An 86634-nucleotide genomic window follows, 5' to 3' on the forward strand; every position below is an offset into this window, starting at 1 on the left:
AATAATAAGAAAGCATCAGCGGAGTTAAGATAGTTGTAGTACTCATCACTTTGTGCCCCTAAAAATTTAACCCGCCCAGGAAATTTATGCTCAACCGTCTTCTTGGTATAATAATAAATTCCTGTATCTTCCTCGCCTCCAATCCAGATAATTTTAATATTCCCAGGCAAGTCTTTAAGCAGCGAAACTAAAAAATCTACCCCTTTTATTAACGAAGTTTTACCGGAAATTGCCCAAACAAAATCGTCTTTAGCAAATCCAGTATTCGCCTTTACTTCCGCTGCTGATTTAGTACAGATTATTTTATTAATATCGATAAAGCCATATAACAACTTCACATCAGGTCGGCCCATACCGCTAATCTTATCGCACACTGCTTCAGAACAGCCGATCAGCGCTGCTGATGATGAAACAATTGTTTCTAAACCGGTATAAGAAACAAAATTATATGCCAGTGGCAATTCGTGTGCATGCGTAATAATCTTCACCCCCAATTTCTTAGCAATGGGATAAACTTCAGGTATTACAATGGTATTTACATACCAAAAATCGACTTTATTTTTTTTATGGATCTGGCTTAACTGATATTCTAATGAATCGATCTTAAAGATCTTTAAAAAAGACCTCAAAAGCCTTAAAGATTTTTTTGGATTTTTTTTATAAGGCAAGAAATGTTTAATTTCAGCCGGCAGATCATCAATTAAGGCGCCCTTATCTTTCGTAAATAAAAGTGGTAAAAACTTATCCTTGTTTAAGTTGGTTAAAGAATACCAAAGTAGCATTTCCGAGCCTGTTCTACCTAAGTTATGGCTTATAAACAATATTTTCTTCATCTAATCTCTGATATAATAACAACTGCTATTTTCTGTTTAAATTGGCTGCAAATTAAAGAATAAATAATGTATTAACTTTTATTTAATTGCATTTAGGCTTCCATATTTAGTTTGTTGGTATATTTGAAATTATCACTTTAGCTCGCATTTTATATGTCTTCAGTATAATAAAGCTAAATACTTTAAAAACCAGCGCACAATAATGGGACAACCACAAATAACTGTTTTTATGGCTGCTTATAACCAGGCAGATTTCATCAAACAATCCATAGATAGTATTTTAACCCAAAGTTTTTCAGATTTTGAATTGATCGTTGTCAATGACGGTTCGACAGATGATACTGCTATCATTGTTGAATCTTTCACCGACAATAGAATCAGATTGGTGAACAACGACGGTAACAAAGGCCTGATTTATACAAGAAACCGTTTATTAACACTTGCAAGGGGCGAGTATATTGCGATATTAGACGGTGATGATATTGCTCAGCCTGATCGGCTTAAACTTCAGTACAACTTTCTTTCGGCTAACCCAGAAATTGCACTATGCGGAGGCCATGCTACCATTATCGACGAGAATGGTGATAAAACGGGCGACCAGCTGATGGTACCTGTAGATAATGTTGACTTATTTATGTTATTTGGTAACCCATTTGTAAATTCAACAACCATGTTTAAAACCAGTGTTTTTAATGAACTAAATGGTTATCAAAACTATAGTATCTCAGAAGATTTTGATCTTTTTATAAGGATGGCGGAAAAATACAAAGTGACAAACCTTAACGAAACCTTTGTCAATTACCGCGTTCACAGCCATAACACGTCTGCGCTAAATCTCGGTACAAGGCTGGCAAACGAAAGAAAAATCATTAGTCATTTGCAAGAGCGTATAGGCTTACCTAATCATGAAAGATGGTTAAGCCCACATATCGAATTATTTAACTGGACCCTCCTTAGAACACATTTAAACGATTATTTGCTTTTGCTCCACGAACTTAAATCAGCCAATAATATTTCTAAAAGATATGATCAAGAAACACTTAACCGATTTTTGTTCAATAAATGGATGGATGTCCTAATATCTGATCAAATTAATGAACTTACCCTAAAATGGTACCTTAAAAATGAAATATTTAAAAGTGCTTATTTCAACTTTAAAAAATTTAGAAAAGCCTTCAAAAACAGCATGAAACAATTGCTAAGCTAAAATTACTGGCCAACAGTCCATTTCATCCTGGTTTTGATAATTAATGCTGACAGCAGGTAACTAATTGAATATGCTATTATAAACCTTACGATTAACAAAGCAGTGTTCTCCCACACATTATAATGTAGAACATCTAATTTCAATGGCTGAAAAATCAATGGCAAAAACCGTTCTATTACAATACTGTGCAACAAATAAATCCCGAAAGTGGTTTCACGTGGCTTGAGGCGATCAAGAATTTGAATACTTCCAATCTTTAACAGCACGCCAAACGCCACAAACGAATAGATGATATTCGATATTCTCAGCGTATTATATGCATCTTTACTTCCTAACTCAATCAGGTGTACCGATTCAAAAATTCCTAAGGCAAAGGTCAAAATCAGAAAAAAGATCCATGTTATCCATCGTGTATCTTTTACAAACTTCATTACTGCAGCATAATATCTGTTTAAATATACACCAAGCCACAAGTAAAAAACAAAACCGAATAAGGCAGAAGTATGTGTAGTTTCGAACCAGTTAAAATATAGATTTACACTATATACAAGTGAAATAAGTCCAAAAAATATGCCTAACCAATAATTATAGAGGTATTTTTTAAATATTAATAACAGGGTAATACAGATCAAAAAATTAAGGATAAACCAGTAAGGGCTGAAGAATAATACCCTAAAAACAAAATCGGAAATATAGGCTCCGAAATCTGTAAACATTAATCCACCATCGCTTCCCTTACTGTGTGCTATCCATCTATCCAACATGGTAATTGCAATAAAAACAACCATCCAGAAAAGCCATGGACTTACGGTATTCTTAAACCTATTTTTTAAATATTGACCAGCCGAATATTCTTGGAATTTATGGTTTATTAAAAACCCACCTATTAAGAAAAATGCTACGGTAGAGAATTTAAAAAACTGTATCACTCCTGCTTCGGTTATTGTAGCACTGGCTGTGTTATACATCGGCGCCTGAACAATGTGGCTATGCTCAAATACAATACCCATCATTGAGATACAACGAATGGTGTTAACAAAATCGAAATTCTTTTTTACAGGTAATGTTTCTTTGGTTAATTCAATCATTAAGTAGTTTGGTAGTTGAACTGACAAATATCTACAAAAAAAGAGCCTCAATTTATTATTGAAGCTCTTTTAACATTTATGTACGTAAAATATTACAGTTTTAAATGTTATTAATTATTATAAGGAAGCATATAAAATTTGATTCCTTCGTTCGAATAACCTGCAAAAGACGAATTGATTGTGTTGTAATAATGGTTTACCACACTTGAATTATAATATTCGTAAACTGGAGTTGTACCAGAGGTATTGCTATTATTATAAACATAACCTACAATACCCTCATAGGTATAACCAGCATAATTTTGTTGATTAATGGTATAATAATGGTTTCCGGAAGGAATATTTAAATTAACGTATCTATATAAGGGCACAGAACCTGGTTTTTGTATGGAATAAACATAACCTAATACCTTTGAATAGTAATAATCAGGCCTATCCTTCTTTAATGTAGTATAAAAATGCTCCCCTTTACTGGTACTATAATATTCGTATAGCTCCATTGTATCCTCTTCAGGTAATGGGTAAGTTGTAGCTTGAGGATTCTGAAGAATATAAAACTTGATACCCTCTAAGCTGTATCCCGCAAAAGTCCCAGGGCCGTCAAAAAGATAATTATCGCCATTATCTTGATTAAAATATCTTATAACTGCTCTTGTTTTAGTTACGGGAGCAGGATAAACATAACATGCAATACCCCGAGATACATAATCCCCGAAATTACTTGCTAATTGAGTACTATAATGATATTTTAGTTTAGTCTCACTATAATAAACATATAAAGGAACTGTTCCAGGTTCTTGATTTTTAAAAACATAACCTAAAATCGTAGAATAGTTTACTCCAAGCCATTCCGTTGAGTAAAAATGAGTTCCTCTAGAGGAATCGTAATACTCATAAAACGGCACAGCCCCAATAGTAGGAACTGTGTAGGTTGGAGGCGTAATTGTCCCTGGGTTTCCATTCCCAGGTGTTGTTGTGTTTGTTTGAAAATCATAAACTTTATCATAGGCGACAACTTGCGCCTGATCAGCGGTTTGATAAAATAAATATATTTTTTTACCTTCCACTAGCTTCGATTTCTTAATATTAACCGAAAATGTATCCTTCTTTATAAAAACACCAGATTTAAAATTAGAGTTTGTAATCTGTATAAACTCTGAAAAAGGTGAAATTTCATTATCAGAGTTTCGTGTTCCTATTGCAATTTTAAAATCCACTGGCTTATAAGGGCCTGTAACAGGAAAAACTGATGGCCTACTATAGGATACAGAATATTTAACCAGCGTGGTTTCCTGATTATAATTAATAATAATTTTTCCGTTTTGCAAATATGAGGGAAGAATTTCAAAATCAGCTATCACGCCGTAGTTCTTCTGTGCTTTAGCATAATTAATTGAGAATATAAATAGAATAGCACAAATTAATTTAAATATTTTCATATTACTTATTATTCTTTTTGATATACATAGCAATTAATTCTTCCCTACCAATCTGCTCAATTCCATAAACAGAAAATTTTTCATTCTCTTCATTATACTTAATTTTCGAAGTGTCTATAGTTATTAATTCTCCTAAATAGACTTTCAACTGACCAACACTAACCTTTTCATTTACAGACTCTACAACTACTGGCAAATCTTTCTTTTTACATCCATGAAACGATGCAGTAACGGTCCCAAATAATAATATCAGAGCACCTAATTTGATATATTTTTTCATTTTTTTCTTGCAAAGAAACTGAGAAAAAATATTAATTTTGACAATCCCTTATTATCATTATTTACTTATTAAACACATAGCAAGTAAATAATACAATTACATAATCGTTAACGTTTCTCAACATGTTAGATATAGGGATTACTTTAAGAAGGTACAGGGATAGATATCATTATACACAGCAGTATGTTGCTGATGTAATTGGCATAAGCAGGGTTGCTTATCGAAAGTGGGAAAATAATGAGGTAGATTTTGCGGTGTCGCAACTGGTCAAAATCGCCGAACTATATGAGGTACCTATCCATGAGATCATCATACAATCAGATTTTAAAAAGCATAAAATAATTTCTCTCAAACAAAAAGGGCATCAATATTATTGATGCCCTTACTTTATTTTATCTGAAACTGATTACAGTTTTCTAGCTACTTCTACCTGTTCGTAAGCTTCTACGATATCGCCAACTTCGATGTTGTTGAAGTTCTGAATGTTTAAACCACACTCGTAACCTTTATTCACTTCTTTCACATCATCTTTAAAGCGTTTTAACGAGGCCAGTTCACCTGTGTACACTACAACACCATCTCTAACGATACGGATTTTACTGTTACGGGTAATCTTACCATCTAATACCATACAACCTGCAATGGTACCCACTTTAGTAATTTTGAAAGTCTCGCGAATCTCAACATTCGCCACAATTTTCTCTTCAAATTCCGGATCCAACATACCTTCCATCGCCGATTTAATCTCGTTGATTGCATCGTAGATGATAGAATATAAACGGATATCGATCTGCTCAGCTTCTGCAAGTTTACGTGCACCTGTTGATGGACGAACCTGGAAACCAATAATAATCGCATCTGAAGCTGAAGCTAACAATACATCAGATTCTGAAATCTGACCAACACCTTTACTGATGATATTGATCTGGATCTGCTCAGTTGATAGTTTTAACAATGAATCGGCTAATGCCTCGATTGAACCATCCACATCACCTTTAACGATAATATTAAGCTCTTTAAAGTTACCGATAGCCAAACGACGACCGATCTCATCTAAAGTAATATGTTTCTGTGTACGTAATCCTTGTTCACGTTGTAACTGCATCCGTTTGTTTGCAATATCACGTGCTTCGGTTTCACTTTCTAAAGCATTAAATCGATCACCTGCTGTAGGCGCACCCTGCATACCCAAAACCTGTACCGGTTGTGATGGACCTGCAGAATCTACTTTAGCACCACGCTCGTTGGTTAATGCTTTTACACGTCCGCTGTAACTACCTGCTAAGATTGGATCTCCAACTCTTAATGTACCAGCCTGAACCAATACTGTAGTTACAATACCACGTCCTTTATCTAATGCCGACTCAATTACAGTACCTGTAGCTCTCTTATTCGGATTCGCTTTCAGTTCTAATAATTCAGCTTCTAATAATACTTTATCTAAAAGTAAATCAACATTTAAGCCGCTTTTGCTTGAGATTTCCTGTGATTGATATTTACCACCCCAATCTTCAACCAAAATATTCATTACCGATAATTGCTCACGTACTTTATCTGCATTTGCACCTGGTTTATCTACCTTAGTGAAAGCAAATACCAATGGTACACCTGCCGCTTGTGCGTGGTTAATCGCCTCTTTTGTTTGAGGCATCACTGCATCGTCTGCAGCAATAACAATAATGGCAATATCTGCTGCCTTAGCACCACGTGCACGCATCGCTGTAAAGGCTTCGTGACCTGGGGTATCTAAGAAAGTTACTTTTTTACCGGTTGGCGTAGTTACCATATAAGCACCAATGTGCTGGGTAATACCACCTGCCTCACCAGCTACCACATTTGCTTTACGGATATAATCCAGCAATGAGGTTTTACCGTGATCGACGTGACCCATAATCGTCACAACCGGAGCTCTTTCGATTAAATCTGCCTCGTTATCTTCTTCCTCAATTACATTTTCTTCATCCTCATCTGGTTTAACGAATTGAATTTCGTAACCAAACTCGTCTGCAACGATGGTTAAGGTTTCAGCATCTAAACGTTGGTTAATGGAAACGAACATACCAAGGCTCATACAAGTACCAATAATTTTGGTAACCGGTACATCCATCATGCTCGCTAACTCATTAGCCGTAACAAATTCTGTTACTTTTAATATTTTCGATTGCGATTCAAGCTCATTTGCAGCCTCTTCTGCATTCGATGCTACATCATCACGTTTCTGACGACGCAATTTAGCACGTTGTGCAAATTTACCTGATTTACCAGCTCCACTTAAACGGGCAAGTGTTGCTTTGATCTGATCTTGAATTTCTTTCTCAGTAGGTTCTTCTTTAGGTCCGCTTGGTGTAGCATTTCTATTTTGGAAACCTGGTCTGTTATTGTTGTTATTTCTATTTCCCTGATAAGGTGTTCCACCTTGCCCGGCTGGTCTGTTACCCTGGTATGGTGTACCGCCACCTGGTCTGTTACCTTGATAAGGTTGACGAGGTTGTCCTGGCGCACCACCCTGGCCTTGACCTTGACCTGCAGGATTATTCTGTCCTTGCTGGCCCTGACCACCGTGTTGGCCTGGTTGACCTGGAGCTCCCGGAGTTTTTTTGCGTTTACGCTTACGTTTAGCGGCTTCACTATCGCTAGATGATGCTACAGGGCCGTTTCTTCTATCCGGTGTTGTTGGTAAAACAATTTTACCAATAATATTCGGACCGGTTAATTTAACGGTACGTGCTTTAATTACCTCAGGCTCGTTGCTTACCGGTTTTGCTTCAGCTGGTTTTTCTTCCACTTTAGGTTGTTCCACTGGTTTTACAGGCTCAGGTGCTTTAACCACTGGCGGTTCTGCAGCTGGTGCTGGTGCAGCAGGCGCTTCTTCCTTTTTAACCTCAACCGGTTTTTCTTCCGCTTTAGGTTGCTCAACTGGTTTTACAGGTTCTGGTGCTTTAACCACTGGTGGTTCTACAACAGGTGCTGGTGCAGCAGGTGTTTCTTCTTTTTTAGCCGGGCGTGTTTTTGAGTTAAGGTCGTTTAAATCGATCTTTCCTACAATTTTAACTCCTGGTAATCCAGTTTCTTCAACCTTATCTTCTGCCTTAGTTTCTTTTACTGGCTCTACTGCTGCCGCAGGTGCTGGTGTTGGCGTTTCTACCTTAGGTGTTTCTACAACCTTTGGTTTTTCTACCGGAGGGGTAAATGATTGAGCATTTTTAATTAAAATCTCTTCATTTTTCTCAAAATCGGTATTCTTCTTCGGCGCTTCTACTGGCTTTTCAGTCTCAGGCTCGTCACGACGTATTTTACCAATCACTATTTGTTTGGCTTCTTCTCTTACGATCTTATCTCCCTGATACTCTTTCAATAAGGCATTATACATGTCTCCCGTAAGTTTAAACATAGGGCTTTTCTCGGCAGAGAATCCCTTTTTGTTTAAAAACTCAACGGCCGTACCCATGCCTATATTAAGTTCTTTAATAGCTTTAATTAAAATGATTGGTTTGTCGTCTGACATTTAGCTCCTGTTATTGTTTTTTATTTAATACAAAAGTAGTGTTTATTTGGCAATTACACCACTTATTCAAATTCTGACTTCAAAATTTGAACCACTTCTTTAATGGTTTCCTCTTCAAGGTCGGTGCGTTTTACCAAATCTTCTACTGTAAGTGCTAATACACTCTTAGCAGTATCGCAACCGATAGCCTTTAATTCATCAATGATCCAGCTATCAATCTCATCTGAGAATTCTTCTAAATCAACATCCTCATCGCTCTCTTCTCCAGCTTCACGATACACATCAATTTCATAACCGGTTAATTTACCAGCTAACTTAATATTGTGTCCGCCACGTCCGATTGCTAATGAAACCTGATCTGGTTTTAAGTAAACCGATGCATGTTTGGTCTCATCATCCAATTTAATAGAGGTGATTTTTGCCGGGCTTAAAGCACGGGTAATGTATAATGAAATATTATTGGTGAAGTTAATCACATCAATGTTTTCGTTTTTCAACTCGCGAACGATACCGTGGATACGTGATCCTTTCATACCCACACATGCGCCAACCGGATCGATACGATCGTCGTACGATTCAACAGCAACTTTAGCACGTTCTCCTGGTTCGCGAACAATTTTCTTAACGGTAATTAAACCATCGAAAATTTCAGGAACTTCCTGTTCGAACAGGCGTTGCAAAAATTCTGGTGCTGTTCTCGAAATGATAATTTTCGGATTGGCATTAATCATTTCTACTTTAGAGATTACTGCTCTTACAGAATCGCCTTTTTTGAAATAATCAGCTGGAATCTGCTCTGTTTTAGGCATTAAAAGTTCGTTACCTTCATCATCTAAAACCAAAGTTTCTTTCTTCCAAACCTGATAAACCTCACCTGTTACAATTTCACCTACTCTATCTTTATATTTTTTGAAGATTTCGTCTTTCTCTAATTCCAATACTTTAGATACCAAAGTTTGGCGTGCAGCTAAAATTGCTCTACGGCCAAAGCTTTCTAAAGTAATCTGCTCGATATAATCATCGCCAACTTCTAAAGTGCTGTCTAATTTAGAAACTTCAGCAAGCTCGATCTCTAAATCATCATCCTCAGAAAATCCATCTTCCATTACTTTTCTCGTTCTCCAGATCTCCAAATCCCCGTTATCCGGATTTACGATAACATCACAGTTTTCGTCTGTTCCGTATTTCTTACGCAACATGCTACGAAAAACTTCTTCCAGCACACTGATCACTGTTGGGCGATCTATATTTTTGAAATCTTTAAACTCTTGAAAAGAGTCGATCAAATTAATTGTTGTAGTACTCATTTTTACTTAAATGAAATTAACACACTTGTTTCTAATATATCATTAAACGGAATAGCTGTTTCAATTGCTACTGCCTTTTTCCCTTTTTCTTTAACCGATTCTTCAATCAGCAGGTTATTTTCTGTAACTGCAAGCAGTTTTCCTTCCTTTTTTAATCCTTCTTTCAGCTTAACGCTTACCGTACGGCCAATATTTTTATTGTATTGACGGATTAATTTTAAAGGCTCACCAACACCCGGAGAAGAAACTTCTAAATTATAAGCCTGTTCTATTGCGTTTTCTTCTTCGAGATGAAAACCAACATGCCTGCTTATGGCCACACAATCCTGTATGCTAATGCCTTCGTCGCCATCAACATGAATAATTAATTTATTGTTTGGCAACATTTTTACTTCAACCAAAAACAGTTCTGGCCGATCTGCTATTTTTTCCTCAACGAGGGCTGCAACTCTCTTTTCTACCTGCATATTTTAACCTGATTTCATAGAAAAAGGGGACACTGTCCCCTTCTCTTTTCTTCGATTACGATGCAAATGTAGTAATTTTTTAGAAAAAATCAAACACCTGCGCTAATTATTATGCTGATTATTACCGCTTAAGTGTTTGTCGCTGCGCTTTTAAGTTCTGCTTACCCTTCCCCATAATCAGATCGCCTGCGGTTGCAAATTTTATTCCGATGTAACTCTCAACCAGGTATTCTTTACCCTTAAGAAAAGGCTGATCGGGATTAAATACAAGCGAATCGCCAAGTACTTTAACCTTACCAGGTACTTCCAGCTCATCCTGTATACTGTCCAGATCGCCTGGTTTTATCAAAACAGAAACCAGATTAAGTGTATCTGCATTAGCCTGATAGGCGTTTTTAACCTGTAACAGACTCGCCTCATCAATATTTTTAATTATTATTGATGAACTATCCTCAGAAAACTTAATTATTGGCCTGTTGTTTGTATTCGAACATGAAAGTGCAAATAGGGCAATAACAATTGCGGCCTGGTATTTAAAAAAGCATTTAAACATTTACAAAAATAAACAATTATGAGATTTATTATCGAAATCCTTTTAACAGGACTGGCGTTTTTTATAGGCGCAAAACTAGTTCCGGGCGTAAACGTTGATGGTTATGGAAACGCAATTATTGCCGCCGTGCTCATTGCACTGGCAAATGCAACCATCGGGTTTATTTTAAGGCTATTCACATTCCCTATTAATTTCTTAACGCTCGGATTGGTATCATTTATCATTACTGTATTAATGATTTTACTGGTTGATAACATGATGACCTCTTTTAGTACTTCAGGCTTTATTTCTGCGGCATTTTTAGCAATTGTTGTAGCCCTGATTAAAGCGGTATTTAGCGCTGTAGCTGGGGAGAAAGAATAAGTCTGGAGTCCAGAGTCCAGAGTCTATAGTCTTGAGTCGTATCAGACTAAGGACTACCGACTCTGGACTAATCGATTACCTTATCACTTCTCTTGAGATCACCATCTTCTGTATTTCAGATGTACCTTCGTAAATCTGAGTAATTTTCGCATCGCGCATTAAGCGTTCTACATGATATTCTTTCACAAAACCATAACCACCATGTACCTGTACCGCTTCGATGGTTACATCCATTGCCACTTTCGAGGCATACAGCTTGGCCATAGAACCCGCTTGTGTATAAGGCAAACCCTGATCTTTTAACCAGGCCGCTTTATAAACCAATAACCTGGCGGCTTCAATCTGTGTAGCCATATCGGCCAGTTTAAAAGCGATGGCCTGATGTTCTGAAATTGGTTTTCCGAATGATTTACGTTCTTTAGCATACTGTGTGGCTAACTCGAAAGCACCCTGTGCAATACCTAAAGCCTGGGCCGCAATACCGATCCTTCCACCCTCTAAAGTTTTCATGGCAAATTTAAAACCGAAGCCATCTTCGCCAATCCTATTTTCTTTTGGCACTTTAACATCGTTAAACATTAAAGAATGGGTATCAGATCCGCGGATACCGAGTTTATTTTCTTTTGGTCCAACCGTAAAACCTTCCATTCCCTTTTCTACAATAAAAGCATTAATACCTTTATGCCTTAACTCAGGATGGGTTTGTGCAATAACCAGATAAGTTGATGCGGTACTTCCGTTGGTGATCCAGTTTTTTGTACCATTTAACAGATAATAATCACCTTTATCCTCAGCAGTGGTGCGTTGCGAGGTAGCATCAGATCCGGCTTCGGGCTCTGATAAACAAAAAGCCCCTATTTTTTCTCCAGCCGCCAACGGCTTTAAATATTTTTCTTTTTGAGCTTCGCTGCCGTAGGCTTCTAATCCGTAGCAAACCAATGAGTTATTTACCGAAACCACTACTGATGCAGAGGCATCTATTTTAGAAAGCTCTTCCATAACCAGCACATATGAAATGGCATCGAGTCCGCTCCCGTTATATTTTTCGCTCACCATCATCCCCAAAAAACCAAGTTCTCCCAGTTTTTTTACCTGCTCGGCCGGAAATTTCTGATGTTCGTCTCTTTCGATTACGCCAGGTTTTAGTTCTTGCTGCGCAAAATCGCGTGCAGCCTGCCGGATCATTAATTGTTCTTCACTTAATTCAAAATGCATAACATTTATGTATAAAAGGTTAGTAAATCAAATGTAGCATTTATGATCCGAATTACTATGGCTGCATAGTAATTTATTTTTAAATTGATTTTGTTGTCAGCTGTAATAGGCATGGTTTGTCACTGCTATAAAATCGATCTGGTTTATTATTTGAAAAGCAGAAGCAGTAAAACTTCGGTTCCGATAGCCCTGCCCTTGGCTTAATCCAGATGAAGAATCTGGATAACGCTGTCGGTCAGGTTTATTTAACCAAGAATAGTAACACCATTTAGCCACCTAAACCCGGCAGTAGCGGCAGCTCCAGATCCTTCATCTGGACTATAGCGAATGACGGGACAGGAATCGACCTAAAAACCACTAACCAGCTTTCCTGAAACGACTATTTAATTGTTTGCTTTTTTTTGGAAAGCAAAAGCAGCCATATTCGGTTTCGATAGCCCTGTAAAGAATTACTTTGTTTCCTTCTTAGTCAAGATCAGGAACAAACTCAAACTCCCTAAAACTAAAATCAACAAAACCTGCGAAGAATGGATAATGGTTGAGTAAGCCAACCCATCTTTAAAAGATATGCCATATAATACCAAGGATTGGGCAACCATCCAATGGAAAACACCAATACCGCCCTGAACTGGTGCTGCCATGGCAAAACCAGAAAAAACAATGGCTGTAAATGCGGCATTAAAGTGTAAGCCCGCGGTAGCTTGGATAGCAGAAAAAGCAAAATACATGGAAAGTGAGTAGAATAGCCAAATACCCAGGGTATAGGTTAAGAACAAACCTTTTTGCTTTAGTTTACTGTAAGAGCCAAAGCCCTGACGAAGGTTTACAAAAATCCGCAGGAATTTATTACTGAATTTTTGACGGAGAAAATAGATTGCGACGACAATAAGGGAAAGCAAAACAAGGCCAATTCCAAGCAGCCATAAATAATTAATGGCACCTAATTTTTTAACGAGGTTAAGATAAATGACATTGTACAAAAAGTCGGAAACGATATCATATTGAAAGGTCACCATGGCTACACTGGTGAGAAAAAGCACCAGTACATCAAAAAGCCGTTCGGTAATTACAGTGCCAATGGAGGCAAACATAGGTACCTTTTCTGCTTTATGAATAACAGAACAGCGGCCAATCTCACCAAAACGGGGTAATGCAAGATTGGCCAAGTAACCGATCATGACGGCGTGGTAGGCATTCCAGAAACTTACTTTGTAATGGATAGACTGATAGAGCATCTGCCAGCGCAAAGCCCTCAATACATGGGCAATTAAAACAGCAACAGCAGAAATAAACACCCAAAAGTAATTGGCTGTTTTAATTTCCTGCCAAATCTTTTCTAAATCCTGACCCCGAAAAGCTAAATATAAAACCCCTACTCCTATTAAAAACAGGATGATATACTTTAGCGCTGTTTTGAGGTCGAATATCACAAGGTTATTTTAGCAAATGATTGTTATCGTCAGGAAAAACCAATATTGGGTTATATTTTTTAGCTTCTTCTATCGGCAATGAGCCGTAAGACATAATGATCAGAATATCGCCAAGCTGTGCCAAACGGGCTGTAGCACCATTTAAACAAATGGTTCCGGTACCGCGTTCGCCTTTAATTACATAGGTTTCGAAACGTGCACCATTATTATTATTTACAATCTGCACCTTTTCATTAGCGATAATGTTAGCTGCATCCATCAAATCTTCATCTATCGTAATACTGCCAACGTAGTTTAACTCGGCCTGTGTTACCCTAACACGGTGTATTTTCGATTTTAATATTGTGATAACCATTCGGCAAAGTTAGTAATCAGTTTGGAGTTTCACTAACAGAAGATGTAAGAGTGATGTAATATGGAAAATGGATGATGGAAAAAGGATCATAACTACCTCATCCATCTTACCGCTCCCATTTTACCTTATTTTATAATCATATTATCAATTAGCCTGGTCGATCCTACTTTCGCAGCAACCAGGGCAACTAAGTTATTTTCGTCTGTTGATTTGGCAGGCTCGAGTGTATTCCCGTTGGCAATTGTAAAATAATCGAGTTCTACACCATCAATATCCTGATAGAAGGCTTTTGCCTTATCTACCAGTTCTGCAAGTGAATATTCATTAAAATGATCGGTAACGAATTGCAGCGATTTACTCAGCACGAGCGAATGTGTGCGGTCATCGGCTGATAAATGGATATTCCGGCTACTCATGGCTAAACCATCATCTTCGCGGATAATCGGACAGGTAATAATGGTGATGGGCAGCTTAAAATAAGCCAGCATATTCTTAATCATTAATACCTGCTGGAAATCTTTCTGTCCGAACATGGCCACATCGGGCTCAACGGCATCAAACAGTTTTTTTACAATCTGCGTTACGCCCTGATAATGGCCTTTTCTAAATTCGCCTTCCAATAGGAATTCGGCATTACCCAAATCAATGTGCCAGGCTTCGTCGGCCCCTGCAGGATACATCTCCTCTACATTAGGCATAAACACCCCGTTACAACCGGCATCGGCCAACATGGCCAAATCGTGTTCGATTGGGCGCGGGTATTTCTCTAAATCTTTAGGATCAGTAAACTGTGTTGGATTTACGAAAATGCTACAGATAATGATATCGGCATTTTGCTGTGCCAGTTTTATCAACGATATATGGCCATTGTGCAAGGCACCCATAGTAGGCACAAGTGCTATTTTTTTACCTGATGCTTTTAAGGGTTTTAAAAAAGCCTTAAGTGCTGCTTTGGTTTTAAATATTTCCAATTTGGACAAACTAAATTAAAGCCGTAAAGGTGTAAATTAATCTAAACGAAACCAAACAAATGCTTGCTATATTGATAAATAGTATTATTATGCTTACCTTTGCAGCTCATTATCTTTTATTTAACTTAATATTTTCTTAGAATATGGAGATGGCAAAAACGAAGCTGCTGATTGTTACACACGAGATGTCGCCTTTCCTCGAGCTTACTAAAATTTCTGAAATCACGCGCCAATTACCACAAGCCATGCAAGAAAAAGGATTCGAAATCCGCATCTTGATGCCTAAATTTGGTAACATCAACGAAAGAAGAAATCGTTTACACGAAGTAATCCGCTTATCAGGAATGAACATCATTATCGATGACAACGATAATCCTTTAATCATTAAAGTAGCCTCCATCCCAGCTGCGCGCATGCAAGTTTATTTCTTAGACAATGAAGAATATTTCCAACGCAAACAAGTATTTAGAGATGCGAGCGGAAAATTCTTCGACGACAATGACGAACGTACAGTTTTCTTCTGTAAAGGCGCATTGGAAACGGTTAAAAAATTAGGCTGGGCACCAGATATCGTTCACTGTCATGGCTGGATGAGTGCACTAGTACCTGCTTACATTAAAACGACTTATAAAAACGATCCTACTTTTAAAAATTCGAAAGTAGTATATTCTGTTTATGAGGATGGCTTTACAGAGAAATTAAATCCTAATTTTTCTAAGAAAGCAGTGATGGCCAATATGACTGAAGATGATACGAAAGCATTCTTGCCTTCTGATTGCGACAGCATGCACATTGGTGCCATAACACACTCAGACGCAGTTGTTTTAGCAGATGAAAACCTAAATAAAGATGTGTTAAAATTTGTTAAAGATTCCAATAAGCCAACATTAGCTTTTAACTTAACCGAGAATTTTGAAAACTTCTATACTTTTTATGAAGAAATTTCGAATGACGAATTGGTTTCACTTGCTTAATTAGGTATTATTATTTTAAATATGAAATTTACAAAACAAGACTTATTAACCCTGTTGATAGGTCTTTTTCTTTTTGCATCATGCAAAAACCCTGATGGTGTGGGTTTAGATGTTGATCCAGCTACAGCCATTACCGGAACGCTGGTGGTATCTCAGGTGAAGTCTCAACTTGTAAAAGAAGACGCCGCCAATACCTACGGATTAAACCGTTATCCATTGGGATATATGGTAGACCCTACTTTTGGAAAAACGGAAGCTGCTTTAGCCTTAACGGTTTACCCGGTGAGTACGAGTTACGATTTCGGTACTTCTCCGGTATTAGACTCTGCAGTTTTGGTATTAAAAATTGATACAACCTCTACATTAACCAAATTTTACGGCGATACCACCAATTCTAAATACAGTATTGATGTTTATCAGTTAGCCAATAAGGTTACAACTTATAAAAGTTCTGATGTACAGGCCATCAACAATACACTCTTAGGTAACTTTACAGGTAAACTAGCACCAAATACCAAAAGAAAGGTATTTGATATTGTTACTGGTAAAGCCGATACTTTAAAAACGGTACCTGCGCAAATCAGAATCCCTTTAAACAAGGCATTTATACAAAACGCCATATTAAACTTAGGTACCACAGGAACAGCCACAGATGCGAAGTTTATAGAATCGTTTAAAGGTTTATATGCACAGATCAATAAAACATCTTCTACAGGTGTTGGCGGGATTGCATTCCTTAACTTTTCGGGAACTGACTCTTACCTGCAGTTGGTTTGGAAAAAAACGAACTCATCAAACGGGATAGATACAACAAGTGTAAATTTCCCTGTAGGCAGGTTAGTTTCAAACTCCAGCGGAAGTGCAACTTTAATTTCAGGAGTAGCGGCAAACATTAAACACGATTACACAGGCACAGAAGTGCAAAAACAAATTGATGTTGCAGTTCCAATAGATCCAGCGCCACAATATAATGTAACGTATTTACAAGGCTTGGCTGGTGTAAAAACCAAACTCACTTTCCCACAATTGACAAGCTTTACAAGCACTTATGGAAAAGCAATTATCAACAAGGCAGAATTAGTGGTTGAGCTTGGCGAAAGTGCGCCAGCATATCCTTTTAATGCTGCTCAACGACTTTCTTTATACCGCTGGGATATTGCACAGCAAGCTGCTGATATACCTGATTATGCAACGTTTTCAAGCAGCGCTTCTGGTGGTGCATCACTTTTTGGCGGTTATTTTGATTCGTTAAAGAAACGCTACATCTTTATTGTAACCAGTTATGTGCAAAGCTTAATTGATAAAGACGTGGAAGATTATGGCACATTCCTGGCCCCTACATCTTATACCGATTTTCAGAAAGCACCTAGCGCCACTTCTGCTGAAAGATCGATTATTGGTGCCAGCAATGCAACTGCAAGTAAGATCAAGTTAAATATTTACTACACTAAAATTAATTAACGGTTTTAGTGCGATCACAAAAAACTCCTGCCAGTCTTGCTGGCAGGAGTTTTTTTTGCCTCATGATTTTAGCTTCATGAAATAAAAGGGCATAAAAAAAGCTACCCCTCATCAGGTAGCTTATTTTATGTATTTAAACGCCTAATTAAAACGGAAGGTCTCCATTTTCATCTGATGGACCAATGGTAAATTCATCTTCAATTTTTGCTTCAGAGCTTTGATGCGTTGGTGTAGTCGGGCTTTGCTCAAAATCACTTTTTCTGCCTAACATCGTAAAGTTTTCGGCCACAATTTCTGTTACATATTTTTTAACCTTTTCTTTATCTTCAAAGGATCTTGTTCTTAGCTTACCCTCTATATAAACCAGTTTGCCTTTCTGCAGGTATTTCGAAGCTACTTCGGCCAGGCCACGCCATAACACAATATTGTGCCACTCCGTTTGCTCTACTCTCTTACCGTCTTTGTTGTATGTTTCCGATGTAGCTAATGGAAAACTGGCTACTGTTACGCCACCGTCTAAATGTCGCACTTCAGGGTCTTTGCCTAAGTGGCCTACTAAAATAACTTTGTTAATCCCAGACATAAATATTTTTGGTTAGTTGTTTCGTTTTCTAAATGCGCACCGAATAAGATGGTTAGTTACTCCATATGTTCTTATAAAAATATTCCTGAACAAAATCATGGATTACTTTTGGTTGCGGTAACTCATCTAATTTACTTAAAGAAACCCAATTAAGTTCCTTTTGTTTACTAAAGTTAAATATATAATTTTTTAATGCAAAAAATTGCACATGGATTATTTGGTGAGTTAATATGTGTTTTTTGGCGCTTATAAAAGTAAAACTGGCCTCATCTCCGAATGCAGATTTTACCTGACCGACGAATAATGGATCGCTCCATTCGTAGGCTTCCTTTGTTTCCATACCAGGAAAATCATATAAATGCTGCCATATGTCTCCTGCCTGCCGTTCCCTGATTAATACTTTTTCACCTTCAAAACAAACAAAATAATTGATATAGCGATGTTTTTGTTCGGCTTTACGGATTTTAACCGGAAGCACATTTACCTGACCCTGGTTAAATGCATAACAGTTCTGGTTAAGCGGACAAATACCACAATTGGGCGATTTTGGCTTGCACTGCATGGCCCCAAATTCCATAATCGCCTGATTATATAAGGCCGGGTCTTCTTTGTACAGCAAATCATTTGCAAGCGCATAAAACTCTTTTTTGCCGGCCGGGCTATTAATTGGGGTAGCTAAACCATAGAACCTGGAGAGTACCCGAAAGACGTTTCCATCAACCACAGCCCGTGCTTCACCCGACGAAAATGAGGAGATGGCAGCAGCGGTATATTCACCAATTCCTTTCAATTTTATAAGCTCATCATGCAGATTTGGGAAGATTCCATGGTAATCTTTCACCACAATTTGAGCAGTGGCATGCATATTCCTCCCCCTTGAGTAATAACCCAGACCTTGCCAAAGCTTTAAAACTTTAGCTTCGGTAGCACTGGCAAAATCGGCTACTGTGGGGAAATTTTCTAAAAACCTGTTAAAGTATGGAAGCCCCTGTTCTACCCGTGTTTGTTGTAAAATAACCTCTGATAACCAGATGGTATAGGCATCCCGGGTATGCCTCCAGGGCAAATCTCTCTTGTTTATTAGGTACCAATTGATGAGTTCATTTTGAAAAGTCATTGGTGCAAATTACGGTCTATTTATCCGATTAAAAAAAAACTTGCAATTGCCTGATAAGTCTGGCAATAAAAAAATCATCTTTTATTTCCCTATCTCATTAAAAAGCAATACTTTTGCAACCCCAAAACAGTAGTAATATTAAAACATAATAATATAATAAATAATAAAATATGACTAAGGCAGATATTATTTCAGAAATATCAACAAAAACCGGAATTGAGAAGGTTGATGTACAGGAAACAGTTGAGGCATTTTTCAAGGTTATCAAAACCAGCATGATTGGCGGTGAAAATGTATACGTTAGAGGCTTCGGAAGCTTTGTTGTTAAAAAGAGAGCGCAAAAAACTGCGAGAAATATCTCAAAAAACACTGCAATAATTATCCCTGAACACTTCGTTCCTAGCTTTAAACCAGCAAAAGTATTTGTTGATAAAGTGAAAAGTAATTCAAAAAAAATTAACGTAGAAGCCTAAGTCTTTAATATATGAATAGCAACATCAGATCTAAACAAACCATTGTTATTGGAGCGATTGTATTGCTTGTTGCATTCTTATTTACAAGAGACATTAAGGGTTTGGTTAAACCAACGGAAGAAAATGGAAAAATGCCTTCAAGTGGCCAAATGGCCGGAGCAGCTTCTCCATCAACAACATCGGTACTAAACCTCGAAACTTCGTCTACTGCTGCAAAAAATGTGATCAATAAAAATTTGGCTACAGACATTACAGCTTTAGAAAATAGCTACAAAGGCGCAAATGGCGCAGAAAAGATTGAACTTGCTAAACAACTGGCCCAGAAATGGGATGATGTTGAACAAATTACTCCATCTGCACTGTATTTAGAAGTTGTAGCCCAAGGCGAACCGTCATCAAAATCGTGGTTAGCTGCAGGTAATCAGTTTATAAAAGCTTTTGAAAGCACACAAGATAGCATAGCGCAGCCTGTTTTATTGCAGAAAGCCAATGCATCTTACAAAAATGCACTAGAGAAAGACTCTACAAACATTGAAGCTAAAACAGGCTTAGGTGTAACCATAGTAAACGGCTTAGGCGCACCAATGCAAGGTATTGCCATGTTGTTAGAAGTTGTGGCTAAAGAACCTAAAAATGTAAAGGCAAATATGAATTTAGGATTGTTCTCGATAAAATCAGGTCAGTTTGACAAAGCAATTCCTCGTTTTAACACCGTAATTGCCACTGCTCCAACCCCTGAAGCCTATTTTTATTTAGGAACAGCTTTAGAAAATTTAGGCAGAAATAAAGAAGCAGTAAATGCTTACCTATCAAGCAAAAAATTAGCGGCTAACCCAACCTTATCTTCATTCATTGATAAGAAGGTGGCTGAACTAAAGAATAAAAATTAATTAACAGATTAATAAAAACATTTAAAACTTAAAACTATGCCAAGCGGTAAAAAAAGAAAGAGACATAAAATGGCTACCCACAAACGTAAAAAACGTTTAAGAAAAAACAGACATAAGAAAAAATAGTTTCTTATTTTGATAAAGCCAGTTAAACCTCATAGTAAACACTATGAGGTTTAAACAATTTATATGATTTTTTTTATTGTATATCTTTTTGGCTACATCACTGTTTTTATTTACTATCCATTTGTTAATAGGCGAAAGCCTTAAATCTGTAGCTGTTGGTAAAAGAATTAATTATCAATTCGACTCCTGCCGGAGTTACCATAGCGTTGATTGAAGACAAACAACTTGTTGAGCTTCACAAAGAACAAATCAATAATAACTACGCTGTAGGCGATATTTATTTAGGCCGCATTAAAAAAATTATGCCCGGCCTGAATGCTGCTTTCGTGGATGTTGGTTATGAAAAAGATGCTTTTTTGCATTACTTTGATTTGGGCCCTCAGGTGCAATCTTTAATTAAGCTAACGAAGATCAAGCGTAATGGCTCGGTTACAGGCACATTATTAGATAATTTAAAGCTAGAAGCCGATATTAATAAGGCAGGCAAAATTTCTGATGTGCTCAGTAAAAACATGCTCCTCCCTGTACAAATTGCCAAAGAGCCAATTTCTACAAAAGGTCCGCGTTTAAGTTCCGACATTTCGATTGCCGGCAGGTATGTGGTACTGGTGCCATTCTCCAATACCATATCTGTATCAAAAAAAATTAAAAGTAATACCGAACGTAATCGTTTAAAAAAGATTATTGAAAGTATTAAACCTCAAAATTTTGGGGTTATTATCAGAACCGTTTCTGAAGGCAGAGGGGTTGCCGAAATGCAAAAAGATCTTTTAGATTTAATTGCTAAATGGGAAAACTTCATTAAAAAAATGCCATCTACCGAACCTTCAAAAAGAGTTTGGGGAGAAATGGACAGATCATCAACGTTAATCCGTGATATTCTGAACCCTGATTTTACAAACGTTTACGTAAGTACACCAGAGCTGTACGATGATATTCGTTCTTATGTTCACGATATTTCTCCTGAAATGGAAAAGATCGTTAAACTGTACAAACAGAAAGAACCTATCTTCGATCATTTCGGTGTAGAAAAGCAGATTAAAAATGCTTTTGGAAAAACAGTAAACTTACCAGGTGGTGCTTACCTTGTAGTAGAGCACACTGAAGCACTCCACGTCATAGACGTGAATAGTGGAAACCGTACTGCCAGTAAAGAAAACCAGGAGGAAAATGCTTTACAGGTAAACAAAGAGGCGGCTAAAGAAATTGCCCGTCAATTGCGCCTGCGCGATATGGGCGGTATTGTGGTAATCGATTTTATCGATATGCACAAACCAACAAACCGTAAAATGCTATTCGATTATTTGCGTGAGCTGATGTTATTGGATAGAGCCAAACACACTATTTTGCCTCCAAGCAAATTTGGTTTGGTACAAATTACCAGACAACGTGTTCGTCCGGAAATGAATATTGTTACGGTAGAAAAATGTCCGGCCTGCGATGGGACCGGAGAAATTAAAGCGAGTATCGTTTTAATGGATGATATTGAGAACAACCTTAATTATATTTTAAGAGAGCAGAATGAAAAAGGTGTAACACTTTGCGTACACCCATACATCGAAGCTTATATTACAAAAGGCATTTTCAACCTTCAACGCCGCTGGTTCTTTAAATATGGCCAATGGATTAAAGTTAAGGCACAATCATCATATTACTTAACTGAGTTTCACTTCATCTCCGCAAAAGATGAAGAGATTAAATTATAACTCAAAACACATTACAGAAAGCCTGGATTTTTAAAATCCGGGCTTTTTTGTTTTAGAAAAAAGGAGATTAACCTAAGTAATTTAAACCTGACAGCAGCGGGCATCCCGATTTTCCATCGGGATAAAGCGAATGGCAGGGCTTCCGGAACCGATAAACAGAGAAACCTGCTTTCCAAAAAAACAACAATTGTATTCTCTAAAAATCATCTATTGATTAGAAAAGCAAATACAGAAGCCATTGGGTTATAGCAGCCCCGCCATTTGTTATAACCCCGATAAAGAATCGGGGGCTGCCACGTCTGTCGGGTTTAGAACCGAATGGTTCATCTAAGTAACTCAAACCCCACAGCTTTCACAAATTTGCGGGGTTTATCAAGGAGAAAGGTTAAATTCGTAATCTAAAATTTTAATCAATTGGCAAAATCAAAAAGTGCATTTTTCTGTCAGAGCTGTGGCTACGAATCGGCAAAATGGTTGGGTAAATGTCCATCATGTAACCAATGGAACACCTTTGTAGAAGAAATAGTAGAAAAAAGCTCAGCTGCTGTTCCCACCTGGAAAAGCGATACATCTAGTCGTAAATTAAGCAAACCAAGTAAAGTTGATGAAATACAATCATCAACAGAACGTAGAATATTAACTGGAGATAAAGAATTAGACCGCGTATTGGGTGGTGGATTGGTAGAAGGATCGCTGGTATTAATTGGTGGCGAACCGGGTATCGGAAAATCAACCTTGATGCTTCAGCTTGCGTTAAACCTAAAAGGAAAGAAACTCCTCTATATTTCTGGCGAAGAAAGCGAGCAGCAGATTAAAATGCGGGCAGAAAGGATCCAGGAAAGCCCATCATCCAACTGTTACATTTTAACCGAAACCTCTACACAAAATATATTTAAACAGATCGAAATTCTGGAGCCCGAAATTTTAGTGGTAGATTCTATCCAGACTTTACATTCAGCTCATATCGATTCAACCCCGGGCAGCGTATCGCAGGTAAGGGAATGTACCGCCGAACTTTTGCGTTTTGCAAAAGAAACCGGTGTACCGGTATTCCTTATCGGCCACATCACTAAAGATGGCGCCATTGCAGGGCCTAAAATCCTCGAACACATGGTCGACACCGTTTTGCAGTTTGAGGGCGACAGGCACCACGTTTACCGCATTTTAAGATCGATTAAAAACCGTTTTGGTGCGGCAGCAGAATTGGGGATCTACGAAATGCAAGGCAGTGGCTTAAGGGAAGTTTCCAATCCATCAGAAATTTTGTTATCACAGCGCGACGAAGAGCTGAGCGGAATTGCCATAGCTGCAACCTTAGAAGGCGCCAGACCCATGTTGATTGAGACACAGGCCCTGGTAAGTTCGGCAGCATATGGAACTCCTCAGCGTTCGGCAACAGGCTTTGATACCAAAAGGATGAATATGCTCCTGGCTGTTCTAGAAAAACGCTGTGGTTTCAGGTTAAGTACGCAAGATGTTTTCTTAAATATCGCCGGCGGAATCAGAGTAGAAGACCCTGCAATTGACCTGGCCATATTGATTGCCATCATCTCATCGCACCAAGATATCGCGGTGTCTTCAAAAAATTGTTTTGCTGCAGAAGTAGGTCTGTCAGGAGAAATCAGGGCAGTAAACAGAATCGAACAACGCATTGCCGAAGCTGACAAATTGGGTTTCGAAACCATTTATATCTCTAAATACAACCTGAAAGGAATTGCTACAGAAAAATACAACCTTGAGATTAAAGCAGTAAGTAAAATAGAAGAAGTGTTCAGTCTTGTTTTTGGATAGATAAAGTTGGGGAAACCGCTCAACAACATTCCTCACAAAGCAGAGAATATTCCACATTTCTACAACATCATCGAGCATTAATAAACCTGGCAAAAAACAACAACTATCTGAATACAAGAATATTAAATCCAATGAAAACAAAAATTAAAATTTTGGATTCTGGTTTGCCTATAAAAATTGAGATGTAAATCATAGAAAGTGATCTACACGATTATAGGGATGATTTTCCTCGTTAATGGATGTTAACGAGGATTTTTTGTTTCCATTATTTAGAAAAAATTTAAATAACTTTGATTAGATTATAACCGGATAATAATAAAATCATGAAAAAAATCATTTTAAGCTTGAGCTTTTGCCTGTTTACGGCATTGTCATTTGCTCAAACCGCATATACTGGTCAAAAATTTGGCGAAGAAGTTAAACCAGGTGATGTAAAACCAGCTGCAAAAATGGAAGCTGCTATGGGGGATAAAAAAACCGCCGATATGAAAATCGAAGGCAAAGTAGTGGATGTGTGTAAGAAAAAAGGCTGCTGGATGACGTTAGAAATGCCTAACGGCGATCCAATGCGGGTAACTTTTAAAGATTATGCATTCTTTATGCCAATGGATATAGTTGGCAAAAAAGTAGTTTTGGATGGCATAGCGAAGAAACAAAGCATCTCGGTAGAAACTTTACGCCATTATGCAGAAGACGCTAAAAAATCTCCTGAAGAAGTCGCTAAAATTACCGATCCTAAAAAGGAACTCGCATTCGAAGCTAAAGGCGTGGTGATTTTAGATAAATAACAAACTTAGTGGTCGCCAGCTTGAATTTATTTCCGGGTCTTAAAGATGCTGAAATAAATTCAGCATGACGATAAAAAAAAATAAACCCCGATACAGCTATTGCATCGGGGTTTATTTTTTATGGCTGATGATCTTTATATCACCCAGTTCCAACCAAATTCGTCAGGTGCTAAACCATAACGGATATCGTTCAGTTTTTTAGCAATGCCGTTAGAAATATGTCTGGTTGATGGATCGGTCAATTTATAGATCTGACCATTATAGCCCATTTCGCCTACATGCGTTACGGTAGCTGCAGTTCCTGCGGCAAAAGCCTCGGTTAAGCTTCCGTTTTCGATTCCTTCGATCACTTCTTTAACGGAAACCCTACGTTCTTCAACTTCTACTCCTGCATCTTTAGCCAGTTTGATAATGGTATCACGTGTTACACCATCCAAAACGGTACTGCGTACTGATGGCGTAACCAATTTACCATTAATTACAAAAAGTAAGTTCGCTGTTCCAGCTTCTTCAATAAACTCATGTGTTACAGAGTCTGTCCAGATCAATTGATCATAACCTTCTTTTTTAGCTTGCTCGAAAGGATATAACGAACGCGCGTAATTACCTGCAGTTTTGGCAAAGCCTACTCCACCCTCATCTGCACGTGTAAATTCAGTTTCGATTTTAACCTTTAATGCACTGCTGTAATATGGACCAGTTGGGGTGGTTAATAAAGCAAACTTATAGGTATCAGATGCTTTAACACCTAAATAAGGATCCATTGCAAACATTACCGGACGGATATATAATGCATAATCTTCCTGATTAGGCACCCATTTCTCATCAACGTTGATCAATGCCGCCAAACCTTGCATAAAAATTTCTTCAGGTATGCCTGGCATCGACATTCTTGCCGCCGACTTGTTAAAACGTTCGAAATTTTTATCTGCACGGAACACACTAATCTTTCCATCTGGCTGACGATAAGCTTTTAATCCCTCGAAAATTGCCTGTCCATAATGAAGTGCAGAAATTGCCGGACTCATCGGAATCGGGCCATAAGGAAGAATCTGTAAATTTTTCCATTCGCCATCTTCGTAGTCGGCAGTAAACATGTGATCGGTAAAAACCTTACCGAACGGTAATTGCGAAAAATCAGTAACAGTCAAACGTGTTTGGTCTGCTTTTGTGATTTTTATATCTAATGTCTCGGTCATACTTTTATTTTTTTGAATGAGTAATTGATTGAAATGATGGCGTGTTTTGCGCCTCAATTCTCTAATTCAGTAATTCACTCATTCTGTCATTAATTATTTCGCGCAAATTAAGAAAAAACAGGCTTTTTTAATAGCTTTTTACAATATTAATCTTTGTTTTTGAGTGTTTTAAGTACACTAAGCACCCAGCCTTTACCCCACTCTTCCATTTGCTCACCGGTCCATAAGAACGGATAAAAAATTCTTTTTTGAAAACGCGGAGGCAGGTACTTTTGCCAGTTGGTTCCGCCTGTTGCAGCAATATCAACGGGATCTTTTTCCAAATAACGTACGGCCGATTTATAGTGCGATAATGGCCACTCAACATTTACGTACAAATCAAGCTTACGTAATTCTTCTGCAAGTGCAGTAACATCGGCACCATTTGCTTGCAACTGATGGTATAAAGCGGAGAAATTGGTTAAAGTACGATCTTTGGCCAGCTGTAAAAACTGTGCCGCATACTTTTTAATAAATTGCTTTAAAGTTAAAGTTTGCTTACCTGAAGCCAGTTCGGTTGCACCAAATTTCCAGTAAATATTTTCGAATTGTTCTTCTATGCTTGCCGTACTTAGTTCTTCACGTTTGGTTTTATCTACTAATCGGATAAAATCCGTAGCGCAGATCTCGATCATTCGGTACTGACCCGACTGGAACCCACTGGCAGGCAATAACGACATGCGGAATTTCAGGAACTGTTCTTTTTCCATACCATCAACCATCACCTCGAAAGAAGTAGTTAAAGCATTGAAATAAGCATTAATCCGTTTTACACGTGCAGTAAAAAATTCGACAGTTAAATTTTCATGCTCCGCAATCTGCCTGCATTCGTGCAGCGCAAGCTTAAAATAAAGCTCGGTGATTTGGTGGTACATGATAAAAATCTCTTCATCAGGGATGGGTGTTTTAGGATTCTGCAAGCTCAGCAAAGTATCCAAATGAATGTAGTCCCAATAGGTTAAGAAATCGGCATATAAAAGTCCATCAAGGTATGATGCCATATCTTGCCCCATTGCGGTGTACTTTTCCTGTAGTTGGTGTAGTTTGTCTTTTATTTCGGGTGTGAAATCCATTGTTTAAAGTTAGCTGCACAAAGGTGATAAAGATTTTGCAACAAATAACTAAATTTTATACATTTGAAACGATGGCGATGGAGTACCGCCAAAACCGCCCAAACAGGCTGATGACTCCTACGATTTTTATTTAAAATTGAATTCAAATGCCTGTTAAAAAACTAACAGAAGGATTTCTTCTGTCTATCAAACATTTTATTAAACGCGACTTCGGATTACTCTTCATTAGCACTTTAAAGTGGCTGTTTATCTCTGCAATCCTGGGTGGGATTATTGGTTCAGCTTCTGCTTTATTTTTAGAAACTTTAAACTGGGCAACCCATTACCGAGAGCAGCACCTCTGGATAATCGCCTTTTTACCAATCGCAGGGCTACTCATCGGCCTGGCTTACCATTACTGGGGTGCAAGCGTTGTAAAAGGCAACAACCTCTTGATTGAAGAATTGCAATCACCCAAAAATGTGATTCCGCTAATCATGGCACCACTCATTTTTGCAGGCACAATTATTACCCACTTATTTGGTGGATCGGCAGGAAGAGAAGGCACAGCGGTGCAAATTGGCGGAGCCTTTGCAGATCAGTTTACCAAACTGTTTAAACTTAAAGCCAGAGATAGAAAAGTGATCCTCATCTGTGGGATCAGCGCTGGTTTTGCTTCTGTTTTCGGCACACCATTGGCAGGAGCTGTATTCGGATTGGAGGTTTTTGTTATTGGAAGTTTAACCTACGGCGCTATTCTCCCTTCATTTATCACGGCAATTATTGCCGATTATATTTGTAAGGCATGGGGGGTTGGTCATACGCATTATTCCATATCCCTGGTACCGGAGATGAATTCGGTTAATTTATTATTATCCTTAGGGGCCGGAATATTATTCGGACTAGTGGCCAGGTCTTTCTCGGCCTTAAATCACGGTTTATCAAACCTTTTCAGCAAAATTAAATACCCGCCATTAAGGCCGTTTATAGGTGGAATAGTTTTAATCGGCATTATTTACCTGATCGGAAATACCCGATACATTGGTTTAGGCATTCCGGTTATTTCAGCATCCTTTGTACAACAAGAAGCGTATTATACATTTGCGATCAAGTTATTTTTAACTGCATTTACCCTTAGTGCAGGGTTTAAGGGTGGCGAGGTAACCCCACTTTTCTTTATGGGCGCCACACTGGGTAGCTTTTTGAGTTTCTTCATCCCCTTACCCTTGGGGTTATTGGCAGGAATGGGCTTTGTGGCGGTTTTTGCAGGGGCTGCGAACACACCTTTGGCCTGTATTTTTATGGGTGTAGAGTTATTTGGTACAGCATCGGGAATCTATATCGCCTTAGCCTGTGTTACTGCTTATCTGTTTTCAGGCCATACGGGAATTTACCGGTCACAAAGCATCGGTGCACCTAAACATTTGCTATTGAAGAGGCATCAGTTTTTGAGGTAGAGCGCGTGAGGCGTACAGAGAAAAGTGTTATTGTCATTCTGAACGCAGTGAAGAATCTACAACAAATGAAGCACTAAAAGGCAGCACTCTAAAAAAGATTCTTCGTTGCACTCAGAATGACAGATTTTAACAGGAAGGTCGTCATCTCGACCGAAGCACAGTCCCGAATTTTCGAGAGAGATCTTTTAAAATAGATTTCTCGACTGCGCTGCACTCCGCTCGAAATGACGATACTGATTAATACAGCACCCTAAACTTTATTGTATGCTCGATCTTTTTGAGCGATTTAAACAATTGTTTATCGTACTCAGCATTGATATCGGTAATGGCGTAGCCAATCTCAGGATTGGTCATTAAAAACTGGCTCACAATATTGATATCGTGTTTGGCAAAAACAGTGTTGATTTTCGCCATAATACCCGGAACGTTTTTGTGAATGTGAATTAAACGGTGCGATTTCTCAATTTTCGGCAATTGCAGATTTGGGAAATTACTACTTAAATAAGTTGCTCCGGTATTCATAAAATCGGCAACCCGTTTCGGGATAAAATCGATATTACGTGGATTATTTTTAGGGTCATCAAAAACAACAATGCCCTGTTTGGTACATAAATCAAGGTCTATTTTATTTTTTGCATTACCTAAATAACCAATGGTTTTTAGCTTAGCTGCATTTTTTAACTGTTCCTTATTAATCTTTTCACCATCAGCCAAAAGGATAATGCCCACATCTTTTACGTACTTATCTTCAAAAGAGGTTTTATGCCTAATCGATAAACCATCATTTTTAAGAATTGCAATCGTTAAGGGATCAACGTCACCAATAACCAGACAAAGGATTCTGTTTTTAGGATAAGAAATGGCACGCGGCAGATCGTTTACGTATAAAAATTCGTCGAAACTTGGGGTTACGTGATCGGCTTTTGAAACAATGCTTTCACGGGCAATATTCTCAGTAAATGCAAAAAACTTATTGATGATCCCGCTTTCACGCAGTTGAAAATCAGAATAGCCATCTCCAATGCCGAATAACTCGCCTTCGAGTTTTAAATGCTGAAGTAATTTTACTTTACCACCTTCTTCACTTAAAGGATTGGCATGATCGTAATCTATAATTTTACCATCACCAGTGGTTACAAAAGTATTGGCATAAATATTTTCCTTTTTAATGTGGTACTGGCTTACTACTGGGGTGATAAATTCTTTAAATCCGCCAGAAACAATTAACACCTCATCGGCATGTTTTTTAAAAAACTCGGCATTACGCGAAAAAGAAGTAGATACCTTCTTTTTTAAATGTTTGATGAGTTGTTTTAAATGATCTTCATTTGCCTCAAGAAGTTTAACACGTTGCGCTAAACTTTCGGAGAAGGAAAGTTTCCCTTCCATGGCAAAATTGGTATAATCTTCAATTTTTTGAAAAATCGCCTCTTTATCGGGGTGGTTCTTTAGCGAAATTCGGGCAAGTTCATCAAGTGCTTCTACCTGTGTAAAGGTACTATCAAAATCGATGATGTAATAGGCTTTCTGTTTGGGCATTATCTTAAATGTTGGGTAATTTCTTTTATGCTTTCGGCAACCGGCTTAAAGGTAATGCCTGTTTCCGTTTTTACTTTATGGTTATTGTAATAACTTAAGGTTACACTGCTCTTTGCCGCATCTTTAGTGATGGAAGGCTGATTGCCCGTAAATATGGATGCAAATTTTAGTGCCCTCCAGGCTATTCCGAGCATCCATGGCTTTGCTTCTTTTGTTGGTGCTTTAACGCCAAAACCCTGTGCAATTTCGCTGAACAGCGCTTTATAATGATAATCGTCGGCAGAAATGATATACCGCTCTCCCGAAACTTCGGCATCCATTAACAGGATCATTGCTTTGGCCACATCCTCCACATCAACAAAACCCGATGCCCCATCGGTATAAAACGGAAAACCACCTTTTACCAGTTTAAAAATAGCGCCACTCCCTTCAAAGCCGGCATTTTTACCTATAATGACCGATGGATTAACAATAATGGCATCTAAACCCTCAGTAATGCCCCGCCAAACCTCCATCTCGCCTTCGTATTTAGACAAACCATAGGCATGTGCTTTGGCATCGTATTCCCAAAAGTCCTTTTCGGTAATTTTATTGCCTTTTTTAGCATTACCCAGTGCCGCTACCGAGCTGACGTGCAACAAGCGGCAATTATTTTCTGCACAAAGATTTACAATGTTCGAAGTTCCTTCTATGTTGACATGAAAAAGTTGCTTTTTATCTTTCGGGTTAAAAGATACAAATGCAGCGCAGTGGTAAACTCTGGTCATCCCAATAAAGGCATCTTCCAGTGCAGATGGCTCATTAATATCAGCCTCAAACCATTCAATAAGTGGGTTATTCTGGATTAGCGACGGAATTTTAGATTTCTCCCGCCTCAAGGCCCGAACAGCTAAACCCTTATCGGTTAACTGCTTAATTAATTCAGATCCTAAAAATCCAGTTCCTCCGGTTACCAGTATCATTTTATTTTTTTCGAGCTATATGTGGAAATACGCATTCAAAAATAGATATTTGAGCCGAGAGTTTTAAATATATGTCATTAACGGATTTCTTTTCCCCAATAAACCCCGATAGTTTTACACCCACGCAAGGATTTTTTACAAGTCAGCTGGGGTTAAAAGCGCAGATTTACACCAAATCGTTTCCCGATTTTGAGGAGCATACCTACGATTTGGCAATTTTTGGGGTACTTGATGGAAGAGGTGCTGTGAATAATGAAGGTGCTGCCCTGGCGCCCGATTATTTTAGAGAGAAATTTTACAAACTCAATGAAGGTGCTTTTAACAGCAGGATTGTCGATTTAGGCAACATTAAACATGGCGCAACCATTGCCGATACCTACATCGCCATCAAGATGGTGGTTTCGGAGCTGATTAAAAAAGACATTATTCCGATTATTATTGGTGGCGGACAAGACTTAACTTATGGCCAATACCTGGGTTACGAAGATTTAGAGCAAAAAGTAGATCTGGTTATTATTGATAACCAATTTGATATTGGCGATGATGACCATGAGGGAATTGCTACGCGATCGGATTGTTACCTGAACAAGATTTTCTTACACCAACCCAATTACCTTTTCAATTTTAGCAATGTTGGGTATCAAACTTATTTTGTAAATCAGGAAAGTTTGAGCGTAATGGATAAATTATATTTCGACGTACACCGTTTGGGCGAATTTGCCCAGGACATTACCTTAACGGAGCCGATAATCCGCAATGCAAACATGATTAGCTTCGATATAGGTGCTATCCGCTCTGCCGATGCTGCTGCTAATGCGAACACCACGCCAAATGGTTTTGATGGCGAAGAAGCCTGTCGCATTGCCCGTTATGCAGGCATGAATGATAAATTAACCTCAATTGGCTTTTACGAGTTTAATCCTGCCTACGACAATAACGGACAAACAGCCTTCTTACTTGCTCAAATGGTATGGTACTTTGTGGATGGGTATTACGCCCGCAAAAAGGATTTCCCGCTTACCCCTAAATCGCAGTTTATGATCTATCGAACCAGTTTAAAAGATGGTTCGGGGGAAATGATGTTTGTAAAAAGCAAAAAATCAGACCGCTGGTGGATGCAGGTTCCTTACCCATCTGGTCAATCTAAAAATGAACGCTACCATCTGGTACCTTGCAGATATGATGATTACCAGACTGCCGTTAATGGCGAAATGCCCGATTTGTGGTGGAGAACCTACCAAAAATTAAATTAAAAACTATGTAATTTCAAAGTTGAAGCTATGTAATTTCAAAGTTAAAGCTATGTAATTTAAAAGTTGATGTTGTATATCAATGTCTTTTGTTGTATTTTTAATTAAAAAATCGGCTTATTACTTTTGGCAAGATAGCAACACCAATGAGGTGGATTTACTCCTGCCAACAGATAACGGCTTTTCCGCATTTGAAATCAAAGCGACACAAACCATCACTTCTGATTTATTTAAAAACCTAGATAAATTTGAGTTAAATGCAAGTCTGCAAAAAGTGGAAAAAACATTAATTTATGGAGGCTTGGATAACCAAAAGCGTAGCAGGCATAAAATATTAAGTTGGAAATCCATGACGTAAGATGGTATAGTAATGATGAATATTATGTTCAGATAAATAATCTATCATAATTTTACACAGCGATTTACGTTTTAGCGGTACAGATTTTTATATTTGGCAAAAGATTAACTAACCCCTACATGAAAAAAATATTATTATCTGCAATGGCACTATTGCCTCTTGCAGCTTTAGCCCAAAAGCCATTTACCGTTACCGGCGACATAAAAGGATTGAAAACCGGAGATAAGGTTTATTTAATCTATCAAGGTGACGGAAAAAATACTACCGATTCTGCAACAGTAACAAATGGTGCTTTTGCATTTAAAGGAACATTGTTGAGCCCGGCACAAGGAAGTCTTTTCTTAAACAAAAATCCTTATGTTAACCGTCCGGCACAAGGCGAAAAATTAGATGCTTTATCGCTTTATGTAGAGCCTGGTAACATTAAACTGGCCGCAGCAGATTCATTAAAAAATGCAACAATTACAGGTTCTCCCGTTAATGCTGATGCAGCGAAGTTAAACGCATTAACCAAGCCGATAAATGATCAGCTTATGGCTATCGATGCAGAATACAGAGGTTATACAGCAGAGCAAAAACAAAATAAAGAGTTAGTAGGTGCACTGAGAGCTAAATTTGAAAAAGCATCAGAAGGAATGACCCCACTGTTATTGCAATTTGCAAACAACAATCCAAAATCATTTATCAGCTTAACTTCAATTAGTCAGCTGGCTTCAGATCCTGATCAGGCTGCTGTAGCAGAAAAAGCTTTTGCAGGACTTTCGCCTGAGCTTAAGGCAAGTTCAACAGGTAAAAACATTGCACAGATATTCGAAGCTGGAAGAAAAACAGCTGTAGGTGCAATGGCCATGGATTTTACACAAAATGATGTAAACGATAAACCGGTAAAATTATCTGATTTTAAAGGAAAATATGTACTGATCGATTTTTGGGCTTCATGGTGTGGTCCATGCCGTCAGGAGAATCCTAATGTGGTTCTTGCTTATGAAAAATTTAAAGATAAAGGCTTTACTGTTTTAGGCGTTTCTTTAGACCGTCCGGGTAAAAAAGACGCCTGGTTAAAAGCAATCGCTGACGACAAATTAACATGGACACATGTTTCTGACTTAAAATTTTGGGAGAATGAAGTAGCCCAAATGTATGGTATCCGTTCAATTCCAGCCAATTTCTTAATTGATCCGACAGGTAAAATTATTGCTAAAGGATTAAGAGAACAGGCTTTACAAGATAAACTTCAGGAATTACTAGGCAGTAAATCGAAATAAGAAATACGCATTAAAAGAGAAAGTCCCAATCAAAAATTGGGACTTTCTTTGTTTTATACGGAAACGCATCAGGCAGATTTTAAGAAATCCAATACGTTTATGAAATAGTTTTCAAGCCCTTCGTAAGGGTCTTCTCCTGGAATCCACGAGGCGAATTTCCAGTATTCCCAATCTGCATTTTCGATTACCGGCGGGATTAAAAGAAAATACTGTTCCTCATCTCTTCCTCCAACAATAATGCTTCTGGCTAATTTAACGGCCACATCAAGCAATTCAATATTTTCAGTCCAGATTTCGATCAGCTGTGGATCAACATCCTTTAGAAATGCTACATCGTTTATTCTTGAAAACGACGGATCAACGTGTTCATTTGGGGTAGTAAACCCGTTGGTGATCAATAGAAAATCTTTATAATCATCTGGCAAGGTTAGCCCCAATCTTGCTTCAGCTTCTTCTATCTCGGCTAAGGTAGCAGGTTGATTACCTAGCCATTTTGCCTCGGATTGCTCAGGTGTAAAGCTAAACTCTCCTTGTTTTATGGCCGTTTCGGAAATCTTCTTCAGTATTTTTTTCAACTTATATGCTTTTAAACCAGGTCAAACCCGATGTCTTCTCTGAAATATTTTCCGTCGAAATAAATTCTGCCGGCATCAGCAGTTGCCGATTGTAACGCAGTAAACAAATCTTTTTGCAAACTGGTAATGGCAATTACCCTTCCACCATTTGTTTTCACTACATCATTTTCTAACAATGTTCCCGCATGGAAGGCATTCGAATGGCGTAAGTTTTCGATTCCGGTAATGGCTTTGCCTTTCAGGTAATCGCCAGGGTAACCACCGGCCACAATCATCACGGTAGCTGCTGTTTGCTCAGAAATTACCAAACTTACCTGATTTAATTGCTTATTGGCTGTTGCCAAAAACAACTCTACCAAATCGTTCTCAATCCTCGGAATTACACTTTCTGTTTCCGGATCACCCATACGTGCATTGTACTCAATTACAAATGGCTCTTCTTCTACTTTAATCAGTCCGAAAAAGATAAAACCTGTATAATCGATATTATCCTTCTTTAAACCCTCAACCGTTGGTTTAATAATCCGTTCTTCTACTTTAGCCAAAAATTCGGGTGTGGCAAAAGGAACCGGAGAAACCGAGCCCATACCACCAGTATTTAAACCGGTATCGCCCTGGCCAATCCTTTTATAATCTTTAGCTGAAGGCAGTGTGATATAATTTTCACCATCGGTTAAAATAAATACCGAAAGTTCGATGCCGCTTAAAAATTCTTCAATTACTACTGTTGCCCCTGCCGATCCAAATTTACCGCCAAGCATTAGTTTTAATTCTTCCTGTGCTTCGATGGTTTCGGTACAGATTAATACACCTTTACCTGCCGCCAAACCATCTGCCTTTAAAACAACTGGTAAAGCATGGTTTTGCAGATAAGCCAAGCCATCTTCCAGAGTTTCGGGTGTGAAAGATTTTGAAGCTGCAGTAGGAATACCATGACGCTCCATAAACTGTTTAGAGAAATCTTTACTTCCTTCTAAAATAGCACCTTCTTTTTTAGGTCCGATAACCGGGATGTGTGCGATGGTTTCATCAGCAAGGAAAAAATCGTGAATACCGTTTACCAAAGGTTCTTCAGGGCCTACTACCACGAGTTCGATGTTTTCGGTAAGCACTACTTTTTTAATGGCATCAAAATCGTTTACATTGATATTGATGTTTGTACCATAAGCTCCTGTACCACCGTTACCTGGAGCAATAATTAGTTTATCGCAGTGCGAAGACTGGCTCATTTTCCAAGCGAATGCGCTTTCTCTGCCGCCTGAACCTAAAAGTAAGATATTCATATCGGCAAAGATAATATTTTACCATCAAGTAGCCCAGTATGAAGTAGTAAGACTTTGCGATAAAGCACTTTTGCTTTAAACTGCTCCGTATTTAAAAAAAATAAAGAGGAATACGAAGCTAAAATAAGCCCAAAGAATAGAAAACATGGTATGCATAGTGGTTTCGAATAGCTTACCTTTCCATAAATCTTTAGAATAAACAAAAAACTGGATAAAGAATCTCGTAATCCAAAACAGGCCCAAACCGAGCGATATTTTTCGTCCAAGATCAGTATGTATTAATTCGTTTGATGAGGTTAAACAGAGTAGCCCCATTAAAAATACGGTAAGCGCAACAAAAAATGTATGCACCAGCATCATCTGCCTGTTTATTAAACTCAGTAATTTAAGTTCAGTTTCCCAATTAAAATATTTTGGAAAAATAATATGGATAAGTGCCAATGCCACCAGAAGAGAACCAACTATTAATAAGTGTATTTGCATTTAAATTAAGGGCAACAGTTAAAAATAGACATAAACGGGGTGAATTTCGTTTCTGAAAATAAAGAAAAACCCGCCGCTTTAAATGCTTTTCGCCAAACTCCTCTTGAGAAAAAATGAGTAAAACCGATAGAAAAGGCTATAAAATTGGGCAGATCGCGTAAATGTTCGACCATAATTACCTTGCCTGTAGGTTTGCATAACCTATAACATTCTTTTAAAAAAACGATCTTCTCGTGCTGCGATCTTATTTCATGCGCAGCCGACAATAGAAATATGATATCGACGGATTTATCGGGCAGAGGAATCAAATCCGTTGTGATCTGTTTTGTACCGGGAAATAGTAAGCTTACTTTTCTTGCCCTGATGATTGCTTGTTCTGTATGTTGTTCAGGATTGTAAAAATCGAAAACTTTTAAAGTTGCTTGCGGAAAATGATCTTTTAGAATGAAACTTGTTTCATCGAAACCTGCGTTAATATTTAAGATTAAATCTGGATTGGAATTGGTAATACCCGTTTTGTTTAGCCAGTCGAAATTATAATATCCCGAAAAATCGTAAACATATGCAGATACGATTAATGGCATAAAAAGACCATAAAGAAAAGCTAAAATGATTATCCAAAATAAGGTAGCAGACCATGGAATTAGTATTTGGCTAATTACCACTAACAATAAAACAATAAGGCCAAATATGTAAAAATGCCTGTTAAAGCTTAAAATGTTTAACACACCTTGAAATTTTCTTCTTTTCACTTCCATTTTTCAATTTTTCCGCTTTTCCAATAATAAGGAATGTTTTGAATGTCAAAGGCATTTGCTAAAATCGGGTCTTTTAGGTTCAAAGAATTTAAAAAACCAAAGTTATAATCAGCAATTTTAATCGGTGCCGGTTGCCAGTTTTTCCTGACACCCTCTATAACTAAAACTTCCTTGTTTTTTTTGTTGTAAGTAAAGGTAAAGGGTAAAGGTCCGGCAAATCTTCTGGCTTCTTTCCAATCGGCAAATGGCGAATGTTCAGGCAAAGGGATCTCCTGGTCTGTTTTTTCGATTACGATCTTAAAACCAGACTTCGTTGAAGTAATTTCTTTAATAGTCTCTTTATCAATTAACGTAATATCGGTTGTGCTATAATTATAATGGGTAAAAATATTCCCCATAAACTCCATTTTCTTTTTATTTGTTTCTGATTTTAAAATATATAGACCACGCAGGCTTTTACCAGCTTTGTTCGTATAACGCACAAATACGCGGTATCCAATAAGGAAAAAATCGTTGCCCATAAATTCAGGGAAGCCTTTGGGCCGCAAATTTTTAGTCTGAACCATAGCAATGGCAATGAAGGCCCATTTATCGTTAAAGGTATCCAAGGTCAGGCATTCAGGAATAAGGCTCTCCAACTCTTCTTTTGGGACAGCAAATGTTAATACAAGAGAATTTTCGAAAAATGCGTCGACTGCAAAGGGATGGTTTTTTAGAAATGAGAACATGATGTTTGCTGTGTTATTTTTTATTTAAATAAAAACCATTGATAAACACAACCAGAATAAATATAAATGCAAAAAGTGAATTAAATCTTCCCCAAAGCAATAAATCTGGTGCAAACATAAATTCGATGACATTCATTACAGCAACTACGACAATCTGAACAATGGCATTTAGCCTGGTTTTGAAATTGCTCAAAATCCAGATGGCCATAATAATCTCTGATATGCCTATAAGAACGGTAATGTTATGGCTATAGTTAGACGATAAAATTCTGGCAACAATTTGTTCATGCCGGGGCACAAGACCTAACACTTTGCAAAACAAGCCGTTTGCGAGCCAAACCAATGCAATAAACCAAGTGAGTATTCTTTGTGGTAATAATTGATTATTGCGTTTGATCACATTTACCATATCGCATTATTTAGCGCTTCTCGTCATTTGCTCCAGCATATCCCACATTTCGTTCGGGATTGCCTCCAGGCCATTCATCTGGCCTGCACCCTGCAACCATTCGCCGCCATCGATGGTAATTACCTCACCATTAATATAGCCTGAAAAATCGCTCACTAAAAATGCAGCTAAATTAGCGAGCTCCTGATGGTCGCCAACTCTTTTTAACGGTACACGGTTTTTAAAGTCGAACTTTTTGGCCAAATCGCCGGGCAATAAACGCTCCCATGCGCCTTTAGTTGGGAACGGACCTGGAGCAATCGCATTGGTACGGATACCATATTTACCCCATTCTACAGCTAAAGACCGCGTTAACGCTAAAACACCACCTTTTGCACAAGCCGAAGGCACAACGTAGGCTGAGCCTGTAAAAGCATAAGTGGTGATGATATTTAAAACTGTTGCAGCCTGTTTCTCCTTAATCCAGTGTTTACCAAAGGTAAGTGTACAGTTAACCGTCCCTTTTAAAACAATATCGATAATGGATGAAAATGCATTGGCCGATAAGCGTTCGGTTGGAGATATGAAATTACCTGCAGCATTGTTCAATAACACATCAACCGAACCAAACCTTTCCAAGGTTTTGGCCAGCACGTTTTCTACCTGTGTTACTTCCCTAACATCACAGGCAACGGCCAATACTTTGCCTCCTGTTTTCTCTTCCATTTCATCGGCAGTTTTTTGCAGTACATCCTGCTTCCTGCTTGTGATGACCAGGTTGGCACCTAATTTCAGGAAATATACGCCCATCGCTTTCCCCAATCCTGTTCCACCACCGGTAATTACAATGGTTTTTCCCTTTAAAGCGTCTTCTCTGAGCATTGGTGCGTTATAACTGAACATAAGTTATGCGGATTAATTGGTTAATTGTTGAAATTGGTTAATTGTATTGTGCAATTGCTAAGTTGTTCGATAACCAACTGTAAATTCGGTTATCGGTTAATTGTTTTATTGCTGGGAATGGTTAATTATCTAAATTGATAACTGTTCACTGTAAATCGCTAAATGATAACTGTAAATTGAAAACTACTTCCGTTGCAGGTTAGCTAAAATTGTTTTTAAAATGTGGCGCGTTGCCGGCGACCACCATTGTGCTAACATTTTTTCTAAAGTAGCTGATTGATCTGCCGTTACCGCAGCGATTAATTCCTCGCGGATATTTAATTTGCTTTGCGACCAGGTATTGCTTTCGAGCTCCATGTATTTCTTAATCTTACGCTCGGCAGCCGTTAACAAACTTTCATTTCTCACCAGTTCATCAACCAAACCCACTTTCAAAGCTTCTTCCGGACTATAAAGTTTACCTGAAAGCAAACTACGACTGGCTTCGGCTTTACCTAACCAAAAAGCATATAATTGAAAAATACTATTTGGCACAATAATGCCTACAGGCACCTCATTAAGTCCAATAATGTATTGTCCTTCTGCCATCACACGATAATCGCATGCCAATGCCATTACGCAGCCACCGGCTGGGCTATGTCCGCTAATTGCGGCTACTATCGGTTTTTTAAACGAAACCATATTGGCGGTGAAACCCAAAAACAACTGCCAGAAAGATTTAGCCTCATCCTCATTATAGTTGTAGAGTTCTACCAAATCCAGTCCTGCAGAAAAGAAAGGTGCTGTTCCGGTTAAAATTACACCGCCAATGTTATCATCAGCAGTAATATTTTTAAGCATATCGTCAAGCTCGGTAATCAACTCGCGGTTTAGGGCATTCGATTTCCCTCTATCTAATGTGATGGTGGCCAGGCGATCTTTAACACTTACTTTAATTGTATTCATATTTTAAATAGTATCAAGATTTGAATGTTTAGTATCAAGGTCTAAGTATCCAATGTTAAGATAAATACACCACAGCATAAACTATGCATGCATACTATTTCAAATTTATCTATTTTTCTCTATTTAACATCATAAGTGTAAACTTTTCTTGCCAAATGCCCTACTGCATCTATTCCTTCTACGACTACGCGATAAGTTCCAGGCTCGTCTGCATTATAAAATTCAAACTGTGCCTTTCCATCTTTATCGGTAACAACCTGTGGATTCCAATAAATAGTAGTTCTTAAATCAGCCCTGCTACTTGAACTCTCTGCATCATATTTTGGTGAGTAAAACTCTCTCGAAATCGTAAATCCCTTTGGATTAAAGGTGACAATACCTGGAGCGTAACGAGCAGTGCTTCTACCGCCATCACCACGTTTGGTGGTGATGATAATTACACCCCCGCCACCTTGCGAACCATAAATTGCCGTATTACCGATACTTTTTAAAAGCTCAATAGATTCTACATCGTTAGGATTAACATTATCCAGAAAATCGGCTTCCATTTGCATGCCATCAACAATAATATTAACAGGTATATTCTGACTACGCATTAGGTAGGGCACATTTCCTCTAAATATTACACCGGGTAACCTACCTTGTAAACATTGCGACAGGGTAATGCAGGTAGATAACTGATCGGCCGTCATCACAAAATCAGCCCTTCCGGCACCGTTTAAGTTGGATGAATTTTTCGCCGGATTTTTCTTTTCTGTAATGGTTACTTCCTCGAGTTTAATGGTCCGCTCAAGCAAGCCTAAACGGGTCATCTCATTAAAATAGTTATCGCTTTCTTTAATATATTTCATCAAAGTATTATTCACGTTGATGTCGATATCGGCTCCATTTTTATTCTTGGTCACAATCTGCCCGGGAACGATATCAAGGTTAATATCTACAAACTTCCGTTCTGTTTTAGTTCTAGCCTGAACAACAAATTTTGTACTGTCGCCAAAACTTAAATTATCAAAAACAAATTTTCCTTCGGCATTGGTTACCGTATCTAAGATCGTTACCGTTCCTTTTGTAGCCATAAGCATTACTTTGCCGCCAGGCACAGGTTTATTGCCTTTTGTTATTGTTCCGCTAATGGTAATAGATTGTTCGGGCTTGTAGGTAATGTTCGGGCCAACATTATTGATGATATTTCTCCAGAGAAATCTTCTCCAGCCCTGGGTAAGCATCAGGTTATCGAGTTCCCTTTGTGTTTGAAGATCATCCTTTAAGAAATAATGATTGGGTTTCTCTACGTACCCGGTCAAATCAGAGGTAAGCAACAGCGAGGTGAGAATATTCGATTCATTATTTTCATCAGGTGCCACTTTTGTTGTATTAGTAACCGCAACCGAAAAACTACCTAAAACGGGTTTACTACTGTTAGTGGCATCGAAAGTAAAAGCCGATTTTCCTCTTTTTGTGGTAGCAACTCCAGATGCGTTAAGCGATACATCAATTAACTCGGCTTTGTTATGAATAAAAACCAAACGTTCTGCCAAAGGTTGATTGCTGGCCGAAAATAAAGTAAACTGCACAATACCGGTTGGCAGGCTTTTCTTTGGAATATTAGCCACCAATACCTGTTTATCCATTTTGGCTTTTGAACCATAATACACATTGCCACCATGCTGCGCAACAACTTTTAGTTCATCGCTATTCACAAGATCGGTACTGGCCATAATTTTAACCACCACCTTACCTGTATCTAAGGCATTTACAGAAAGTGCATAACCACTTTTAACCGCTACAGGTAATTTCACCGTTTTTTCCGATCCGTCTTTGAATTTAACTTTTGCAGAATATGATTTCCCGGTCTGATTGTTAAACACAAAGTTACCCATACCTAAATAATTGGTTGCAAAGCTGGTTACTTCATTTCCCGCGTCATCAATTATGCTTCCTTCTACATCTTCACCACGGCCATCAGCATTAACGGCCTTAATGGCAACTTTTTGAGGCAATTCTTCAACAAGCGTTCCCCCTTCCGGCATAAACTGTACATCAACATTATTAGAAGTGGAAGTGATTGGGATAGATTTGATTACTTTTTGTTTATTATCCAGCGCAATGGTCGCAATAATCTTCCCCGATTTATTCTGGAAAGATTGATTATTGGTGAAGCTAATTACCGCATCACCTGTTAAACTTGTTTTAACTTTACCCTTGGTAACGGTACGATAATCTAACTGAACTTCATAACTTACCTCATTCTCACTGTAAGCCACTCCATTTTTATCTTCAAAATGAACTGTTGCCGTTACTTTATCTGCATTGTTCTCTTTCGTAAAACTGTAAGAAGTTTTTGTAAAAACTTTGTTAGCCCAGCTATTTCCAATCTTAATGGTCTTATCGTAAAAGAATTCAGTGCCAAAATTCCGCATGTAATTGGTATAGGCCCTAATTCTATAATTACCCTCTCCCAGTGAATCTGTTAACTTAAAATCACCCCAGGTAATCCCTCCCATAATGGGTAATTTAACCAGCTTTTTTAGCGAATCTTTTTCATTGATCAGCTCTACATACAGGATCTTACTGATGCCTGAAGGCGCCGAAGTTTTGGTATTTACAACATAAGCTTTGAACCAAATATCGTCGCCGATGGCATAATAGGGCTTATCTAAATGAAGGTGGACTTTTTCCTGTGGATATTTACTGGTGTAATCTTCGAGTTTTTGTAAAAGCTGACTAAACGGATCATCATCCATTTTAAATGCGGCGAAAACAACAAGCAGAGATAAAAAAGTGATTGCGAGAGTAATTTTGAGTTTCATGTGGTTAAGTAACAAATAAATACGCGTCAAGGTACAAAACCTAAGGCATATTTTTATGAAGATACCATGAAATTTAGTCTGACTTCTAAATCCTTAGTTGAAAGCAAAATACAGCTTAATCGATATGGGTTCGGAAATGAAAGGATTCTGAGCATTTGGTGTCCGTTGTTAATAACCCCGACAGCCACAACATATTGCCTTTCATTTTCAAAAAAACATTCTTTCAGGGCAGGGTGATTTGGAAATGAGGGGTTCTGATCACCTGGCATCATCAGCCCCGCTTTCCGCTTTACTTCGTTTCACTAAGTGTTCGCTTTAATCGCGTTTAGGAACAATGTTTAGTACCCGGAATAACAAATCCTCGATTATACCCCCTGTCCATTGCAGGGGCCCTTTCCAAAAAAATTAACATGTGTTTAAATGGAGAAATTGGCAGTTTACAATTCAGCAATCTTAACAATTTAACAATTACAAAAACCGTTAACCAGTTAACCAATCATTAAAACTTATTCTTCCACATCATGCTTTCTACCGGCCTGGTGGTTTTATTGTTGTACTTAGCGTTACCTTTCGAATTGTACATCGTTTCGATCTTACCTTCAACAACAAAATAAATCAATTGGCCAATAGGCATTCCGGCATAAATTTTTACCGGTTGCGCTACCGATATTTCTAATGTCCAGGTATTACAAAAACCAACATCACCTTTACCTGCTGTTGCATGAATATCAATACCCAAACGACCGGTACTGCTTTTACCTTCTAAAAAAGGTACATGCCCATGCGTTTCGGTATATTCTACGGTAACACCCAGGTATAGCGTACCCGGATGAAGGATATATCCATCCTTAGGAATTTCGAAATGTTCGATTTCGTTGTGTGCCTTTGCATCAAGCACGCGGCTTTTATAGGTAGCCAGGTATTTCCCCAAATGAACATCATACGAGTTGGTTCCTAAACATTCGCGTTTAAAAGGCTCAATGATGATTGTTCCCTTCTCAATTTCTTCTAATATCCTGCTATCAGATAATATCATTTTTATACGTATTTTTGGCCTAAATTATCATTTATTTAAGATAATTTTGCATGTAATCTCCAATTTAATCAATGCCAATAATTTACAATAAAAATATTGATCAGGATGCTGTTTTAGCAATTTGGAAAATTGAAGAAACGGAAGAAGAGTTGTTGGCCGGGCTGCAGCTTAAGCAGCATGAACATGATATTATTTCGTCGTTAAACAGCGGCAAGCGCCTGCTGCATTGGTTAAGCACCAGACTGCTCTTGAGAACCATGCTGAATACCACTGAGTATATCGATTGTCAGTTTGATGAACATGGCAAACCCTATCTGGTTAATTTCGACTATCATATTTCGTTAAGCCATTCTTATGATTATGCTGCTGTAATGATTAGTAAAGAACATCCTGTTGGCGTTGATATTGAACTCATTAAGCACAAAATAAAAAGCATTAAGCACAAGTTTTTAAGCGATGTAGAGCTGGCCCAAAAACAGATCGGAGATAATACGGATGGCTTATACGTAGCCTGGTGTGCCAAAGAGGCCATTTATAAGTGGCACGGAAAAAAAGGTTTGGAATTTAAACAGCATATCCATATTAAACCTTTTAAGCTAAAAAACGAAGGCTCATTAAATGCGTTGGTAGAATTGCCAACAGGTACACGAGAGCTTACCGTTAATTATTTTAAAACAAAAGACAGTTACATGTTAGGCTATGTAGCCAGCAATTCTTAACATAAATGGAGATGAACGAGACAGTGGAAAAAGCAATTGCGACAGGTTTAGTGCCAACTACTTTTACAGATTGGGGCTTAACAGACTATCAGGAAGCCTGGGATAAACAGGAAGATTTACTCAATAAAACGGTAGCCATTAAAACAGAAAACCGTGTAAACAATACCCATAAACCTACCCCAAACCATCTGGTATTTTGCGAGCACCCACACGTGTACACTTTAGGTAAAAGCGGGCATCCCGAAAATTTATTATTAGATGAGCAGGGATTAAAAGATAAACAGGCAACTTACTACAAGATAAACCGGGGTGGTGATATTACCTATCATGGTCCGGGGCAGCTAGTGGGCTACCCTATTCTCGATCTCGATAATTTCTTTACTGATATCCATTTATATTTACGTACCCTGGAGGAAGCCGTTATCCTTACTTTGAAGGATTACGGGATAGCAGCGGGCCGTTATCCTGGTTTTACCGGTGTTTGGTTAGATGCCGATAACGAAAAGGCACGCAAAATATGCGCGATGGGCGTACGTTGCAGCCGCTGGGTTACCATGCACGGTTTCGCCTTTAATGTAAATGTAGATTTAGATTACTTTAAAAATATTGTGCCCTGCGGCATTGATGATAAAGCCGTAACTTCTTTAGCAAAAGAACTCGGTTACGATCTCGATATGGAAGAAGTAAAAGAGAAATTAAGGAATCATATTGCCGAACTCTTTAAAATGAAGCTTATTTAATGATCAGGCTCATTGCTATCTTCATCTTAGTGCTCATTACAACTCATGTTTCAGCACAAAACCTGGATGAAATAATCAAATTCATTAAGGATAACCCAAAAAAAGCATCGATTGTACTCATTGAGAATGGCAAGGAAGTACTCAATTATAACAGCAATCAATTGATGCCCTTGGCGAGTGCTGCCAAAACCATGATTGCCATTGAATTTTCTAATCAGGTTGCGGCTAAAAAATTTAAAGCAAATCAAAATATAGCAATAAGCGAGCTCAACAAATACTATATTCCATTTACTGATGGAGGGGCACATATTCAGTGGCTGAAATCGTTAAAAAAGAAAAAAGGAGATAGTGTTTCTTTATTACAGGTTGCCCAGGGCATGATCAGGTTTAGCTCGAATGCCAATACAGAATATCTTCAAGATTTATTGGGATTAGCAAATATAAACCGTAATATCAAAACACTAAAACTACGGCAACATAGCCCCCATTACTATTTTACCGCTGGGGCGCTGATGACCTGTCTTAGGCCTGCAAACATCGACGAAGAAAAATGGATCGCTCAATTGGAGGCCATTCCAATGGATGAATATCGGAAACTGTGCGAAACCAATCACATCAAATTAAAAACAGATTCAACATTTATCAAAACTTTTAGCTCCATAAATTTACCACACAGAATACAAAAAATATGGTCAGATAGATTGGTAGCCTCAACTACTGCCGATTACGGAAATATAATGCAAAAGATTAACAGCAGGAATTACTTCAAACCCGAAATTCAAAATATCCTGGACCAGCTGATGGAATGGCCTATGGTGAACCCAGGCAACAAGGCTGTTTTTAAACACTTAGGGCAAAAAGGCGGATCAACAGCATTTATTTTAACAGATGCTTTTTATGCAACAGAAAAAAAGGGATCGAATTTAGCCTGTGCATTTTTCTTTAACAACCTTACTGAAAAAGAAAAATTAATGATAGAAGGTGATTTTGGAATTTTTGAGGGTAGTATTATTACCGATTCTACTTTCAGACAAAAACTGATTACTGCACTAAAATAAAACTAAGCCGAATGTTACTTCGTAGATTACACTATGAAGATTTTATTAAGCGCCATTTTATTTTCTTTCTTAACTTCGGGCTGTACAAAACAACAGCCCATGCCTATTGAACCCGTTAGCGATCGAACAACAACTTCACCAAATGGGGAAGATAGTTTTACTTATCTGGCACTTGGCGATTCTTATACCATTGGTGAATCGGTTAAACAGACAGAATCTTTCCCTTATCAGCTTCAGGCTTTATTAAAAGCTCAGGGCAGCAATGTGGCAAATCCAAAAATTATTGCCGTTACCGGCTGGACTACCGATGAACTACAGAACGGTATAAAAAAAGAGAATTTAACTGGCACCTATAGCTTTGTTACACTTTTAATTGGTGTAAACAATCAATACCGGGCTTACCCCATCAGCACTTACAAAAAGGAGTTCACAGAATTGTTACAGACCGCAATCGCTTTTGCCGGAGGCAACAAGAGTAAGGTTTTTGTAGTTTCTATTCCAGATTGGGGTGCTACACCTTTTGGCAAAAACTCCGGACGAAGTACACAAAGCATTGCTAATGAAATTGATAGCTTTAACGCCGCAAACCAGGAAATCGCGCTTTCAGCTGGCGTAAGCTACACTAACATTACACCGGCTTCCCGAAATGCAGCAACCGATCTGTCTTTAGTGGCAAGCGATGGATTGCATCCAAGTGGAAAAATGTACACAGAATGGGCAACTGCTTTATTACCAAAAGTGGCCAATGTGTTGAAATAATTAAACGTTTGTTTATGCTGTTTTTAAATTAAAAAATTTATTTTAGTTTAACTATTTAAATTAATCACCTTAAAAACAGTTAAATTATGAATGAGTATGAATCAAGCGGAATAGCCGCAGGTATTGGTGCAGGAGCTATAATTTTTTATCTCATCCTGATTGTAATTACTCTAGCAGGAATGTGGAAAACCTTCGAAAAAGCGGGTAAACCAGGTTGGGCTTGTATTATACCTATTTACAGAGAAATTGTGATGATTGAAATTGTAGGTAAACCAATGATCTGGATTTTATGGTTACTAATCCCTTGTTCAGCTCCTGTTTTTGCGATTTGGCTTATAAATCTAATGAGCAAAAGTTTTGGCAAATCAGAGGGATATACTGTAGGACTAATTCTATTGGCTTTTGTATTTTGGCCAATGCTTGGCTTTGGCGATGCTAAATATTTAGGCCCATCGGCAGCAGAAGCACAAAATGGCGGTTTTGGTAACAACCCGTTCAATAACCCGAATAATCCGTTTAACAAACCATTCGGTAATCAAGATAATCCAAACGATACGCCTCCTCCGGTAGTTTAATTCAAGGATGTTTATCATATTTATATTTTGCAGCTCGATCAACCTGGTTGATTGGCTGCAAAATCATTTAATTACCTGCCCATTTAAAGCATTAACAGGAATCGATTGTCCGGGTTGTGGCTTTCAAAGATCTTTTATCGCTCTGCTTCAAGGCGATTTATCAAAAAGCTGGTCGCTTTATCCACCTACCATCCCGCTGTTGTTTTTATTTATCTCAGCTGGCTTATTGTATAAACTTCAGATCAAAAAAGGTCCTCTTATCTTTAGAATATTGGTTCTCGTAATCGGTAATTTTGTAATGATCAGCTACTTACATAAAATGTTTTTTAGCTAAACACTCATATTAGCCGTAAGGTGATTATAATCCTTTAATACCGTCTCTAAAAACTGTAACTCGTTCATCCCACCTGGAATAGTTACAAAAATATGTGCTTTGGTTTTGGCTGCCATAGTATAAATCAGGTCGACATTTCCGGTTTGGTAATAACCGGTCAACACTTCATGAATCAGTTCAATATCCCTGTCATTTAAGTGCAGCACTTCCTTAAACTGTGGTTCATATTCTTCAGGTAAACTAAAACTGAAGGCCACATTAGAAAATTCAGTTCTGGGTTTAGTTTTAATCAGCGTGGTTTTAGCCAGCATATCGCCCAATCGCTGATGATTTTTGGTTATCGCTACCGAAACCAGCGCCACAACGCCCCAGCCAAAAGGGAAGCCGAAATCAATCATCCGAAATAACCACCTAAAAATATACTGTCCAAAAGTTGGTTGTGTGCCATCAAGGCTGATTACCTTTATCTTTAACACCTTCTTCCCCAGGGTTTGACCATCCATCGTAATTTCGCAAACCAGGTCGTAGAAAGCAAAAATAGCCAGGAAAATGAAAAAAATAACCATGGCTGCATTTCCCGACATGGCCATTTGTGCAGCGCCCATTACCACAAGGGTAATTACAGCGAGAATTATAAATCCAGCCAAATCGATACACCTTGCGGCTATACGCTCACCAAGGCCGGCAATTTCGTAATCAATATCAATATTTTGAGCCGTGCTAATTCTGATGCTATCCATATTCAAACATAATTTTTTTTAAAGATAATAGCGGTAAACCAGTATTTATTTTTTTAAACTAAAGTTTTCTTATATTTTCATATTTAGATTGTTCATCTGTGTATATTTGTTCAGCTTGGTTAGGCGATTTGAAAATAATGTTGGTTTCATTTCCATAAAAAATTAGCTATTTTAACCCGAGATTTGGTAAGGCCTTTAAATGAGAGAAGCATTATTTGTTAAACAGAATTCGAAGAAGTGGCAACATTATGATTCCATGCAACAGGCAAATCCTGATGAGGTGGCCAATCAGTTTATCGAAATCACTAATGATTTAGCTTACTCCAAAACGTTTTATCCAAATTCGAAAACAACAGCCTATCTCAATGGCTTAGCTTCTAAACTACATCAATCCGTTTATAAAAACAAAAAGGAAAAGTCGAACCGGTTTATCCATTTTTGGAAAACAGAACTCCCCTTAATATTTCTGCAACACCGAAAACAGGTGTTTTATGCCCTGGCATTTTTCCTGGTTTCCTGCGCCATTGGTGCGCTATCGGCTAAGTACGATGATACCTTTGTGCGATTAATTATGGGCGATGGTTATGTAAACATGACCAATGAAAACATTGCCAAAGGTGATCCGTTTGGGGTTTATAAACAGAGTAATGAGTTTATCATGTTTATGCAGATAGGCGTTAATAATATTTATGTTGCACTATATACTTTTGTTTTAGGCATTATATTTTCCTTCGGTTCCATCGTTTCATTATTCAGGAATGGCGTGATGCTCGGCTCTTTCCAATATTTCTTTTTCAGTAAAGGCCTCGGCTTTCAATCGGTTCTGGTGATCTGGATCCATGGAACATTAGAAATATCGGCAATTGTTTTAGCAGGCGCCGCTGGTTTAATTTTAGGAAATAGCCTCTTATTCCCCAAAACCTACACCAGGATGGCTTCAGTTTTAAAAGGGGCCAAAGATGGATTGAAAATTGTAATTGGCCTGATCCCAATTTTTATCGTTGCAGCATTTTTTGAAAGTTTTGTTACACGACATACTGAAATGCCTTTATGGTTAAGTGTGTCCATTTTATTATCTTCTGCAGCTTTTATCATTTGGTATGTATTTATTTACCCCATAAAAATCTACAATAAACAAGCAACGCTAAATTAACATGCTAGGGAAAATTGAATTTAAGAAAAGAAGGGATTTCGGACAGGTGATCAACGATACCTTCACCTTCATGCGCCAAAATATAAAGCCGCTCATTAAAATATATTTCACATTTTGTGGCTTATTTGTGCTGGCCAGTATGTTAACCATGTTATTGCAACAATACAAAATGGTTAACATTATCAATACCATTGGTAATGGAAGAAACACTAAAGGCTTAGGCTTTTCAAATATATATGGGTTAGAATATTTCTTGTCTATTTTATTCTCTTTGGCCACCTATGCCAGTATGAGTGTTGCCATCCTCTCTTACATCGCCATATATGTGCAAAAAGGCAATCAAACACCAACTACTGATGAGGTTTGGGGATACTTTAAGTATTACTTTTTCAGGATTTTTGGGAGTTCTATTCTATTAATTATCCTGATATGTATTGCCTTTATGTTTTGCCTGGTACCTGGCTTTTGGCTATTCCCCTATATAACCATGATGTTCCCGATAATGGTAATCGAAAATGGTTCATTAGGTTATTCATTTAACAGGAGCTTCAGCATTATTAGAGATAATTTCTGGATTACCTTTGGTACACTGATCGTTGTATGGATTATTGTTTATGCCTGTATGAGCATGATCATTTTACCTACCAGCATATTTAATATGATTGGCATGTTTACGCATAAAACGCCGCACATGTCTTTAACATTAACCATGATTACAACTGTTTTGCAGTCGTTATGCCAGGTGTTTACCATCATCCCCATCATTACCATTTCATTGGCCTATTTCAGTTTGGTTGAACAAAAAGAAAGTACCGGCCTAATGGAGCGGATTTCTAATTTTGGCAATACCGAAAAACCTATCGATACCAGACCTGAAGAATATTAAAATGCAGCGCGCTCTATTCCGATATCTTCTTGTTTCTCTTTTGTTTTTTATTCCGGTAATCAGCAAAGCACAGCCTGTTAAAGCTAAGCCTGTAACTACTATAATTAAAACAGATAGCAGTAAGGTTGTAGTATCAAAATTCGATAAAGATGCCATAAGCAATTACAAAGAGCAAAAAGAGTTTCAATATGACGAAATAGGTCAGCAACAGTTATCACTCTGGGATAAATTTTGGTTATGGTTTTGGGATGTAATTGGCGAGCTGTTTCAGGGCGCTGCAGCTAATATTTTTTCCAGGTATATTTTTATCGGACTTGGTGTTGCACTGATCTTGTTTATTGTAATTAAAATTATCGGTGCTGAAAAAATCTTCGCTAAAAAATCAAAAGAAACCATCCTTCCATACGATGTGATTACCGAAAACATTCATGAGATAGATTATGAACAGGAATTACAAAGATTAGTTGCCGAAAGAAAGTTCCGTTTAGCTGTCAGGCTTTTATACCTGAGGGCGCTTAAAAAACTGAGCGATGCCGAAATTATCCAATGGCAGCCCGATAAAACCAATTATAATTATTTAATGGAAATCAGTAAGCCGGAGCTGAGAAACGATTTTAGCCAGCTTACCCTGCAGTTCGATTATATCTGGTATGGCGATTTCCCTATCGATGAAGTAAAATTCGACCCTATCAACCAATCGTTTAACCAGTTTAACAACCAGATTAAATGAAAGGTTACAAATTATATCTGATTATTGGTTCCATTCTAATTCTGGGTTATTTAATTGCGCAGTATAACAAGCCTACACCAACAAACTGGGCTCCAACATATGCCACAAAAGATAAAATCCCTTATGGTACCTATATCTTATACAACAGAATTAAAGATATTTTACCCTCAGCCAGTATTCAACAGTCGAAAACTGCCGTCTACAACACTTTAAAATCTAAAAAATTCAGGAATACCGCTTATATAATAGTTGCGCAAAAGACAGACATTAGTAAAACAGACCTTGAACAGCTGATAAAATATATGCAGGCGGGCAATGATGTATTTATTGCTACTTACGATTTAGGAAAAATAAGGAAGGAACTTAAAGTACAAACTTCTACTGCAATGTCGCCTGAAGGAAGTACCTTAAATTTTACCAATCCAGAATTTAAAACGGATGCCAACTATGGTTTTGAAAGAGGCATTGGCAGCCAGTATTTTAGTAAGGTTGATACCAGTAAAACAACAATACTCGGCGTAAATGGGAAAGGCCAGCCCAATTTTATCCGTTATGCTTACGGAAAAGGCAATCTTTACCTCATCGCAGAACCTGGTTTTTACACCAATTTCAATCTCCTCAATAAATATGGTGCAGAATACGCCGCTAAAACCTTAAGTTATTTACACGGAAATAAGCAGCTCATTTTTGATGAGTATTTTTCTGCGCAAAAAAACAGCACTACCGATATGCTCAGGGTATTCTTTAAACATCCTGAACTGGAGTTTGCCTACTACCTGGCCATATTTAGTTTGATCATTTTTGTTTTGTACGACATTAAACGCAGGCAAAGAATTATCCCGATAGCCGATCCGCTGACCAATTCTTCACTTGCTTTTGTTAATGTAGTTGGCAGCGTTTATTATCACGAACGCAACAACCTCGATATTGCCCTTAAAAAGATCAATTACTTTATGGAGTACTTGAGGGCCCGATATTATCTAAAAACCAACGATATCGACAGCAAATTTGCTCAGGTACTGATGGAGAAAACAGGCATTAATGAAGCCTTGGCCAAAACCCTGACCAAACATTTTATGCAAACACCAACCATGGGCGATTTAAGCGATACCCAATTGATTAATTTAAACGAAAGTATAGAACAGTTTTATAAAAATACGCAAAGCAATGGAACAAGAACAGTTTAACCCACGTACCGATTTAAGCGCCTTAAATGAAGCGGTAAATCAGATCAGAAATGTACTTGGAAATATCATTATCGGCCAAAAACAGGTTATTGATTTCTTAATTGTTGGTTTGCTTGCCGATGGGCACATCTTAATTGAGGGTGTACCGGGAGTAGCCAAAACACTTAGCGCAAAGTTGCTTGCAAAATCGATAGATGCACAATTTTCGAGGGTGCAGTTTACGCCCGATTTAATGCCATCGGATGTTTTAGGAACCCCGATATTTAATACCAAAACAGGAGATTTCGAATTTAGGAAAGGCCCTATTTTTGGCAATATTATTCTGGTTGATGAGATTAACCGTGCACCTGCAAAAACCCAATCGGCCTTGTTCGAGGTAATGGAAGAGCGCCAGGTAACTATTGACGGCCACACCTATATTATGGATGAACCTTTTATGGTATTGGCCACACAGAACCCGATTGAACAGGAAGGAACATATCGCCTGCCTGAGGCCCAACTGGATAGGTTTTTATTCAAAATAGAGGTTAAATACCCTTCATTGGAAGAGGAAACTGCAATTTTGATGGCGCAGCACACTTTAGTGAATAAAACATTATTAGACGAAGTGAAAGCAGTATTATCTGTTCAACAGATACAAGGAGCCAGGGCAATCATCCGCAATTTATTTGTAGAGCCAAAATTATTGGAGTTTATCGCCAAAATCGTAAATGAAACCCGGAACAATTCATCACTTTACCTGGGGGCTTCGCCAAGGGCATCGCTAGCCATTGTACACAGTGCAAAAGCCTTTGCTGCGATTCAAAACCGCGATTTTGTTACACCTGAAGATATTATTGCCGTTGCAGGGCCTGTATTGGCGCACCGGATATTATTATCACCTGAAAAGGAAATGGAGGGATTAACCACAAGCGACATTGTTAACCAGATTATTAAAAAAATTGAAGTACCGAGGTAGTTCAGTTATCAGTTGCCAATTTTCAGTTTACAGTTGGCAATTAACAGTTAACCAGTTTAAATAATTAACCGATTAAACAACATTGAAAAAATTCTTTCAGCAATATTACACCAATCTATTCCTAACCGATCGCTTATTTGCGGCCTTAGGGTGCTGCATTGTGCTCTTTTTGCTGAAGTTCTTTTTTGCCTGGTTGGGCGATATCCCTGAAATAGCCACCGGTGCTGTACTTGTTTTATTTTTTATCGATATTTTTATGCTATATCGAAACAACCAAGGGATTGCGGCCAAAAGAATTACCTCGAAACGTTTGAGTAATGGCGATGAAAATCCGATACAAATCGAAATCAGGAACAGTTATGGTTTTGGTGTAAATGCCAGGGTGATTGATGAGGTACCTTTTCAGTTTCAACTGCGGGATAAAGATTTTAAACTTCACCTAAAATCTGCTGAAGTTAAGTCGATCCACTACAATCTAAGGCCAACTAAACGCGGCGAGTATGATTTTGGATTCATCAGGGCATATATTAGTTCGCCGCTGGGTTTGATTAGCCGCCGATACAATTTTGATGGCGCTAAAATTCTACCGGTTTATCCTTCTTTTATTAATCTTGGTCAGTACGAATTACTAGCTGCTTCACGCTATTTAACAGAATTCGGAATTAAAAAAATCAGAAAGGTTGGGCAAAGCAGCGAGTTTGACCAGATCAAAAATTATGTTGGCGGCGACGATATCCGTACCATTAACTGGAAAGCTACAGCCAGAAAAGGCAGTTTAATGGTTAATACCTATACGGATGAGAAATCGCAGAATATTTATTGCGTTATTGATAAATCACGCGTAATGCGCATGCCTTTTGAAGGATTGAGCCTGCTCGATTATGCCATAAATGCCACGGTTGCCCTTTCGAAGGTGGCCATGCTGAAGGAAGATAAAGCCGGTTTAATTACCATCTCCGAAAATATAGGATCCATTGTGACTGCAGATCGTAAAGCTTCGCAGCTGGGTAGCATTATGAATGTACTTTATAAAGAAAAAACAAGATACCTGGAGAGTAATCTCGAGGCATTGTATTCGGCAGTACGTTCCGTAGTAAAGCAACGCGGTCTTTTGGTTTTCTTTACCAATTTCGAAAGTTTATCTGCCCTGCAAAGGCAATTACCTTATTTAAAAAGAATTGCCAAATATCACTTACTGGTGGTTGTATTTTTCGAAAATACCGAATTAAAAGAATTAAGCACAGAACCTGCTAAAGACGTAGAAGGAATTTACCACAAAACCATTGCTGAAAAATTTATCTACGAGAAAAAACTAATGGTAAAAGAGCTAAACAAACATGGCATATTGGCCATCCTTACCCCGCCACAAAAGCTTACGGTTAATGTAATTAATCAGTACCTGGCCTTAAAAGCACAGCAGAGGATTTAGTCCTCAGTCCGTAGTCTTGAGTCATGAGTCGACTTTGGACTGAAGACTACGGACTGAGGACTAAACCCTACTCTTCTTCCCTAAAATATACCTTGTAAAAGTTCATCGATTTATCATCATCGTAACCTTTTTCGATCATATCTTTATTGCCATGGATATAGATGTGGAAGTTCTTATCCAGTTTTAATACGCTTTTATAAGCACGGGCTTGTTTTTTTACGGCAGATTCGGCGATTTCAAAGTGATCAGCTATCGGGCTTTCGAACTCCTGCTCATAGTTTTTTTTGTAATTTTTGAACGATTCTATTCCTTCGGCATTGCCAATTACTTCGTTACCAAATTCTTCAATATCAAAAGTTTCTTTCTCTTTGAAATATTTCATCGAACGGTTTAACAGATCAATTTTATCGGCTTTGCTGATTTCGTAATCATCATCCAGCTTTTGTGTGACGAAGTTTTTATAAACCCCCAACACATTATTGGTCTGGTTATAACTATCGTTCCTGATTTTCAGTTTTAAGAATTCATCTTTCCAGTAAACGGCAGAGTCGTTGCTGCTCTTCGATTGATCCAATACCACAACTTTGTACCCTTCCTCCCGATCTACATTAAAAATCAGACATCCTTTATCCAGCTTGTTAATGCTGATGGCTTCTTGCTCGTAACTTACATTAAAGCCATCCTGTTCAGGATAAACTTTTAAGTAGGTATCTTTTGTTTCAGATTTGAAAACCCCAACAACATCCAGCTGTTCACCTTCTATCTGCACTTTTTCGAAATAAGCCACATACAACTCTCCCGATTTAATTTTTGGATGATTGGCTACATCGTATAAATGTTTGGCGAGTTGTTGCGAATCTTCGTGAAAAAGTTCGTTGTTTTCGAAAATTTCATGAACGAAATGAAATACTTCATTCAATTCAAGATTATCGTTGGGATGATAAAAACGGTAGACTTCATTCACTTTTTCGAAAGGTTTTAAGAAATACTGCATTAACAGGTTTCCCAACACTTCATCATCAATTTTTAAAGGCGCATCAGATAATTTGTAATACTCTTCAAGCAGTTTATTGCCTGTATGGTGGATAGAAAGTTGCTTAAGTGAAGCCTCGAAAAATGAAATCATAGGGGCAAAAATAGCAAAATCATTGATTAACCTTTCTTGCCAGCCAAAATTCAATCAGTCAATCATTTTTTCATATAAACCTCTGCTCTTTGCAGAAAGCTTTTTTCCTTTAATGTGGCTTCAACCTCATTTATGGCTTTCATTAAGTTATTCTGTGTATTGGTAATATCGGCTGTGGCTTTAATAATCACTTCCCAAACGGGTTCCATCGTAGCAAGAAGTGCAGATCCCTTTTCGGTGAGCTCAACCAAACGTTTACGCGTATCAACCTTGTCTTTTTTAGAACGGATCAGTTTCTCTTTCTCCAGCTCTTTCAATAAACTGATGGTTGATGGATGTGCATAACCAATTTCATCAGAGAGGGAAACTACACTCATGGTCGATTTTTTATATAAAGTATAGAGCACAGGAAACCATTTAGGTTGAAAATCGATTCCAAAGGCTTTATAAATTAACAGGCCATCTTTACGGATCTGATCGCTCAGCCTCTGCAAACGCGTAGAAATGGCCAGTAAACCAGAAGCATCAATTACATTTTGTTCCATTAAACAGGTTTTAAATCCAGACCATAAAACACATTATCGACAGCCATACGCGGAAAATAAGCTGGTAAATCTTTCATTTCAACCTGCTTAAATCCGTTACGTTCGTAAAAGCGACAGGCGGCCTGTAATATGTCTTTGGTACCCAAATATACCTCATTCAGCTTATTATCCGCGCAATAGGCTAAAAGCGTTCTCAACAAAGCCTGCGCAACACCCAAATATTTACCGCGAAATTCTTTTTTAACAAACATTTTCCTGATGGCCCCCGATTGATGCTCAGGTACAGCAATTAAAGCAATAGTACCAATCAATTCTCCATTTAATTTAGCTCCCCAGAAGGCACCGCCGGATCCATCGTAATTTTTTTCAATGTCTAACAGATCTGGCTGCGCAGCTAAATCGATATCTACATTAAATTCTATTTGCTGGATGGGCAGAATCAACCCAATAATCTCTTCGCAGAATTGATTATTTAACCGTTCAATTTTAAAGTCGTTTTGCATCGCTGATGATTAATCAACAAATATATGTAGCTAACTACATATATTGCAAATTCAAATATCATTTCAGCATCAAATTTCATTAAGACCAGGATTAAGAATAGCTTTTAATGATGGAAACTAATTTGTGTTTTTCAGTTGATTGAGGAAATCCACAATCTTTTTATCGGCATAATTGGCCACCCCTTCGTGTTTAAAAGATAATCGGCCCTGCTTATCAAAAATAATAGTGGTAGGCAAAGCACCTTTAAATATTTGTTCAGGAATGTTGCTTTCTACTTTATAAACTGGCATTTCGTATTTACCACTAAGCATAAACTTGCCCGATTTTTCAAAATCGCCATCTGCATCTGCAAAAATGAAAACAACATCTTTATCGCCTTTAAACTGCGTATACAATTTGTTTATTGAAGGCATTTCGGCCCTGCATGGCGGACACCAGGTTGCCCAGAAATTAAGAAAAATAACCTTGCCTTTTAAATCACCAAGATCTACCAGATTTCCTTTAACATCTTTAAAGCGGATGCCGCTAAGGCTGGCAGAAGCATTATTAGGCATTTCGATCTTTGGTGTATAAAAACCAATTTCCATTAAGCCCCTAATTAAAAATGCTTTTGCATCAGGCACAAAAACAATTATCAAAAGAATAATGATAAATAACGCATTGAATATATTTTTCCGGATAAACTTCATGAGCTACAGATTCTTTTGATTACATCTAATAACGAAAATAGCTTTACAATTGGTATGGCCTTAAATTAATGGTTAAACTATTGGTTAAATAGCCTGTCATACCCTCATAAATACAATGTTACTTTGTAAATATATATAATTGCCTAGGAATTACTATTTTTGCCCTGTTGAAAAAGCATAGACAAAACATTAAAAAATATTTATCAGCAATTATGCTGATTGTTTTTGCTATTGCCTTAACGCCGTGGAGCGTTCTTCACCATCACAATCCCGTTCCTGTTGTACAGAAAGAATTGCACTGTAAACACGTAAGCCACGTGCAGGCGCATGGCGATACCTGTTTGATCTGTAATGCCAGTTTTGAAAAAAATTATGTGCAAACGCACCACATTTACAGAATCTTCTTATCAGCTAAAATCTTCAACCGTACAGAACCTACATTAAAGAATGCCTTTACCGAAATAAAGCGCACCTGTTTACGCGGTCCTCCTTTAGCATAATTTTTTCTTCTTATAGCGCATCCGCGCTGAATCAAATTATTTATCCGGGAAACTGAAACCAGCTTCAATTAAGCTATTGTTTTGGCTTTTCGTTCATTTCTATTTACACACAACACATGAAAAAATTACAGCTTATTGGCTTGGTAATTCTATATACATTATTGAGCAATACTGCTTTCGCTGCCGTACTAAAAGATATAAAAGGTAAGGTTATTGATGCCAGTACAAAACAAACATTGCCGGGTGCTACCATTTTTATCCCTGATTTAAAAGTTAGCTCGGTAACCAATAACGACGGCGCGTTTACCATAAACAATCTTCCATCGAAAGGAAGTTATTTAGTTGAAGTACACTATGTAGGTTATAAAACAGCAACTCAGGTCGTAAACCTCGCCACAGCAAGTGGATTGGAATTTTCATTACAACCCACCGCGATAGAAACAAAGGAAATTGTCATTACCGGAAGTTTAATCAGCAGCACCAGTAAAAGAAACAGCGCTTCATCGGCAGTACTTGGCAAGGATCAGTTGTTGCAGCCTTCCAGCAATTTAATCGATGCGCTCACTAAAATTCCTGGTGTATCTCAAATCACCACGGGACCATCTATTTCTAAACCTGTAATTAGGGGTTTGGGCTACAATAGAATTGTAACGTTAGATGATGGGATTAAACAACAAGGCCAGCAATGGGGTGACGAACATGGTATAGAAATCGATCAGTTCAAATCAGACCGTGTTGAAGTACTACGTGGGGCAGCCTCGTTAATGTACGGCTCCGATGCACTTGGTGGCGTAATTAATTTATTAGAGCCAAGCACTGCACCAGAAGGACAGGTTAAGGGCGAATTTATTACCAACTATTCGACCAATAATGGGCTTACCGCTAATTCACTCATGTTAACCGGTAACCAAAATGGTTTTGTTTGGCGGGCCCGCGGAACCTATAAAAATGCCTACTCTTTTAAAACACCTACCGGATATTTCCCGAACTCTGGCTTTAATGAAACCGATTTAAGTGGAATGGTTGGTTTAAACAAAAGCTGGGGATATTCTCATTTAAACGTTTCGAATTTTCGCAATAATATTGGTTTTTATGAGCCAACATTAGATGAAAATGGCAACTTCGTTAAAGAGGATGGTGAATCTTTTATTACTTCAGACTTTAAAAACCGTGATTTAGATTATCCTCGTCAGGATATCCGCCACTTCAAAATTGCATTAAATAACAATTTCATTATCGGTAATGGTAATTTGAAAGCCGATTTTGGCTATCAGCAAAACCAGCGCCGCGAGCTGGAAGAAGGACCAAATCCTTCTTTGTTCTTCGATCTTAAAACCTATAATGCCGATTTAAAATACTATATCCACGAAACGAATGGATGGCAGCCGGTATTTGGCATAAGCGCCGATGCAGGTCATAGCGAAAACAAGGCAAATGACGAATTCTTAATTCCGAATTATGATACTTATGGCGTGGGTGTTTTTGCCTACGCAAAAAAGAACTGGGAAAGCAACACCTTTAGCATTGGCGCCCGTTACGATTATCGGAAAAACAATGGAAAACAATTATTTGTAGATGGTGAAGAGCAATTTGCACCATTTCAGAACAAATTTTCGAATGTAAGTGGTGCATTGGGTTTTACCCATCAATTTAATGAAGAGTTAAACTTTAAAGCCAATGCAGGTTCTGCATTTCGTGCACCAAACCCGGCAGAATTAGCTTCAAATGGTGTACACGAAGGAACTTTCCGTTACGAAATTGGTAATTCCAGCTTAAGTCCTGAGCGTAGTTACCAGGTAGATGCTGCACTGGAATATGAAGGGAAATTAATCAGCGCCAGTGCAAGTATTTACAATAATTACATCCACAACTTTATTTATGCCTCAACAAATGGCGAAAGAATAATGGCCGAAGGAGATGATTATCCGGTTTACCGTTATGGCCAGGTAAACGCGAACCTGTATGGCGCAGAAGCAAGTTTAACCATACATCCGGTTCCTTTTATCCATTTCGAAAATACATTTGGTTATGTACATGCACAAAACAACAGTTTAAACAAGCCATTGGCCTTTATACCAGCGGGTACATTACGCAACGAATTACGTTTCGAGCCTAAGCTTAAAGGCACAAATGATGCTTACTTATCAGTTGGCATTAACTCTGCATTTAAACAGGCCCGGGTAGATGATGTTTTCGAAACACCAACAAGCGGTTATACCTTACTAAATGCAGGTATCGGCGCTACCTTTAATTTAGGTAAGCAGCCTGTTAAATTATCTGTTTCTGCCAATAACCTGTTGGATCATAAATATTATGATGCACTGAGCCGGTTAAAACCAGGACGTTTAGATTCAGAAAACCTTAATTTAGGGGTTTACAACACTGGTAGAAATATCACTTTCGGCTTGTATATTCCTTTTACGGTGGCTAAATAAAATTAATCCATAAATTGCTAAACAAAAAAAGCGGAGTTGATCTAGAAGATCACTCCGCTTTTTTATTTAATTACAACAGTTTCAATTAATGTAGCCGTCATTCCCGCGCAGGCGGGAATCTTAAAGCCAATTGCATTAGGATGATCTTCGATGAGCAATCGTGGTTCCCAATCGAGTTTGGAGTGACGATTTATGGGGATTTATTATCACCTGTTACTTTTTAAGCGTTTCCCTTTTTGCCCTCACATATTGGTTTGGCCATTCTGTATCATCGCCAAGTACCTGAGCTGCATGGGTAGGAAAATAAGCATCGCGCAGGGATTCGCGGGCAATAAAAATTAAATCAGCCTTGCCCTGTTCTAAAATTTCTTCTGCTTGCTCCGCTTCTACAATCACACCTACAGCCCCCGTATAAATGCCAATTTCATTTCTGATTTTATCTGCAAAAGGAACCTGGTAATTTGGTCCCGCAGGGATAAAAGCATCAGGTACATTTCCCCCCGATGAAGTATCTATTAAATCGACACCACGATCTTTTAACACCGCCACCAATTGTAACGAATCATTTTCATTCCAGCCGCCTTCGGTCCAGTCTGTTGCTGAGATACGTACAAATAAAGGCAAATTCTCCGGCCATACCGATTGTACGGCTTCCACCACATCGATTACCAAACGGATACGGTTTTCGAAACTTCCGCCATAAACATCAGTTCGTTTGTTGCTCAGCGGACTAAAAAACTGATGCAATAAATAACCGTGCGCAGCATGTATTTCTACTACCTTATAACCCGCCGCCAATGCACGTTGAGCGGCTGCCCGGAAGGCAAAAACAATATCCTGAATTTCTGAAATGCTTAATTCATGAGGTTCAACCTGCCCTGGCTTAAAAGGAGCTGAAGATGGTGCAACGGGTGTCCAGCTATTTTCGCCTGCAGCTAGCTGCTCACCACCTTTCCAGGGCACCTCACAACTGGCTTTTCTACCGGCATGCGCCAATTGGATCCCTGCAATCGCACCGTTATCATGAATGAAAGAAACAATCTGTTTCAGTTTATCTATATGTTCATCTTTCCAGATGCCCAAATCGGCATAGGTAATTCTTCCTTCTGCAGTTACCGCAGAAGCTTCCTGAATAATCAATCCCGCGCCACCAACTGCACGACTACCCAAGTGCACCAAATGCCAATCGTTGGCAAAACCATCAACGGCAGAATACTGGCACATTGGCGAAATAACAATTCTATTTTTTAAGGTTACATCCTTTATGGTAAAAGGAGAAAATAATTTAGACATATCGTGTGATTTGCTTTTCCACAAACATACAACCTCCAATTAAAGATGTTTTAATGCAACAATTATTAAACTGATATTTTACCTTTCCATGGCGGAGAGGGGAAAGCGTGGAGTGTGGCGAATAGCATTGAGGCTATATCTATACAAACCACACTGGCTAGGAGAAAATCACGGAAGTCATAACTCACATGGCATTAGAGCATAAATCAATTCCATCATCCATTTTACATTTTCCATAGTCAAACGCTTATCGCTAAACTTTTTTCTTCAAAAATTTGGAGATCACAAAACAACATCATACATTAGTGTATTATTTAACTAATACAGCAATATGATCAACATTAACAATCTTAATTTTGGCTACAGCAAGCATAAGCCATTATTTAAAAATATGAGCATGCGGTTAAGCAACGGCCATATTTACGGTTTGCTTGGAAAAAACGGAGCCGGTAAATCGAGCTTATTAAAAAACCTGGCCGGTTTGGTGTATGCACAGAGTGGTACATTGGATGTAATGGGTTTTAATCCTGCAAAAAGACAGCCAGCACTCTTAGCGCAAATCTGTTTTATACCAGAAGAATTTTATTTGCCATCGGTAAAAATTGATGCCTACCTAAAAGCAAATGCACCATTTTACAAAAATTTTGATCATGATTATTTTGCAAGACTTTTAAAAGAATTTGATATTCCGGCAAGCAATAACCTGGTTGATATGAGTTATGGACAAAAGAAAAAATTCATCATTGCTTTCGGATTAGCTACTCAGGCTAAGCTGATCATTATGGATGAGCCTACGAATGGCTTAGATATTCCATCAAAAGCGCAGTTCAGAAAAATTATGGCCTCTGCCATGACAGATGATCGCTGTATCATCATCTCTACCCATCAGGTAAGGGATTTGGATAACCTGATTGATACCGTGATTATGCTTGATGAAAACGATATTGCCCTAAAAGCATCGGTAGAAGAAATTACCGCTAAATTAACTTTCAAAAAAGTTAAAGAAATAGACGATAGCATTTTTTATGCAGAACCATCGTTATCGGGCTATAATGCGGTAATGCCGAACTATCACCACGAAGAAAGTAAATTGGACATGGAACTTCTTTTCAACGCTATCCTTGCCGAAAAAATCAAATTTAAACCTTTATTCAGCTAAACCATGAACAACACCTTTAATATCAATCGATTTGGCTTATTGCTTAGAAGACGGTGGCTCGAATTTGGGAAAGTTTACCTCATGAGTTTAATAATACTCACTATAATTATTGTTGGTTTCTATCTTTTCAACATCCCTCGATATAAGAGCTCTTATTTTAGATGGGATGATAATGAACATGTGCGACTGGGCTTCCGGGTAGTTATTTTTCTTATGATTGGATTTCTATTTCTTACCATAGAAGCCAGTGCATACTTTAATTCGCTAGGCCAAAAACCTAAGGCCATTATGGAGTTAATGACCCCTGCCTCAGTTACTGAGAAATTTCTTTGTGCTTTTCTTTATACATCTATCCTTAGTATTCTGAGCTATCTGCTCATTTTTTATGTAATCGATGCAATTTTTGTAAGTTATCTTAATGAGTTATGGGAAAATAAAAAAGCCATTAATTATAATACAGGTAAGCTTACTGTAATTTCTTTCAGTACCGTTTTTGATGACCTGACGGCCGACAGAGAGTTTAAATTTTTATTCGCGCTCCCTTTTTTCTTTACGAGTATTTTTCTCTTAGGTTCTGTGTACTTTAATCGTTTTCACTATATCAAAACCGCCTTATCTGTTACCGTATTTTTCGCGCTGGTATTTTTTATAACACTCAAATTCTCAACATGGCTAACAGAAAATAAAAGTGTTAAATATATTATTGGCGGCAACGAGAAAGGTTTTGTTTTGACCACATTTTTTTGGACAACAATTGCACTCAGTCTTATTATTTGGTTAATAGTCTACGTTCGTCTCAAAGAAAAAGAAGTTTAATTTTTAAAAGGTATAGATATGGAATTTAGAGATAACAAGGCAATATACCTTCAAATAGCAGAATATGTTTGCGAACACATTCTGCTAGGAAAATGGAAGGCCGACGAGAAAGTTCCTTCGGTGCGGGAACTGGCCGTAGAAATGGAAGTAAATCCGAATACGGTAATGCGCACCTACGAGCTGCTGCAAAACAAGAACATCATTAACAATAAAAGAGGAATTGGTTTTTTTGTAGATGAAACGGCCATAGATAATGTAAGAAACTACAGAAAACAGCAATTCATTACGGATGATCTGCCTGTGGTTTTCAGGAATATTTATCTGCTTAATATTGGTTTTGAAGAATTGGAAAATCAATATAAAACATTTGTAAAAGAGAACTTTAACGCCTAATAGAATGAAAACAAGTAATAAATTACTAACCGCGCTCGCCGCACTTTTAATTATTATTCCAATAATAGTTGTGGCAGTTAATGTCAAGATAAATTATAGGCCTACAAACGGCGATAGCTTTGTAGAGGAACAAGAAATAAATGCAGAGCCTTTTGATACAGAATCTTCTGGCAGAACTTCAATACCAATCAAAACTCCTTTTCACAGCGTTAATATTCCTGATGCAAAAAGAATTTATCTAGAATTACACTTTATAAAAAGTGCAAAATCAGGGGTAAAAGTGCCGACGGACATGAAAAATGGTATCAATTTTAGCGTAAGTAGTACCGGTGCACTGCAAATCAATTTTGGCGATAAGCTTAACCGATCGGGTAATCATCGCAATGGCATAGTGATACTGGTATATAGTCCAGATATTGATGAGCTTAACCTCAATAATTCCTCTAATCTGGTTTTAACTGCAAAAACTGACACTTTAAATGTGAATTTAAAAAAATCTGGTTCATTAAGCTTTGGCTCACCCATTACATTCAGCAATGAAAAAACAACAAAAATAATAAATCAAACAGACATCAAACAATTGAACGTAAATCTTGATAGCGCTGTTTTTTATTCAAGAATCAACTCTTACAAGAATTTGAATATTTCCTGCAAAAATTCATCAGTAAGTATTCATGCAGATGAACAAGAAAGTATTAGCATTGGTAATTTAACCATTAATACCTTCGGAAAATCTGATGTTAAGATTGAAAACGCAATAGTGAGCAAAATTTCGGGAAGTTTATCAGACGAAACAACGATAGCCATGCCTGTAAAATATTTAAAACAGATGCTGAAGAATTAATTCAGATTATTTTAAAGCATGATCTTCTCTGTGATTTTGCAAAAAGGGCATGATTTTTAAGCTAACTAATTGGCAAAAGTTTAACTTGGGCCAATTAGTTTTTTTAGTTTTACATCATACCCCATTATGAAGAGATTTTTCTTTCTACTAGCGTTTATCCTGTTCGTTTTTAGCCAGGCACAAGCACAAAAAACCGACACCCTGTCCATCACCCTCGATAACGTTAAATACCCATATCCGGTTAAATATTTCCCAATCAATACCGAAGGACAAGATATTAAAATGGCCTATATGGATGTTGCACCCACTTCAGCTGCAAATGGAAAAACAGCGATCCTTTTCCATGGCAAAAACTTTGGCGGTTACTACTGGGGCAATGTAATCAAAGCCTTAACCAATATTGGTTATCGTGTTATCGTACCTGATCAGATTGGTTTTGGTAAATCATCTAAAGCATTTATCCATTACAGCTTCCATCAAATGGCCACCTGGAATAAAAGACTTCTAGATACACTGGGCGTTCAGAAAACAGTAGTTTTAGGTCATAGCATGGGCGGTATGCTGGCTACACGTTTTGCATTGATGTATCCTGAAACAACCGAAAAGCTCTTGCTCGAAAATCCAATCGGACTTGAAGATTATAAAACTTTCATCCCCTATATCACTACTGCACAACAGTACCAAACTGAACTTAAAACCACAGCTGAAAGTGTACGGAAGTATTACCAGGGCTCTTACTTTACTTATTGGAAACCCGAATACGAATACCTGGTGAGTATTGCCGGAGGTGTAACCAACAGTTCTGATTACCCACGATGGGCTAAAGTTGCCGCATTAACCTATACCATGATTTATGAACAACCTGTAGTGTACGAGTTTCAAAATTTAAAGGTACCTACTGTTTTATTTATCGGTAAGGAAGACAAAACCATTGTAGGTAAAGGATTACTTAGCCCTGATCAGCAGGCTTTACACGGGCAATATAAACTTTTAGGGAAACAGACGGCAGCCAAAATTATCGGTGCTAAAATTATCGAATTTGATGCCTGCGGGCATATTCCGCATATCGAGATTCCAACGGAGTTTTTGGTGGCGTTAACAGGTAGTTTGTAATTTGCTATCAGACCTTATAGGTTCTTGAAACCTATAAGGTCTACAACGTTAAACCTAATTAACCTCTTTCCCTACAATTTTATTAATACCCTGCATTTCGAAATCGATGTCTTGCCCCATCGATTTCATTTTACCATACAGTTCTACACGAAGGTGGCTATTTAATACAATTCCGGTTTTCATATCAAGTGAAGTCTCTCCAGAATTGGTTCCTTGTAAATCTGTTTCCATTTTGTTGCCCATCACTTCAAAATTCCCTTTCGATAGCAGTGTTCCTTTTACGCCAAGTGTGGCGATGCCATCTTTCACTTCCTTCAAGGTGTATTGCGTAATCGTTTCAATGGGCATACCCATCTGCATTTTGGTATCAACGGTCCAGCTGTCGCCTATTTTAACGGCTCTGTCTGGATAGATTTTAAACGACGATTCCATGGTTTGTTTCATTACCTCGTTGCTAAACTGCTTGCTTAAAGCATTTTTAATCTGTTTAACCTGACTGGTATCCTTAGTCATCCTGGCCGCCATATTATCGAGCATTTTATCAATACCCGCAACTGTTTTAATCGCACCATTTGGAGTTACCGTCATGTAAAAAGAAGCACCTTTGAAACCGCTAAAAGGATTTTTTTGGGTACTATCCTGATCATCTGAGCTATAGGTCATGGTGTTGCCCATCGCCACAGATTTTATGAAAATCTTGTTATAGGTAACTTTAATATCCTTTTCGCCATAATGGCCTTCGGTAATATCAAAAGTATAATCTGTTCCGATATTTTGGGTTAAATGTACATCCCGGCCAGCAACTTTCTGATTAATAATCTGATCGGAAGTGATTGTAAAATCGTACTTATAACCTGTTGGATAATTTTGTCTTAATACATAGGTTTTCTGTGCAAAGGCACTGATGGTAATCAGACTACAGATAATTGTTGCAAATATTTTCATTTAGTAATTTGTTATTTAACCCGCAGGCTGTTGCGCAAAAATGCGGCTTAACTGAAAATACAATTCAGGGTGTTTATCCCTTAGCTGTTCAGGCTTTTCAAAGAAATATTCAGAAACTACTGCAAAAAATTCGGCCTGGTTGGTGATGGCATAAGGATTAATATCCGATTTGTTATCCTCAATTTTTTCCATTTCCTCATGCATCATTTTAATCCAGGGTAAGGTATACTCATGGGCTATTAAATTCTCCGGAATACCATCAGTTGCACCATCAGATTTATCCAAAAGGTGCACAAATTCATGTATAGCGGTATTTTCTTTCCCTGCACTTTTAGAGAAACCATGACGTAAAGCCGAACGCGATAAAATCATCTGTCCGTTCATATAACCTGTGCCTACCATGCCCATAATATTCCTTTCGCCACCTTCAAACTGAAAATCTTTGTTAAAAGTGTCTGGATACAGCAAAACGCTGGTTAAGTTTTTGTATTGCCAATCGTCGAAACCAAAAATCGGGATCACGGCACTTGAAGCAATCAACAGTTCATCTAAGGTAGTCATTTCTAAACCTACCGCTTCTATCTTAACCGTACTGAAAAATGCAGCTACTTTTTGCTCAAACTTAAGTTTATCAGTCGAATCGAGATTGTGGTAATAACCTACATAATCATCCAGGATCTTTTTATCTACATCTGTTAAAGGATCAATAGCCACTTTCTTTTTTTTAAGGATAAGATAAAGGGCAATTAGAAAAATAGGAATTAAGTAAGCGAATGGCAATGAGTTCATATAAGGATTACACAGATAAGGGGATTACATCGATTTAACAGATGGCACAGGTTGGATATTTTTTTGATTAGCTTTCGATAATTTCTAACTGGATTAAAACATCCTCGCGTGTAACGGGATAAGGTTTATGGTTATTTATCGCCTGATAAATGGCTTCGAAAAGCGGCAAATAACTTCCTACTTCTGATGGGATTGTCTCTTCGGTTTTATGGCCTTCGGCATCAATGGTGGTTAATAAACCATCTTTACTTTCACATTCAATACCGTAGCCCGGATCGGTTAATTTCATACCTGCCAGCAACTGTTCTTCCTGAATATCCGTTCTTTGTTTAATAAAACTTCCATTTACCCCATGTAAAATAAATCCGGCCTGCGGATTTACCACCAGCATGCTCGAAGTAACAAAAACATTCAGACTATCAGGATAGCTCAACTGGATCGAAAAATAATCATCCACCAATGTACCAGCCCTGTTTTTACCTAAAATTTTATGGAAACTTAATGGTTTGCCAAATAAACAGATTACCTGATCTAAAAGATGCGGACCTAAATCGTATAAAAGTCCGCTCGCCTCTACCGGGTTTTCTTTAAACGCCTTTGGCCCAATTACGTTGCGATAACGATCGTAACGCAAATGAACTTCAACCAGCTTACCCAGTTTACCGCCTTCAATCACCTTTTTTACAGAGGTAAAATCACTGTCCCAACGGCGGTTCTGGTAGAAAAAGATTTGTTTCCCTACGCTATCGGCAAGCTCGAAAAGTTCTTTTGCCTGTGCAGCTGTTGCCGTAAATGGTTTTTCAACCAGAATATGTTTATGCCTGCTTAATGCTGCTTTCGAGTGTTCGTAATGCAGGTTGTTGGGGGTATTAATCACCACCAGTTCTATTTCCTCATCATTCAGGAGTTCATCAACACTGTTGTAACTTGTAATATTTGGGTAATCATTTACCGCATTTTTATGGTTGCGTTCTACTATAGCCTTTAAATTGAAGCCGCTGTGTGCCTGTAAAAAAGGAGCGTGAAAAACTTTCCCTGACATGCCGTAAGCTAATAAACCCGCATTAATTGTTTTATTGATATTCGTATCCATAGGTTATAAATGTAGCTAAAAATACAATTACGATTCAAGCTTTAATGTTAAAACCGCAAAGCTTTTACTTAGGCCTTACACCTTTTTACCTTATCTTTGCCAGATATGAAGCCGTCGGAGATTAATGCCAAGTGGAAAGTTTTACAGGAAAAGATTTCAAAGGAATTTGATTCGGATTTTCCTGATTTAAAAGTAATGCTTTTTTTAATCGGTGTTCAGGAGTTGGGCAAAGGGCCAAAGAAATACAGCAAACGCCAAAAAGAGGAGCTGATGCACATTGCTACCTGCCGTTTATTGAGTGAAATGGGCTTTTATGAACTTGAGGGTTTAGACCAGGATGGCTGGCCGCATTGGACATTAATCAAAGCCATTCCACCTTATACCATGCTCGAGCAGGAAATGCTGATGAAATCGCTTGTGGTAAGTTATTTTGAAGATATTTATTCTTAGTGAACAATTTTCAGTCGCTTTACCTAACGCGATCATCTTTCCTGCCAGATAGGCCCTGAAATAAATTACCTTCGGTGAGCTCGCTCAAGGCTCGGTTACTTCGTAGCTTTCCGCTGCGCTACAGTTCAGGGTGACGAATGATGAAAGAGACCCGATACAAGATTTTTTATTTTTTGGAAAGCAAGGCCGTTCACATCTATTTAAGTTAGTCGGGCTTTTCGCTTATTCCGATTAAAATCGGAAATGCCGCTTCAATCCCATTTAAACCATTCGTTTCCTGCAGCTATTTGGGGTTGGCAGGGCGGTTAGAAAACTTCGTAAGTTTGGCCCAACCAGCACCAAAACCAAGTTAACTAAACCCGACAGCAGCGGACACCGAACGCAGTGAGGTAAAGCGAATGGCGGGGCTTTCGGAACCGATAGACACAGGAACCTGCTTTTCAAAAAACTAAAGAAAATGCACTAACAGTATCAGATGGCAACATCAGACAGCACAATTGTATCTCTATTACAGCGTTGTCAACTTAAAGAGCAGGTTGACGACAAAGTTTACAACACTCAAATGAAAACAAAAAACCCCGGTGGATGTACACCAGGGCTGCATTTATAATGACCTCATAGGTAGAGGGAATTTGCAATATTATCCTTGTTTTTGTGCGGTCGCTTTTAAGGCATCGTTAGCAACGATTACAATCTCTACGCGACGGTTAGCTGCACGGCCTGCATCAGTTTCGTTATCTGCAATTGGCTCAGCAAAACCTTTACCAATGGTAACCAATCTTGTAGATGGTACACCCTGAGAAACCGCATAAGCTTTAACTGCTGCTGCTCTTCTTTCTGATAGGCCCATGTTATATTGTTCGGTACCACGACTATCAGTATGACCGATAATTTTGATATCAGTATCAGGATATTGATTTAATGAAGAAGCTAAACTCTGGATGTTTGTTTTAGCTGCATCTTTTAAAGCCGTTTTATCGAAATCGAATAAAATACCGCTATCAAATTTTACAATAATTCCTTCTCCTTCACGAATAACTTCTGCATTAGGAATAGCTTTCTGGATTTCAGCTGCCTGTCTGTCCATTCTACGGCCGATAAAAGCTCCCGCTGTACCGCCAATAGCACCACCAATTAAGGCACCTACTGCTGTATTACCGGCTTTTTTACCGATTAATGCACCAATAACACCACCAGCTGCAGCACCAATACCAGCTCCTTTTTGTGTTTTAGTTAAACTATCACAACTTTGGAATGCCATTGAACCTACCGCTAACCCTATACTTAATGTCGCTATTCTTACTTTTGAAATACTCATAATAATCTAGATTTATAATTTCTACTCGTTATATTCAAACACAATGCCAAAAAGTAAGCAAACTGTATTTTCGACCCATTTTGACCAAATTTTACTACAAACACGAACGATACCCATAAAAAAAGAGTCCCGATCAATGGAGACTCTTCTATAATGTATCATTCTTAGTACAAAAACTAAGCAGAGAAATAACTCTCTAACTCCTTCAATGTATTTTCGTCTGTTTTAAAATCCTTAATCACCCTGCCTTTTTCAACCAGGATAATCCGGTTACACACATCGGTAACATGATTTAAATCGTGGCTGGAAATAAAGGTGGTCATGTTGCCTGTTTGCTCCTTCAACAGTTTCTTTAAACGGATCTGTGTAGTTGGGTCGAGGTTGGCAAAAGGTTCGTCTAAAATTAATATTTCCGGCCTTTGCATCAGTGCAGCCGCAATACCAACTTTATTCTGGTTTCCTTTACTAAAATCGCGAATGTATTTTCCACTGTTTAATATTTCTCCATTAAAGAACTCACCATATTGGTTCAGGTAAGCAGAAACATCAGCTACACTTAAGTTATTTAAACTGCCGATAAAAATAAAATACTCCTCAGGGGTTAAATAATCAATCAGAAAACCTTCGTCCAAAAACGATGCGGTATAGTTTTTCCAGTTATCGTTGTTCATTACGTTTTCGCCCTTCGATAAAACCTCACCATTGGTAGGACGGATTAAATCTAAAAGCATCCGAAAGAAAGTGGTTTTACCAGCGCCGTTATTCCCCACCAGGCCAACCGTTTCGCCTGGGGCAATCTGCAAATCTTCGATGTTTACAACGGTTTTATCGCCATAAACTTTTTGTAAATTCTTAACTTCTAAAATCATAATTATTCTCTAAAGCCTTCGGCTATTTTATAACGTTGTAGTTCTAATCTTTTTGCAATATAATTTACCCAAAAGCCCCTTAACAATAACATGGCCAGGCCAAAAACCGATACGGCAACCAATCCCCAATAAGGTTTGTTGAGTATACCAAAGGGCAAATAAATTAAAATAGGCGTAAGTGCATATGGAAACATTAACAGCCATTGGGTGGCTCCAGTACCCTGATAATTAAAGCTGGCCGCTTTAGTAATATCCAGTCTTTTATAATTTAATGTAGCCAGATAAAGTACCACTACAGTACCAAAACCAATATTGTATAAATAGGCAGCCAGGTGTAAGAGTAATAGCTTCGGACTTAAAAACCCGTAAAAACTTGCCAATAAGGTAATAATGGTACAGCCAATGGTAAACAGTAAAAATTTAGCCCTGATGTAATCTTTAAAATTGATTTTATTGGCTAATATCCCGTCAAAATGGGCACTTTGCCATGCAAACATAAACTGACCATAAATAATGATGGAAACACCTGTCATAAAAATAGCACCAAACATCATTTGCCCGAAAGCATCGCGGTCTATTGCTTTTTCTTTATAAAAAATAAACCCGTAAAACAGGAAGAAGAAACCAAGGATAACCGAAGAACGCGGGCGTTTGTGGCGAAGGATTAGCTTCAGCTCCAAAGCGGCCAGTTCGCCTACTTTACCAAAACGGTTAAGGAAAGCATAATCGGTACTGCCTTTTTTCTCTTGTTTTGCACTTAATTCTTCTACGTATAAATTTTTACGCAAGAAATTAGAATTGAGATAAAAGATAGCAACTGCAGCAATTGTAAAGGCAAAACCATATAAAGGATGGGCTGCGATGGCCCTGAATACCACATCAGAACCTGCCATGATTGAAATCACCTTATAATATTCTAAAGCAGCAAAGGCCGCAATAACCACCAAGCCTAAAAAAGTATACAAAGTATTGGTGATCGATTTTCGTTTGATGTACAACACCATATAGTTGTTAAAAATCATGATCGAAAATATCGAGACAATGTACATGATGGTAACCAATGCGCCATGCTCACCCCAAATTCTAACAAAACAAAAAGGCAGAAAAATAAAAAACGGCCAAAGGTTAAATGCCGAGAACAGTGCCTTAACATTTAAAAACTTAATGATCTTACTCTTTTGGATTTTGAGGTGCAGGTAAGGAATGATACTCAATGTTGGCAATTCCTGAAACTGCATGCGCATGATAAAATCGAATGCAAAATAATAGAGAATAATGCCGTTAAAGCTTGTCAGAATATTTTGATCCGGGAAAATTTTTGGAAGAAAAATACTCATTCCAAAGCCTATTCCAACAGCAACAGCAAAGAAGTAGAGCATAAAAAAACCTAGAACAACCTGTCCGGCAATGCTACTGCCACGGTTACGCGAACGCCAAAAAGATTTTCTTTGATGACTTAAAAAAGTACTCAGCATATATAGTTTAGGTATTAGTTAATCATTAATGGTTTATCTATTAGTATGCGTTTAGGAGAAAATGTTACACTAATATTTGTATTTGTCTTTCCAGTTCTGCCTAAGTTTTTCACGCAATTTCTCTTCGGCAGGATTTTTACCCGGATCGTAAAGTTTGGTGCCGCTTAATTCTTCGGGAAAATATTCCTGTGGTGAAAAATTACCTTCATATCCGTGCGAGTATTGGTAATCTTTGCCATAACCGATATTTTTCATCAGTTTGGTTGGGGCATTGCGGATATGAAGCGGTACGGGCAGGTTTCCGGTTTGTTTAACCAAAGCCTGCGCTTTGTTAATGGCTTCGTATGAGGCGTTACTTTTAGGCGAACTGGCCAGATAGGTTACACATTGGGATAAAATAATCCGTGCTTCCGGATAGCCAATTACATTTACAGCAGTGAAACAGTTATTGGCCAAAAGCAGTGCATTGGGATTAGCATTGCCAATATCTTCTGAAGACAGGATCAGCAACCTGCGGGCAATGAACAGCGGATCTTCACCTCCTTCTATCATCCGTGCCAGCCAATACACCGCTGCATTGGGGTCGCTGCCACGGATTGATTTAATAAAGGCCGAAATAATGTCGTAATGCTGCTCACCCGCTTTATCATACAAGGCAAGGTTTTGCTGGGCATGCGCCAGCACGTTTTCATTGGTGAGGACGATTTTATTCCCGCCAATGCCGTTAATAGCAATTTCGAGCACATTTAATAATTTCCGCGCATCACCACCTGATAAACGGATCAGAGCTTCGTGCTCTTTTATGGAAATGTTTTTCGCTGAAAGAATACTATCTTTTTTAATAGCCGTTTCCAGTAAACCTGCCAGCTCCGTTTCAGTTAACGATTTTAAAATATAAACCTGACAACGGGAAAGTAAAGCGGAAATTACCTCGAAAGATGGATTTTCGGTTGTTGCACCAATTAAGGTCACCAGCCCCCTTTCTACAGCCCCCAATAAACTATCCTGCTGCGATTTGCTAAAACGGTGAATCTCATCGATAAACAAAATGGGTAATCCCAAAAAACTATCTTTTAACTGTGCTGCCCGATCAATTACCTCACGGATATCTTTCACGCCACTGTTAATGGCACTTAAATTAAAAAACGGACGGTCTAAAGCCTGAGAAATAATGTATGCTAGAGTTGTTTTACCCACGCCCGGAGGTCCCCAAAAAATCATGGAGGGAAGCTGACTGCTTTCAATCGCCTTGCGTAACACGGCACCTTCTCCAACTAAATGCTGTTGACCAACATATTCATCGAGATTTTGAGGGCGCATACGTTCAGCTAAAGGAGGCAGGTTTTGCATAATGGTAAATATATAAAAATTGAGTATTTTGTTGGTCGATAATTTACTAACCAAATATGGAAAGCATAAATTCCCTATAGCTAAAACAAAAGGACGAATGCTTTAGTTCTAATTTATTATTATGGACATTAAAAACTTAGATCATCTTGTATTAACGGTTGCCAATTTAGAAAGCACCTGCAGGTTTTACAGCCTTGCCCTGGGAATGGAAATTATTGAATTTGGCGAAAACCGAAAGGCTTTGAAATTTGGAAACCAGAAAATCAACCTGCACCAATATGGATGCGAGATTGAGCCAAAAGCTTTCAAACCGATGCCCGGAACAGCCGATCTATGTTTTATTACCGATTTCCCGCTGAACGAAGTCATGCAGGAGCTTAAAGAAAAGTGCATCGAAATTGAAGAAGGACCTGTAGAGCGTAGTGGTGCAAATGGTAAAATTAGCTCAATTTATCTCCGCGATCCGGATATGAATTTAATTGAGGTGAGTAATTATTTGTAAACGCCCGCAAAGATTTTTGCCACTGAAGCACGGATTGAGTTACTGATTTATGCCGTAAATTAAAACTCAGAATGACAATGCTTTTTTATTATAAGTAAAGCAGGGCTTAGTGCCTTCGGTTCCTTTAGCCCCGCCATTCGCTACAATCTTTTTGTGCCTGTTTTCCTGATTTTATCGAAGGAGCAACAAAAAGGATTTTCGCTACTGTCGGGTTTATTCCACTTATAGCAGCAGTATTTTGCCACGGAAACACGGATTAACATGGAAGATGGCGTAATACAAGATCATATCATCATCGTTTGCAACGAGGACGGAGGAGAAAGGCGATTTTATCGCCATTTTTTTCTTATCTGCATTACAAATGCAGATCTCGATAATCCTCGTTACAAACGAGGACTATTTAAAGGGACTATTTCATGGTTATTCCACCTATAGCAGCAGCATTTTGCCACGGAAACACGGATTGACACGGAAGATGGCGTAATACAAAATTATATCGTCCTCGTTTGCAACGAGGATGGAGGGAAAGGGCGATTTTATCGCCATTTTTTTCTTATCCGCATTACAAATGCAGATCTCGATAATCCTCGTTACAAACGAGGACTATTTAAGGCAGATGGTACAAAAAGTCTAATCCTCAATTTTAGAGTGGTGTTTGGTATCTTTCATGGTGGTATATAAAATCAGCGAGATTAAAATGCATCCGGTTACATACCAGTAGAAATAATTTTCGTGCCCGATATTTTTAAACCATAATGCAAAATATTCTGCAGTTCCACCGAAAATGGCAACAGTTAAAGCATAAGGTAAGCCTACGCCCAAAGCCCTGATTTCGGCAGGGAACAGTTCTGCCTTTACTACCGCATTAATGCTCGTATAACCGCTCACAATAATCAAGGCGCCAATCATCAGCAAGAATATGATCGTCGTATTGCTTTCTCCAGCTAAGCCGGTTAAAATTGGATAGGTACACAAAGTACCCAGCACACCAAAGCCGATTAATAAAGGTTTACGCCCGATTTTATCAGACAACAGGCCAAACAAAGGCTGCAGAACGACAAAAACCAATAACGAGATGAAGGATAAAGTTGTGGAGGTTTCTTTACTGAGGTGTACCGTATTGACCAGAAATTTCTGCATATAAGTACTAAATGTATAAAAGGCAATTGTTCCACCCAAGGTTAAGCCGACTACGGTAAAAACTTCCTTTGGATATTTCATCAGTACCGCAATGCCACCTTTTTTGTCTGCCGTGTTTTTGCTTTTAAAAGCCGAGGTTTCGTCGATATGCCTGCGCAGGTACAAAGCAATGAAAGAAAGTATGGCGCCGATAAAAAATGGGATCCGCCAGCCCCATTCGTGCAGTTCAGCAGGTGTAAGCAACCAGTTTTGTAAGATTAATTGAATGCCCAGCGCCAGTAGCTGCCCGCCGATTAAGGTTACATATTGAAAGCTTGAATAAAATCCACGGTGTTTTTTAGTGGCCATTTCGCTGAGGTAAGTGGCAGAAGTTCCATATTCGCCGCCAGTACTCAAGCCCTGGATTAGCCTTGCAAAAATTAGTAATAAGGGAGCTGCTATGCCAATCTGTTTGTAACCGGGCGTTAATCCGATAATTAATGATCCTATCGCCATGATGAGTACAGAAAGTGTCATCGAACGTTTCCGCCCTAGTTTATCGGCAATGCTGCCAAACAGCCAGCCACCAATAGGGCGCATTAAAAAGCCTACTGCAAAAATGCCTGCAGTATCTAATAGCTGTGCAGTGGGATTACTATTCGGGAAAAAAGCAGGAGAAAAATAAAGCGCAAAAGCAGAATATGTGTACCAATCGTACCACTCCACAAGATTACCAACCGAACCACCAAAAATAGATTTTAACCGATATTCTACATCCTTAATTTCGTTCTGATGTATTGTTTTTTCCATAATAGAGAATGAGTGATGGAGTGGATTTTGAATGAGTGAATGAAACTTAACGTTAACACCTTTGTTAATCAAAAATATAATAATTTTATAAAGAAAGCGCAGCGTTATTCTGATGGCATTCGCTCCTGCTCTCATTCAGCACTCAATCATTAATAAAATGAAAGATAACTTTTCTACCCAATCTGCCGACTACGCTATCTACAGACCAACTTATCCGCAGGAATTATACGATTATCTGTTTTCACTGATAAAAAACAAAGAAACAGCATGGGATTGCGCTACAGGGAACGGACAAGTTGCACGCGTATTGGCCCAGCATTTTAATGCGGTTTATGCGACAGATATCAGCGAGAACCAACTAAAAAATGCCTTACAGTTACCGAATATCACCTACAAAGTTGAACCCGCAGAACAAAGCTCGGTTGGTAATGATAGTTTTGATTTAATTACGGTAGCACAGGCTATCCATTGGTTTAACTTCGAAGCATTTTATGCCGAGGTTAAAAGAACACTGAAACCAGATGGACTTTTCGCAGTGATTGGTTATGGCCTCATGTTTATCGATAAAAAGGTAGATAAGGCTGTGCATAAACTTTACGAAGATATTCTGGGTAAATATTGGGACAGTGAACGCCGTTACATTGAAGAAGGTTATAAAACCATTCCTTTCCCTTTCGAAGAAATTACTGCGCCTCATTTTCAGATTAAAAGCACCTGGAATTTTAACCAGTTGATTGGCTATTTAAATACCTGGTCTTCTTTGCAGCATTATAAAAAGGTCAATGAGCGCAATCCGCTTGAGTACATGTTTACCGAACTAAAAGAAGCCTGGGGTGATGACGCAGAGAAAAATGTTCATTTTCCGGTTTTATTGCGAATTGGACGGTAGGTTTAAGCCAAATAGATCCTGAAACAAGTTCAGGATGACGACCGCATCTCCCGCCTCTATGTGTTCTGTGAAAACCGGTGATCTCGGTGGTTAATTAAACTTCTATTTCAACAATTCCAGAATACCTAAAACAGTCAGTTTTTTCTGCTCGCCGCTTTGCATATCTTTTAATGTAAGTTCGCCGCTGGCAATTTCATCGCCACCGATTAAAATAACATAAGGGATATTCTTGGCATCAGCATAAGCCATTTGTTTCTTTAGCTTGGCTGAACTTGGATACAGTTCGGCTGAAATACCTGCATTTCTAAACTGCTGAACAATAGGCAAGGCATATTTTTCAGCTACTGCATCGAAATTGCTGATCAACACTTTTGTGCCCACTTCGGCAGAGGCTGGGAAAAGGTTTAATTCTTCCAGTACATCGTAAATGCGGTCGGCACCGAAAGAAACACCCACACCAGTTAAATCCTTCAAGCCAAACATACCGGTCAAATCATCGTAACGGCCACCCCCACCAATGCTGCCCATGGCCACTTCGTTGGTTTTAACTTCGAAAATGCAGCCGGTATAATAATTTAGTCCACGCGCTAAAGTAATGTCTAACTCTAATTTAGCCGTTAACGGTAAACCATAAGCGATCAGGCTTTCTACATATTCAAAAACCTGTTCTATTTCGGTAATGCCTTTTAAACCTGTTTCTGACTGTGCTAAAACTGCTTTCAGGCTGCGCAGTTTTTCCTCATTGCTGCCTTCCAGTAAAATTACCGGGCGAAGTTTTTCTAAATCCGCTTCTGTAAAACCACGTTCCAACAATTCTTTACTTACCCCATCTAAACCGATTTTATCCAGTTTATCGATGGCTACGGTCATATCGATAATTAAATCAGGTTTACCAATAATTTCGGCAATACCTGACAGGATTTTCCGGTTGTTGATTTTTATACTGAAATCCTTTAAACCCAGTTTGCTTAAAGCCTCATTGTAGATTAAAATAAATTCGGCTTCGTTCAATAAACTTTCCGAACCTACCACATCCACATCACACTGGTAAAACTCACGGTATCTGCCTTTTTGTGGACGATCTGCACGCCAAACCGGCTGCACCTGAAAACGTTTAAATGGCAAGGTAATTTCGTGCTGGTGCATGACTACGTAACGTGCAAAAGGCACCGTTAAATCGTAACGCAGGGCTTTTTCAGAGATCAAAGGGATTAGTTTATTACTATTGTCCTCATCAGCAAAATCGAAGGATTTCTTTTTAGGATCTTTAAGAAACTCGCCGCTATTTAAAATTTTAAAAATCAGTTTATCACCTTCATCGCCATACTTTCCTGTCAAAGTAGAAAGGTTTTCGAAACTTGGCGTTTGGATTTCTGCGTAACCGTATTTTCTGAAAACCGTTTTAATGGTATCGTAAATAAAGTTGCGTTTTACCATTTCAACCGGAGAAAAATCGCGGGTACCTTTTGCTAATGAGGGTTTAATAACTGACATAACCGCAAAAGTACAAAAATGTAGTGTTTAAAAATAAAATTTCGTCATTGCGAGAAGGAACGACAGCTTCCTCGAAAATACGGACAGGCTGTCGGCTGAAAAAGCCGCCTCGAAATGACGATCAAAGAAAAAACTACTTTCCCAACATCTCTTTTACCAATTCTCTATTGGGTTTACTTACCGGGATTTTATCGCCACTATCCATTAATAAGGTTCCGCCGTCTTCCTTCAACCAGCTTTTAACAAAACGCGGGTTAACCAGGTGGCTTTGATGTGCCCGCACAAAACCATGAGGTTTGAGCAGGTCTGCATATTCTTTTAACGATTTTGAAATTAACAATTGGTCCCCATCACTAAAGAAAAAATTGGTATAGTTGTTATCTGCTTCACACCTGATGATTTCTTCAGTATTCACATATCTGATTTCGTTCTGTTGAGGCAAAGCAATTCTGGTATTTACTTTTGCCGTTTCATTTTTATCGGCTTTTTCCTGAATTGTAGGGTTTTGATAGGCAAGCGGAGGGGCAAAATTTATGGCTACCGTATTCGGAGCCAGGTTTGATGGCGTATTCTTGTTTCTTTTGATCAAAAAATAAATCAGCATAAAAATGCCACCAAAAAATCCAAAAAATACAAGGCCTGCTACCAAAAGCATGATTATCTCTGCACTCCCCATATTCAGAAAATCGGCATAGGCAATCTGAATACCATAAGCAAGGATGAAAACCAATCCGAAGACTATCTTATTTCTCATTTTTGGCAGGTTTAATACGTTTAATTAAGTATAAACATAAAAAAATAAAACCTATAAGAAAGGTCAAAGTAAAAAAGCCAACGACCAAAAGTATTATTATCTCTGCCACACCAAGATTCAAAAATTCTGCGTGCGCCACCTGTAAGCCTAAGGAAATGATAAAGAAGAATAAAAATAATAACTGTTTCATGTTGATTGATTTAAATGTTTAGCGAAAGTACTTCCCTGGCATACATCTAAAAATCAACAATGAGAATCTGCTGGCTTACCCTGAGAATCGACGGCCAGACTTTTAGAATTTTACAAGAACTGTTATCATGCCGATTACTTTCCCAACATTTCTTTTACCATTTCCCTGTTCGGTTTACTTACCGGGATTTTATCACCACTATCCATTAACAAGGTTCCACCATCTTCCTTCAACCAGCTTTTAACAAAACGCGGGTTAACCAGGTGGCTTTGATGTGCCCGCACAAAACCGTGCGGTTTAAGCAGATCTGAATATTCTTTCAGCGGTTTCGAAATCAGGATTCTATCGCCATTAGCTAAAAAGAAAAAGGTATAGGTGTTATCGGCTACACAGCGTACAATGTCATCAACTGAAACATAACGGATTTCGTGCTGCTGGGGCAAGGCAATTTTCGGAACACCTGGCTCCTTCTTTTTAATCTGACTCAACAAAAAGTTGAGCTGCTCGCTATGTATTTTGCTTTTGGTCCTGATTTCGGCTTTTTCAACAGCGGCTTTTAGTTCATCAGGATCTACGGGTTTAAGCAGGTAATCCAGGGCCGCAAATTTTACGGCCTGAATTCCATAATTATCGTAGGCAGTTACAAAAACCACTTCAAAAGTTTTTGCTGTAAGCCGGTTTAATAAATCGAAACCAGTGGTTTTACCCATCTGGATATCCAGAAAAAGTAAATCGGGATGGTGTAAATTAACCTCACTAAAGGCATCATCAATCGTACTGGCAATGGCTACTACCTTAATATTCGGGCAATGTTTAGCCAATAAAATCTTTAGATTTTCTAAATTGGCCGTTTCATCATCTACTAAAATTGCCCGCATCTTATAACCAGTGGCTTAGTGTAATTTTAATTATCGTTCCGTCCTTATCTGCTTTCATATCCAGTAAAAAAGGCGTCTCCTTGTAAATAGAATTAAGTAAAGATATTCTGTTTTTGCTAAGCGCCAAACCCAGGCCTGTATAATCTTTGTTCACATCAAAACCGATTCCGTTATCTTTAATGCTTAAAATCAGATCGGTTAACTGCGCGGTAAAACTGATTTCGACCTTACCCTCACTACCTTTCTCCGCTATTCCATGTTTCACCGCATTTTCTACAAAGGGTTGTAAAAGCATGGCTGGTATTTCTATATTCTCCACATCTAAATCAGCTGAAGCGGTGATCTGGTACTGGAAACCAAAGCGCAGTTGTTCCATCTGTAAATAATCATCCAATAGGGTTTTCTCTGACGTTAAGCTAATGAGATCTTTATGGTCTAAGACATTTCTGGTTAAGCGGGCAAATTTAACAAGGTAGCGGTTGGCATTGTCTATTTCATTTTTATTCATTAGTGTTTGGATACCTGCTAAAGCATTGAATAAAAAATGTGGGTTTAACTGCGAGCGCACAGATTCTAATTGAAGTCTGGCAATTTCTTTTTCCTGAGATTTCTGAGTAAGTATCTTAGCAGCCTTTTTTTTGCGGTTATTAAGGATCAAAACCGATATGAGACCACAAAGGCCTCCCACTATAACACTCGAGAGCAACTCTTTCGCAGTAAAAAATTTTTCCTTTGGCTTTTCTACCGTAAATAGAAAATCTTTAGTCAATGTATTATCTTTCCAATAAGCATATGGATGAGTCTTCGGATATATTGAAATCTTGTACTTGCCAGGTTTGGTAAATTCTGAAACATCAATATCTCCAATTACGATACCTCCAGTTTTAATTGGTTTCCATCTTGGCTCTAACATGGTCGTCGAATGAGCATCAATATTCTCAACAATTATAGCATACAAAACATTGATATCTGTATTTTTCATAGCGATCCTCAAGCCCTTCACTTTTTCATCAACTATTAAATTCGTATTATTTTTTACATTCTTTGTAGAATTTGTACCCAATATATTAAAGGACAATGAACTTGGTGCTAAAAGAGGTTTATTATAGATGATTACCGAAGTGGTATTTTTTTCATTATTAATTCTGAAAATCTTAATTTCTAGTTTCTTATCTACTACATTAAATGCACCTAAATCTGCTGCAACATAATTAGGGAGTATGCTTCCACTACCCCACTTATATTTTATCCTTTCCGGAATTGCATTCTTTTTAAGAATTATTGAGTCGTTTTCGATAATGGAATATCGATAGAATTTCAGGCTATCTTTTTGTATCCGGCTTTCAAGCTCGATTGATTTCGCCTTTTGCAACAAGACGATATTTCCTAAATGAGAACCATTTAAGTATTCAAATGGAGTAACTTTCTTCGTGCCACTATCCACCACAAGAAATATGTTGTATTTTGAATATCTTACCGCAATCGAATAGTGCATTGGATTACCATACTCATCAACCAAATATTTATTTTTCTGAGCATTTGCTCCGAAAGCAAAAAGGAGCAAGTAAATAGAAAGGAATATCTTTTTCATGTGTTTAATTTTTCATAAACATCTTGTAAAAAATCTGCTCAGGAAACATTAAAACAGAATACGGCATGAATAACCTTGTAAAAGAGGGATTTGAGACAGTATTTATATTCGGGAAGAATTAGGTTTCTCGAAGATATTGCACTTTACTACGATTGACTGATTCAAAAGAAAAATTGTCATTAATAGATTTCTCGGCTGCGCTGCACTCCGCTCGAAATGACGGTTAGCTGGAGATAATATCGCTTTATTAGCCCCCGGCTTTTTTCACTTTATAGCCATCTTTCTGCAGGATGCCCATTACTTTATCGCGCACATCGCCCTGAATCATGATTTCACCATCTTTAACCGAGCCCCCTACACCACATTTGGTTTTAAGCATTTTACCCAGTACATCTAAATCTTCTGAACGGCCTTTAAAACCTGTAATTAAGGTTACAGCTTTGCCTCCACGATTCTTTTTATCGAGCATTACTCTTAAATCCTGCTGGTTATTTGGTGAAGTAACCGTATCATCAATTTCTTCTTCATATTCGAACTCCGGATTGGTAGAATACATAATTCCGCCAAGATCGCTTAAACTATTTTTCTTTGGTTTCATGTTTTATAAAAGTTCATTGGTTCACTGGCCATTGGTTCATTGGGGTTAACCGGTTAATTGCCTAAATCGGTTAATCGACGCCAAACTCCAAACGCTCCACTCCAAACTTAACTAGGGCACAATCACTTTTAACGAAAGTGGGTTTACAACCGCCTCAATTTCTGTTCCCATTTGTAAGGGTTCGCCGTCCACATGTACTGCGCCAGCTTTTTCCCTGGTAATTTTAATGTTTTTGCCTTTAATAATTTCAATCATATCTGAGGTTTCGGCCTTCCCCCTTAACATGACATAACCCAATAAGGGCAGTTTTATAATCGGAAAAGGTTTAATAATGCATACATCCAGCAAACCATCTTTCACTGAAGCATTAGGCGAAATATAAACGTCGTTTCCATATTGAGAAGAATTGGCAATGCTAATGGCGAAAGCTTTTCTGGTGTATGCAACACCATCAATATTTAACAAATAAGTTTGTGCTTTATAGTTAAAAACTTCTTTAAAGCCCAGCTTTACATAACCCGATAAGCCTCGTTTTTTATCTTTCGAAAAAACCGAACTTAAATGCGCATCGAATCCCATACCGGCCAGATTAAAAAAACATTTATTATTAAACTCGGCAGTATCAATCTCATCAACCTTAAAAGTATTGATCAGGGAAAGTGCATACCTTAAATTTTTCGATATCCTTAAAAACCTGGCTAGTCCGTTTCCCGATCCAAGTGGTAAAATCCCCAAAATCTTTTTGTGTTTTAATACCTTGCTGGCCACTTCGTTAATGGTACCGTCGCCTCCCGCAGCAACAATTACATCAAAATTTTTAGTTGCCGCTTCGTCTGCCAGTTCTCCGGCATGGCCCACATATTCGCTAAAAACAAAGTTTGGATTAAACTTTTCCTTATCCAGGTATTGATCAATAAAATCAGGGATGCGTAACTTTCCTCTCCCACCAGAGATAGGGTTTATAATAAAGAGGATATTGATCTTTGTGTGCAAAGTGTAAGAATGAATGCACAAAATAATCTATAATTTTTGAAATAAAGAAAATATGCTAATTTTGCAGCAGTAAAAAAGTGGATTGATTTGCTATCCCGATACCACGGGACCGGATTGCAACCACTTAAAAAAATTGCTAATGCCTCCTTTCAATCATTTCAACACCTGTTTCCAAGGGGTTTGGCAATTATTAATTTGTTTATTTATCATTAATTTATTTAATAAATGTCGTATTTATTTACATCAGAATCTGTTTCTGAGGGTCACCCAGATAAAATCGCCGATCAAATTTCGGATGCATTAATTGATAACTTCTTAGCTTTCGATCCGGAATCAAAGGTTGCTTGTGAAACTTTGGTAACTACCGGTCAGGTTATTTTAGCGGGTGAGGTAAAATCTAAAACATATTTAGATGTACAACAAATTGCCCGCGATGTAATCAAGAAAATTGGTTACACCAAAAGCGAGTATATGTTTGAGGCTAACTCTTGCGGAATTTTATCGGCAATACACGAGCAATCTCAGGACATTAACCAGGGTGTAGATAGAAGCAACAAAGAAGAACAAGGTGCAGGCGATCAGGGGATGATGTTTGGTTACGCTACCAACGAAACGGAAGATTACATGCCTTTGGCATTAAACCTTTCTCATAAATTATTACAGGAACTGGCTGTTTTACGTCGCGAGAATAACGAAATTACTTATTTACGCCCGGATGCGAAAAGCCAGGTTACTTTAGAGTACGACGATAACAACAAACCAGTTCGTATCGATGCGATTGTAATTTCTACACAGCATGATGATTTTGATGAAGAAGCAGCCATGTTGGCCAAAATCAAAACTGATTTAGTGAATATCCTGATTCCAAGAATTATCAAAGCCAATCCTGCTTATGCACATTTATTTAACGATAAAATTGAATACCACATTAACCCAACCGGTAAATTTGTAATCGGTGGTCCGCATGGCGATACAGGTTTAACCGGAAGAAAAATCATTGTTGATACTTACGGTGGTAAAGGTGCACATGGTGGTGGTGCTTTCTCAGGTAAAGATCCAAGTAAAGTAGATAGAAGTGCGGCTTATGCTACACGACATATCGCTAAAAACTTAGTGGCTGCAGGTGTGGCCGACGAAATTTTGGTTCAGGTATCGTACGCTATCGGTGTTGCAAAGCCAATGGGTATTTACATCAATACTTACGGCACGGGTAAAGTGGGTAAAACAGATGGCGAGATTGCTAAAATTGTAGAATCGATTTTCGATATGCGTCCTTACTTTATTGAGCAACGTTTAAAATTAAGAAACCCAATTTATAGCGAAACTGCTGCTTACGGACACATGGGCCGTACACCAGAAACCGTTACCAAAACTTTCAGAACACCAAACGGTGAAGAAAAAACAGTTACGGTTGATTTGTTTACCTGGGAGAAATTAGATTACGTAGATCAGGTTAAAGCTGCTTTCGGCATTTAATTCTTCAAAATAAATTTATAGAAAAAGGCGTTTTGCAGATTTGCAGAACGCCTTTTTTTGTTGTGCTAAATTTATGCGGACAGATTCCACATTTGGTGGCTTAGCAAACCGCAGAAAAATAATTGATCACTTTATTGAAAAGCAGGTTTCTGAGTACATTGGTTTCGAAAGTCCCGCTACACGCTATACTTCGTACCGCTGCTATCGGGTTTAGTTAACCTGGGCCGGTGGTTCTTAGGCGAGGTATATTCTTAAAATAAATATTTTGGAGCCTTGCAGAATGCCGGTAATAGTAGCAAAAGCCTAATCTACCTAAACCTGTATTCTATGGTTTATGCAAATAAAAAGTTTTTTTTCTGAGAAGCATTACTTTAGATTTATGCAGCAGGCTCCAGGAGGTATGGCGTACCTCTT

At 38.2% G+C, this 86634-nt stretch carries 86 protein-coding genes and 1 riboswitch (1 of these 87 only partly in view); of the genes, 37 read left to right on the top strand and 49 right to left on the bottom strand.

The window, feature by feature from the left end; translation table 11 throughout:
• Positions 1-833, bottom strand: partial view of a glycosyltransferase family 4 protein gene (locus tag AC07YT_RS09600; protein ID WP_086548740.1) — the 5' portion only. Its footprint begins 277 nt before the window's first position; only the first 833 of its 1110 coding nucleotides appear in the window; the start codon lies at positions 831-833; its stop codon lies beyond the left edge, outside the window.
• A gap of 202 nt (positions 834-1035) precedes the next feature.
• On the opposite strand from AC07YT_RS09600, the gene AC07YT_RS09605 reads away from it, so the two are divergent.
• Positions 1036-2040, top strand: coding sequence for a glycosyltransferase family 2 protein (locus AC07YT_RS09605; protein ID WP_086548739.1), 1005 nt, complete (start codon positions 1036-1038; stop codon positions 2038-2040).
• 2 nt (positions 2041-2042) lie between these two features.
• On the opposite strand, the gene AC07YT_RS09610 is transcribed toward AC07YT_RS09605, so the two are convergent.
• The 3 genes from AC07YT_RS09610 to AC07YT_RS09620 all read right to left on the bottom strand — a co-directional run bounded on the left by AC07YT_RS09610 (position 2043) and on the right by AC07YT_RS09620 (position 4847).
• A complete protein-coding gene (locus AC07YT_RS09610; RefSeq protein ID WP_086548738.1) occupies positions 2043-3128 on the bottom strand; it encodes an acyltransferase family protein in 1086 nt (361 codons plus the stop codon).
• A 110-nt stretch (positions 3129-3238) separates the two neighbouring features.
• Entirely contained in the window at positions 3239-4567 is a 1329-nt protein-coding gene (locus AC07YT_RS09615) for a hypothetical protein (protein ID WP_086548737.1), read from the bottom strand.
• Between the two features lies 1 nt (position 4568).
• On the bottom strand, positions 4569-4847 hold the full coding sequence (locus AC07YT_RS09620; RefSeq protein WP_086548736.1) for a hypothetical protein: 279 nt from the start codon (positions 4845-4847) through the stop codon (positions 4569-4571).
• Positions 4848-4969: 122 nt separating this feature from the next.
• Between AC07YT_RS09620 and AC07YT_RS09625 the strand changes: the two genes are divergently transcribed.
• Entirely contained in the window at positions 4970-5224 is a 255-nt protein-coding gene (locus AC07YT_RS09625; RefSeq protein ID WP_086548735.1) for a helix-turn-helix transcriptional regulator, read from the top strand.
• 29 nt (positions 5225-5253) lie between these two features.
• Here the strand turns inward: AC07YT_RS09625 and infB are convergent, their stop codons facing one another.
• From infB to AC07YT_RS09645, 4 genes are all read right to left on the bottom strand, one after another.
• The gene (gene infB, locus AC07YT_RS09630; protein WP_086548734.1) at positions 5254-8352 is read right to left on the bottom strand and encodes a translation initiation factor IF-2; all 3099 of its coding nucleotides are present in this window, start codon (positions 8350-8352) and stop codon (positions 5254-5256) included.
• 62 nt (positions 8353-8414) lie between these two features.
• A complete protein-coding gene (gene nusA / locus AC07YT_RS09635; protein ID WP_025143392.1) occupies positions 8415-9659 on the bottom strand; it encodes a transcription termination factor NusA in 1245 nt (414 codons plus the stop codon).
• A 2-nt stretch (positions 9660-9661) separates the two neighbouring features.
• Positions 9662-10126, bottom strand: a complete 465-nt coding sequence (rimP, locus tag AC07YT_RS09640) for a ribosome assembly cofactor RimP (RefSeq protein WP_086548733.1) — start codon at positions 10124-10126, stop codon at positions 9662-9664.
• A 121-nt stretch (positions 10127-10247) separates the two neighbouring features.
• Positions 10248-10679 (bottom strand): hypothetical protein, encoded by a 432-nt coding sequence (locus tag AC07YT_RS09645; RefSeq protein ID WP_086548732.1) that lies wholly within the window; start codon positions 10677-10679, stop codon positions 10248-10250.
• An 18-nt stretch (positions 10680-10697) separates the two neighbouring features.
• Here AC07YT_RS09645 and AC07YT_RS09650 point away from each other — a divergent pair, with 18 nt between their 5' ends.
• Positions 10698-11042, top strand: a complete 345-nt coding sequence (locus AC07YT_RS09650; RefSeq protein WP_086548731.1) for a phage holin family protein — start codon at positions 10698-10700, stop codon at positions 11040-11042.
• Between the two features lie 75 nt (positions 11043-11117).
• On the opposite strand, the gene AC07YT_RS09655 is transcribed toward AC07YT_RS09650, so the two are convergent.
• From AC07YT_RS09655 to panC, 4 genes are all read right to left on the bottom strand, one after another.
• Positions 11118-12257, bottom strand: a complete 1140-nt coding sequence (locus AC07YT_RS09655) for an acyl-CoA dehydrogenase (protein WP_086548730.1) — start codon at positions 12255-12257, stop codon at positions 11118-11120.
• Positions 12258-12706: 449 nt separating this feature from the next.
• A complete protein-coding gene (locus AC07YT_RS09660; RefSeq protein ID WP_086548729.1) occupies positions 12707-13687 on the bottom strand; it encodes a lysylphosphatidylglycerol synthase transmembrane domain-containing protein in 981 nt (326 codons plus the stop codon).
• A 4-nt stretch (positions 13688-13691) separates the two neighbouring features.
• Positions 13692-14042, bottom strand: coding sequence for an aspartate 1-decarboxylase (gene panD, locus AC07YT_RS09665; RefSeq protein WP_029274491.1), 351 nt, complete (start codon positions 14040-14042; stop codon positions 13692-13694).
• Between the two features lie 125 nt (positions 14043-14167).
• Positions 14168-15013 carry a pantoate--beta-alanine ligase gene (gene panC, locus AC07YT_RS09670; protein WP_086548728.1) on the bottom strand — a complete coding sequence of 282 codons (846 nt, stop codon included), beginning with the start codon at positions 15011-15013 and terminating at the stop codon, positions 14168-14170.
• A 149-nt stretch (positions 15014-15162) separates the two neighbouring features.
• Between panC and AC07YT_RS09675 the strand changes: the two genes are divergently transcribed.
• Positions 15163-15987, top strand: a complete 825-nt coding sequence (locus AC07YT_RS09675) for a glycogen/starch synthase (RefSeq protein ID WP_478357921.1) — start codon at positions 15163-15165, stop codon at positions 15985-15987.
• A gap of 21 nt (positions 15988-16008) precedes the next feature.
• Positions 16009-17448, top strand: coding sequence for a DUF4270 family protein (locus tag AC07YT_RS09680; RefSeq protein ID WP_086548726.1), 1440 nt, complete (start codon positions 16009-16011; stop codon positions 17446-17448).
• Positions 17449-17593: 145 nt separating this feature from the next.
• Here AC07YT_RS09680 and AC07YT_RS09685 read toward each other — a convergent pair whose 3' ends face one another.
• A complete protein-coding gene (locus tag AC07YT_RS09685) occupies positions 17594-18031 on the bottom strand; it encodes a single-stranded DNA-binding protein (protein WP_029274486.1) in 438 nt (145 codons plus the stop codon).
• 52 nt (positions 18032-18083) lie between these two features.
• Complete coding sequence (gene mutY / locus AC07YT_RS09690) at positions 18084-19148, bottom strand: A/G-specific adenine glycosylase (RefSeq protein ID WP_086548725.1); 1065 nt, start codon at positions 19146-19148, stop codon at positions 18084-18086.
• Between the two features lie 170 nt (positions 19149-19318).
• Between mutY and AC07YT_RS09695 the strand changes: the two genes are divergently transcribed.
• The 5 genes from AC07YT_RS09695 to AC07YT_RS09715 all read left to right on the top strand — a co-directional run bounded on the left by AC07YT_RS09695 (position 19319) and on the right by AC07YT_RS09715 (position 24922).
• Positions 19319-19621, top strand: coding sequence for an HU family DNA-binding protein (locus AC07YT_RS09695; RefSeq protein ID WP_025143406.1), 303 nt, complete (start codon positions 19319-19321; stop codon positions 19619-19621).
• A gap of 11 nt (positions 19622-19632) precedes the next feature.
• Positions 19633-20511, top strand: coding sequence for a tetratricopeptide repeat protein (locus tag AC07YT_RS09700; RefSeq protein WP_086548724.1), 879 nt, complete (start codon positions 19633-19635; stop codon positions 20509-20511).
• 281 nt (positions 20512-20792) lie between these two features.
• Entirely contained in the window at positions 20793-22343 is a 1551-nt protein-coding gene (locus AC07YT_RS09705; RefSeq protein WP_086548723.1) for an Rne/Rng family ribonuclease, read from the top strand.
• A gap of 414 nt (positions 22344-22757) precedes the next feature.
• Complete coding sequence (radA, locus tag AC07YT_RS09710; protein WP_086548722.1) at positions 22758-24134, top strand: DNA repair protein RadA; 1377 nt, start codon at positions 22758-22760, stop codon at positions 24132-24134.
• 323 nt (positions 24135-24457) lie between these two features.
• On the top strand, positions 24458-24922 hold the full coding sequence (locus tag AC07YT_RS09715) for a DUF4920 domain-containing protein (protein WP_086548721.1): 465 nt from the start codon (positions 24458-24460) through the stop codon (positions 24920-24922).
• Between the two features lie 134 nt (positions 24923-25056).
• On the opposite strand, the gene AC07YT_RS09720 is transcribed toward AC07YT_RS09715, so the two are convergent.
• Together AC07YT_RS09720 and AC07YT_RS09725 are read right to left on the bottom strand one after the other, a co-directional pair.
• Positions 25057-26121, bottom strand: coding sequence for a branched-chain amino acid aminotransferase (locus AC07YT_RS09720; protein WP_086548720.1), 1065 nt, complete (start codon positions 26119-26121; stop codon positions 25057-25059).
• Between the two features lie 146 nt (positions 26122-26267).
• On the bottom strand, positions 26268-27233 hold the full coding sequence (locus AC07YT_RS09725; RefSeq protein WP_086548719.1) for a tryptophan 2,3-dioxygenase family protein: 966 nt from the start codon (positions 27231-27233) through the stop codon (positions 26268-26270).
• A gap of 64 nt (positions 27234-27297) precedes the next feature.
• Positions 27298-27360: riboswitch (Fluoride riboswitch) on the top strand.
• A 19-nt stretch (positions 27361-27379) separates the two neighbouring features.
• On the opposite strand from AC07YT_RS09725, the gene AC07YT_RS09730 reads away from it, so the two are divergent.
• Positions 27380-28669, top strand: a complete 1290-nt coding sequence (locus AC07YT_RS09730) for a voltage-gated chloride channel family protein (RefSeq protein WP_086548718.1) — start codon at positions 27380-27382, stop codon at positions 28667-28669.
• A gap of 237 nt (positions 28670-28906) precedes the next feature.
• Here AC07YT_RS09730 and AC07YT_RS09735 read toward each other — a convergent pair whose 3' ends face one another.
• On the bottom strand, positions 28907-30208 hold the full coding sequence (locus tag AC07YT_RS09735) for an HAD-IB family phosphatase (RefSeq protein ID WP_086548717.1): 1302 nt from the start codon (positions 30206-30208) through the stop codon (positions 28907-28909).
• The gene (locus tag AC07YT_RS09740; RefSeq protein ID WP_086548716.1) at positions 30208-31170 is read right to left on the bottom strand and encodes an NAD-dependent epimerase/dehydratase family protein; all 963 of its coding nucleotides are present in this window, start codon (positions 31168-31170) and stop codon (positions 30208-30210) included. The genes AC07YT_RS09735 and AC07YT_RS09740 overlap by 1 nt, the downstream gene beginning before the upstream one ends.
• Positions 31171-31241: 71 nt before the next feature.
• Between AC07YT_RS09740 and AC07YT_RS09745 the strand changes: the two genes are divergently transcribed.
• From AC07YT_RS09745 to AC07YT_RS09755, 3 genes are all read left to right on the top strand, one after another.
• Positions 31242-32423: a formimidoylglutamase gene (locus AC07YT_RS09745; protein ID WP_086548715.1), complete on the top strand. Its 1182-nt coding sequence runs from the start codon at positions 31242-31244 to the stop codon at positions 32421-32423.
• Positions 32424-32502: 79 nt separating this feature from the next.
• A complete protein-coding gene (locus tag AC07YT_RS09750) occupies positions 32503-32778 on the top strand; it encodes a DUF4143 domain-containing protein (RefSeq protein WP_086548714.1) in 276 nt (91 codons plus the stop codon).
• 119 nt (positions 32779-32897) lie between these two features.
• The gene (locus AC07YT_RS09755; RefSeq protein ID WP_086548713.1) at positions 32898-34043 is read left to right on the top strand and encodes a TlpA disulfide reductase family protein; all 1146 of its coding nucleotides are present in this window, start codon (positions 32898-32900) and stop codon (positions 34041-34043) included.
• 68 nt (positions 34044-34111) lie between these two features.
• Here the strand turns inward: AC07YT_RS09755 and AC07YT_RS09760 are convergent, their stop codons facing one another.
• From AC07YT_RS09760 to dcd, 10 genes are all read right to left on the bottom strand, one after another.
• Positions 34112-34618: an SMI1/KNR4 family protein gene (locus AC07YT_RS09760; protein WP_086548712.1), complete on the bottom strand. Its 507-nt coding sequence runs from the start codon at positions 34616-34618 to the stop codon at positions 34112-34114.
• An 11-nt stretch (positions 34619-34629) separates the two neighbouring features.
• Complete coding sequence (purD, locus tag AC07YT_RS09765; RefSeq protein ID WP_086548711.1) at positions 34630-35901, bottom strand: phosphoribosylamine--glycine ligase; 1272 nt, start codon at positions 35899-35901, stop codon at positions 34630-34632.
• Positions 35902-35976: 75 nt separating this feature from the next.
• Positions 35977-36384 carry a hypothetical protein gene (locus AC07YT_RS09770; protein WP_086548710.1) on the bottom strand — a complete coding sequence of 136 codons (408 nt, stop codon included), beginning with the start codon at positions 36382-36384 and terminating at the stop codon, positions 35977-35979.
• A gap of 5 nt (positions 36385-36389) precedes the next feature.
• Positions 36390-37136, bottom strand: a complete 747-nt coding sequence (locus AC07YT_RS09775) for a class I SAM-dependent methyltransferase (RefSeq protein WP_494945296.1) — start codon at positions 37134-37136, stop codon at positions 36390-36392.
• Entirely contained in the window at positions 37133-37870 is a 738-nt protein-coding gene (locus AC07YT_RS09780) for a DUF2071 domain-containing protein (protein WP_086548708.1), read from the bottom strand. The genes AC07YT_RS09775 and AC07YT_RS09780 overlap by 4 nt, the downstream gene beginning before the upstream one ends.
• Before the next feature lie 13 nt (positions 37871-37883).
• Positions 37884-38279, bottom strand: coding sequence for a DoxX-like family protein (locus AC07YT_RS09785; RefSeq protein ID WP_086548707.1), 396 nt, complete (start codon positions 38277-38279; stop codon positions 37884-37886).
• Positions 38280-38285: 6 nt separating this feature from the next.
• Positions 38286-39161: an SDR family oxidoreductase gene (locus AC07YT_RS09790; RefSeq protein ID WP_086548706.1), complete on the bottom strand. Its 876-nt coding sequence runs from the start codon at positions 39159-39161 to the stop codon at positions 38286-38288.
• A 183-nt stretch (positions 39162-39344) separates the two neighbouring features.
• Positions 39345-40106, bottom strand: coding sequence for an enoyl-CoA hydratase/isomerase family protein (locus AC07YT_RS09795; RefSeq protein ID WP_086548705.1), 762 nt, complete (start codon positions 40104-40106; stop codon positions 39345-39347).
• A gap of 119 nt (positions 40107-40225) precedes the next feature.
• Positions 40226-42916: a carboxypeptidase-like regulatory domain-containing protein gene (locus AC07YT_RS09800; protein WP_494945297.1), complete on the bottom strand. Its 2691-nt coding sequence runs from the start codon at positions 42914-42916 to the stop codon at positions 40226-40228.
• A gap of 499 nt (positions 42917-43415) precedes the next feature.
• A complete protein-coding gene (gene dcd / locus AC07YT_RS09805) occupies positions 43416-43952 on the bottom strand; it encodes a dCTP deaminase (protein WP_086548704.1) in 537 nt (178 codons plus the stop codon).
• A gap of 71 nt (positions 43953-44023) precedes the next feature.
• Between dcd and AC07YT_RS09810 the strand changes: the two genes are divergently transcribed.
• The 6 genes from AC07YT_RS09810 to AC07YT_RS09835 all read left to right on the top strand — a co-directional run bounded on the left by AC07YT_RS09810 (position 44024) and on the right by AC07YT_RS09835 (position 48137).
• Positions 44024-44671 carry a 4'-phosphopantetheinyl transferase family protein gene (locus AC07YT_RS09810; protein WP_086548703.1) on the top strand — a complete coding sequence of 216 codons (648 nt, stop codon included), beginning with the start codon at positions 44024-44026 and terminating at the stop codon, positions 44669-44671.
• 11 nt (positions 44672-44682) lie between these two features.
• Positions 44683-45411, top strand: coding sequence for a lipoyl(octanoyl) transferase LipB (lipB, locus tag AC07YT_RS09815; RefSeq protein WP_086549481.1), 729 nt, complete (start codon positions 44683-44685; stop codon positions 45409-45411).
• Entirely contained in the window at positions 45411-46469 is a 1059-nt protein-coding gene (locus AC07YT_RS09820) for a serine hydrolase (RefSeq protein WP_086548702.1), read from the top strand. Before lipB ends, AC07YT_RS09820 begins: the two co-directional genes overlap by 1 nt.
• A 33-nt stretch (positions 46470-46502) precedes the next feature.
• Positions 46503-47228 carry an SGNH/GDSL hydrolase family protein gene (locus AC07YT_RS09825; RefSeq protein ID WP_086548701.1) on the top strand — a complete coding sequence of 242 codons (726 nt, stop codon included), beginning with the start codon at positions 46503-46505 and terminating at the stop codon, positions 47226-47228.
• Positions 47229-47314: 86 nt separating this feature from the next.
• The gene (locus tag AC07YT_RS09830; protein ID WP_086548700.1) at positions 47315-47803 is read left to right on the top strand and encodes a DUF5684 domain-containing protein; all 489 of its coding nucleotides are present in this window, start codon (positions 47315-47317) and stop codon (positions 47801-47803) included.
• Positions 47804-47810: 7 nt separating this feature from the next.
• The gene (locus tag AC07YT_RS09835; RefSeq protein WP_086548699.1) at positions 47811-48137 is read left to right on the top strand and encodes a DUF2752 domain-containing protein; all 327 of its coding nucleotides are present in this window, start codon (positions 47811-47813) and stop codon (positions 48135-48137) included.
• Here the strand turns inward: AC07YT_RS09835 and AC07YT_RS09840 are convergent.
• Positions 48134-48877, bottom strand: a complete 744-nt coding sequence (locus AC07YT_RS09840; protein WP_086548698.1) for an RDD family protein — start codon at positions 48875-48877, stop codon at positions 48134-48136. The two genes, AC07YT_RS09835 and AC07YT_RS09840, sit on opposite strands and share 4 nt — an antisense overlap.
• A gap of 199 nt (positions 48878-49076) precedes the next feature.
• Between AC07YT_RS09840 and AC07YT_RS09845 the strand changes: the two genes are divergently transcribed.
• The 6 genes from AC07YT_RS09845 to AC07YT_RS09870 all read left to right on the top strand — a co-directional run bounded on the left by AC07YT_RS09845 (position 49077) and on the right by AC07YT_RS09870 (position 55220).
• Entirely contained in the window at positions 49077-50030 is a 954-nt protein-coding gene (locus AC07YT_RS09845) for a stage II sporulation protein M (protein WP_086548697.1), read from the top strand.
• 1 nt (position 50031) lies between these two features.
• Positions 50032-50916 carry a hypothetical protein gene (locus tag AC07YT_RS09850; protein WP_086548696.1) on the top strand — a complete coding sequence of 295 codons (885 nt, stop codon included), beginning with the start codon at positions 50032-50034 and terminating at the stop codon, positions 50914-50916.
• Between the two features lies 1 nt (position 50917).
• The gene (locus AC07YT_RS09855; protein WP_086548695.1) at positions 50918-51646 is read left to right on the top strand and encodes a DUF4129 domain-containing protein; all 729 of its coding nucleotides are present in this window, start codon (positions 50918-50920) and stop codon (positions 51644-51646) included.
• A complete protein-coding gene (locus tag AC07YT_RS09860; RefSeq protein WP_086548694.1) occupies positions 51643-52833 on the top strand; it encodes a DUF4350 domain-containing protein in 1191 nt (396 codons plus the stop codon). Before AC07YT_RS09855 ends, AC07YT_RS09860 begins: the two co-directional genes overlap by 4 nt.
• Entirely contained in the window at positions 52814-53791 is a 978-nt protein-coding gene (locus AC07YT_RS09865) for an AAA family ATPase (protein WP_086548693.1), read from the top strand. The genes AC07YT_RS09860 and AC07YT_RS09865 overlap by 20 nt, the downstream gene beginning before the upstream one ends.
• An 82-nt stretch (positions 53792-53873) precedes the next feature.
• On the top strand, positions 53874-55220 hold the full coding sequence (locus AC07YT_RS09870; protein ID WP_086548692.1) for a DUF58 domain-containing protein: 1347 nt from the start codon (positions 53874-53876) through the stop codon (positions 55218-55220).
• A gap of 67 nt (positions 55221-55287) precedes the next feature.
• On the opposite strand, the gene AC07YT_RS09875 is transcribed toward AC07YT_RS09870, so the two are convergent.
• The 4 genes from AC07YT_RS09875 to AC07YT_RS09890 all read right to left on the bottom strand — a co-directional run bounded on the left by AC07YT_RS09875 (position 55288) and on the right by AC07YT_RS09890 (position 58084).
• Complete coding sequence (locus AC07YT_RS09875) at positions 55288-56346, bottom strand: nucleoid-associated protein (RefSeq protein ID WP_086549480.1); 1059 nt, start codon at positions 56344-56346, stop codon at positions 55288-55290.
• A gap of 62 nt (positions 56347-56408) precedes the next feature.
• Positions 56409-56891, bottom strand: coding sequence for a winged helix DNA-binding protein (locus AC07YT_RS09880; RefSeq protein ID WP_086548691.1), 483 nt, complete (start codon positions 56889-56891; stop codon positions 56409-56411).
• Positions 56891-57394 carry a GNAT family N-acetyltransferase gene (locus AC07YT_RS09885; RefSeq protein WP_086548690.1) on the bottom strand — a complete coding sequence of 168 codons (504 nt, stop codon included), beginning with the start codon at positions 57392-57394 and terminating at the stop codon, positions 56891-56893. The genes AC07YT_RS09880 and AC07YT_RS09885 overlap by 1 nt, the downstream gene beginning before the upstream one ends.
• A gap of 117 nt (positions 57395-57511) precedes the next feature.
• Complete coding sequence (locus tag AC07YT_RS09890; protein ID WP_086548689.1) at positions 57512-58084, bottom strand: TlpA family protein disulfide reductase; 573 nt, start codon at positions 58082-58084, stop codon at positions 57512-57514.
• A 167-nt stretch (positions 58085-58251) separates the two neighbouring features.
• On the opposite strand from AC07YT_RS09890, the gene AC07YT_RS09895 reads away from it, so the two are divergent.
• Positions 58252-58584 (top strand): hypothetical protein, encoded by a 333-nt coding sequence (locus AC07YT_RS09895; protein WP_086548688.1) that lies wholly within the window; start codon positions 58252-58254, stop codon positions 58582-58584.
• Positions 58585-58700: 116 nt separating this feature from the next.
• Positions 58701-61019, top strand: coding sequence for a TonB-dependent receptor (locus AC07YT_RS09900; RefSeq protein WP_086548687.1), 2319 nt, complete (start codon positions 58701-58703; stop codon positions 61017-61019).
• A 213-nt stretch (positions 61020-61232) separates the two neighbouring features.
• Here AC07YT_RS09900 and AC07YT_RS09905 read toward each other — a convergent pair whose 3' ends face one another.
• Positions 61233-62312 (bottom strand): NADH:flavin oxidoreductase/NADH oxidase, encoded by a 1080-nt coding sequence (locus AC07YT_RS09905; RefSeq protein ID WP_086548686.1) that lies wholly within the window; start codon positions 62310-62312, stop codon positions 61233-61235.
• A gap of 331 nt (positions 62313-62643) precedes the next feature.
• Between AC07YT_RS09905 and AC07YT_RS09910 the strand changes: the two genes are divergently transcribed.
• From AC07YT_RS09910 to AC07YT_RS09930, 5 genes are all read left to right on the top strand, one after another.
• On the top strand, positions 62644-63471 hold the full coding sequence (locus tag AC07YT_RS09910) for an ABC transporter ATP-binding protein (RefSeq protein ID WP_086548685.1): 828 nt from the start codon (positions 62644-62646) through the stop codon (positions 63469-63471).
• Positions 63472-63684: 213 nt separating this feature from the next.
• Positions 63685-64287, top strand: a complete 603-nt coding sequence (locus AC07YT_RS09915) for a hypothetical protein (protein WP_494945298.1) — start codon at positions 63685-63687, stop codon at positions 64285-64287.
• Positions 64288-64305: 18 nt separating this feature from the next.
• Positions 64306-64680, top strand: coding sequence for a GntR family transcriptional regulator (locus tag AC07YT_RS09920; RefSeq protein WP_086548683.1), 375 nt, complete (start codon positions 64306-64308; stop codon positions 64678-64680).
• Positions 64681-64684: 4 nt separating this feature from the next.
• Positions 64685-65524 carry a GIN domain-containing protein gene (locus AC07YT_RS09925; protein ID WP_086548682.1) on the top strand — a complete coding sequence of 280 codons (840 nt, stop codon included), beginning with the start codon at positions 64685-64687 and terminating at the stop codon, positions 65522-65524.
• A gap of 126 nt (positions 65525-65650) precedes the next feature.
• Positions 65651-66637 (top strand): alpha/beta fold hydrolase, encoded by a 987-nt coding sequence (locus AC07YT_RS09930; RefSeq protein ID WP_086548681.1) that lies wholly within the window; start codon positions 65651-65653, stop codon positions 66635-66637.
• A gap of 54 nt (positions 66638-66691) precedes the next feature.
• Here AC07YT_RS09930 and AC07YT_RS09935 read toward each other — a convergent pair whose 3' ends face one another.
• The 3 genes from AC07YT_RS09935 to AC07YT_RS09945 all read right to left on the bottom strand — a co-directional run bounded on the left by AC07YT_RS09935 (position 66692) and on the right by AC07YT_RS09945 (position 69464).
• Positions 66692-67582: a DUF6263 family protein gene (locus AC07YT_RS09935; protein ID WP_086548680.1), complete on the bottom strand. Its 891-nt coding sequence runs from the start codon at positions 67580-67582 to the stop codon at positions 66692-66694.
• A 15-nt stretch (positions 67583-67597) separates the two neighbouring features.
• Positions 67598-68371 carry a M90 family metallopeptidase gene (locus AC07YT_RS09940; RefSeq protein ID WP_086548679.1) on the bottom strand — a complete coding sequence of 258 codons (774 nt, stop codon included), beginning with the start codon at positions 68369-68371 and terminating at the stop codon, positions 67598-67600.
• Between the two features lie 67 nt (positions 68372-68438).
• Positions 68439-69464: a Gfo/Idh/MocA family oxidoreductase gene (locus AC07YT_RS09945; protein WP_086548678.1), complete on the bottom strand. Its 1026-nt coding sequence runs from the start codon at positions 69462-69464 to the stop codon at positions 68439-68441.
• A 105-nt stretch (positions 69465-69569) separates the two neighbouring features.
• On the opposite strand from AC07YT_RS09945, the gene AC07YT_RS09950 reads away from it, so the two are divergent.
• Positions 69570-69914: a hypothetical protein gene (locus AC07YT_RS09950; RefSeq protein ID WP_086548677.1), complete on the top strand. Its 345-nt coding sequence runs from the start codon at positions 69570-69572 to the stop codon at positions 69912-69914.
• A 640-nt stretch (positions 69915-70554) separates the two neighbouring features.
• Here AC07YT_RS09950 and AC07YT_RS09955 read toward each other — a convergent pair.
• From AC07YT_RS09955 to AC07YT_RS09970, 4 genes are all read right to left on the bottom strand, one after another.
• A complete protein-coding gene (locus AC07YT_RS09955) occupies positions 70555-71232 on the bottom strand; it encodes a YiaD family glycine zipper/OmpA-like lipoprotein (protein WP_208745766.1) in 678 nt (225 codons plus the stop codon).
• A 176-nt stretch (positions 71233-71408) separates the two neighbouring features.
• Entirely contained in the window at positions 71409-72101 is a 693-nt protein-coding gene (locus AC07YT_RS09960; protein WP_086548675.1) for an ABC transporter ATP-binding protein, read from the bottom strand.
• A gap of 2 nt (positions 72102-72103) precedes the next feature.
• Positions 72104-73576: a DUF5687 family protein gene (locus tag AC07YT_RS09965; protein WP_086548674.1), complete on the bottom strand. Its 1473-nt coding sequence runs from the start codon at positions 73574-73576 to the stop codon at positions 72104-72106.
• Positions 73577-73645: 69 nt separating this feature from the next.
• Complete coding sequence (locus tag AC07YT_RS09970; protein WP_086548673.1) at positions 73646-74926, bottom strand: replication-associated recombination protein A; 1281 nt, start codon at positions 74924-74926, stop codon at positions 73646-73648.
• Between the two features lie 121 nt (positions 74927-75047).
• Here AC07YT_RS09970 and AC07YT_RS09975 point away from each other — a divergent pair, with 121 nt between their 5' ends.
• Complete coding sequence (locus AC07YT_RS09975; RefSeq protein WP_086548672.1) at positions 75048-75428, top strand: VOC family protein; 381 nt, start codon at positions 75048-75050, stop codon at positions 75426-75428.
• A 630-nt stretch (positions 75429-76058) separates the two neighbouring features.
• On the opposite strand, the gene AC07YT_RS09980 is transcribed toward AC07YT_RS09975, so the two are convergent.
• The gene (locus AC07YT_RS09980) at positions 76059-77357 is read right to left on the bottom strand and encodes an MFS transporter (RefSeq protein WP_145954293.1); all 1299 of its coding nucleotides are present in this window, start codon (positions 77355-77357) and stop codon (positions 76059-76061) included.
• A 157-nt stretch (positions 77358-77514) separates the two neighbouring features.
• On the opposite strand from AC07YT_RS09980, the gene AC07YT_RS09985 reads away from it, so the two are divergent.
• Entirely contained in the window at positions 77515-78246 is a 732-nt protein-coding gene (locus AC07YT_RS09985) for a class I SAM-dependent methyltransferase (protein WP_086549478.1), read from the top strand.
• A 102-nt stretch (positions 78247-78348) separates the two neighbouring features.
• On the opposite strand, the gene hisS is transcribed toward AC07YT_RS09985, so the two are convergent.
• The 7 genes from hisS to AC07YT_RS10020 all read right to left on the bottom strand — a co-directional run bounded on the left by hisS (position 78349) and on the right by AC07YT_RS10020 (position 84744).
• Positions 78349-79740 carry a histidine--tRNA ligase gene (gene hisS, locus AC07YT_RS09990; RefSeq protein ID WP_086548671.1) on the bottom strand — a complete coding sequence of 464 codons (1392 nt, stop codon included), beginning with the start codon at positions 79738-79740 and terminating at the stop codon, positions 78349-78351.
• Positions 79741-79873: 133 nt separating this feature from the next.
• Positions 79874-80494 carry a LytR/AlgR family response regulator transcription factor gene (locus tag AC07YT_RS09995; RefSeq protein WP_086548670.1) on the bottom strand — a complete coding sequence of 207 codons (621 nt, stop codon included), beginning with the start codon at positions 80492-80494 and terminating at the stop codon, positions 79874-79876.
• Complete coding sequence (locus tag AC07YT_RS10000) at positions 80484-80684, bottom strand: hypothetical protein (protein ID WP_086548669.1); 201 nt, start codon at positions 80682-80684, stop codon at positions 80484-80486. The genes AC07YT_RS09995 and AC07YT_RS10000 overlap by 11 nt, the downstream gene beginning before the upstream one ends.
• A gap of 134 nt (positions 80685-80818) precedes the next feature.
• Positions 80819-81562, bottom strand: a complete 744-nt coding sequence (locus AC07YT_RS10005; protein WP_086548668.1) for a LytR/AlgR family response regulator transcription factor — start codon at positions 81560-81562, stop codon at positions 80819-80821.
• A gap of 1 nt (position 81563) precedes the next feature.
• Positions 81564-83153: a sensor histidine kinase gene (locus AC07YT_RS10010; protein ID WP_086548667.1), complete on the bottom strand. Its 1590-nt coding sequence runs from the start codon at positions 83151-83153 to the stop codon at positions 81564-81566.
• A gap of 247 nt (positions 83154-83400) precedes the next feature.
• Positions 83401-83751 (bottom strand): translation initiation factor, encoded by a 351-nt coding sequence (locus AC07YT_RS10015; RefSeq protein WP_086548666.1) that lies wholly within the window; start codon positions 83749-83751, stop codon positions 83401-83403.
• A gap of 111 nt (positions 83752-83862) precedes the next feature.
• Positions 83863-84744, bottom strand: a complete 882-nt coding sequence (locus tag AC07YT_RS10020; protein ID WP_494945299.1) for a diacylglycerol/lipid kinase family protein — start codon at positions 84742-84744, stop codon at positions 83863-83865.
• 225 nt (positions 84745-84969) lie between these two features.
• Between AC07YT_RS10020 and metK the strand changes: the two genes are divergently transcribed.
• On the top strand, positions 84970-86220 hold the full coding sequence (metK, locus tag AC07YT_RS10025) for a methionine adenosyltransferase (RefSeq protein ID WP_086548664.1): 1251 nt from the start codon (positions 84970-84972) through the stop codon (positions 86218-86220).
• Positions 86221-86634: the final 414 nt, after the last annotated feature.

Source organism: Pedobacter sp. GW460-11-11-14-TSB4 (assembly GCF_059423705.1).

What these genes read in the sequence shown, in the direction of transcription:
- AC07YT_RS09750 (WP_086548714.1), top strand. Translation starts at nt 32,503, where the DNA reads ATGTCTTTTGTTGTATTTTTAATTAAAAAATCGGCTTATTACTTTTGG.
- AC07YT_RS09955 (WP_208745766.1), bottom strand. Translation starts at nt 71,232, where the DNA reads ATGAGTATTTCAAAAGTAAGAATAGCGACATTAAGTATAGGGTTAGCG.
- mutY (WP_086548725.1), bottom strand. Translation starts at nt 19,148, where the DNA reads ATGACTTTTCAAAATGAACTCATCAATTGGTACCTAATAAACAAGAGA.
- AC07YT_RS09885 (WP_086548690.1), bottom strand. Translation starts at nt 57,394, where the DNA reads ATGCAAAACGACTTTAAAATTGAACGGTTAAATAATCAATTCTGCGAA.
- AC07YT_RS09890 (WP_086548689.1), bottom strand. Translation starts at nt 58,084, where the DNA reads ATGAAGTTTATCCGGAAAAATATATTCAATGCGTTATTTATCATTATT.
- AC07YT_RS09785 (WP_086548707.1), bottom strand. Translation starts at nt 38,279, where the DNA reads ATGGTAAATGTGATCAAACGCAATAATCAATTATTACCACAAAGAATA.
- nusA (WP_025143392.1), bottom strand. Translation starts at nt 9,659, where the DNA reads ATGAGTACTACAACAATTAATTTGATCGACTCTTTTCAAGAGTTTAAA.
- AC07YT_RS09645 (WP_086548732.1), bottom strand. Translation starts at nt 10,679, where the DNA reads ATGTTTAAATGCTTTTTTAAATACCAGGCCGCAATTGTTATTGCCCTA.
- AC07YT_RS09980 (WP_145954293.1), bottom strand. Translation starts at nt 77,357, where the DNA reads ATGGAAAAAACAATACATCAGAACGAAATTAAGGATGTAGAATATCGG.
- AC07YT_RS09970 (WP_086548673.1), bottom strand. Translation starts at nt 74,926, where the DNA reads ATGCAAAACCTGCCTCCTTTAGCTGAACGTATGCGCCCTCAAAATCTC.
- AC07YT_RS09920 (WP_086548683.1), top strand. Translation starts at nt 64,306, where the DNA reads ATGGAATTTAGAGATAACAAGGCAATATACCTTCAAATAGCAGAATAT.
- AC07YT_RS09880 (WP_086548691.1), bottom strand. Translation starts at nt 56,891, where the DNA reads ATGGAACAAAATGTAATTGATGCTTCTGGTTTACTGGCCATTTCTACG.
- AC07YT_RS09975 (WP_086548672.1), top strand. Translation starts at nt 75,048, where the DNA reads ATGGACATTAAAAACTTAGATCATCTTGTATTAACGGTTGCCAATTTA.
- AC07YT_RS09800 (WP_494945297.1), bottom strand. Translation starts at nt 42,916, where the DNA reads ATGAAACTCAAAATTACTCTCGCAATCACTTTTTTATCTCTGCTTGTT.
- AC07YT_RS09925 (WP_086548682.1), top strand. Translation starts at nt 64,685, where the DNA reads ATGAAAACAAGTAATAAATTACTAACCGCGCTCGCCGCACTTTTAATT.
- AC07YT_RS09745 (WP_086548715.1), top strand. Translation starts at nt 31,242, where the DNA reads ATGTCATTAACGGATTTCTTTTCCCCAATAAACCCCGATAGTTTTACA.
- dcd (WP_086548704.1), bottom strand. Translation starts at nt 43,952, where the DNA reads ATGATATTATCTGATAGCAGGATATTAGAAGAAATTGAGAAGGGAACA.
- AC07YT_RS09755 (WP_086548713.1), top strand. Translation starts at nt 32,898, where the DNA reads ATGAAAAAAATATTATTATCTGCAATGGCACTATTGCCTCTTGCAGCT.
- AC07YT_RS09850 (WP_086548696.1), top strand. Translation starts at nt 50,032, where the DNA reads ATGCTAGGGAAAATTGAATTTAAGAAAAGAAGGGATTTCGGACAGGTG.
- AC07YT_RS09605 (WP_086548739.1), top strand. Translation starts at nt 1,036, where the DNA reads ATGGGACAACCACAAATAACTGTTTTTATGGCTGCTTATAACCAGGCA.
- AC07YT_RS09730 (WP_086548718.1), top strand. Translation starts at nt 27,380, where the DNA reads ATGCCTGTTAAAAAACTAACAGAAGGATTTCTTCTGTCTATCAAACAT.
- AC07YT_RS09875 (WP_086549480.1), bottom strand. Translation starts at nt 56,346, where the DNA reads ATGATTTCATTTTTCGAGGCTTCACTTAAGCAACTTTCTATCCACCAT.
- AC07YT_RS09865 (WP_086548693.1), top strand. Translation starts at nt 52,814, where the DNA reads ATGGAACAAGAACAGTTTAACCCACGTACCGATTTAAGCGCCTTAAAT.
- purD (WP_086548711.1), bottom strand. Translation starts at nt 35,901, where the DNA reads ATGAATATCTTACTTTTAGGTTCAGGCGGCAGAGAAAGCGCATTCGCT.
- rimP (WP_086548733.1), bottom strand. Translation starts at nt 10,126, where the DNA reads ATGCAGGTAGAAAAGAGAGTTGCAGCCCTCGTTGAGGAAAAAATAGCA.
- AC07YT_RS09900 (WP_086548687.1), top strand. Translation starts at nt 58,701, where the DNA reads ATGAAAAAATTACAGCTTATTGGCTTGGTAATTCTATATACATTATTG.
- AC07YT_RS09675 (WP_478357921.1), top strand. Translation starts at nt 15,163, where the DNA reads ATGGCAAAAACGAAGCTGCTGATTGTTACACACGAGATGTCGCCTTTC.
- AC07YT_RS09960 (WP_086548675.1), bottom strand. Translation starts at nt 72,101, where the DNA reads ATGATTTTAGAAGTTAAGAATTTACAAAAAGTTTATGGCGATAAAACC.
- AC07YT_RS09845 (WP_086548697.1), top strand. Translation starts at nt 49,077, where the DNA reads ATGAGAGAAGCATTATTTGTTAAACAGAATTCGAAGAAGTGGCAACAT.
- AC07YT_RS09820 (WP_086548702.1), top strand. Translation starts at nt 45,411, where the DNA reads ATGATCAGGCTCATTGCTATCTTCATCTTAGTGCTCATTACAACTCAT.
- AC07YT_RS09650 (WP_086548731.1), top strand. Translation starts at nt 10,698, where the DNA reads ATGAGATTTATTATCGAAATCCTTTTAACAGGACTGGCGTTTTTTATA.
- AC07YT_RS09700 (WP_086548724.1), top strand. Translation starts at nt 19,633, where the DNA reads ATGAATAGCAACATCAGATCTAAACAAACCATTGTTATTGGAGCGATT.
- AC07YT_RS09695 (WP_025143406.1), top strand. Translation starts at nt 19,319, where the DNA reads ATGACTAAGGCAGATATTATTTCAGAAATATCAACAAAAACCGGAATT.
- AC07YT_RS09905 (WP_086548686.1), bottom strand. Translation starts at nt 62,312, where the DNA reads ATGTCTAAATTATTTTCTCCTTTTACCATAAAGGATGTAACCTTAAAA.
- AC07YT_RS09855 (WP_086548695.1), top strand. Translation starts at nt 50,918, where the DNA reads ATGCAGCGCGCTCTATTCCGATATCTTCTTGTTTCTCTTTTGTTTTTT.
- AC07YT_RS09835 (WP_086548699.1), top strand. Translation starts at nt 47,811, where the DNA reads ATGTTTATCATATTTATATTTTGCAGCTCGATCAACCTGGTTGATTGG.
- AC07YT_RS09720 (WP_086548720.1), bottom strand. Translation starts at nt 26,121, where the DNA reads ATGACCGAGACATTAGATATAAAAATCACAAAAGCAGACCAAACACGT.
- AC07YT_RS09735 (WP_086548717.1), bottom strand. Translation starts at nt 30,208, where the DNA reads ATGCCCAAACAGAAAGCCTATTACATCATCGATTTTGATAGTACCTTT.
- AC07YT_RS09680 (WP_086548726.1), top strand. Translation starts at nt 16,009, where the DNA reads ATGAAATTTACAAAACAAGACTTATTAACCCTGTTGATAGGTCTTTTT.
- AC07YT_RS09740 (WP_086548716.1), bottom strand. Translation starts at nt 31,170, where the DNA reads ATGATACTGGTAACCGGAGGAACTGGATTTTTAGGATCTGAATTAATT.
- AC07YT_RS09985 (WP_086549478.1), top strand. Translation starts at nt 77,515, where the DNA reads ATGAAAGATAACTTTTCTACCCAATCTGCCGACTACGCTATCTACAGA.
- lipB (WP_086549481.1), top strand. Translation starts at nt 44,683, where the DNA reads ATGAACGAGACAGTGGAAAAAGCAATTGCGACAGGTTTAGTGCCAACT.
- AC07YT_RS09780 (WP_086548708.1), bottom strand. Translation starts at nt 37,870, where the DNA reads ATGTTCTCATTTCTAAAAAACCATCCCTTTGCAGTCGACGCATTTTTC.
- AC07YT_RS09725 (WP_086548719.1), bottom strand. Translation starts at nt 27,233, where the DNA reads ATGGATTTCACACCCGAAATAAAAGACAAACTACACCAACTACAGGAA.
- AC07YT_RS09655 (WP_086548730.1), bottom strand. Translation starts at nt 12,257, where the DNA reads ATGCATTTTGAATTAAGTGAAGAACAATTAATGATCCGGCAGGCTGCA.
- AC07YT_RS09790 (WP_086548706.1), bottom strand. Translation starts at nt 39,161, where the DNA reads ATGTTCAGTTATAACGCACCAATGCTCAGAGAAGACGCTTTAAAGGGA.
- AC07YT_RS09610 (WP_086548738.1), bottom strand. Translation starts at nt 3,128, where the DNA reads ATGATTGAATTAACCAAAGAAACATTACCTGTAAAAAAGAATTTCGAT.
- infB (WP_086548734.1), bottom strand. Translation starts at nt 8,352, where the DNA reads ATGTCAGACGACAAACCAATCATTTTAATTAAAGCTATTAAAGAACTT.
- AC07YT_RS09615 (WP_086548737.1), bottom strand. Translation starts at nt 4,567, where the DNA reads ATGAAAATATTTAAATTAATTTGTGCTATTCTATTTATATTCTCAATT.
- AC07YT_RS10005 (WP_086548668.1), bottom strand. Translation starts at nt 81,562, where the DNA reads ATGCGGGCAATTTTAGTAGATGATGAAACGGCCAATTTAGAAAATCTA.
- AC07YT_RS09625 (WP_086548735.1), top strand. Translation starts at nt 4,970, where the DNA reads ATGTTAGATATAGGGATTACTTTAAGAAGGTACAGGGATAGATATCAT.
- AC07YT_RS10000 (WP_086548669.1), bottom strand. Translation starts at nt 80,684, where the DNA reads ATGAAACAGTTATTATTTTTATTCTTCTTTATCATTTCCTTAGGCTTA.
- AC07YT_RS09685 (WP_029274486.1), bottom strand. Translation starts at nt 18,031, where the DNA reads ATGTCTGGGATTAACAAAGTTATTTTAGTAGGCCACTTAGGCAAAGAC.
- hisS (WP_086548671.1), bottom strand. Translation starts at nt 79,740, where the DNA reads ATGTCAGTTATTAAACCCTCATTAGCAAAAGGTACCCGCGATTTTTCT.
- AC07YT_RS09950 (WP_086548677.1), top strand. Translation starts at nt 69,570, where the DNA reads ATGAAGCCGTCGGAGATTAATGCCAAGTGGAAAGTTTTACAGGAAAAG.
- AC07YT_RS10010 (WP_086548667.1), bottom strand. Translation starts at nt 83,153, where the DNA reads ATGAAAAAGATATTCCTTTCTATTTACTTGCTCCTTTTTGCTTTCGGA.
- AC07YT_RS09965 (WP_086548674.1), bottom strand. Translation starts at nt 73,576, where the DNA reads ATGCTGAGTACTTTTTTAAGTCATCAAAGAAAATCTTTTTGGCGTTCG.
- AC07YT_RS09620 (WP_086548736.1), bottom strand. Translation starts at nt 4,847, where the DNA reads ATGAAAAAATATATCAAATTAGGTGCTCTGATATTATTATTTGGGACC.
- AC07YT_RS09940 (WP_086548679.1), bottom strand. Translation starts at nt 68,371, where the DNA reads ATGAACTCATTGCCATTCGCTTACTTAATTCCTATTTTTCTAATTGCC.
- AC07YT_RS10015 (WP_086548666.1), bottom strand. Translation starts at nt 83,751, where the DNA reads ATGAAACCAAAGAAAAATAGTTTAAGCGATCTTGGCGGAATTATGTAT.
- metK (WP_086548664.1), top strand. Translation starts at nt 84,970, where the DNA reads ATGTCGTATTTATTTACATCAGAATCTGTTTCTGAGGGTCACCCAGAT.
- AC07YT_RS09930 (WP_086548681.1), top strand. Translation starts at nt 65,651, where the DNA reads ATGAAGAGATTTTTCTTTCTACTAGCGTTTATCCTGTTCGTTTTTAGC.
- AC07YT_RS09715 (WP_086548721.1), top strand. Translation starts at nt 24,458, where the DNA reads ATGAAAAAAATCATTTTAAGCTTGAGCTTTTGCCTGTTTACGGCATTG.
- AC07YT_RS09935 (WP_086548680.1), bottom strand. Translation starts at nt 67,582, where the DNA reads ATGAAAATATTTGCAACAATTATCTGTAGTCTGATTACCATCAGTGCC.
- AC07YT_RS09945 (WP_086548678.1), bottom strand. Translation starts at nt 69,464, where the DNA reads ATGGATACGAATATCAATAAAACAATTAATGCGGGTTTATTAGCTTAC.
- AC07YT_RS09995 (WP_086548670.1), bottom strand. Translation starts at nt 80,494, where the DNA reads ATGAGAAATAAGATAGTCTTCGGATTGGTTTTCATCCTTGCTTATGGT.
- AC07YT_RS09860 (WP_086548694.1), top strand. Translation starts at nt 51,643, where the DNA reads ATGAAAGGTTACAAATTATATCTGATTATTGGTTCCATTCTAATTCTG.
- AC07YT_RS09825 (WP_086548701.1), top strand. Translation starts at nt 46,503, where the DNA reads ATGAAGATTTTATTAAGCGCCATTTTATTTTCTTTCTTAACTTCGGGC.
- AC07YT_RS09770 (WP_086548710.1), bottom strand. Translation starts at nt 36,384, where the DNA reads ATGCAAATACACTTATTAATAGTTGGTTCTCTTCTGGTGGCATTGGCA.
- AC07YT_RS09810 (WP_086548703.1), top strand. Translation starts at nt 44,024, where the DNA reads ATGCCAATAATTTACAATAAAAATATTGATCAGGATGCTGTTTTAGCA.
- AC07YT_RS09910 (WP_086548685.1), top strand. Translation starts at nt 62,644, where the DNA reads ATGATCAACATTAACAATCTTAATTTTGGCTACAGCAAGCATAAGCCA.
- AC07YT_RS09915 (WP_494945298.1), top strand. Translation starts at nt 63,685, where the DNA reads ATGATTGGATTTCTATTTCTTACCATAGAAGCCAGTGCATACTTTAAT.
- AC07YT_RS09795 (WP_086548705.1), bottom strand. Translation starts at nt 40,106, where the DNA reads ATGAATACAATTAAAGTAAGTGTTAAAGATCGCCTGGCCACCATCACA.
- panD (WP_029274491.1), bottom strand. Translation starts at nt 14,042, where the DNA reads ATGGTTATCACAATATTAAAATCGAAAATACACCGTGTTAGGGTAACA.
- AC07YT_RS09840 (WP_086548698.1), bottom strand. Translation starts at nt 48,877, where the DNA reads ATGGATAGCATCAGAATTAGCACGGCTCAAAATATTGATATTGATTAC.
- AC07YT_RS09830 (WP_086548700.1), top strand. Translation starts at nt 47,315, where the DNA reads ATGAATGAGTATGAATCAAGCGGAATAGCCGCAGGTATTGGTGCAGGA.